Origin of the sequence: Algoriphagus algorifonticola, from assembly GCF_007655305.1 — a bacterium.
Lineage (GTDB): Bacteria > Bacteroidota > Bacteroidia > Cytophagales > Cyclobacteriaceae > Algoriphagus > Algoriphagus algorifonticola.
The window spans coordinates 1-90672 of sequence record NZ_VLOG01000064.1 but is presented as its reverse complement, the minus strand read 5'-3'; the positions used below and the strand labels follow the sequence as shown (position 1 = coordinate 90672).

Below are 90672 nucleotides of genomic sequence, written 5' to 3'. Positions count from 1 at the left end.
TCAGAATCTGGAAGCTTCGGTCTCCGGTCATCGGTCTTCCAATCGGTCAAACAAAGAAAATATGGCAACTGGCATGATTGCGTATAATCAGAATACTTATTAATCTGATAAGGATAGCAAGTGATAATTTTTAATATTAAAAAACTATATACATTAAAAAAGCCGACTGTTAGCCGGCTTTCTTTAATTTTTATTAAACATTGACATGCCTTTCAGCATGATAGGAAGATCTTACTAATGGTCCTGATTCAACATATTTCAAACCTCTTTTAAGGCCTTCTTCACGGTAATGGTCGAATAGATCAGGATGAATAAATTCAGCCACCTCAATATGCATTTTGGTTGGCTGTAAATACTGTCCCAGAGTTAGGATGTCGCAACCGTGTGCTACTAGATCATCCATAGCTTTATAAACTTCCTCTTTGGTCTCTCCAAGGCCTAGCATGATACCAGTCTTGGTTCTTTTACCATACTCCTTGGTAAGCTTTATTTGTTCCAGGGATCTATTGTATTTTGCCTGAGGTCTTACTCTTCTATACAAAGACTCCACAGTTTCCATGTTATGGGAGACCACCTCTTGTCCTGCACTGATCATTCTATACAAGGCATCCCAGTTAGATTTTACATCTGGAATCAATGTCTCAATGGTAGTCTCTGGTGAAAGTTCTTTTGTTTTTACAACTGTCTGATACCAAATCTCAGCTCCACGATCTTTCAATTCATCTCTATTCACAGAGGTAAGGACAGCATGTTTTACTCCCATCAACTTGATTGCTTCAGCAACTCTTCTTGGCTCGTCTTCATCATATTCAGGCGGCCTTCCGGTAGCTACTGCACAAAATGAACAGGATCTAGTACATACATTTCCAAGAATCATGAAAGTAGCAGTACCAGCACCCCAACATTCACCCATATTTGGACAGTTACCGCTTTCGCAAATGGTATGAAGTTTATGCTCATCTACTAGTTTTCTGACTTTTGCATATTCTTTACCGATAGGAAGCTTAACCCTAAGCCAATCAGGCTTTTTTCTTTTGGTAGCTTCTTCGGATATCACTGGCAATTCAATCATATTCGATTTATTTGAGGGCAAAATTACAGGTAATCAATTCAAAACCCAATTTTACCTACTTTCTGAAACCATAATAAAATGTGAAGTAGGCAGACTGAAATATTTGCCTGTTTTCAGAAGTCGGTATTAATGGTATTTCTCTGGTAAAACCCTCCAACATATATCCAAGTTCCACTCCTGTCACATTACTTCTAAACACCCCAAATTCAAAGTTTAATGCAGCTTTGAAATTACCCCCAATAGCTAATTCCGATTCACCAATTCCCTCAAAAAGCCTACCCGTTCCGAGTATGTTAAATCTACTTTGATGAACCTCGGGATTATATTGCTCTCTTACTGTCTCAAGTCTATTCACTGCATATTCTATATAATACGGGGCAATTAAACCAATTGATGGGCCTACGGCTGCTAATGCAGAAACCTGAACGCCTTGATTTGGTGCCTTTTTGAAAAGAATTATTTCCCGCCCGTATTGAGGCCGAATTGAGTATAGATAATTCGATTTTCCGAATATGTAGCTATTGCCAAGAACTGTATTATAGCGTACTTCTTTTGGGCTTTTAACATTGGAAAGTTCAACAGAAAGAAAAGAAAACTGTTGATCATCTATCCGGGTACCGACCTTAAAGACTAAACCTCCAATTAATCCTCCGTTGGTGTTTTTATTTAAACCAAAAAGGAATTCCCTATCATATTCATAGTTTCCAGCATCTTCCCGCTGTGCCAGAGCACTGCTAGTCAAGAAGACAAACCAAATAAAAAAGAGGATTTTAAAATTGCTCATTGACTGTGGGTAGGAAATATTAAATTATTTTTGAACTCAAGTATTTAACTGAAAATTAAAAGTAAGAGTTTATGCCCACGATAAAAAGTTCATATTTAGGAAATTTAAGAACCTCTTCAACGCATTTACAATCAGGTAAGAACATACTTACAGATGCTCCCGTTGATAATAATGGAAAAGGCGAAGCTTTTTCTCCTACAGATTTAGTAGCTTCTGCATTAGGATCTTGTATGGTTACTATCATGGGAATAGTTGCAGAAAATAATGGACACACCCTTGATGGTTTAGATTGGGAGGTAACGAAAGTAATGCAATCCAATCCCCGAAAAATAGCTGAAATTATAGTTGATTTTCAATGGGAGGATCCAATCAGCGATTCTACCCTGATTCAAAAATTGAAAAATGCAGCAAAAACCTGCCCTGTCGCATTAAGTTTAGACCCGAAGATTATACAGACTATCAATTTTAATTTCTAAAGTCTCCTTTTTAAATAATATAAACCCAAAACCTATGTGCTATCTCTTTGAAAATTTTAAAGGATGGAAAGAATATTGTCAAAATAAAAATATCAGTCTTGAAGAATCTGTCATCGAGTATGAATGTGAAGAGAAAGGAGCTAATAGAGGGGATATTGTATCAGGCCTCTTGAAAGCTTATTCTGTGATGAAAGATGCTGTAAAGACTGGACTTGAAAAAGACATGAAGTCCAACAGTGGGATGATTGAAAATGGAGCTAAGAAAGTTTTTAATCATCCATTGACCGTATTATCTCCAGAATTTCAAAAGCTTATTTCTAGAGCATTGGCAGCCAAAGAAGTAAATAGTTGTATGGGCAGGGTTGTAGCGGCTCCTACAGCAGGGGCGTCGGGAATTTTGCCTGGTACTATGGTGACTTTGCAGGAAATTCATTCCCTTTCTGATGAGCAGATAGTGAAAGGGTTATTAGTAGGAGCAGGTATTGCATTAATCATAGAGCAAAGAGCAAGTCTAGCAGGAGCTGTAGGTGGGTGTCAGGCAGAAACAGGTTCAGCGGCAGCGATGGCTTCTGGGGCTATTGTTTATTGCTTGGGAGGAAGTATAGATCAAGTTTTCACTGCTGTTGCAGTGACTATCCAATGTATGTTGGGTTTGGTATGTGACCCTGTTGCAGGCCTGGTTGAAGTTCCATGTGTGGTTCGAAATGCCAGTGCTGCAAGTATTGCTTTCAGTTCTGCTCAGATAGGCTTGGCAAATGTGAATGCAGTAATCCCTGTTGATGAATGCGTTGAGGCTATGGGGGAAATAGGAGCCTCAATGGAGAGTAAGTACAAAGAAACGGCTATGGGCGGACTGGCTGCAACTCTTACGGGTCAGGAGATATCGAAAAGAGTATTGATTCAGGATATTGAAATTCTACCTGATGAAGAATTACCCGAGTAAATTTTGAAAAAAGGGAATTGAAAGAATTCTATCTATAGTAAGGCTAAAAAAAGTAGCCCATAGGATAGAGGACCAAAGCATATGAAAATAAATTGTCCTTTTCCTAGTCCCAAAAGAAACCAAAATCAAAGTTCCACCTGCTGGAGTCAGAATTAATGGGGTAGCAAGTGCTATCCCTATTTCCCCATATTTTTTCCAAAGCCTTACAATTGCTCTATTTTTTTTAGAAAAAATGGGCTTATCCTTATAAAACCGCAAAGCTAGGTAGGACCTGAATTTTTCACCAAGCATGGTGAACAGAAATACACTAGACATCATTCCTGCTACAGTGACCAAGATAGTTTGCCCAATACTGTAACCTGCGGCAGAACCTAAAACAGGCCCTGCAATAAATTTAAAGTAGCTAAGGAAATAAATTCCTAAAAATGTTATTACTGCCTCACTCATAACAGGAAAAACATGTAAAGACAATAGCTTCCAAATAGAATAGAACCTTCAATTTTTGAAACTTGCATTTTTGTTTTCATTAAAGGAAATAATAGAAGCGTAATACCTATCATCCAAAGAAAATCTACATCCAGAAAATCTTCAGAAACTCTAATAGGCTGTATGATTGCTGTAATTCCAATGATAGATAAAATATTCATGATATTACTTCCAAGAATATTCCCTAAGGCTAAATCAGTACGTTTAGAAAGAGCTGCCATTATTGAGGTTATAAGTTCCGGTAAGCTTGTTCCAATAGCAATAATTGAAACCCCAATTACTCTTTCTGAAACTCCGAATTCTCTGGATATTTTAACTGCATTTTCAACCAGAAGTTCTGAACCAAAATAAAGCCCAATAATCCCTGCTGTAAAAAATACTAAGGAAATTAGCCAACTGTAACCTTTTACCTGTTCTATTTCTGCTTCTACCTCCTTATCATCAGCAATCCCTCCTTTGGAACTTTTAAAAAGATAAAAGTTGAATAGAATAAAAACACTAAATAGAAGTATTCCTTCCCAAAGGCCAATTAATCCGTTTAATCCTAGGATGAAAAATAAAACAGTAACCAAAACAGTAACCAAATAATCAAATCGGAGGTGTGACCTTTTGATCATAATGGGATAAAATATTCCGCTTAAACCTAGTACTAAGCCTATATTTGCAATATTTGACCCCACCACATTTCCTATGGAAATATCACTGTTCCCTTTTAAGGCGGCATTAACACTTACTAGTAACTCAGGAGCAGATGTGCCAAAAGCTACGATCGTTAGTCCAATTAATCCACTGCTCATTCCCAATTTAACAGCAATTGCCGATGCTCCGTCAACCAAAAATTTTCCGCCTACCAATAATATGATTAGACCTAGAGCTAGTAATAAATATGCAATCATTATTTAAAGTTTAGGACCAAATGCCAAATCTCCCGCGTCTCCAAGCCCAGGAACTATAAAAGATTGAGCATTTAATTTTTCATCAACCACACCAATCCAAAACTGGTATGGGATTTTCAGGTGATTTTGTAAGTATTGAATACCTTCTGGAGCAGCAAATGCAGCAGCAATATGGATTTTAGATGGTGTTCCGTGTTCTAATAATTTTTCAATGGATGCAAGAAATGATTTTCCTGTTGCAAGCATTGGATCTGCCAAGATGACGATTTTTCCATCCAAAGAAGGACTAGCATGGTAGCCCAAGTTTATCTGGATTTCATCACTTGTATTTTCTTGCCTAAAAGCTCCAATAAATCCACTTTCAGATTGATCAAATATGCTCAAAAATCCATTATAAAAGGGAAGAGATGCTCTTAAGACAGCTATCAAGACAGGTTGCGACGAAGGCAATAATGTGTTAGAGCTTGCGAGTGGACTTGATATTTCTTTCTCTTCGTATGGAAAGGATTTTGAAATCTCATATGCCAAAATGCTTCCAAGTCTTTTTAAATTCTCTCTGAATCTCATTCTATCTTGCTGGACTCGGATATCTCGCATTTCTGCTATGAATTGATTAGCTATAGACGACTGATTTGCTAAGATGAACATGAAGCTAATTTAATAGAAAAAACCCGGCTGACGGAGGCCGGGTTTTCAGATTTTTATTTCGTTCAAATTATTTTATTTCAAAACTTGTTCTTCTTGCCATTTGTCGGGCATTTTCCGAATTCTTATCTACACTTGTATCTTCGCCATATCCTTTAAAGGTCAATCTTGCCGCATCTATCCCTGATTTAATTAATAGGGCATGAACTGCTTGGGCTCTTTTTTCAGAAAGTTTCAAATTGTAATTTTCAGGCCCAATTTCATCAGCATATCCTCTAACCTCTAATTTTAAACCTGGGTTTCTTTTCAAGAAGTTAGAAACATATTGTATAGAGGAAATAGAAAATGCTAGTGGTTTTGAGGAATCAAATGCGAAATAGACATTGACGTAGTTGTCTTGAATTGCTTTTTTCAAGTAGTCCTCTTGGTTTATTATTTCCTCTACTGGACATCCTGAAGTTGCAGCGGGTCCAGGTAAGAAAGGGCATTTATCCAAATGATCAGCAAGGCCGTCTCCATCAGAATCTAAGGTTACCCCATCAGTTCCTACCCTAGCATCAGCAGGTGTATTAGGTTCTTTATCTAAATAATCAGGGATTCCGTCCCCATCAGAATCTTTCAACATATCCTTAATACTTGATACTTGACTTGCAAGTTCATCTTTTGTTAAATAAGGGTCAGGTTGAATATACCAATCAGCATGTTGTTCATTTGAGCCTAAATAGAAGTTTAGACCTAAGGTTCCTACCCACCATACACCAGTTGCATGTCCCCTAGGGTTTTCAGGAACTGTCACTGGAAGTGAAGTATTGTACTGTGATCCATCAAAAGTAAAATCTTGTCTTGAATTATAATTCATTTCAATTTTTCCACTTAGCGCTATGTTTTGCGAGAATTTAAATAGTCCTGTAATTCCAGTTTTAATAACTTGGCTATATTCAGGAACTATTGGTAGTGGACTTGTAATATATTTGATACGGGTAACGCCAGTTCCAAAATGCCCGAGAAATCCAAATTTTCTTGTGAAGGATTCAAAATTCCAAATCCGTCCTAGATTAGCAACTCCAACAAGGCCAAGATTCATGTAGTTAGTTTTGAAATCTGGGCTTTTTCCTTCCCAATTGGAAAAACTACCTGCTTCAAAGATACCCTTTATGCCAAACTTTTCATTGATCATATACCTTGCTCCTACATCAAAGTGACCAACATTTAAAGTTGGAGTAAGATATGGAGGGGCTAAGGGAGACATCGCTTTATTGAATCCGATATTAGTTTCAATACTCCATTGGTTGAATTCTTTTTGGGCGTATCCTATTGAAGTTAGACCCATGTAAACCAAGATTAGAATTACTTTTTTCATGGTTATTTAAGGATTTTTTTAAGGGTGTGTCTCAAAGATATTGAAATTTTCAGGTTCAATAGGCTAAATTTAGGCAAAAAAAAACCTGACCATTACGATCAGGTTTTTGCTGTATTTTATTTACAATTATTTTACTTCGAAAGAAGCTCTTCTTGCCATTTGTCTAGCATCAGCAGAAGATTTGTCTACGCTAGTATCTTCACCATATCCTTTGTAAGAAAGTCTTGAAGAATTAATACCTGCAGCGATTAGAATATCATAAACTGCTTTCGCTCTTTTTTCAGAAAGCTTCATATTGTAATCTTCTGGACCTAATTCGTCAGCATATCCTTTGATTTCTACAGATACACCTGGATTTCTTTTCAAGAAGTTAGCTACATAATTTGCTGCGCTAATAGAGTAGCCTAAAGGCTTGAAGCTATCAAAAGCATAGTAAACATTTACATAACCATCATTAATAGCCTTCTTCAGATAATCAACTTCTTCTCTTACTTCTTCAACCGGACATCCGTTAGTAGAAGCAGGTCCTGGCTGGAATGGACATTTATCCAAGTGGTCAGGCGTACCGTCACCGTCAGAATCTAAAGTAGTACCAGCAGAATTAACTCTTGCTCCGGCAGGAGTATTTGGTTCTTTATCTAAATAGTCAGGAACTCCATCACCGTCAGAATCTTTCAACATATCTTTGATTCCGTTGATTTGAGAAGCAAGCTCTTCTTTTGTAGCGTATTTGTCAGCTGCAATATACCAGTCAGCGTGCTCTTCGCTTTTACCTAAGTAGAAGTTCAATCCAATAGTACCAGTCCACCAAGTGCCATTAGTACCATAATAACCGTTCTCTAGATCAGGAAGAATTTCAGTAGATCCATCCCATGATACGGTCTGACGACCATTCAAGATAGTAGAAATGTCACCAACCAAGGCGATATTTTTGGATAACTTTAATTGTGGAGTTAATCCGAATATCAAATTGTATACGATATCATTGGTTCCAGCAAATCTATTGCTCTGTGGCTTCACAGCACCCATACCTGCACCACCGTGCAACAAGAGGCCGAATGATCTGCTAAATGATTCAAAGTTTAAGACTCTTCCCATATTGGCCACACCTTGAAGGTTTAATCTCCAATAGTTTGTGTCAAATGCTTGAAGGCTGTTTACTCTGTTACCGTTCGCTTCGCTCATGGATCCGAAACCATAATCGAGTTTCGCTCCAAATTTTTCATTAAACATGTAGCGAACGCCTAGGTCCACATGTCCAATGTTTAATGTGGGTGATAAGAATTGAGGAGCTAATGGAGCCATTGGCTTGTTGAAGCCGCCATTAAGTTCCAAAGACCACTTGTCGTAATCTTGAGCATTGGCACCAATAGCCAAGGCTCCTGCCATAAGTGTTGAGAGTATTAGTTTTTTCATAACAAAAAATTTTTGTTCAAATTTTAAGTGTTTGATTGATGTGAATACAAATTTATAAACTTTTAATTTACTGCAAATCTAGATGAATTATTTAAATGCCAATTAACAAATAAAATAATCCTCGCGATTTTTTTCAAATAACAACAAAAACTTTACATAATTAATGCCAATATGAAATTATTATTCGATTTATTGAAAAAATTCGGTGTTTCTGGCGATGAGCAAGATACTGCAAATTTTATCTTAGAATACATTGATAAACGGCAAAGATTCTGGAATGTTCAGCCTAAAGTGTTTTTCGGTGAAGAATTTCACGATTGTATTTTACTGAAGTTTGGGACTCCTCGTACAGCTCTTTTTGCACATATGGATACCATTGGGTTCATGGTACGGTATGAAAATCAACTGATTCCAGTGGGAGGTCCAGAGTTTATTTCGGATACGGAGATGGTAGGCGAAGACTCTCTAGGCAAAATCCATTGTAAGTTAATTGGAGATGAAGATAGTCCCCTGCATGATTTTCCACGCGCTATTGAAAGGGGTACTAGACTAGCTTTCTCTCAAAATGTAAGAATTGATGAAGAATTTATTCAGGCTGCCTATTTAGACAACAGGTTGGGGCTATACACCGCATTGCAAGTTTGTGAGACAATCCAAGATGGATGGGTCGTTTTTACTACATATGAGGAGCACGGTGGTGGAAGTATGCCGTTTTTATTGAAATTTATTCAAGAAACTTCACCTGTAAGACAAGCCTTAATCGCCGATATAACTTGGGTGACAGAAGGTGTCTTGCCACATGACGGAGTTGTTATCTCAATCAGAGATAAATTTATACCTCGTAAAAAATTCATAGATAAAGTGATTTCTCTTGCTGAAAAAAGTGGAATTCCTTTTCAATTGGAAGTGGAAGCATATGGAGGAAGTGATGGAAGAGAGGTTCAATTTTCACCTTATGCAATTGACTGGGTGTTTGTGGGCGCTGCAGAAGAAAATGTGCATACTCCAGATGAAAAAGTATCTTTGAAAGATCTACAGTCGATGATTGAAATGCATAAATATTTAATGGAGTCGCTTTAAAAAATGGAAATTCAAATAAAAGATAAAAACTTTCAGGTTTTCATCAGGGAAGAAGAAATCAAACTTCGGCTGAGGGAGCTTGGTAATCAGATTTCAAAAGATTTTCATGGGCAGGAGCTAATCATGTTAGGAGTATTGAACGGCTCTTTCATCATATTTGCAGACCTATGTCGAGAGGTTCAAAGCGTTAAGCTATTAACTAGTTTTATCAGGATTTCTTCCTACTCTGGAACTGAATCTCAAGAAAAAGTCAAAGAAGTAATGGGATTAAATGATCCTATAGAAGGAAAAAATGTTTTGATAGTGGAAGATATTGTTGATACAGGAATTAGCATGAATTTCCTTTTAAATACCCTGAAAACCCATAATCCTGCCTCGATTTCTATAGCAACACTCTTATTTAAACCAGATGCTTTTCGTTTTAATTACCCGCTTCATTATGTGGGTTTTGAAATTCCCAATAAATTTGTGGTTGGTTATGGATTGGATTATGATGGATACGGGAGGGAACTTCCTGAAATTTATCAGTTAAAATGATCCAAATTTAAAAAAATTAGAATGTATAATATCGTTTTATTTGGCCCTCCAGGAGCTGGGAAAGGCACTCAAAGTGAAAAGCTGATTCAAAAATACGGACTGACGCATCTATCTACTGGAGACCTTTTTAGAAAACACTTAGGCGAAGGGACCGAATTGGGAAACTTGGCAAAAAAATATATGAATGAAGGGCGTTTGGTGCCTGATGAAGTCGTAATTGGGATGGTAGAAGAAAAAATTGCTTCCACTAAAAATTCCAAAGGTTTTATTTTTGACGGATTTCCAAGAACTACTGCTCAAGCAAGTGCACTTGATGAAATGCTTGAAAAGCACGACATGAGTATTTCAGGAATGATCGCATTAGATGTTCCTGAGGACGTACTGAAAGCCAGAATTAAAGAAAGGGGTAAGACTTCTGGTAGGGTGGATGACCAAGACGATGCAAAAATAAATACTAGGATTAAGGTTTACTTTGACGAAACTCTTCCAGTTGCTGATTATTATGAAAAGCAGGGGAAGTTCAAGAAAATCAATGGGGTAGGTGCTATCGATGAAATCTTCTCAGATATCACTAAGGTGATTGATAGTTACTGATTCCTTTAAAATTGCTAATTTTGCAATTCCAAATTTGGCTAGGCTGATTGCTTAGCCATTTTTATTTAAAGCAAATTATGGCTGATTCCAATTTTATAGATTACGTTAAGTTTTGTTCCAGATCAGGTGCCGGAGGTGCAGGATCTCTTCATTTTCGAAGGGAAAAGCATGTGCCGAAAGGAGGTCCTGATGGCGGAGATGGTGGCAGGGGAGGCCATATCATATTAAAAGGGAATGCCCAATTATGGACTTTGCTTCACTTGAAATATAAAAAGCACGTTATCGCTGAATCTGGAAAATCGGGTGAAGGAGGAAGACGCACTGGAGCTGACGGCAAAGATATCATTTTGGAAGTTCCATTAGGGACAGTTGCAAAAGATGCAGAGACTGGAGAGAAAAGATTTGAAATAACTGAAGACGGACAGGAAGTAATCCTCACCAAAGGCGGAAGAGGAGGTTTGGGAAATGATCATTTCAAATCCGCTACCAATCAGGCACCTCACTTTGCTCAACCAGGAGAAACAGGTATCGAAGAATGGATTATTCTCGAGCTCAAGTTATTAGCTGATGTTGGTTTAGTAGGTTTTCCTAATGCAGGCAAATCCACCCTCCTTTCATCAATTTCTGCCGCAAAGCCTGAAATAGGAGATTATCCGTTCACTACTCTCGTGCCAAATTTGGGAGTGGTGGGATATAGAGATGATAAGTCTTTTGTGATGGCTGATATACCCGGAATTATTGAGGGTGCAGCTGATGGAAAAGGCCTTGGAATAAGATTTTTGAGACATATAGAGCGAAACTCTATCCTTCTTTTCCTTATCCCGGCAGATGCGGATAATATCAAAAAACAGTACAAAATATTACTGGGGGAACTTGAAAAATATAATCCTGAGCTTTTAGATAAGCAGAGATTACTGGCAATTTCCAAGTCAGATATGTTGGATGATGAGTTGATGACTGAAATGAAAAATGAATTGCCTGAGGGCATACCATCTGTTTTTATTTCAGCCGTAGCCCAAACCAACTTGGATAAATTAAAGGATATGATTTGGCAGGCTATCCAACAAGGATAAGTGCCACTTTGTCAGGTTGAGCTCTATGGCAATAATATTGATGAGTTAGAATAAACCAGCTATTGATTTATAATTTATGAAAAATAAGGAAGAAGAAGTAAAAGACAATCTTCAAGAGACAGTAGAGGAGACTCCTGAAAAGGAAGTAACTCAAGATCAAGAAACTGATTCTACGGCAGATGATTCTTTAGCGAAACTTGAATCTGAATTAGCTGAAGTAAAAGACAAGTATCTAAGACTTTATTCAGATTTTGAAAATTTCAGAAAAAGAAATGCTAAAGAACGCCTGGACTTGATCAAAACTGCTTCTGAAGATGTGCTTAGAGATTTGATTCCAGTAGTTGATGATTTTGAAAGGGCCTTCAAAGCAAATGAAAGTGAGGAAGATGCTCAAAAAGTGCGTGAAGGAAATCAGTTGATTTTCCATAAGCTTTTGAAAATATTGGAAAACAAAGGGTTAAAACCAATGGGTGATTTGATTGGGCAACCTTTTGATGCTGACACTCAAGAGGCTATTACTCAGATTCCAGCACCTAGCGAAGAAATGAAAGGTAAGATAATAGACGTGGTAGAGAAAGGATATACCTTAGGAGATAAGGTGGTTCGCTTTGCCAAAGTTGTGACAGGAGCGTAATTATGGCAAAAAGAGACTATTATGAGGTATTGGGTATAAGCAAAAGCGCCTCAGCTGACGAGATCAAAAAGGCTTACAGAAAGCTTGCAATCCAATATCACCCCGATAAAAACCCGGATAATCCAGAAGCTGAAGAAAAATTTAAGGAAGCTGCAGAGGCCTACGAGGTTCTGAGCAATCCTGAGAAGAAACAGCGCTATGATCAATTCGGTCATCAGGGCCTTGGTGGAAACGGAGGCTTCGGTGGAGGAGGTATGAATATGGAAGATATCTTCTCCCAGTTTGGTGATATTTTTGGAGGCGGGGGAGGTTTCTCCTCATTCTTTGGTGGAGGTGGTGGAGGTAGACGTACCAAAAAAGGCACAAACCTTCGTGTAAAACTGAAGCTTAACCTTCAGGAAATCGCCAATGGTGTAGAGAAAAAAATCAAGGTTAAAAGGCATGTCATTGCCCCTGGCGTTACATTCAAGTCTTGTTCGACCTGTCAAGGATCTGGACAGATAAAAAAGGTAGTAAATACCATGCTTGGTCAGATGGTCTCTGCTAGCACCTGCGGTGTTTGTGGAGGAAGTGGCCAAATAGTAGATAAAAAACCTGCTGAAGCAGATTCCAGAGGTCTTATCATCAAGGAAGAGGTAATTTCTATCAATATCCCTGGAGGAGTAGCTGAAGGAATGCAATTAAGTATGTCCGGAAAGGGAAATGAAATTCCAGGAGGAATCCCCGGCGATCTTTTAATAGTGATAGAAGAGGTTGAGGATAATACACTTCAAAGAGATGGAAATAACGTCATTTACGATCTTTATATCTCTTTCTTAGATGCTACCTTGGGTGCTTCTGTGGAAGTTCCAACCATTGATGGAAAAGTGAAAATCAAAATAGATCCGGGTACTCAGTCTGGAAAAATGCTGAGACTGAAAGGAAAAGGAATCAAAGATATTAATGGCTATACTAAAGGAGATCAGTTGATTATGGTCAATGTGTGGACTCCTACTCAATTGTCTAAAGAAGAAAGACAGACTTTGGAAGCCTTGAGAGATTCCGAAAATTTCAAACCGGATCCAGGAAGACAAGACAAATCCTTCTTTGATAAAATGAAAGAGTTTTTCTAAAATTTGATAAAGCCAGAAGCAATTCTGGCTTTTTTTATATTTTTAAAAACCTTTTCTATGTCAAGTCGTAACCTATCCGTATGCTGAGAAAATTCTGTCTGCTTTTTCTAGTAATCTTAGGTGGGGTAGGTGCAAGTAACGCGCAGTTGATTAAGGAGTATCGTGCTCCTGAAAAAGAAGGCTTCGATTTAGTATTATTCGAATTCTCTAGTTATAAAAGCTCTACACATCTTAAAAGGGTCAGAATTTCAGACCCAATTGCTATCCATGGTCACTTGGAGAAGGCTAATATTCTACCTTATTTTTCACATCAGGTTAGCGATAATATTTTGTATTCTTCTCTCGTACATAAAAATGTGGAGTCAGATAACCTTGGTAAGAGTATTACCTCGAAAATTTTTTCATCGGGAAATGATGATTTTGGACATAGCTGGGATATCAGTCTAAACTCTAATTTTCTATATCACTTAGACTTTACATTAGGAGTAGGAAAAGCAGAATTTGACTTGGCACAGCTGCCTATCAGCCAGTTAAAAGTTAAGAGTGCCAGCGCCGATGTGAAAATCCACTACGGGAATGAAGATCCTAATAGAGTCAGGATGGATACATTGTTGGTTACCTTAAATATGGGTACTGTAAATGTACAGTCGGCTAATTTCACCAATGCCAAAAAAATGATTTTTGAGGTCAATTATGGCAATTTGAATTTGAATTTTAGCGATGGAATGTCCTCGCCCTCAAGTGTCATTGCAGCAGTAGGCGCTGGTACATTGAAACTTAAGCTTCCCCCTGAAAACTTCCCAGTTCGGATAAAAGTCCGAACAACTGCTATGTGCAGAACTTCTATCCCAAAATATTTACGTTCTTTGGGAGATGAGACCTACGTGTCTAAAGGGTATGACCCTGATGACCCCAACCTACTAGAATTGATTGTTGATGTTGGTGTAGGTTCTTTGACAGTAGAATAAAACCTTTTCAATGCTAGAAACCCTCAACCTTAATAAAACCTACGGCTTAAATAGAGCTCTTACAGATATTAATTTAAAAGTCCCCAAAGGAGTAATTTTTGGACTCTTGGGCCCCAATGGTGCGGGGAAGTCTACCTTGATTCGAATTATCAATCAAATTATAGATGCTGATTCCGGCGAGGTTTTGATTGATGGGCAGCCCTTGGCTCCAAAACACATCAGCCTTATAGGATACCTCCCTGAGGAGCGTGGGCTTTATAAAAAAATGAAAGTCTGGGATCAAATGCTCTATTTTGCCAGACTCAAGGGGCTTTCCCAACAAGAAGCCAAAGAGCGAATCCATAACTGGCTTGCCAAGATGGAAATGAGCACATGGAAGGATAAAAAGATAGAAGACCTATCTAAAGGGATGGCTCAAAAAGTTCAGTTTATCTCTACGATTATTCATAACCCTCCCTTATTAATTTTAGACGAGCCATTCTCAGGCTTTGATCCTGTGAATGCTGAAATCATCAAAGACCAAATTCTAGAACTGAGAAATCAGGGTACCACAGTTATTTTAAGTACGCATAGGATGGAATCCGTAGAGTTGCTTTGCGATCAGGTTGCTATGATCAACCGTTCGCACAAAATCTTAGACGGGACGATCAAAGAAGTAAAAAACAGCTATAGGCCGGAAGTTTTTAGAATTAGTATTGACCAACCTACTCTTCCTATTCCTACTGAGTGGGCGGTTCAAACTGACGGAGAATCCGTGCACTTTACGCTGCCTTTGAGCGGTAAAACTCCCAATGAACTCTTGATAGAATTAATGAATTACGGACAAGTGTCCAATTTTCAGGAAGTAATTCCCAGTATGGAAGAAATTTTTATTCACCAGGTAAAATCAACTCAAAATGGATAAAATCTGGTTAGTCATTCAGAGAGAATACCTTTCTCGGGTAAAAAAGAAATCCTTCTTATTGGCCACTTTGCTTACACCACTGATTTTCCCGGCAATCATGGCGATTTTTGTTTGGATTGCGGTAGAAGAGAAAGAGAACCAATCTCTAAGAATTATAGAAGTGGTGGATGAGAATAAGCTTTTTTTCATGGAAAGCTCTCAACAATATGCTTTTTCATTTTCTCATAGTAGTCCTGAGGAGGCAAAGCTTTTGGTTCAAAATGGAGACCGTTATGGGTTTTTATACATTCCTAAAATAGACTTAAAAAATCCTCAGGGCATTACCTTTTACGGAGAGGAAAACCCCAGCATGAGTTTGGTATCTTATCTAGAGAGTAGTCTCAAGAAAAAAATTGAGGATCAGCGTCTTTACGATTCAGGAATCGACCCCCAAATTCTATCAGATATTCGTACTTCAGTTGATTTGAAATCTATCACACTGAACCAAAAAGGAGAAGAAAAAGTATCCGATGCAACAGTCAATTACGCGATAGGGTTTTTAGCCGGAATTCTGATTTACATGTTTATTTTCATTTATGGAAATCAAATCATGCAAGGGGTAATTGAGGAGAAGTCCAGCCGGATTGTTGAAATACTGGTTTCATCTCTCAAACCCTTTCAGCTGATGATGGGGAAAATCGTTGGTATTGCCGGAGTGGGTTTAACCCAGCTTTTAATCTGGATTATTTTGATAGGCACTTTGACTACAGTGGTAACAGGAATCCTGGGCCTTCAAATGCCTCAAGAGCAAGCGATGGAATTGGCACAGGCTGATATGATTCAAACAGATAATTCTGAATTTACTGAAATACTGCAAGTCATCGCAGGGATAGATTTTATCAGTATTATCTCCAGTTTTATATTTTACTTCTTAGGAGGCTATTTATTATACGGGGCCTTGTTTGCAGGTATTGGCTCTGCTGTGGATGCTCCTTCCGATGCTCAGCAATTCATGCTTCCAGTTACGGTTCCTTTGATAGTAGCCTACATGGGTTTGTTTGTATTTGTGTTGCAAGATCCAAATAGTACCACTTCTTTTTGGCTTTCTATTATACCCTTGACTTCTCCAATAGCGATGATGGGAAGGGTCAGCTACGGTGTTCCTTTTTGGGAACTGGGACTCTCTATGCTCTTGTTGATTTTAGGGTTTTTAGCTACCACTTGGCTTGCTGGAAAAATCTACAGGATCGGTATTTTAATGCATGGTACCAAGCCTTCCTATAAGACCCTTTGGAAGTGGATTAAATCTTCTAATTAAAAGAAAAGCGGAACCTGATATTTACCTCAGTGTTCCGCTTTTCAATTGAATTAAAACTAATTACTCTCTGGATTTATTTCAGGTATGCAGAGAGCATCCACACCACTTTTTCTTTGGCTGTGATGTAATCACTCATCAATGTTACGGTACCCTCATCTCCTTGTTCGGAAGCAGAATCCAATACTTCGCGCTCTACTTTTAGTAAAGTATTTAGATTCTCTCGGACAATTTCCACCATCCTTTTAGAATCCTGAATTTCCCTAGCTTCCTTGATTTCAGAATTCTCAATGTATTCTCCGTAAGAGGATAAAGGTCTTCCTCCTAAGGTTAAAATCCGCTCCGCTACTTCATCCACGTTTTCATTCGCAGTGGTATAAAGCTCTTCAAACTTCGCATGCAGTTCAAAGAAATTGGGGCCGCTTACATTCCAATGAAAGTTTCTCAGATTCTGATAGTAAATCTGATAATTGGCCAACAATAAATTTAACTTTTCTATAAGGGCTATACTGTCTTTTACGCCCAATCCGATGTCATTCGTTTTCATATTTTTATTTTGTTTTTGTCTTAGATTTAATACCTTAAATTTACTAAAATCCACTTCTTGAAGCCAACTGATAATATCTATAGCTGAGATATACTATCTATGGGATAAAGGAGTTAATAGCCTAAAAGGTCAAGTTCAATTGCATGAAAAACCGTTTCCAGGATCTTACATCCATCGACTTCTATCAAAACCGAAAACAAGTCAAATGGTTGGTTGTAATCGTTTCTTTAATTATTGGAGCCGGATCCATTTGGTACACGAACCGACTGGTGGAGGAACTCAGAGAGCGGGAAAGAAGACAGATTGAACTCCTATCCAGTGCATTGGAGTATGCTGCTTCTAATACTGACAATCTTACTTTTATCAATCAGGAAATCATTCAGCAGAACTATTCTATCCCCATAATTATGGTGGATGCCAGCGGCGAACCTATTGAGTTTCGGAATATTCGATTCAAAAAAAATGCAGATGGAGAGGATACGCTAAAGACTTTGGATGATGAATTGGAAAAAATGAAAGCCGAATATGAGCCGATCCTTCTTCGGGAGGCAGATATTCTGGTTTACTATCGCAATTCCGAATTGCTTATCAATTTGAAATATTATCCTTATGTGCAACTTGCCGTAATTTTGATTTTTGGAATGCTGGCTTATGCAATTTTTAACCAAAGTAAAATCGCAGAACAAAATCGGGTTTGGGCAGGACTGACCAAGGAAACTGCCCATCAGCTGGGAACTCCGATTGCCTCTTTGATGGCTTGGATAGATTATCTCAGAAACTCTCCTGTTTGGGAAGAAAATAAGGAGATTATTACTGAAATGGATAAGGATGTCGTGAAGTTGAGAATGGTAACGGAGCGATTTTCAAGTATTGGAAGCAAGCCTATGATTCAGGCGGAAAACCTGTATCAGGTTATAGAAGAAACGATCACCTATCTCCGGCCAAGAATTTCGACCAAAGTGGATTTAAATATTAAGGCTGACTCCAGAGATTTGGATGCCATGATGAATAAGCCGCTTTTTGAATGGGTGATAGAAAATATCTGTAAAAATGCCGTTGATGCAATGAAGGGGAAAGGAACGATCACTATTGAGCTGCTTCAAGACAGTGATAAATTTGTAATTATAGATATTACAGACAATGGGAAGGGAATGGAAAAACGACTTTTCAGAAAAGTTTTTAATCCCGGTTTTTCTACCAGACAGCGAGGATGGGGTTTAGGGTTGACTTTGGCTAAGAGGATCATAGAAAGTTACCACGGAGGTAAAATTTTTGTTAAAAGCTCAGAAGTAGGAGTTGGAACCACCTTTAGAATGGTTTTGCACAGTACTTTAGAGGGGGCAGAACAGTTTGTTACAGAGGGAATTTTGGAATATTAATCAATTTACGAATTAAGATTGATGATTTACGAAGGAATACCGGACTTCAATTCTTAAAACCCAAGTTTGAACTTTTGGAACTCAGGATTTAGGATTTTCAGCATGTCGTAAATCGAAATTCGAAAATCCTAAATCCATTTTCCTTACCTTTGCAGGCTGAAAGAAAGGACCCATGAGTTTGAATAAGGAAATCAGTAAGAGAAGAACTTTTGCCATCATTGCCCACCCGGATGCAGGGAAAACTACCTTGACCGAAAAACTTTTGCTTTTCGGTGGGGCGATCAATACAGCAGGTGCTGTCAAATCCAATAAGATTGATACCGCAACCAAGTCTGACTGGATGGAAATCGAGAAGCAAAGAGGTATTTCCGTGGCAACCTCTGTGATGGGCTTCGAATATAAAGACACCAAAATCAATTTGCTGGATACTCCTGGTCACCAGGATTTCGCAGAAGATACTTACCGAACCCTGACAGCTGTGGACTCGGTGATCATGGTGATTGACTGTGTAAAAGGGGTGGAGATTCAGACTGAAAAGCTGATGGAAGTCTGCCGGATGAGAAATACACCAGTAATTTGCTTTATCAATAAGCTGGATAGAGAAGGACGGGATCCTTATGATTTATTGGATGAGGTAGAGCAAAAGTTGAACATTCAATGCCGACCACTTTCTTGGCCGATTGGCATGGGTAAAAGTTTCAAGGGTGTCTATAATCTTTACGATAAAAAACTGAACCTTTTCACACCATCTCAGCGGAAGCTTTCCGATGACCGAACTACCTTTGAAAATTTAGAAGATTCTGAATTGGATACCTTGATTGGGCAGAATGCTGCAAATCAACTTCGGGAAGATGTGGAGTTGATTGATGGGGTATATCCGGAATTTGATCCGAAAGAGTATTTAGAGGGGAAAGTTGCCCCCGTGTTTTTTGGATCTGCTGTTAATAATTTCGGTGTGAATGAAATGCTGGATACCTTTATCAAAATCGCCCCAACTCCTAAAAGTAGAAATACAGATGTAAGAGAGGTGAAACCGGATGAATCCAAGTTTTCTGGCTTTGTTTTTAAGATTCATGCCAATATGGATCCTAATCACAGAAATAGAATTGCTTTTTTGAGAATTTGCTCCGGTAAATTTGAACGAAATAAGCCTTACAACCACGTAAGAGGTCCCAAGCCTCTTCGTTTTTCAAATGTGACTCAGTTTATGGCTCAGGATAAAGAGATCATTGATGAGGCCTTTCCTGGAGATATTGTGGGTTTGTATGATACAGGCAATCTCAAAATCGGCGACACGTTGACAGATGGGGAGAATATGGTCTTCACTGGAATTCCTAGTTTTTCTCCGGAGATCTTTAGAGAAGTGGTCAACAAAGACGCCATGAAGACAAAGCAATTGGAAAAAGGGCTGAAGCAATTGATGGAGGAAGGAGTAGCGCAGTTGTTTACCTTCGATATGGGTTCTCGAAAAGTAGTCGGTACTGTGGGGCAGCTTCAATTTGAAGTGATTCAATTCCGATTGAAAAATGAATATAATGCCACGGTCGAATTCCATCCGATGAATCTATACAAAGCCTGCTGGATCAGTAGCAAGGATAAAAAGCAATTGGATGAGTTTGTTCGATCAAAGAATAGACATATTGCTCATGATAAAGATGGGAAATTAGTTTTTATGGCCGAGTCCAAAGCCTGGCTTCAGATGGTTCAGGACAACTATCCTGAGATTGAATTCCACTTTACATCGGAGTTTTAGCATCTTCACCCCTCCAAGGACTCCAAACCCTTGGAGAGTTTCTAATTACTGACGTAAATGAATTATTTTTTTTCTACCTGATAGTGAAAATCTGAGTGTCCGGGGATTCCATTGAGGCTAAGCCCTTCGATTTTAATCCGAATAGTTGAGTTCAAATCAGCATTGAAAAAACGAACGGTAGCTTTTCCGGTAGCATCAGTTTGAATCATGGGAGCCCAAAAAATGGTTGCTCGATGGTCAGGTTTGGAATGGAGGACTTCGTCAGTGTCATATTTCGGCGCATAAAACTCCCTTTCGATTTGATAACCTTTCCTTCTTATAAAACCATGATTGTTGGCAGAATTTGACCGTGGGGTTTCATTGGATTTTTTAGTGTAGAATCCAATCACCCCATTTGCTCCACGGGCACCAAAAATTGCCGTATCAGGACCTTTCCACACCACAAAACTCTCAATCTCCTGAACCGGAAGGGTATGAAGCTGCTTTGCATCAATCGGAATATCATTGAGTAAAATTAATGGTTCAAGATTGCTATTAATGGAGTTGGCTCCCTGAATTTTGATGTCCCAATTTATCCCACTTCCGGATACTTGGACTCCTGCTACCCTTCCTTGGACTAGTTCAAGAGGATGAAATAAGTTTTCTAATTCGGATTTCCCTGCCACTTTAACCATGGTTGTGCCTCCACCATAAACTCTTGGTCCTCGGTATTCCTCTGTTTTTGTGATCCGCTTTCCTTTGACCTCCACCTCACTCAGTTCTAATTCGGAGCTCGTAAAATCAAATGCCTGATCGATTCGTTTTCTTTCCGCTGCTTTGGAAATAAACCGTTCTTCCATTTCGAAACTCCCACCTGCAAGTAATCTAGTCCCAAATCCCAATCTTGGAGACTCGTATGTATTTTCAATTTTAATGTTCACCAAAGCATTCCCATTTTTTGGTTTCCCTTTTAGGGTGAATTCTGTTGAATCAAAATAGAGCAAATCACGGAATTCGAATTGGCCACCTGTTTCCGAAATAACTGTTCGTGATTCTGCAATCGGGTATAAGGAAAGATAAGAGACAGAGCCTCCTTCCAAAGGATTATTGTTTTTGTCCAATAATCTTCCTTTCATAGAAATTCCTTTTTCCGGAGAATAGATTGGTTTTGGGAGCTCATTGTTTAAAGCTTCTCGGAAGGTAAATCTTCTCCAGCCTTGAGTCATCATCAGCAAATCCAAGGCCTCTTCCCGATCCTTGTTTTCGGGGTTGAAGTAATACCCGGGAGATTCTAGGTACCCTTTGAGCTCAGAGGACATCAATAAGTAGGAATGGATAGTTGGTTGATTTGAATCGTAGGGGATTTGGCCTTCATCCAGTGCACTCAAGGAAAGATTAGCAGGCAAAGGGACTCCATCTTTGTTTTTGGTTTCGATGCTCAAAACCACAGGTTCCCGAGGGGCGTAGCTGGATTTGTCGGTGGAAATGGAGATTTGAAGGTGATCCTGATGGTTGATGAAAATCAAGCGCTCAGCCAATGGAATTCCATTTGAGTCGAAGGCCGTCAATTGCGCAATTCCTGAGGGAAACTCCTTCTTAGGAATTCGCACAAATGCAATCCGGTTTGATAACTCTACTGTACTGGTAGCACAAATGAGTCCTCGAGTCTGAGCTACAAGATGGATGGTTGGGATTTGGGACGGTGTTGACGTTTGAACTTTGACAAGTATATCAGGAGAGGTAGGAGAGTTTGTCTCAGAAAGGACAATTCCTTCGGGCAATGCCAGGGGAAGTTCAAGTATTAAACCGGTATTTAGGATTTTCGCCTGATATACTTTGCCGGATTTGGGAAGCAATCCAAATATTCCCATACCTAGATGATTATTTTTAAAATCCCCTATCTTAATTCCATCTTCCAGAATTTCACCCTGGATTTGTCTCCCCAATCCATCTGGCCCGGTTGCCTTTACAGCCACTTTACTCAAGATTCCTTCTACCAAATTTCCTCCCTCAGGGAAAAACTGGATATCCAGATCGGAATGGGAGGGAGTCTGGGCTTGGATTGACGATTCGGGGTTTAAAATTTTTACTTCCTGGTGAAAAAATATGCTTCATCGAAATTCCGCATCCAATTCGTATAGGCTCTGAGGAGATAATTGCCGGAGGATAGGGAATCCGGTAAATCTATATGCCCAGAAGCAAAACCATCTGGAGAAAAAATGATTTCCCGTTGAATAATTCTGTTTTGAGGATCAATCAATTCGACGTAGACCGTGTGGTTAAGTGTCGAGGGGATGTGAAATGGTCCTTGAGTTAGATAGGCTTTAAACCAAATCGTTTCGCCAACAGCATAGATTTTCCGGTCGTTATGGAGATAGAGTTTTTCCTCAGGCAGCTCGTCAAGGTATTTTTGGAAGGTTGTAATTATCCGCAGTACAGGGTCATTGGTGAAAGCAAATAAAAAAAAGAGTATTACAAATAGAAGATACCAGCATGTAGATCTTTTGAAAAAATTAATCATAATTATTGAGTTATAAGAAAGGTTGGGCTTTATAAGCTAAATAAAACCCAACCGAAAATAATCGTTTAGTATGATTGTCAAGTATCACACTCAAAGTCCATATAAACCTTGATTACATTAGAACAAGATTGACTGCCTGTACTCCAATAAAGATTTCCACATCCATCGTAATATTCTGTTCTGGAGCAAGCATCCTGGGCTATAGATACTTTACATGGAATAAGGAATGTTAATACTGATATCAACGAAACAGTTAAAATATAGGTTGACTTCATTTTTTTAAAATTTAAGTTTGAAAATTGATTTTTGTTTTGGGAATGCCTAGAATTTCCCGGATTTGATCTATGGCCAAAAAAGATCAATAGCAATATAGGAGGTGCAAAAAAAAATAATTGGATAAAATATTTTAAAGTTTTAATCACAAATCAAAAAACAGATCACATAAAGCGAATTTCAGTTCGTAAGGCAGGCACTAGTCTAAATCCTGGCTTCAGTTGGTACAGGACAATTATCCCGAGATTGAGTTTCACTTTACTTCGGAGTTTTAGAAAAATACTCCACCAGGTTTTGAAAAACTGAAGGGTTGGGTTTTTAACAATTGGTAGTCTTGATTACCCAGGATCGAGATTAATAGAATGTTGCTTTCGGAAAATCGGTATGAAGAGTCTTTTCTTAGAAAACTGGAAAAATTCGGAATCTAATTCCGAATTTTTCCATATTTTTAGCCATGATTTATCGTAAAGCTTCTGAAAAACTACTGGAACTGGCCACTTATTTTAAGGTGGTTGCCGTCGTCGGCCCCCGTCAGTCCGGTAAGACGACACTTGTTCGTTCGATTTTCCCTCAAAAGCCTTACATTTCATTAGAAGACCCTGATCGGAGAAGGTATGCAATAGAAGATCCCCGTGGCTTTTTGGGAGATTTTCCAGAGGGTGCTATTCTTGATGAAGTACAACGAACCCCTGAACTATTCTCATATCTCCAAGGGATTGTTGATGAGAAACCTATCACGGGTCAATTTATATTGACTGGTTCCAATAACTTTCTTTTACAGCAATCGATCACCCAGAGTTTGGCAGGAAGGGTGGGTTATTTGCAGTTGCTCCCATTTCAATTAGTAGAAATTTATTCAAAAGAACATGAGGTGCCGGATGAGGATTCTCTCATGTTAAAAGGGGGGTTTCCCCCGATTTATCAGCCCGGAATTCCCACTTACCATTGGTTCCCTAATTATTTAAGAACCTATATTGAACGAGATGTTCGTCAAGTGAAAAACATTTCCGATTTGATCGTTTTCGAAAGATTCATCCGACTGCTGGCTGGGCGAGTGGGCCAAGAGTTGAATCTGACATCCTTGGGGAATGAAGTTGGAGTAGATAGCAAAACCATACAATCTTGGATTGGAATTCTAGAGAGTAGTTTTTTGATTTATTTGTTGCGTCCCCATTTTCAAAATTTCAATAAAATTATCGTCAAACGACCAAAGATCTATTTTCTGGATACTGGCTTGGTGAGCTTTTTACTGGGGATTGAGCGTAAAGAACAGTTAAAAACGCACCCACTGAGAGGTGCACTTTTTGAAAATCTAATCGTGACCGAATTAATCAAGCAGCGAACGCATCAAGCGCAAGAAATCAATTTGTTTTTCTGGAGGGATAAGACCGGGCATGAGATTGATGTGCTGATCGATGAAGGTGTGGACTTGATTCCCGTCGAAATCAAATCTGGAAAAACCATTAATTCGGATTACTTCAAAAACCTGAAATTTTGGATGAAACTCAGCGGACAAAAAAAAGGGATGGTTTTGTATTGTGGAGATCAATCTCAATCCCGAAGTGATGGATTTAAGGTACTAAACTGGAAAGGATATTTCTACAGTGATTAAGAAACTGGGTCTTTATGGCCGAGTCAAAAGCCTGGCTTCAGATGGTGATGGACAATTATTCTGAGATAGAGTTTCATTTTACAACTGGACAATAGTCTTGATAAAGAATTGAGACTGTCTCAATGGTTCTTTCTAGAGCCTCAAATTTTTGCAGATACTAGGCCAAATCTTACAGAGGGGCTGTAAAAAGATATGGGCAGGCTCTTTTTATATTTGCCTATAACTTACTTTAGAATTACCATTTCGTCCCCTTCAGTAAAATGAAAAACTTCGAAAAAGTATTCGAAAATGAAATATCCATCCTCTTTTTCATAAGTTCCCATCGGTAGTCCCCAATCCACCCTGTTTTGAAATAGCAAATGGTGGGGAAGATAGTGGTATCCTAAATAGGTTTCTTTTACACGCTGGATCACTTCGATAAGAGTGAAATCGAATTTTCTCTCCCTTGAGCTTGAACTGATTGTGTACCTTGTGTTATTGGAGGAAAACCCAAAATGTATTTTCTTGAAAAAGCAGGTAAATATTGGGGCTTCTAAATGAATGTAAAGATAGAAACCTGTTTCCTTGTTAGGAATTACCTTTGGTATAAAGAGTGCATTGCTTGGAGATTGAATATAGGAATAATCCGATAAGCCATCATTTTGAAAAAACTCCAATATTTTTTCCCATTTGGGATTTCCAGCTCCTTCAATTAGAAGGTTAATTTTTTTTTCAGTTAAAGGACCCCATCGATTTTTGAACTCTTCATTGAGTTTTTTTAGCATTTCTATTTCCATGATCTATTAGAGACAGAGGTAATTTGCAGTATTAATTGTGACCTGACCAAAACATGGACCGTAGGAAAAGCCTGCTGAATTTCCTGGCAATCCAAAGGAATTTTTAAGGGTATTGAATTTTTGATCAAACTTGTTTTTGAACTGAATATAAATATTAGCGGCATTTATTGTTCCATTATTCAAACCCTGTTGAATTTCTAGGGTAGTACTATTGAATGCCTCGTTAATAATGGTGGATGCTGAAACAGAGCTAGCTAAGTTAGCCGAGAAATTAAAGCACATCGGACCAAGCTCAACAGGAATTACCTCACCTTGAAATAATGACATTTTTATAGCAGTCATGCCTAAATTACGTATTTCTGTGGTCAATGAATTACCAATACTGGTAAAAGAATATGTCCCACATATTTTAGAGTCGTCTTCTGGACTGAAACCACCACCACCACCTTGAGGTGGCTCTTCAAGGCAAGCATCCGTAGTGTTTTCATCGCAGCTACTGCCTGTGCAGGTAGTGTATAAATACTCTTCGCCTATAACTTCACCATTATAGGAGTACACATAATACCAATCTATACAATTAAGTGTAAGTAATCTTTGATTATTTGTGGTAGGTTGTTTTTCATAGGTTATGGAAACATCGTATCCATTGTTTTGTAAGCTAACTTGCTTTTTAAAATTTAAATCCGACCATATGTAAATAGCCTGTTCATTATTCTGATTTCCATTGAAATATCCTCGAATTAAACTTTTTTCGTTGCTCTCTAAATATTCTAAATCCAAACCTATTAGTTCAAGTATTCCAGCAATCTCAACCTCACCTCTACTATCAAATTTAAAAACGATCCTTCTTAAATATGCTTTGTCACCAAAAAATGTATTAAGCTTTCTAGTTGCAGGTACTGATACTAAATTTGAGCTGTCAATATGAATAAGCGATTGCCACTGGGGATAAATGGTGGTAAATTCTGAGGTAGTTCTGAAATTTTTTTTGAGTCAAGTATCCAATTTTCGTAGTATTGGAACGCTTTTTTACCAAGCTCTTCTTCAGGAATAGTAAAATTATTTTGTGGATTGTAGCTAGTGGTTTCTAAGCAGCCATTGAGAATAATTACCCCGAGTATCATTATAAGGGATTTTATAAAAAAAAGCGGTTGATTTTTCATATTAACTAGATGTTTTAAAAAATCCCTTTGTGTAGGCGGATTCTATTTCCTAATCAATTGGCCAATATATCACTAGCAATATAGGAGGTGCAAAAAAAAACAAACTAATTGGATAAAATATTTTAAAGTTTTAATCACAAATCAAAAAACAGATCACAAAAAGCGAATTTCTGTCCATTAAATAATCCCTTATCACTCAGTTTCAAATCAGGAATAACTAGCAAAGCCATAAAGCTCAACGTCATAAAAGGTGAGTTTAAGGTCGAACCCATTTCTTTGGCAAGTCGATCGATTCGAGTGTAGGCTGCTGCTACCTCAAAGCCATCCGTGGCTGACATAATTCCCCCGACAGGAAGTGGAAGGATTTCTTCATGATCTTCAGAAACAGCCGATACCCCTCCTTTAGCTTCTATAATTAAATTCACTGCCTTGCAAATCGATTCGTCATCCACTCCTACTGCAATAATGTTGTGCGAATCATGCCCTACGGAAGAAGCGATAGCGCCTGCCTTTAAACCAAAGTTTTTGATAAATGCCACAGCAGGAGGAGCATCTTCGTAGCGGTTGACCACAGTAATTTTCAAGATGTCCTTTTCCAGATTGGATTCTGCCAAGCCCTCGCGAAGTATGATTTCTCCTGATATCTCTGGAGTGATCAACTGTCCATCAAGTGCTTCAATGACTCTAACCTTGTTCCCAGAAGCAGGGATTTGAAAGTCCTTCGGCTTTTTGAGAGAGGTATGGAAATTATTGATCAACTCATTTTTGATGCTTGGAATCAGCGTCTTTCCGTTTTCAGCGACTTTTTGTCCTTGTATATAGGTGGCGAGCACTTCAAATTTCTCCAGATCCTTCACTAGGATAAAATCTGCTGGGTCTCTGGCTCTGAGTTGCCCTACATTCAATGAATAATGTTGGATGGGATTAATGCAGGCTGCCCGAAGTACATCAAATACGTCCTTTCCTTTGGAGACTGCACGTGCAGCTAATTCATTAATATGAGAAATGGCCAAATTATCTGGATGCTTGTCGTCTGAGCAAAACATGATCATCTCTGGATAATCATCTATCAAGTCGATGAGGGCTTCAAAGTTTTTGGCTGCGGATCCTTCTCTGATCGAAATTTTCATTCCGAGTTTTATTTTCCCCAAAGCCTCTTCGTAGGTAAAGCATTCATGGTCCGTACTTGGTCCTGCTTTCACATATTTTTCGGCTAACTCTCCCTTGAGTCCAGGAGCATGCCCATCTATTGGCTTTCCATATTTTTGGGAAATCCTGATTTTTTCCATGACCAAATGATCCTGATTGACTGTGCCCGGCCAATTCATCATTTCTGCCAGATAATGAATTTCCGGTCTGCTCATCAGGGTTTCTATATCCGATGCATCAATTTCTCCACCAGCTGTCTCAAAAGGCGTAGCAGGTACACAGGAAGGAGCGCCAAAATAGAATTTGAATGGAACCTGTTTACCACTCTCAATCATATATTCTACTCCCGCCATCCCACAGACATTGGCAATCTCATGAGGATCGGAGATAGTTGCCACTGTGCCGTGAGTAACGGCTAATCTGGCAAACTCCGACGGGACCAGCATAGATGATTCCACATGTACGTGAGCATCAATAAATCCTGGCATCAGGTAGGGTATATCTCCTCTTGCGAATGTGGGCTGGATGGAAGCAATTTCTCCTTTTAAAACTTCGAGCTCTACTGGATAAATTCTCCTTTGATGGATGTCTACATATCTGGCTATAATAATCATGAAATCTGAATTAAATCAATAAAATAAAAATGGGGAAAATCCTCTCCCAAAAATTCGTTTGGATTAAAACTACTATATTTGCGACGGAATTAAAAAGGAGCGAAAGCTGGATTTTTGAATGGGTAAAATTGTCATCGCCATAGATGGGTATTCGGGTTGTGGTAAAAGCTCTACAGCTAAGGCAGTTGCCAAAGAATTGGGCTATACCTACATTGATTCGGGTGCCATGTATCGGGCAGCTACGCTATATTTCTTGGACAATTATCTTGCCCCATCCAACCCTCAGGATGTTTCAAAAGGATTGAAATCACTTGAAATCGAATTTCATCCGAATCCTGATACAGGAAAACAAGAAACCTATTTGAATGGAGTCAACGTAGAATCTAAAATACGTAGCATGCGCGTTTCCGAAAAGGTTAGCGAGATAGCTAAAATCAAGGAAATCAGAAAGGAACTGGTAGCGCAACAGCAACGTTTAGGTAAATCAAAAGGTGTGGTGATGGATGGAAGGGATATAGGTTCTGTAGTATTTCCTGATGCTGAATTAAAAATATTTATGACGGCAGATTTGGAGACTAGAGCTTACAGAAGGCAACAAGAAATGCTGGAAAAAGGCGATATGATTGACCTGGATGATATTCAGCAAAATCTAGCCGAAAGAGATAGAATAGATTCTTCCAGAAGTGAAAGTCCTCTGATCCAAGTGGAGGATGCCGTCGAAATAGACACCAGTAATCTCAGCTTTGTGGAGCAAGTTGCACAGATTGTGTATTTGGCCAAGCAAAAAATTAATCCTAGAGAAGATTATGCAAGTAACCATCGATAAGAATTCAGGCTATTGCTTTGGAGTAGAATTTGCCATCAAAATGGCAGAGGATGAAATGGAGCAATCAGAAAAACTCTATTGCCTGGGAGATATCGTTCATAATGATATGGAGGTCAAGCGTCTCGCTGAAAAGGGCCTAGTGGTGATAGATAGAGATCAATTGTCTGAATTGAGTGATTGCAAAGTATTGATCCGTGCCCACGGTGAACCCCCGGAGACTTATAAAACTGCCATAGAAAACAACATAGAGCTGATTGATGCATCTTGTCCTGTAGTCCTAAAATTGCAGCATCGTGTCAAAACCGCCTTTGATAAAATGGAGCGGGAGAATGGCCAAATTGTAATTTATGGAAAAAAAGGACATGCAGAAGTGATTGGCTTGACTGGTCAAACCTTGGAAAAGGCCATCGTTGTGATGGAAGATGCAGATTTGGAGAAAATCGATTTTAATAAGCCGGTTACACTTTTCAGTCAGACCACAAAAAGTACCAAAGGCTTTTATGAGCTTTCTCAAAAAATTGAAGAGAGAATTAAAGCGGCCAAAGGTGAATTGACAGAAGTGGATTTCAATGCAAATGATTCAATCTGTCGACAGGTTTCTAACCGAGAGCCTCAGCTTCAGCGATTTGCGCAAGAAAATGATGTGATTTTATTTGTTTCCGGTAAAAAAAGCTCAAATGGTAAAGCACTTTACCAAGTTTGTTTGAGTGAAAATCCCAGAAGTTATTTCATAGAAAACGAAACAGAAATGGATCCAGACTGGTTTCAGCCAACAGATAAAGTTGGAATCTGCGGAGCCACTTCTACTCCCATGTGGCTGATGGAGCAAGTTAAAAGCCACTTGGAATCTATGGAAGAGAATGCATTGCTAGCTTAAACCATAAATCTACCTTTTGGAATCAAAGGGAAACTTTCTATAAGAAATTCAAAGATAAACTTCCAGATACTCTATAAATAAAGAGGTTATTTATTAGATTTGGGGCGTTTTTCAAAAGCTCATAGTTCAAAAACAGATATGTCTAAAATAGTGAAGCTTAAGAAAGGTTTTGACATCAACCTGGCAGGAAAGGCTAAGCAAGAGCTGGCTGATTTTGCTCCCGCTCAAACCTTCGCAATTAAGCCGACAGACTTTATTGGTCTTCAAAGACCAAAAGTACTTGTCAATGAGGGAGATGCAGTGAAGGCTGGTACTCCAATCCTGTTCGATAAGGCCTTGGACCAAGTCATGTACGTGGCGCCGGTATCAGGTGAAATCGTTGAAGTCAAAAGGGGTGAAAAGCGAAAGCTACTCGAAATCAAAATTTTGGCGGATAAAGAAAACTCTTTTGAAGATCTGGGTAAAATCAACCTAGCCTCTATCGATAGAGAATCTCTAGTCCAAAAACTAACCCAAAGCGGAGTTTGGCCAAATTTGATTCAGCGTCCATTTGGAGTTGTAGCTAATCCGGCAGATACTCCAAAGGCTATTTTCATTTCTGCTTTTGATACGCATCCATTGGCTCCTGATTTGGGATTCACCCTTCAAGGTGAAGATTCCTATTTTCAGGCAGGTTTGGACGCTTTGGCGAAATTGACTGATGGAAAAATTCACCTCAATGTGGATGGCTCTAAGTCAATTCCTTCGATTTTCTCACAGGCTAAAGGTGTTCAGATCAATCAATTCTCCGGTCCACATCCTGCAGGCAATGTGGGTGTGCAGATTCATCACCTAGACCCTATCAACAAGGGTGAAATTGCTTGGACTATTTCTCCGGCAGGGGTAATACAGATCGGTAAATTGATAGTGAATGGTGTATTTGATGCTTCTAAAGTCATCGCTATCACTGGTTCAGAATTGACTAAAACTGCCTACGTGAAAACAAAGGCTGGAGCTTGTGTGTCCACTTTTGTAAAAGGAAATTTGAACAGTGGGCATGTTAGAGTGATCTCTGGCAATGTATTGACAGGAGAGAAAATCTCAATGGAAGGTTATTTAGGTTTCTATCACAACCAGATCACTGTAATCCCTGAAGGAGATTACTATGAGTTTTTAGGTTGGGCGAAGCCTACTACCGAAAAGCTAAGCTATCACAGAGCTTTAGGCTTACTTTCCTTCCTAAAACCAAACAAAGAATATGTACTTGACTCTAATGCTAGAGGAGAGGAAAGAGCATTTGTTCAAACCGGTGTGTTTGAATCAGTAACTCCGATGGATATTCTTCCAGTTTATTTATTGAAAGCCATCATGGCAGAAGATTTTGATGAAATGGAAGAATTGGGAATCTATGAGATCGTAGAAGAGGATTTGGCACTTTGTGAATTTGTCGATGTGTCCAAGCATCCTGTGCAGGAGTTGGTAAGAAAAGGTATAGAATTAATCCAATACAGTTAATCCATATGAAGTTTCTAAGAGATTTAATGGACAAGCAGAAGCCTCTTTTTGAAAAAGGGGGCAAGCTTGAAAGTTTATATTACGCATTTGAGGCGGGTGAGACCTTTCTTTTCTCACCAAATCATACCACAGGAATCAAAGGTGCCCAAGTAAAGGATGCCATTGACCTGAAGCGAATGATGATCACTGTAGTGGTGGCTATGATTCCTTGCTTGTTGTTTGGTATTTACAACGTTGGGCATCAAAGTTTGTTGGCCACTGGTGAAACAGCAGGTTTGTGGGAAAATTTCGGAGATAAAGCCCTAATCGGTTTGCAATTGGTTCTTCCAATCATTATTGTAGCTTATGCTGCCGGTGGTTTGGTGGAGGCTACATTTGCTGTGATTAGAAAGCACCCTATCAACGAAGGCTTCCTGGTGACGGGTATGTTAATTCCGTTGGTTGTTCCTGCTTCTACCCCACTATGGCAAGTTGCCTTGGCTACAGTCTTCGCCGTAGTTATTGCAAAAGAAGTTTTTGGAGGTACGGGGATGAATATCCTGAACGTGGCTATGACAGCAAGAGCATTCTTATACTTTGCTTATCCTGCACAGATTTCAGGTGACCAAGTCTGGACTTATTTAGGAGATAAGGCAGCTGTCGACGGTTTCTCAGGAGCAACTGCCTTGGCTGTTGCTTATAATGCCGGAGTAGATGGTGTTCCTGTGACTGAAGCTCTAGCGAGTCACAACACTGCACTAGGTTCAGATATGTTCAGCTTCGCTAACATGTTTATGGGATGGATTCCTGGTTCAATCGGGGAGACTTCCACATTGATGGCATTGGTTGGAGCTTTGATTTTGATCGGTACAGGAGTAGCAAGCTGGAAGATTATTGTTTCCGGATTCGCAGGAGCATACATCATGGGATTCGTCATGAATCTTTTTGCTGTAAATGAATACATGGCAATGCCTCCTCAATATCACTGGGTGATGGGAGGATTAGCATTTGGTATCGTATTTATGGCAACTGACCCTGTTTCAGCATCACAGACAGAAACCGGTAAATGGATTTATGGATTATTGATAGGTTTCTTGACAGTGATCATTCGAGTTACAAACCCAGCCTATCCAGAGGGTATCATGCTAGCCGTTCTATTTATGAACGTTTTCGCTCCTCTGATCGACTATTATGTAGTAAAAGCAAACAAAACAAGGAGGTTACAACGTGCAACAGTCTAACGCTTATATCATCACATTCTCGGTCATTCTGACCGTAGTTCTTGGCTTGCTTCTTTCAGGTACTTCCCAGGTTTTGGGTCCTATGCAAAGAGAAGCTGAAGCTTTGGATAAAAAGAAGCAGATTCTGGGGGCAGTTATCCCAGGAGAAGAGATCGACGCTATGTCACCAGAAGAAGTAAATGCCTTCTATACCAATAGAATTTCTTCCACCGTGGTGGATATCAATGGACAGGAAGTAAAAGAGCAGGGTGGGGTAGCCGTATCTGCGGAAACGGTTGACATTGCTAAGAATTATAAAAAGCCTGCTGACCAACGTCTTTATCCTGTTTTCATTTTCCATAAAGAAGGAGATTCAGAAGCTGTGGAATCTTATATTTTCCCATTATATGGAGCTGGATTATGGGATGCCATCTGGGGATATTTGGCCTTAGATACAGATATGAATACTGTAGGTGGTATTACCATGGCTCACGCTGGTGAAACTCCAGGTTTAGGGGCTAGAATTACCGAACCTGGGGTGCAGGAAAGATATGTAGGAAAAGAAATTTTCAATGAATCTGGGGAATTGGTAGCCGTTTCCATGCAAAAAGGAGAAGGCAAAGACTATTCTGACAATCCTCACCAAGTAGATGGCATGTCAGGAGCAACTATTACCGGCAACGGAGTAAATACCATGTTGCAAAATTACCTAGGTCATTATAAAGCCTATATAGAATCTAAGAAAGGTTCTAAGGCGATGGCTGCTGCATTTTAATCATTATTCAACTCAAGAATTTTATACTAATGAGTGCTGAAACTGTAGAAAAAGCGATTGAGAAAAAGCCTTCAGAGGCTCTTCTTTCCAAGCGCCGCAAAAAATTAATAAGTGATCCTTTGGTAGATGATAACCCAATCACCATTCAGGTATTGGGAATCTGTTCTGCTTTGGCGGTGACTACTCAAATGAAGCCAACTTTGGTAATGGCGATTTCGGTAATTTTCGTAGTAGTAATGGCCAACTTGACCATTTCACTATTAAGAAACACCATTCCTAGTCGAGTACGTATCATCGTTCAGTTGGCCGTTGTAGCTACCTTGGTAACGCTTGTTTCTGAAATTTTGAGAGCTTTCGCTTACGATATGTATAAAGAGCTTTCTGTATTCGTAGGTTTGATTATTACCAACTGCATCGTAATGGGTCGTTTGGAAGCGTTTGCTTTGGGTAACAAGCCTTACGATTCTATTTTGGATGGCTTTGGGTCTGCTTTAGGATACTCTTGGATTATTTTGACAGTAGCTTTCTTCAGAGAGCTTTGGGGATCAGGTTCTGTATTCGGAATTCCGGTTTTCGATTATGTGTCAGGAATCTTTGGAGATGACTTCTCTTTAGCTACCAATGGTCTGATGGTATCTCCTGTTGGAGCTTTCATCATCCTAGGTTTGATCATTTGGGTACAGCGTACCAAAACAGGTTATGTTGAACACTAAAATCCGATAGAAGAAATGGAATTATTTAATTTAGGAATTCGGTCGATCTTTATCGACAACATGGTTTTCGCTTACTTCCTCGGAATGTGTTCTTTCTTGGCCGTTTCCAAAAAAGTAAGTACAGCGCTAGGCTTGGGTGCAGCAGTTATTTTCGTTTTGACTGTGACTGTCCCTGTCAACTGGCTTTTGAATGAATTTGTATTGAAAGAAGGAGCTTTGACTTGGGTGAATGCTGAGTTGGCTTCTATTGACTTGACTTTCCTTCGATTTATCATGTTTATCGCGATCATCGCTGCGATGGTTCAGTTGGTAGAAATGGTGGTAGAAAAGTTCGCTCCAGCATTGTATGGTGCATTGGGTATCTTCTTGCCTTTGATTGCTGTAAACTGTGCGATCTTGGGTGGTTCCCTTTTCATGGCACAAAGAGATTATACCTTGGCTGAATCAGCTGTTTACGGTTTCGGTTCTGGTACAGGTTTCTTCCTTGCAATTGTTGCTTTGGCAGCGATTAGAGAGAAGTTAAAGTATTCTCATGTACCAAACGGTTTGAAAGGCTTGGGAATTACCATGCTTCTAACTGGTTTGATGGGGATAGCTTTCATGTCTTTCATGGGAATAGACTTATAAAATCATCAAATTGATAAGAAAAGGCTCTGGAGAAATTCAGAGCCTTTTTTGTTTTTTCAGCGGTTTGGAGAGCTGCTGATTGTGATCGTATATTCATACATCAAACCTAAATTGTATCCCTATGAAATGCCCATTAGGAAAAATCTCACACAGGGGGATTATTTTCCTGGGCATTCCATCTGACCTCTAAAAAACAATTTATAAACAGATGAAAAAACTAAACTTATTTTTAACCTTTCTGCTCATTTGCTCTTTATCATTTGCTCAATCGACAGAATGGATTGAATTATTCAACGGGAAGAATCTGGATGGATGGGAAGTATCTGAAAATCCGAATTCCTTTCAAGTAATGGACGGCGTAATTAAAGTGGATGGACCCAGAGCACATGCTTTTTATGTGGGACCGGTGGGAGATCATGAATTTGAGAATTTTGAATTGATGGTAGAGGTGAAAACAATGCCTAAAGCCAATTCAGGAATTTTTATCCATACTGCTTACCAAGAAAAAGGTTGGCCTGAAAAAGGATATGAAGTGCAAGTCAATCAATCACATTCTGACTGGAGAAAATCAGGAAGCCTTTATTCTTTCAATGATGTAAGAGAAGTCTATGTAAATGATGGCGAATGGTATACTTACCACATTATAGTCAAAGGAGATCAGGCTACTGTCAAAATCAATGATCAGGTAGTAATGGAATATGATGAGTCTGAGGATGCCGACAGGCCTGCCAACGCTGGAGAGAAGAAGTTTGATAAGGGAACCATTGCTTTGCAAGCCCATGATCCAGAATCAGTGATTTTTTATAGAAGTGTGAAGATTAAATTGCTGGATTGATACCTTTGAGTATTCGTACTTGATGAATTAGTAATTCAAATCTTTTCAAGATCTAAATCCATGGGATTCACTTATAAAAGAATTCTGTCCTACTTTCTGAGAGGACTATTATTCATTACTCCGTTAGCCGTTACGATTTATGTGATCTATGCAATTTTTGTCTTCTTAGACAATTTGATTCCTGTTCCTATTCCAGGGATTGGCATCTTAATGGTTCTTGGCTTGATTACTTTTATTGGATATCTGGCAAGTTTATTCTTTACCAAACCTTTTTTTGAATGGTTTGAAAGAGGAGTATTTAAGATTCCATTGGTAAATCTACTTTATACTTCCATTAAGGATTTGATGGGGGCTTTTGTGGGAGATAAAAAGAAATTTAGCTCTCCTGTCATTGTTCAGATATCAGATACACTTTCAAGACTGGGTTTTATAACTCAGGAAGATATGTCCGAGATTGGCGAACCTGATTTGATAGCTGTTTACTTTCCACACAGCTATAATGTGTCCGGGAATGTGTTTTTAGTTCCAAAGGACAAGGTCAAACCTCTCCATGGAGTGAAAAGCTCAGATGTGATGAAGTTTATGGTTTCTGGTGGGGTATCCAATCTGGGGCATTAATTTAAGTTCAATTTCACACTCATTTTTCCTAACGATAATACCTCACAAAAGCTATCCAATCTCCATCCGGAGACCAGGAATGTACATTAATGGTGCCTTGACCTCCATAAAAAACGGGAGTAAGGTCTCTGAGTGTTTTGTTTTCCACATCCAGTAACCGAAGCTTCACATCCTTCCCAAAAGGATGGGCTCCCTTTTGATCTTCTAGATAGGAAATAATCACAGCGCTCTTATTATCTGGGGATGGGTGAGGGAACCAATTATCCAGCTCATCAAAAGTTAGCTGCTCTTGTTTAGACCCATCTGGTTTCATTCTATAGGCTTGCATTCGGCCAGTTCGGTGACTGTTGAAGTAGATCCATTGTCCATCATAAGAATATTCGGGTCCATCGTCCAAGCCTTCAGAATCAGTTAGCCTGATTTCCGGGCCTCCTTGAGTTGAAATCGCCCAGACATCCCATGCCCCATCTCGTTCTGCACAATACACGAGCGTTTTGCCATCAGGACTGATACCATGCCAGTAGCTCGGATACTTGGGCGTGATGAGTTTGGCTTTTCCTCCTTTTGCAGGAATCGTATAAATCCGTGAGCCCATGCCTTCCTCATTTTTGCTGAAGACAATGGTTTTTCCATCAAAACTCAATCCATGATCGTTGTTGATCTGAGTAATTTGATCCGGAAAAACCAGCCCCAAATTATTCCCCTCCAAATCAATTTTTTCCAGCTTTCCGTCAGCATTGATTAATAAATGTTTTCCGTCTCGGGTCCAGTTAGGAGCTTCAAAATGCCGTTTTTCCCTCAAAACAACCTTTTCTTCGAGGGTATTTACATTTAAAATGACTAATTCACTTTCAATGGTGGATGGGACTTGGGACATGGCAAATAAAGATGGAAGCAAAAAGAGCAGGAAGCAGAGTTTGAGGTTCATTTTGGCTAGGTTTGATTGAAATCAAGTTACAAAAGCCTAGGAATTCCTAGCTTACCTTTACTGTAAAATCCAGTTTTTCAGTAAACTTTCCTATTTCCCAGGCTACCTGATTTTCCGCTTGTAAGGTGTTTTCAAACCAAGTCTGATTCTCCTGTGCAACAGCAATCAACAATCCACCACTGGTCTGAGGATCGCAAAGTTTGACCAGTTCCATTCCTTTCACGCCTTTTGTTTTGGCATTAAAGGCATTCCAATTTCTGTACGTATTATCAGGGAAAATGAATTGATTGATATAATCCTGTATTCCTTCAATTAAGGGGAGTCTTTCAATTTCTATTTCTGCAGAAAGTCCTGCACCTTCTGCCATTTCGATCAAGTGGCCCAGCAATCCAAAACCAGTCACATCTGTCATAGCATGAACTTCCTCATGATTTCCCAAAACTGCTCCTATTTGATTTAATCTACAGGCAGTATCCAATAAGTTGCTATAATCCGTCTCTTTAATTTGTTGACGGCTGAGGGCAGTGGCCAAAACACCTATACCCAAAGGTTTGGTCAAAAAAATCAGATCTCCAGCCTTTGCCCCTTTGTTGGTTTTTATTTTTCTCGGATGAACTATTCCGTTGACCGAGAGTCCAAATATCGGATCTTTGGCAGCGATGCTATGCCCTCCTGCCATTTCAATTCCAGCGGTTTGACAAATACTTTTAGCTCCTTCTAGGACCTTTGCTGCTAGCTCGGGAGCCAGTTTTTCTACAGGCCAGCTTAAGATGGCATTGGCAAAAATTGGTTTTCCTCCCATCGCATAAACATCAGAAATGGCGTTAGCCGCAGCTATTCTTCCAAAATCAAATGGGTCATCGACTATAGGTGTGAAAAAATCAACGGTATTGATGATTGCGATATCCTCCGAAACCTGATATACTGCTGCATCATCTTTGGCGGAATTACCAACCAAAAGCTTGGGATCAGTTTGGCTGAATGAATTACTGGAAGTGAGTATTTGATCAAGAATGGCAGGAGCGATTTTGCACCCACAACCTGAGCCTTCGCTCCATTCAGTTAATCGGGTTGCTTGAGTTTCCATGGATCTTGGATTTGGTTTGAATTAAAAGTTCTATTTGCTGATTAATGTTTTTGTTGCTCAAGTCCAATGAATACGTTTTTTCGTTGGGATGTCGGTTAAGGTCATATTCGTAAGCCTTGTCATAGTAGATTAAGAGATTCTGAATCCAAGCTGCATGGTCTCCTGATCGGATTGCTTCAATCGCCTGCTCCGTTCTTAGTCCTCCCAATTTTTTCTTCAATCGCTTGACAGCAGCGATCAATTCTTCTTTTGGAAGTTTCCCGTATTCATCAGCAATATGCGCTATTCTTTCCTTAACTGTCTTGAAAATATCTATCAGGGGTGCCTCAAGCATTTGCTGAAAAAAAAGATCAGGAATGATAATCCTCCCTATTTTTCGGCTTTCGTTTTCTACCCAGATAGGTCGAACAGTATCCATTTGGAGTAATTGCTCGGCCATTAGGTTTTCAAACTGCTCCACAGTAGGCTGAGGATCTTGCCCAATCGCTCCAAATGAGGATCCTTTATGCCTTGCAAGGCCTTCCAAATCAATAACTTGCTCTCCGCTTTTGGAGAGCTCCTTTAGTAAAAGTGTTTTTCCGGAACCGGTTTTTCCGCCTAATACGATGAGTGTATGAGGTTTCCGAACCTCTTCAAATGTAAAAGTTCTATAGGTTTTATAGCCACCTTTTAAGCGGTACACTTCGAATCCTACCATTCCCAATAGCCAAGATAAAATCTGAGATCTCATTCCTCCTCGCCAGCAGTAGAGTAGGACTTTTCGCTCGGGGAATTGTTGAATTGCTTCTTTTTGGATTAGATGAAATCTAGGGCCGACCAGTTCAAAACCTTTTAAGGTAGCCGCTTCACTGCCTTCATTTTTATAAAGTGTTCCAACTTCAATTCTTTCTTGATTATTTAGAATAGGGAGATTCTGCGCCCCGGGTATATGGCTTTGCTCAAATTCTCCTTCGCTTCGAGCGTCTAGAATAGGTATAGAGGCTCTTAAACCGAAAAATTCAGAAAGAGAAATTAGTTTTTCATTCATCTAGAGTCGAATATAAAAAAAGCCACGGGATTTTTCCGTGGCTTCAAATTCTTGGAAGATGCTGCTTATAATTGAGCGTCCAACTTCTGTGCTAATACCGCTTTAGGCACTGCACCAACTTGCTTATCTACGATTTGTCCATCTTTGAAGAACAATAAGGTTGGAATAGAACGGATGCCAAATGCCTGAGCAACTCCTGGGTTAGAGTCTACATCCACTTTTCCGATTACTGCTTTTCCTTCGTAATCACCGGCCAATTCTTCAACTACTGGTCCGATCATTTTACAAGGTCCACACCATTCGGCCCAAAAATCAACCAGAATTGGCTGATCGGATTTGATTACATCTTCAAAATTAGCGTCGGTGATTTCGATTGCTTTTCCCATTGTATAATTCGTTTAGTTCGATTCTTTTATTCAAATATATGAGAGAAAGTGAATCAATCGGTAATTAGTTCCTACCACTTATCATTTTTTGTCTATGAGTCATAGGTAAATACAAAATTCACTTCTCTTACTCTACTTTATAGACTATTTCAGGTATTTCCTTTAGTTCTTTGATCATTTCGGCACTTGGGTCAATTGAAAACTTTTTGGAAAACAATTCAAGGCTGATATTCTCTTTTCGGTCGATCACATCGAAATAGAGTTTTGCCTCTCCTTTGTATTTCTGGGTGATTGTCTCCAGCTTTTCCATCAAGTCTAAAGTCAAATCATCCAAGTCAATATTTACCCGGAGGCCTTTGATCATTTTTCCTCTGACCTCAGACAATAACATGATGCTATTGATCTTAAACTCCAAGGAATTTTCATCCCAGCGTTTTTGCCCTACTTCTCCTTTGAGAAACAAAAACCAGCCTGTCATGAAGTACTCCTTATATTTCACATAATCCTCTCCAAACAAAAAGAAAGTAAAGCCTCCTTGATAGTCCTCCAAACTCAAGGTTCCGAAAGGTTTCCCGTTTTTGGTGGTTCTATGAGCGAAAGAAGAAACTGATCCGGCTAGCCTGATTTCTTTCTTGCTGCGTAAGGCGTCCAAATCATTCAGGTCAGCTAAGGAAGCGTTCGTAAAGGACTCAATTTCCAAGCGGTATTGGTCCAATGGGTGCCCTGAAATATATAAGCCTACTACTTCTTTTTCAATGTTCAATTGCTGCAATTGAGAAAATGGCTCCATAGGTGCAATACTAGGCAGCGGAATATCCATGCTACCACTACTGCCTCCGAATAAACTTACTTGTGCACTATCTTCCTCTTGCTGCACCTTTTGTGCATATTTCACTGCCTTTTCGATCAAAGTCACATCTCCATCCGGTGCTTCCAAGTATTGTCTGCGGTGATGTTCAGGGAAGCAGTCAAAGCCACCGGCCATGGCCAGAGCTTCCATGGTTTTCTTATTCAAGGCTCTGGAATTTACTCTTTTGGCGAAATCAAAAATATTTTTGAAAGGGCCGTTCTTCTCTCTTTCCTTGATGATTTCATCTACTGCTGCGGAGCCAGCACCTTTGATTGCTGCCATTCCAAAGCGGATTTCTCCAGCGGCATTTACAGTAAAGCCATTTTTGGATTCATTGACATCCGGTCCTAATACCGGGATACCCATCCGCTTACATTCTTCCATGAAAAAAGTCACTTGCGTGATATCGTTCATGTTATTGCTCAGAACTGAGGCTAAGTATTCGGCTGGATAATGGGCCTTAAGATAGGCAGTTTGATAAGCTATCCAGGCATAACAGGTGGAGTGAGATTTATTGAATGCATAAGAAGCAAAAGCTTCCCAGTCTGTCCAGATTTTCTCCAGCTTTTTAGGGTCGTGTCCTTTGGCGGCTGCCTGCTCGATAAATTTGGGTTTCATTTTATCCAAGACATCCTTCTGCTTTTTACCCATGGCTTTACGAAGTACGTCTGCCTCACCTTTGGTGAAGCCGGCCAGTTTTTGGGATAGAAGCATTACCTGTTCCTGATATACCGTAATTCCATAGGTTTCCTCCAGGTATTCTTTCATATCCTCCAGATCGTAGGTGATGGGTTCGGTCCCATGCTTCCTTTTGATGAAAGAAGGAATGTAAGCCAATGGTCCTGGTCTATACAGCGCGTTCATCGCGATTAAATCCGCAAAAACAGTAGGTTTCAGCTCACGCATGTATTTCTGCATCCCAGGACTTTCGTACTGGAAAATGCCGACTGTTTCACCCCGCTGAAATAACTCGTAGGTCTTTTCGTCATCTATCGGAAATGTGTCTGCGTCCAACTCTAAACCATGACGCTCTTTGACGATTTTGATTGCGTCTTTGATCAAGGTCAGAGTTTTTAGACCCAAAAAGTCCATTTTCAGCAATCCGGCTGATTCTACGACCGAGTTGTCAAACTGGGTGCAAACCATGTCCGAATCCTTGGCCAAGGCCACAGGAACGAAATTGGTGATATCGTCTGGCGTAATGATTACCCCACAGGCATGAATCCCGGTATTTCGAACTGAGCCTTCCAAAACTGTTGCCTGATTGACTGTTTTTGCCGATTCATCCTGCCCCTGAGCAACCCGAAGCAATTCTTCTGCTTTTTGGATCAACTCTCCCTGTCCTTTTAATTTATCAGAGAGAGCAGCTCTGTTTTTCGCCAGCTCGAACAGTACTTTCAACTTGATGTCCGGAACGAGATTGGCAAGGCGTCCTGCCTCTGCTAAGGGAAGATTGAGCACTCTGGCGGTATCCCGAATCGCTGATTTTGCCGCCATGGTACCATAGGTGATGATTTGTGCGACCTGATTAGAACCGTATTTTTTGATTACATAGTCAATGACTCTTCCTCTACCTTCATCATCAAAGTCAATATCAATATCGGGAAGTGAAACCCTGTCTGGGTTCAAGAATCTCTCAAAAAGGAGATCGTACTCAATAGGATCTACATTGGTGATTCCGATGCAGTAAGCCACAGCAGACCCTGCCGCTGAACCCCTTCCAGGTCCCACCGAAACGCCCATTTCCCGGGCTGCCCGGGTAAAGTCCTGTACAATGAGGAAGTAACCCGGATAGCCGGTATTCTCAATCGTTGCCAGCTCAAAATCTAATCTTTCCCGTATTTCAGGAGTGATTTCTGAGTAGCGTTTTTTGGCACCTTCATAAGTCAGGTGACGTAGATAGGCATTTTCTCCCCGCTTTCCGCCATCTACATCATCCTGCTGATCTTTGAATTCTTCAGGAATGTCAAATTTGGGGAGAAGAACTTCTCTGGCAAGCTTGTAGGCTTCACATTTTTCGACGATTTCCTGGGTGCACTCAATAGCCTCCGGCAGATCTGCAAAAAGTTTTTTCATTTCTTCTGGAGACTTGAGGTAAAACTCGTCATTTGGGAAGCCGTATCGAAACTCCCGTCCTCGCTTGCCTACATATTTTTTGGGTTTTTCTACCAATTCCCCATCCTTGACGCAGAGCAAAATATCATGGGCTTTTGCATCCGCTTTATCATTATAATAGGTGTTATTGGCAGCGAAATATTTCACATTATACTTCTTGGCAAATTCTAAGAGGACCTCATTGACTTTTTCTTCTTCCGGGATTCCATGTCGATTGAGCTCTACATAAAAATCATCGCCAAACTGCTCTTTCCACCAGATAAACGCTTCCTCTGCTTGAGTTTCGCCCACATTCAAAATCAAAAATGGAATCTCTCCCCAAAGCCCTCCGGTGGTGGCAATCAAGTCCCCTTTGTACTGCACCAGAACCTCCTTGTCTATTCTCGGGACATAATAAAAGCCTTCTATATTGGCGTATGAGGCCAATTTGGCAAGATTATGATAGCCTACCTTGTTTTTTGCAATTAGGACAGTTTGAAAACCATCGTCTTTTTGCCCTTTGTTTTTTCGATCTCTGCAGAGGTTAAATTCGCAACCTACAATCGGCTTGATCTCTGCGCCCATAGCAGCTTTGACAAAGTGGAAAGCGCCCATCATATTGCCATGATCAGTCATCGCGATAGCTGGCATATTCATGGATTTTGCCTTTGCAACCAAAGCTGGGATTTCTGAGGTTGCTTGCAGAACTGAATACTGTGTATGAACGTGCAAATGGGTGAATGGGACATCCACCAAGTCAGAAATGTCTGCTTTTCCAGCCTGCTTTAATACATCTTTAGCAGCGGCTTTTTGGCTGTCTTTAGCCTGCGCAAAATTTGCTTCAGCAAGCTTGGGAGCTTCGTAGATTACTTCTGAAACGGCTACGCCTTCTTCTGGCTTTTGTACACCCTGTGTAATCAATCCAAAAAAGCATCGGGCGGTTGCATCTACGTCATAAGCTGCATCGTGCGCATCCCCAAATCCTTCTCCGAATAATTTTTGATGCAATTCAGTTAGGGTAGGCCATTTGAATTTGCCTCCTTTACCGCCTGGGATCGCACAGAATTCAGTGGAAATATCCTTCGTGTCGAGTGGATTGGCCGTTAATGGCATGGGCAATTCAGCCCGGATAAATTCCGAACCGACCACATTGATATCAAACTCGATATTATGACCGACCAGATGCTTTGCCTCAGCGACATCTTTTTCAAAAATCGCCAAGACCTCTTTCAGGTCATGTCCTTCTGCCAGCGCTCTTTTGGTAGAAATACCATGGACTTTTTCGGCATTGTAGGGAATAGTAAAACCCTCCGGTTTGACGATGTAATTATGATTAGAGATCAGTTTGCCTTGAGCATCATGAAGTTGCCAAGCTAATTGCACCAAGCGAGGCCAGTTGTCCACATCGGACATGGGGGCATTGTAATTGCGGGGTAAGCCGGTGGTCTCGGTATCGAAAATAATATACATACAGCACAGAAAATTGAGGCTTCAAATTAGGTCATTTGAAGGAGGCAAAAAAGTCAAGTGGCAGGAATTGTCGGGGAGAATTAGAATTAAATTCTATTACCAGTTTGGTTGAACATTACCAAAAGTAGGATAATAAAATTAAGTCAATCACAGAAGCTGTTTGATTGAAAAAAAGCACTGAAGTTAGTTGTGATTTTTTTTATCTTTTATCCTCCCAAGGCATATAGACTACTTTTTTGGTCTCAAAAAATTCTTCTTTGAAATAGTCTTCCAAATGATAAGTGACATAGGACTTGCCTGTTTCTTCCATTTCTTCATCCACCTCTCCTCCTTTGAGGTAGAGGATGCCATTGGGGAACTCGTTGAAATCTTCTTTTTTGATTTTTCCTTTGACCCAAGGATAAAAATTGATCATTCGGGTCACGGCTCGGCTGATCACGAAGTCGTATTTTCTCACTAAAGTTTCTGCCCTCACTTGCTGGGCTTCGACATTGCTTAGCTTCAGGGCTTTTGCCACTTCTTTGACTACGGTGATTTTTTTACCAATAGAATCTACCAAATGAAAGTGTGTGTCAGGATATAAAATGGCCAAAGGAATACCCGGAAATCCTCCTCCTGTACCGATATCCAATACTTTGGTGCCAGGCTGAAATCCCATCACTTTAGCAATCCCCAAAGAGTGCAGCACATGATGCACATAGAACTGATCCATGTCCTTTCGGCTGATTACATTGATTTTAGAGTTCCAATCTTCGTATAATTCCTGCAAACGGTCTAATTGCTCGATTTGCTTTTCGGTCAGATTAGGAAAGTAGGAAAGAATCAGCTGAGTGCCTGTATTCATCAGATGTGTTTTTCTTTGCCGGAGGCGATTTCATACAAAAGTTCACGGGAGCGGTGAAGTTGGGCTTTCACAGTTCCCAATGGTTTCTCGAGTTCTTGGGCGATTTCCTCATAAGAAAGCTCATCAAAGTATCTCAACTGGACTAATTTTCGGTATTTCGCAGGAAGCTTATCTACGAAAATCCTTACCATTTCGATCCTTTGAGATTTGATAAATTCGTCCTGCGGATTGTTCTCATCATCTTCCACATCGATGGTGACGGCATTTCCGCTGTCATCAGACATGGTTGTGTTCAAGCTCATGGTTTTGAGCTTCTTTTTTCGGATGAAATCAATGGTGTTGTTTGTGGCAATTCGAAATAGCCAAGTTGAAAAGGTATAGTCTTTTTTGAAGCGGTGTAGATTTTTGAATGCTTTTGCAAAAGCCTCCATCGTCAAGTCCTCTGCATCATCAGCATCCCGGATCATTTTTAGGATCATGAAATAAACAGCCTTTTTGTACCGCTTCATGAGGGTAGCATAGGCCTGCTGATCCTTTTCATCCACTGCCTTGTCTATCAGGTCAAAGTCTTCCAGTGCTTTGTTAGAAAATCCGCGCTCGTTTACTTCCATTGAATGTCTTTTGACTGGTGAGAAACAGATCCTAAAACCCAAAAATAACCCAAATACAAAAAGTCATTGATCAGGATATTTGCAGGGACTTTGGAACCGTTGATCTTTTTACTTGCTGAGGTGAAAATTCCCAACAATAAAAATGATCTTACTAGAATAATACCGAAAACGATAAGAAAACGTTCCCAGTTGCCCTCCAAACCAAAATAAATCAATAAGCCAAGACCCCCAATCCAAAATAAGGCATGGGATAAAGCATAAAAGCCGATTTTTCGCTTATCCTCTCCTCTGTAATATTTTCCTGCATGCAGATGCCTTTTTTTCTGAACCTTGTATTCTTTCCAATTTTCTTTCGGTTTGGAAAGTGTATTAGCTTCCGGATCAATTACAACTGCAGTATTTTTCCCTGTTGCATACCGATTTACAAATAAGTCATCATCTCCCCCTTCAATATGCCAAATCCCTTTGAAGGCTTTCACTTCCATGAAAAAACTTCTTCTATAGCATAAATTTCGACCTACTCCCATGAAAGGAGCTTTCCATAATGCAAAGGACAAATAGTAAAGTCCGGTTTTCAGGGTTTCGAACTGAATCCATTTATTGAGGAAACCGCTCACGCGCTCATACCCTGAATATCCTATGGAGAAAACCTTGTCTTGAGTTCGTACCGGTTTCGTCATTTTTCTGATCCACTGATCAGATGCAGGCATACAATCTGCATCTGTCAATAATATGACGTCACTTTTGGCCACCTTGATACCCAAGGTCAGCGCATATTTTTTGGAAGTTACGTGAGCGGGGGTGTACTTGACAGTGACGGATCTGAGTCTTGGATAAATCGCCATCATCTCCTCCAGCAACCTTTTGGTTCTGTCTGTACTTCGATCGTTGATTACCAATACGTCGTATTTGGGGTAATCTTGTTCGAATAGCTTGGGAATCAGGACTTTGAGATTTTTGTACTCATTATGAGCCGGAACTACCACCGTGACTGCCTCCTCGTCTGCTGTATTTCCACCAGATTTGGGCAATTTATAGAATGCAGTTCGCCCAAAAATCACCAATAAGTAGATGATTTGAATGAAAATGCCAATACCGAAGAGAAACCAAAGTAAAAATAGGCCCATAGGTCAATTTTGCTGGGCAAATATAAAAGACATTTAGGCATTCATTTAAGAATAAGTGGATATTTTTGCAGGCCAATCCTATCATTTCGTGGATGAAGTCCACATCATTGAAAATCAAGAGATGAAGTTTACCTTACAGCATACTGATCCACAGACCAAAGCCAGAGTTGGTACAGTCGAAACAGATCATGGAACGATTCAAACCCCTATTTTTATGCCTGTTGGAACTGCCGGAAGTGTTAAGGCAGTCCATCAAAGAGAACTGAAGGAGGATATTCAGGCTCAGATTATCTTAGGCAATACTTATCACCTCTATTTGAGACCGGGATTGGATATCATAGAAAAAGCAGGGGGGCTTCATCGTTTCAATGGTTGGGATAGACCTATTTTGACCGATAGTGGAGGATATCAGGTTTTTTCTTTATCAGGTAGCCGAAAAATAAAAGAGGATGGAGTGATGTTCAAATCCCATATTGACGGTTCCAAGCATCACTTTACTCCTGAAAATGTCATGGATATTCAGCGGACCATAGGAGCTGATATAATCATGGCCTTTGATGAATGTACTCCATATCCTTGCGAGTATGGCTATGCGAGAAAGTCCATGGAAATGACCCATCGTTGGTTAGATAGATGTATCACTCAGTTTGATTCCACCACTGGCAAGTATGGCTATAGTCAGACGTTTTTTCCAATTGTTCAAGGCTCAGTGTACAAAGACTTGCGCAAGCAAAGCGCTGAATTTATTGCCTCTAGAGAGCGGGAAGGGAATGCTATCGGAGGACTATCGGTAGGTGAGCCTGCTGAAATGATGTATGAAATGACTGAGTTGGTGACAGATATTTTGCCTCAAGACAAACCTCGTTATTTGATGGGAGTAGGGACACCGGCTAATATTTTGGAATGCATTGCCTTGGGTGTGGACATGTTTGATTGTGTAATGCCTACCCGGAATGCAAGAAATGGGATGCTTTTTACCTCCGAAGGGATTATTAATATCCGAAATAAAAAATGGGAGGATGATTTCTCTGCAGTTGATCCTGCAATAGGTAATTATGCGAGTACTTTTTATTCTAAGGCTTATTTGCGGCATTTAACTATTTCTAAGGAGATTTTAGCTGCGCAAATCGCCAGTATTCATAATTTAGCGTTTTACCTATGGTTAGTAGGACAGGCGAGGGAACATATCCTCGCTGGTGACTTTGCCGTTTGGAAAGAGCAAATGGTCAAGAAGGTGAGCACTAGACTTTAATATGAAACTACTCGACAAATTAATTATCAAGGATTTCTTGAAGACCTACTTCTTTGTGGTCCTGATGTTGATTTTGGTGGTTTTGGTGCTGGATTTTACTGAGAAAAACGATAAGTACATTTCCAATCAGGTTCCAGCAGGCGAGATATTGAGATATATGGGCAACTATGGTCTTTATCTCAATAATTTATTAACTCCGATCACCGTATTTATCTCTGTTATATTCATTACTTCCAAAATGGCCGGAAGAACAGAAATCGTTGCCATTTTAAGTAGTGGGGTAAGCTTTGTTCGGTTATTAAGGCCATTTTTAGTAGGCGCCGCTTTGATTGGTGGTGTAAGCTTTTATCTGAATGGCTGGGTGCTCCCGTCGGCTACGGAAGGAATGACAGTATTTAAGATGGTCTATTTGGAAAAGGGGGCTCCCAATACAGAGCAAAACATTCATATCAAGGTGGGGGATAATAGTTATGCCTATTTGAGTCGATTTTTTAAGACAAGTAATACAGGGTATAACTTCACTTTAGAAACTATTGAGGATGGTAAACTCTTCGCCAAAATATCATCCGATAGAATAGAGTGGGATACTGCCAAAAATGTCTGGACTTTGATCAATTGGAGATTAAGAGAGCTGAAAGACAGAAAAGAAGAATGGTCAGTTGGAGAAAAAATGGATACTACTTTATCTATTGTTCCAGCTGATTTTGGAGTTCCGGAAAATCATCATGAGACCCTCAAATTACCACAGCTGAGTAAACAAATACGTATTCTGGAAGATAGAGGAGCAGATAATGTGGAGTATTACAAGATAGAGCGATATGTGCGCTTTATGTCTCCATTTGCAGCCTTGATACTGACCTTTATCGGGGTAATTATGTCTGCGAGGAAAACCAGAGGAGGCTCTGGGTTTCAGATCGCGATGGGTTTTTTACTGGCTTTTGTGTACATCCTTTTATTTATTCTGTCCAGAACATTTGCAGAAAATGGAGCAGACTATCCTATATTGGCGGTTTGGCTGCCCAATATTATTTTTGCCCTGACGGGATTAGTCTTGTATAAAACTGTACCTCGATAGATGCAATCCAGCACCATCAAAGATTATTTATTGCTTCATTTCATAGTTTTGATATGGGGCTTTACGGCCATTTTAGGCCTGTTGATCTCTCTTCCGGCCTTGGAACTGGTTTTTTACAGGACCTTGATTGCATCGCTGGGAGTCGCCCTTTTGCTTTTCTGGAGGAAGAAGCCTTTGCTTATTCCGACTCCCCAGATGTGGAAAGTGCTCGGGACAGGATTTTTAATTGCATTGCATTGGATTTTATTCTTTTGGTCTGCCCGTGTTTCGACTGCTTCCGTATGTTTGGCAGGCATGGCTACCACCTCACTTTGGACAGCCTTTGTGGAGCCTTTTTTCAATCGCACTAAAATCAAATGGTATGAAGTTGCCTTAGGTTTAATGGTGATTTCAGGCTTGATTGTCATTTTCAAATTCGAAACAGGATACTGGCTGGGAATGGCAATGGCTTTGGGTTCCGCTTTTTTAGCGGCCTGCTTTTCGGTGATTAATGGAAGGCTAACTCAGCGTCACAGTCCCTATCAAATCACATTTTACGAAATGGCCGGAGCCTGTTTGTTTACACTTTTGTTTATGCCTATTTACGCAGAGTTTTTCACTGAGGGAAAAGGAATACAGTGGGCATGGGTCGGAAATGATTGGTTCTGGTTACTGATTTTAGGTGGGGTCTGTACAGTATATGCATTTTCGGTTTCAGTGGAACTGATGAAAAGACTCACTGTATTTTCTATCAACTTGACGATCAATCTAGAGCCTGTTTACGGGATTGTATTGGCCGTATTGATTTTTGGTGAAAGTGAAAAAATGACTCCGGAATTCTATTTGGGTACCTTGATAATATTGGTTTCTGTTTTAACCTATCCTGTAATGAATTATTGGAACAAGAAAAGGAAAGCTGTAAGGACTTTGGGTTAAAGTTTGATCAGGTCTTCAACTGTTTCGAGTGCCTCTTTTAATTCATCAGAAGTGATTTTCCCCAGTTTTCTTATCAACCGCTCTTTACTCACTGAGCTGAGGTGAAAAATCAATAGTTCTGAACTCGAGCTAAGTCCATTGTCTGGATTCGGAGTTAAAATCGGGTTCCCTTTATACTTTTTGATTTTCGTGGTCAGCGGCGCAATCCAAATAACATTCAAATGGGTATTCATCAAATTGCCGCTTAGGATCACTGCGGGTTTTATTCCAGCTTGTTCCGAACCCCGATTTGAATTTAGATCAATATACCAGATTTCACCTTGCTTCATGATCTTCTACTTGTTTTAACCTGAAATAAGCATTATAAAATCTACTTCGATCTCAAAATGCTTCAAAATCAATCGCTTCACTTCACTTTTCGATCTCACCGTAGCGGTGCTACGCCTCGATCTCCAAAGTGCTTGATTTTCTTGCATTTTAATCTCTCGCTACGAATTCTAATGCATAATTCAGGTTTAAATAGGAAGCCATACCTTCTTCAGCCATGGATAGCAAGTCTTGGTCTTGAGATGCTTTTTGGAATGATTTGATATACTCAGCCCTTTTTAGATGGTCCAGATATAGCGAAAGAGCTTGCTCAATCAATTTATTTTTCGGCACTGAAAGGTTTTTGGCTGCTGCTGAGAGTTTTTCCAAAAGGTCATCAGGCAAGGAACTAGTGAAAGTCGCCATGAGATTTATATTTATATTTTATAAATATAAAATTTAAATAAATTTTATGGATATCCGCTTTCTTACCAGTAACAACAAAATACGGCTTATTGTCTGCTAAAAGGATCAGAATCCGGAAGCTTCGGTCTTCGGTCATCGGTCTTCCAATCGGCCAAGCAAAGAAAATAAGGCAACTGGCATGATAGCGGATAATCAGATAAATTTATTTCAAATCGCTTTCAAAAATGAAATAATCCTTATCAATTGAAAAGGACTTGGGTTTAGATTCAAACAATCCAAAAACAGTAGATCCTGAACCGGACATGGCAGCATAAAAAGCTCCAGCCTCATATAGTTGCTTCTTAATTTTTGCAATTTCCGGATGATTCTGGAAGACACTTGCTTCAAAATCATTAACCAGCTCATCTTTCCATCTATTTCGGTCTGCCAAAACTTCCTCAAGCTTTACCTTAGGTGGAGATGGATTTACTCCTGCATAGGCCTCTTTGGTTCCTATATGGATTCCTGGGTTGACCAGAATTAAATGGCATCCAGTCAGGGAAAGGTCAATGGGTTCTAAGAGTTCCCCGCGTCCTCTGGCAATTTTTGGAGTATTTTCAATAAAGAATGGACAATCACTGCCCAATTGAGCCGCATATTCTTCCAAGAAAAAATTATCCAGATGCAGGTCAAACAGGTTATTCATCAATGTCAAAGCAAAAGCAGCATCCGCGGATCCTCCTCCCAGACCGGCACCCATAGGGATGTTTTTGTGTAAGTGAATCTTTAGATTGGGTAACCCTTGGAAGTCCTTTCGAATCAGCTTTTCCGCCTTGAGAATCAAATTATCCTTTGAATCACCGGGAATAGATAAACCTGTACTTTCCGAGCCACCCTTTTTATCCAAAATCATTTCCAAAGCGTCATAGAGAGGAATAGGAACCATACAAGTTTCGATTTCGTGGTAACCATCCTTTCTTTTGGAAGTGATGTGAAGCCCGAGATTAATTTTTGCGTTTGGAAATGTGATCATCAGAAAAGTCTTTTGACAAAAATAGAGGGATTTTTTATGTGATAAAGGCCTAAAGTAACAATTGAAAAATATGCAAGGATTTTCCTAAAAATTATAGGACTTCGGATGAAAGGATTTTTTTCTTATAAAAAAGGAAACGAAATGAGAAAAAATTTGAAAATAGTGTAAATCAATATATAATTTTGAAAATCGGATTTTTTTAAAATCATATCTTTAAATTATAGCGGTTTAAGAGGTTTATGCAAGTTTAAATTTTGATAAAAATGAATTTACGATACTTTATATTTTGACTTGGAGATAAAAAGGCGAATTAAATATTGTAAGTCTGATATTTCGGGTTTAAGTTTGAATTCTAATTCCTGAAAAGGATGAATCTCAAACCGAAAGATATGTACCCAGTAGTCTTTTTGCTAAGCTTTATTATTCTCATTGGATGTTAATGTGAGGCACTAGACTATTATTCATAATGAAATAAAAATAAAAGTGCCTCAGACCAATGAGGCACTTTTTTTATACCCAATTAAACCTATGACCCTGAAAAAATACAGTTGGGAAATATCAGATAATCCCGAACATCCGGCCGGAAAGGCCATGCTTTATGCCACGGGCATGAGTGATAAAAAGATGAAACAGCCTTTTGTGGGGATAGCGAGTTGCGGATATGAAAGCAATCCCTGCAATATGCACTTGAATGACTTTGCCGGTCTGATCAAAGATTCCTCTCAGGATTATGATCTGACCGGTTTGGTTTTTAATACCATCGGTATTTCAGATGGGACCTCTATGGGTACACTGGGAATGCGCTACTCCTTGGTTTCCAGGGAAATCATTGCAGACTCCATAGAGTCCTTTATACTCGGTCACTCCTTTGATTCATGTGTCGCAGTTGCTGGCTGTGATAAAAATATGCCCGGGGCGATCATTGGGATGCTTCGGATCAACCGTCCCTCGATTATGGTTTATGGAGGAACGATTGCCTCGGGTAATTATAAAGGCGAAAAACTCAACATCGTTTCGGCATTTGAAGCTTTTGGAAAGAAAATCCAAGGGACTATCTCCGAGGAGGATTACGATGGAGTAATCAGAAATGCATGCCCGGGAGCAGGTGCATGTGGAGGCATGTATACTGCCAACACCATGTCCTCAGCGATTGAAGCTTTAGGAATGTCATTGCCTTACTCTGCTTCCAATCCAGCCAATTCACCTGAAAAAATCCAGGAATGTAAAGATGTAAATCACTACATGAAGATCTTGCTGGAAAAGGATATCAAACCAAAGGATATTATCAGCAGGAAAAGTATTGAGAATGCAGTTCGTGTGGCTATTTCATTGGGGGGAAGTACCAATGCTGTACTTCACTTATTGGCGATAGCCAGAACTGCAGGGGTAGATTTTACTCTAGAAGACTTTAAAGAGCTCAATGCCAAGACTCCGATGATAGGTGATTTCAAGCCTTCCGGAAAATATCTGATGGAAGATTTACATGAGCAAGGAGGTCTTCCTGCATTCATGAAGTATTTCTTGGAAAAAGGATTTTTGCACGGTGACTGTCTCACTGTCACGGGCAAAACATTAGCTGAAAACTTGGAAGGAATTGATCCAATCGTTCCTTCTCGAGTAAATGTGATTCATCCTGTAGAAACCCCCATCAAAGAAACGGGTCACCTATGCATTCTCTCCGGAAATCTTGCTCCAGAAGGTGCGGTTGCAAAAATCACCGGGAAAGAAGGTAGATTATTTACAGGTCCGGCTAAAGTATTCGATTCCGAAAAAGAAGCCAATGATGCAATCCGTGATCATGTAGTAAAAGCCGGAGATGTGGTGGTGATTAGAAATGTAGGGCCTAAAGGAGCTCCGGGAATGCCTGAAATGTTGAAGCCAACTTCCATGATTATTGGAGCTGGACTGGGCGCAGATGTAGCATTAATTACCGATGGAAGATTTTCGGGCGGTACTCATGGCTTTGTAGTGGGGCATGTCACTCCTGAGGCTTGGACAGGTGGGCCTATTGGTCTATTAAAAGACGGAGATATGGTCACCATAGATACGGATCATCAATTGCTGTCTGTGGACGTTTCGGAAGCTGAATTTGCTGAAAGAAAGAAAAGCTGGTCTCCAAAAGTCATTGAGGGCTTGCAGGGTACTTTGAAAAAATACAATAAACTCGTTGCCACCGCCTCTGAAGGTTGTGTCACAGATAAATTCTAATGCTATGAAGGAATCAATGATCAGAGGGGCGGACATCGTAGTCCAGTCTTTAATAGCGGAACAGGCAGAAATTATTTTTGGCTACCCTGGAGGTGCAATTATGCCTGTATACGATGCATTGTATGACTATCATGAACAAATCAAGCATGTACTGACCCGACATGAGCAGGGAGCCATCCATGCAGCTCAAGGCTATGCCAGAGTATCCGGTAAAGTGGGTGTTTGTTTGGCTACTTCAGGTCCAGGGGCAACGAATCTCATCACGGGTTTAGCAGATGCGCAGATCGATAGTACTCCTTTGGTTTGTATTACAGGACAAGTAGCTGCGCACCTATTAGGTACAGATGCTTTCCAGGAAACAGACGTCGTCGGAATTTCTATGCCTGGCACCAAATGGAATATTCAAGTAAGAAAGGTTGAAGATATTGCACCAGCCATAGCCAAAGGTTTTTATATAGCCCGTTCGGGAAGACCAGGGCCTGTATTGATCGATATCACCAAAAATGCCCAAGTTGACTTTGGGGAAATGAATTATGCTCCTTGCATGGGTTTCAGATCTTACAAAACTCATATACCTGTTGAAAAGATGGCCATTCAGGAAGCTGCTGAATTGATCAACAAGGCAGAAAGACCTTATATAGTTTTTGGTCAGGGCGTAGTGTTGGGAAAGGCTGAGACGGAGTTGAAATTCTTTTTAGATAAAACCGGCATTCCTGCGGCATCCACCTTATTGGGTTCAGGAGCTATTTCTCAAGATCATCCTAACTATGTGGGAAAATTGGGTATGCATGGAAATTATGCTCCCAATTTATTGACCAATCAATGTGATGTATTAATCGCAATTGGGATGCGCTTTGATGACCGAGTAACCGGTGATTTGAAACGCTATGCAAAACAGGCCAAAGTCATTCATTTGGAATTGGATCCGGCAGAAATTAATAAAAATGTCAAAGCAGATATTCCTGTTTTAGGAGATTGTAAAGAGAGTTTGTCTCTGTTGACTGCGGCAGTATCAGAAAAGACACATCCATCCTGGATGGCCAAGTTCCGGGAGCTGGAGCAAATGGAGAAAGATGCTGTGATGCAGCATGATATTACTCCTACCAAAGTGGGCTTGACGATGGGAGAAGTAATTAATCTTATCAATCAATACAAAGCAGATGATGCGGTCTTAGTCACAGATGTAGGACAGCATCAGATGATAGCCTGGAGGTATTTTAATTATAAAAAGACCCGAACTCAAGTGACTTCTGGAGGTCTGGGTACAATGGGCTTTGCTTTACCGGCTGCTTTAGGAGCACAACTTCATGATTATTCCAGACAAGTGATTTGTGTAGTAGGCGATGGAGGAATTCAAATGACTATTCAGGAATTGGGAACCATTATGCAAACCAAAGCTCCTGTGAAAATTGTCCTTTTGAATAATAATTACCTCGGTATGGTGAGACAATGGCAGCAGATGTTCTTTGATAAGCGCTATTCATTTACCGAACTGGATAATCCTGACTTTGTAAAGATCGCTGAAGCTTACAGTATCAAAGCTCAAAAAGTGACAGATCGAGGAGATCTGAAAGAAGCAATTGAAGATATGCTGATCCATGATGGTCCCTTTTTCTTAGAGGTAGTAGTGGAAAAAGAAGATAATGTATTCCCGATGATTGCCACAGGATGCTCTGTGGAGGAAGTAAGACTAAGCTAAAAACGTATGAAGCGATATACCATATTTGTCATTACCGAGAATTTCATTGGCATACTCAATCGGATTACGATCATTTTTACCCGAAGAGGGATCAATATAGATGCCCTCACTGCCTCAGAAAGTAGGCTGGAGGGAATCCACAGAATCACGATCGAAGTGACTGCTACCGAAGACACGGTTATACAGCTAGTTAATCAGATCGAAAAGATTATTGACGTGATCAAAGCCTTTTATCATGAAGATGAGGCTGTAGTTTATCAGGAAATTGCCCTTTATAAAATCCCGGTTTCAAGATTGGACGGGGGGTTAGAAAAAGTCATTAGACAGCATAATGCCAAAATCATTGCTGCTGAGCCTGATTTTGTGGTGCTGGAACTGACCGGGCACAAAGAGCAAACTCAGGAATTGTTGGAAATCCTCAAAGGATACGGACTGCTGGAATTTGCCAGATCCGGAAGAGTAGCCGTGGCAAAAAGAATGCTTACGATTGACTCCCTGTTAAAGTAAAAAATTGAAAATCAATCCATTAAATCTAATAATAACACTATGAAATTGAAATTTGGCAGCGTTGAAGAAAACGTAGTAACCAGAGAGGAATTTCCTCTGGAAAAAGCACGGGATGTATTAAAAGATGAAGTAATCGCCGTGCTAGGTTATGGTGTACAGGGTCCCGGACAGGCACTCAACCTGAAGGACAATGGCTTCAACGTAATCGTTGGCCAGAGAAAAGGATCTAAAACTTGGGATAAGGCAGTTTCTGACGGCTGGGTTCCGGGAGAAACTTTATTTGAACTGGAAGAAGCCTGCGAAAGAGGAACTATCCTTCAGTTTTTGCTTTCTGATGCAGGTCAGATTGCACTTTGGCCAACAGTGAAGAAGCACTTGACTCCTGGGAAAGCCCTTTATTTTTCTCACGGGTTTGGCGTAACGTATAAAGATAAAACAGGAATCATACCTCCGGCGGATGTAGATGTGATACTGGTAGCACCCAAAGGGTCCGGTACCTCTTTGAGAAGAATGTTTGTGGAAGGTAGAGGACTGAATTCTTCCTATGCTATTTATCAGGATGGAACCGGTAAAGCCAAAGACAGAGTAATTGCTTTGGGAATCGGTGTAGGCTCAGGATACCTATTCGAGACAGATTTTTATCGTGAAGTAACTTCTGACCTGACTGGTGAAAGAGGAACATTGATGGGAGCCATACAGGGGATTTTCGCGGCCCAGTACGAAGTCTTGAGAGCAAACGGGCATACGCCATCAGAAGCATTCAACGAAACAGTGGAAGAACTGACTCAGTCTTTGATGCCATTGGTAGCAGAAAATGGGATGGATTGGATGTACGCCAACTGTTCGACCACTGCCCAAAGAGGTGCTTTGGATTGGTGGAAGCCTTTCCGTGATGCGACCAAGCCGGTTTTCGAAGCGCTATATGACTCTGTGAAAACAGGAAAAGAGGCTCAGAAATCTATTGATTCTAACTCCAAGTCTGATTACAGAGAAAAATTAGAAGAAGAATTGAAAGAATTAAGAGAGTCTGAAATGTGGCAGGCAGGAGCTGTTGTCCGTCAGTTGAGACCAGAAAATAACTAAAACCCAAAAAATCATGAGTGACAAGCTGTGGATATTCGATACGACCCTGAGAGATGGGGAGCAAGTGCCGGGATGTCAGTTAAACACCCGGGAGAAAATTGTGGTGGCAAAAGCTCTGGAAGAACTGGGGGTGGATATCATAGAAGCTGGTTTTCCAATTTCCAGTCCGGGTGATTTTAATTCCGTTCAGGAAATTTCAAAAGCTGTTTCAAATCCAATCATTTGTGCCCTTTCCAGAGCCGTAGAAAAGGATATTGAAGTGGCAGCGGCTGCACTTAAATATGCGAAAAAAGGACGTATTCATACTGGAATAGGGGTTTCTCCTTACCATATTCAGTACAAGTTGAGAACTACTCCAGATGAAATCATCCGGAGAGGTGTGGCAGCGGTCAAATTTGCCAGACAATTTGTAGAGGATGTGGAGTTTTATGCAGAAGACGCAGGAAGGTCAGAGCCGGATTTCCTTTGTAAAATCATAGAGGAAGTAATCAAAGCAGGTGCTAGGGTGGTCAATATTCCAGATACCACTGGATATTGTCTTCCTGAGCAGTATGGTGCGATCATCGCCAATCTGAAAAATAATGTTCCCAATATCGATAAGGCGATTATTGCTACCCATTGTCACAATGACTTAGGGATGGCTACTGCAAATACAGTGGCAGGAGTGCAACATGGGGCCCGTCAGGTAGAAGTGACTATTAATGGTATTGGAGAACGAGCAGGGAATACCTCCATGGAGGAAGTGGTCATGGCGATTAAATGTCATCAATCAATCCCTGTTCACACAGATATAGTTACTCCTTTGATTTACAAGACTAGTCGATTGGTTTCTAAGCTTATGAACATGCCTGTTCAGCCAAATAAAGCAATCGTAGGAAGGAATGCTTTTGCACACTCTTCTGGAATCCACCAAGATGGAGTTTTGAAGCATAGAGAAAATTATGAAATCATTGACCCTAAAGAAGTTGGGGTTGAGGAATCTTCAATCGTTCTCACTGCTAGATCTGGAAGGGCGGCACTTAAGCACCATTTGGATGCATTGGGTGTTGAATTAGAGGGAGAAGAACTTCGTGAGGTATATGAGGCTTTCCTTTTGTTGGCTGACTCTAAAAGAGATATAGGTCGCAAAGACCTTTTGGAGCTTGTTGGCAAATATATGGATGAGTCCAATTTTATAGAATTGGAAAAAGTGACATATGCTTCTAATGGTTCTATCCAGGCAGAAGTAAGCTTGAAAATTGGAAACGATTCTCACCAAGCTTCATCTTCTGGTGTGGGTCCTGTGGACGCGGTTCTCAAATCAATCGAAAAAATTGTCAAACCTCAGGTGGACTTGGAAGAATTTCTGATTCAGGCGATCACCCATGGTTCTGATGATGTGGCTAAAGTTCATATGAGATTGATTAAATCAGAAAAACCCTACTACGGTTTCGCCTCTCACGAGGATATAGTCCTTGCCTCAGCACAGGCATTTGTAGATGCATTAAATAAAATACCAGTCAAAGAATACGTGACTGCCTAATTATGGAAAAGACAACATTATTTGACAAAATCTGGGATGCCCACGTGGTAAAATCCGTTCCGGCGGGACCGGATGTGTTCTTCATTGATAAGCATTTTATCCATGAAGTTACCTCTCCTGTAGCCTTCCTCAATTTGGAAAAAAGGGGCATTGGAGTAAAGTACCCCCATAGAACGATCGCAACTCCGGACCACAACGTTCCCACAGTTGATCAAGATCAGACTATCAAGGATAAATTATCCAGAATGCAGGTCGAAAAACTTCGGCATAACTGCGCTAAATATGGAATTGAACTCCATGACTTAGGCTCGGCTCACCATGGGATTGTCCATGTCATAGGGCCTGAACTGGGTGTGACCCAGCCTGGAATGACCATCGTTTGTGGTGACTCCCATACTTCCACACATGGAGCTTTTGGAGCCATTGCTTTTGGAATCGGTACTTCTGAAGTGGAGATGGTTTTGGCTACCCAATGTATCATGCAGTCCAAGCCTAAAAAGATGCGGATTTCCGTGGAAGGAGAACTTGGCAATGGAGTCACTTCAAAGGATATTATCCTTTACATCATATCTAAGATATCCGCTGCTGGAGCGACTGGATACTTTGTGGAATACGCAGGGTCGGCTATTCGCAGCCTATCGATGGAAGCCCGAATGACCATTTGCAATATGTCTATAGAAATGGGAGCTCGTGGTGGATTGATTGCTCCAGATGAGACGACTTTCGAATTTTTGAAAGGGAAACAATACACTCCAAAGGGCGAGGAATGGGATCAGGCTGTAGCTCATTGGAAAACACTCAAAACCGACGAGGGAGCTGTTTTTGACAAGGAGCTCACCTTTGATGCGGCAGATATAGAACCAATGATTACTTATGGTACCAACCCTGGAATGGGCATCAAAGTCAAAGATTCCATCCCAACCACAGAAGGTATGGAAGGATCCAACAAGAAGTCCTACCTGAAGTCATTGGATTACATGGGATTTCAGCCCGGAGAACCAATCAAAGGTAAGCAAGTGGACTATGTTTTCGTAGGCTCTTGTACCAATGGTCGAATTGAAGACATTCGCGCAGTAGCTCAATTTGTCAAAGGCAGGAAAAAAGCGGATAACATTACTGCTTGGATTGTACCAGGATCCCGAGAAGTGGAAAAATTAGCCCATGAAGAAGGCTTGGTGAAAATTCTGGAAGAAGCAGGGTTTGAGTTGAGACAGCCTGGTTGCTCAGCTTGCCTGGCAATGAATGATGATAAAATCCCATCTGGAAAGTATGCGGTTTCAACTTCCAATAGAAACTTCGAGGGACGTCAAGGACCTGGAGCAAGGACAATGCTCGCATCTCCTCTTACAGTAGCGGCTGTAGCTGTTACCGGACGAATCACTGATCCTAGGGAGGTTTTCGATAATTAAGTTAGGATTATTTAGTTATTGGTTAATAGTTATTAGTGTCTGAATGCAATATGTCGACATCACTGTAACCCACCAATATCAAATAACCATTTTCTAATCAACTAATAAAAAATGGCTTACGATAAATTTACCATATTGACCAGCACAGCAGTTCCATTGCCTACTGAAAATGTAGATACAGATCAGATTATTCCTGCGCGCTTTCTGAAGGCTACTGAAAGAGAGGGCTTTGGTGACAACCTATTTCGTGACTGGAGATATGATGTAGAGGGAAATCCCAAAAAGGATTTTGTACTGAATGACCCAACTTATACCGGGAAAATTTTGGTTGCAGGCAAGAATTTCGGATCAGGATCCAGTAGAGAGCATGCTGTTTGGGCGCTGTATGATTATGGCTTTAGATGCGTAGTCTCCAGTTTTTTTGCAGATATCTTCAAAAATAACTGCTTAAATATCGGAGTACTACCTGTGACGGTATCTCCTGAATTTGCTGATAAGTTGCTCTCTGCAATAGAGGAAAATCCGAACACTCAGATTGAAGTTAATCTGCCTAAGCAAAAAATCACTTTGCTTTCAACTGGAGATTCTGAGTCTTTTGATATCAATGAATATAAAAAGGCTAACATGCAAAACGGTTTCGATGATATCGATTACCTCTTAAACATGTCCTCAGAAATCGATGCTTTTGTAGAGAAGAGATAATAAAAATCATGAAGGCGAACAGGAAAATAGAGATTATGGACACAACCTTGAGGGATGGAGAGCAGACCTCTGGGGTTTCCTTTTTGCCTTCTGAAAAATTACAGATTGCCAAACTTTTACTGGATGAACTCAAAGTAGACCGGATTGAAGTTGCTTCGGCCCGGGTTTCAGAGGGAGAACTGGAAGGTGTTCAGAAAATCACCCAATGGGCTTCGCAAAAGGGTTATTTGGAAAGGGTAGAGGTCTTGGGTTTTGTCGATACCCCTGCTTCAGTCAATTGGCTTTTGGAAGCAGGAGCGAAGGTGATGAATTTGCTGACTAAGGGATCCTTAAATCACCTGACACATCAACTTAAGAAAACAAAGGAAGAGCACTTTGAGGATATTCGAAAATCTATCCTGCATGCCAGAGAAAATCAAATAAGCGTAAATGTATATTTAGAAGATTGGTCTAATGGAATGCGTAATTCTCAAGAGTATACTTTGAGTTTGATCGAATTTTTGACCAGGCAACCAGTCAAAAGAATTATGCTTCCTGACACCTTGGGCTTGCTTTCTCCGGAAGAGGTAAAGGATTATTTTCAGATGATCATTGCTAAGTTTCCTGATGCCCATTTTGATTTTCATGCTCACAACGACTATGATTTGTCAGTGGCCAATGTCATGGAAGCAGTTTTACATGGAGTTTCGGGGATTCATACTACCATCAATGGCTTAGGAGAGCGTGCAGGAAACGCTCCTCTGGAATCTGTCATTGCTGTGATCAAGGATTTCACAGAACTGGAAATCGGAGTTCAGGAGCAGAAGATATTCAGGGTCTCTAAGTTGGTAGAGCAATTTTCAGGGCAACATATTCCAGCGAATAAACCTGTGGTAGGGGAGAATGTCTTTACTCAGACTGCAGGGATTCATGCAGACGGAGATAATAAGAAGAATCTTTATTTCAACGATTTGATGCCGGAGCGATTTGGTCGTCAGAGAAAATACGCTCTTGGAAAAACCTCTGGCAAAGCGAATATTCTCAAAAATCTGGAAGAGTTGGGGATTTCTTTGGAAAAAGAAGAGCTAGCCAGAGTTACACAAAGAATCATCGAACTGGGAGATAAAAAAGAGCGGGTTACTACTGAGGATTTACCTTACATTATTTCGGATGTACTTCAGAATAATTCCATTTCAAAAAATATCAGCATTGAGGGGTATCACATGACCCATTCCAAAGGATTGAAGCCTACAGTTCAGTTGCGTATGAGGATTCATGAGAAAACTTATGATGCTTCTGCAACGGGAGATGGACAATATGACTCCTTTATGCGAGCCTTACGAAAAATTTATAAGTCAATGGGACGTGAGCTTCCCAAGTTGACAGACTATCATGTTTCCATTCCCCCGGGAGGTAAAACAGACGCATTTGTAGAGACTGTAATTACCTGGGAATATGGAAAGATATTCAAAACCAAAGGTCTGGATCCAGATCAAACAGTGGCGGCCATGATGGCTACCGAAAAAATGCTTAATATCATAGAATCAATTAATTACAATCCAAAACAAGAAGAATCCACCTATTATGGAAATGAATATCGCGCTGCTGCCGGGTGACGGCATAGGGCCTGAGGTTGTAGCACAGGCTGTCAAAGTCGTTAAAGCTGTTGGTCAGAAATTTGGACACAAAATCACTTTTAAAGAGGGGCTGGTAGGAGCATGTGCAATTGATGCAACTGGTGACCCTTATCCGGATGCTACCCATGAAATCTGTGCTGCTTCTGATGCTGTCCTTTTTGGAGCTATTGGTGATCCCAAATATGATAATGATCCCAAAGCTAAAGTTCGTCCGGAACAGGGACTTTTAAGGATGCGCCAAAAGCTGGGTTTGTTTGCCAATGTGCGCCCTACATTTACTTTTCCATCCTTGGTTCATAAATCACCCTTGAAGTTGGATCGAGTGGAGGGAGTAGATTTTGTCTTTTTCAGAGAGTTGACCGGAGGTGTTTATTTCGGAGAACCTAGAGGAAGAAATGAGCAAGGAACCAAAGCCTTTGATACCAATGTGTATAGCAAAGAGGAGATTGTGAGACTGGCAAGAATGGGCTTTGAAGCTGCGCAAAAAAGAAGAAAATTATTGACCTGCGTGGATAAGGCCAATGTTATGGCTACTTCCAGACTTTGGAGAGAAACGGTGCAGGAATTGGCAAATGAGTATCCTGATGTGAAGGTGGAATATGAGTTTGTAGACGCAGTAGCTATGCGTCTGATTCAATGGCCCAAGGCTTATGATGTTCTGATTACTGAAAATTTATTCGGGGATATTTTGACAGATGAAGCATCGGTCATTTCAGGCTCTATGGGTTTGATGCCGTCTGCTTCTCTTGGTTCTAATGTGAAGCTTTTCGAACCTATCCATGGCTCTTATCCTCAAGCTGCCGGAAAGGATATTGCCAATCCTTTGGCTACGGTACTTTCTGTTGCTATGATGTTTGACTATGCTTTTGATTTGAAAGAAGAAGCTGAGGCAATTACTGGGGTCGTCAATTTATCCCTTGCAGAAGGAGTAGTCACAGAGGATATTGCAGAAGGAGGTAAGTCCTATAAAACCTCCGAGGTAGGTGATTGGCTGGCCTCCAAGGTTATTAAAGCGTATTAATTGAAAAATGCCAGGGTTTAAAATTCCTGGCATTTTTTATTTAAATAATTGTATTAGCTGCCTGAATTCGTCTTCATAAATCACTTTTTTGGGAAGCTCCACCTTCATGCTGTCTAATCTTTTCAGAGAAGTGGCCACTATATCATTCAAGTGCAGAGGATGATCTTTTTTTGTCACCAAGATCAAATCTGCATAGACTTCAGGCTGCTCCAAAGCATGCATGTAATAAAGGCTATTTGGAGCGCCGGATTATAATAGTTTTATCTCACCTTAGTCACGCTTAGGATTAATCATAATATGAGCACGATGGGTACCGGGGTCCATGATCCATGGAAGTCCGGGGCCGGCTGGTTTTAAGGGGAGACCGGTACTTTCAGCAGTTGCCCAAGGGATGTAGACTACCGAGCGGACATAGGAATTTTTTACCTCGCCATTAGTCCAGTTGATGTCAGATTCATCCGCTGTTAAGGCATGCAGCACACTTCCCTGATCGGGGAGTTTTAATTTCTTGGCTTTGGCTTCGGCCTCTCTGATATCAAAGATTTCCTGAGCGGATTTTCCTTCCTCTCGAAGTTCCCAACCTCTTGCCATAAATGCTTGAGCACTTTTGTGATAACAGGCTACGCTTAGCCCTTCCCGGCTAGGATCGTCTGCCAAACAGACCGTTTCATTGTTTCCTTGTCGTAGCAATACAATTTTTCCATCGGCATATCCATATACAGTGGCATTAGCTCTTTGATCTTCCGGAGCGGCCAATACTGCCATTTTGATTTGTATATCCTTGGAAGGTTGAGATTGAGAAAAGGAAGAAAAAGCTGCTAAAATCATAAAAAGACTCAAAAATGCTTTCATAGTCAGTTATTTTGGGTTTACCTTCAATTTACACAATCCTTTAGCTCTTTCAAATCTTATAAGAGTTTAATTATCAGAAGTTTTGCAAACTAGACCTTATACGTATCTATTTAAAGTGTCCTACTTTGGTGCCCGCTACAAGGGCTGGGCTATCCAAAAAGGACAACCTACCGTTCAAGGGAAACTAGAGCGGGTTTTTAGATTTGTTTTGGGAAATGACGACTTTACTATCCTTGGAGTAAGTAGAAAAGATTCAAAGGGATAATTATCAAGGGGATTTTCATGGTACGTCGGTTTTAATCTCCGGAAGTCAGCAAGACACGCATGTACCACTTGAGCGGATGCAGGATTCGGAAACACTTCTCACAAAGCAAGGTGCAAAATTCAGGTTGATGACCTTTGCTGATTCGGCTCATACGATTCGACAGGAGGAGATCGACTGGGTCAACCAGCATATTTTGGGCTAAAGGATTCTCGGGAAGGTTTTGATTTTTGTCAAAAGTTAATTTTGACCTTTTGAGTATGCAGACTAAAGACTTTTCTTAATCATTTCAAACAATTTTAAAAAAAAATTAAAAATGGTTTAAAAATTTCTTGTATAATTAGTTGATGGGGGGGGGTATATTTATCGCAGAAAGATTCAGTTCTGGCCAGATAGTGGTTTTTTAGCATAATTATTTCTAACCCGCTTGGTTATTCTTCCAAGCCCAAAAAATATACTATGAAAAAATATATTAGACCCTGCTTAGCCATTATAGCATTAGCTTTTTTCGGTTTAAGCAATCGAAGTCAAAAGGTATTAGCTGTAGGAGCTGATAAGGCTTGTGTATACACAATAGACACGCCTGATTCCGCGCGAGTTGATTGTTTTGGAGCAGGTTCAGTTTGTAGTGGAGTCGCTGAATGCCCAGCTCCCCAATTAGGATAAATAAATTGTATCAACACTAAAATTAAAATATTATGAAAAAATCGTTGATAGGTCTTTTTTGTTCGGCCGCTTTACTTTCGATTCCTTTTATACCTCAATCTAATGCAGATGAATGGCCTACCAAAGCCTGTAGGCTGACTGTTGTAAGTGATGAAGAGGCAACGATGGAATGTGTGGGTAATGGAATGGTTTGCGCTACAGTTTTCGATTGCTTTGGTATTTTTAAACCAGGGATGGGGTGAAAATAATTGATTCTTGCCAATTTAAATTGAAGGTAATTGTAATTATCTGCAGTTGCCTTCTTTCTTGTGGTCCTGAAAAATTGGAAGTAACCACAATTGATTTTTATGAAGTGGCAATCAAGGATTTTAATTATGACACACTTCAATTAAAAATTGATAGTCTTACCGTTATTCCGCAAAATAGTCAATTAATACAAGGAGACAGCGTACTGTTTTTTTTTAATAAATCTATTTCATCCCTTGAATTTTATAATCTTCATACTTCTGAATTTTCTCGAGTGAGACTTGAGGTGGATGGACCGAATGGAATTGGTGGAACAACTGGGCTATATTACATATCGAAAGATACTATAATTGGTACCAGAGTAAATCAGCTGATTTTCTTAAATTCTGAGGGAAATGTTTTCAAAAGGCTAGAGATAAGCTTAGACGATCTAGGAATGTACCCTGATATCATGGTTCAAGGTACTAAGCCAATTATAAAATGAGGAGATAGTCTGATTTTTGGACTTTTCCCTCATTTAGATCCTCATAATGGTGATCACCTTTCAAATTGGAAATCATTTGTTGAAATAGACTTGAAAAGTGGTGTGGCATCAAGTTTTGGGGATTTGCCAAAAGAAATGATTGATAACGTCTATGGGATTAATTTTATGAATTTTTCATTTGTTATGAATCAGAATGAGGAATTGGTGATTTCCTTTACTCCATTGAAAGATTTGTTTAAGATCGACTTGAATTCAAAAGAAAGAAACCTCGAACGAATCCCCTTAAAAAGCCCCAATTTTTCAAATGCGGAAAAATTGCCTGTTGAGGATAATAACGAAATGCGTTATGTCATGAGGCATTATCTATTTCAACCAAGCTTTGATGCCTTATTTTTTGACGGTGAAAGTTATCTACGTGTTTTACAGGAACCAATCTCTGAGGTTGAGTTTGAGTCCATGTCATGGGCAAAGAAAAAAACTCTTATTATTTATAATGATCAGTTTGAAGCAATTTATAGTCGTGAATTGAATTCTAAGTCTTTGAGCTATAATATGATATTTCCCTATAAGAAGGGTTATTTAGGAAGAATTACTTCGAAAAGTGAGGAACATTTTCAATTTCTTTCCATTCAAAAAAATGAGTAAAAGAACTTTATTTTTCACATTGCTGATTTTCAGCTTAATTTCTTGTAAGACTAGCGATGATGATGTCTTGAGTAACAAGATCGAGTTTTTCTTTAGTTCAATAACGGAATCAAACATTGAGGACACTGAATACTTTTTGGTCGTTCCGATTGATAAGGGTTGCGGATTTTGTGTTTCTAAGGTCGTGGAATTTGCAAAAGTTTTTGAAATTCCCGAAAATCTGAGGATTGTTTTTAGTTCTGGGAATGAAACTGTTCTAAACAATTTTTTAACACAGAATTCCCTTAAAGATAAAGAACATGTGATTCTTGATTCAAAAAACTATTTTTTTCTTAACGAATTGATTTTTTTAAAACCAACAATTTTTCAGAAATCAGACAATAAGTGGATACCCATTGAGTTAGTTCCTATTAACGTTGAAGATCTGCTATTTGAGCACTTTGTAAATTTACCGTCAAGACCACATTTACAGGAATTTTATGATTTTGTTGCTAGTGGAGAGGTCAGTGAAATCGAAGAGCAAGGAAACAACGTATTTCTTCGTTTTAAATCATCAATGGGATTTGGTATTGACTCTTCTTTAAATATTGATAAATCAGTTTACGAAGGATTTGGAACAAGTTTGGTCGAGGGCTCACTTATTTTGAAAGAACCAAGGTCCTTTTACTTTTTTGAATACCTGCTTTTAGATAGTATGTCGGCTCGAGCATTTAGGAAGGTAGCGGAATTCAACAATTAATAATGCCAAGTACTAATTTCAAAAAGAATATTTGTTACCCTGTCCTTAAAAAAGAGGTTAATAGAGCTAATTTAATATTTAGAATAAAGGTCAAATTGTTCCGATATCAGATTTAAGTGATAAACGATGTACTAAAAATTTCTGTTATTGAACTTAGGCTTCTTTGCTTAGGCTGAATAATTAAATTTGTGTTGACATGCAGACCAAAGCCTTCTCCTACTTATTTTCTATCTCCTACTTTGGTGCCCGCTACAAGGGCTGGGCTATCCAAAAAGGGCAACCTACCGTTCAAGGGAAACTAGAGCGGGTTTTTAGATTTGTTTTGGGAAATGACGACTTTACTATCCTTGGAGGAAGTAGAACAGATTCGGGGGTGAGTTGTAGGCACGGTTACTTCCAGTTTTTTTCCAAGGAAGCTATAGACTGGACTGTTTATCTCGCAAGTCTTAATGAAAATCTAGCAGGAGAGATTCAGTTGATAGAAGTACGGGAAATAAACAGGGACTTCAATTTAATTGAGCAAATTGAAGCCAAAACATATCGCTATTATTTTTCGACAGGGTCCACTCATTCATTTGCAACAGCCTACATGGCTACCCTTTTTGCAGAGTCGGATATAGAAAAAATGAAAGACGCGGCTTCTCTTTTTCGGGGGGAATATGATTTTAGGGCATTTTGTACGCCTTCAGTGAATAAATCCAATTATCGAAGGGAAGTGATTTCCTGTAGAATTTCCGTTGCTAATGATTTTCAAGGCGAATTTTTTCCAAAAAACCAGTGGATGATGGAAATCAAAGGAAAAGGATTCTTGCATCATCAGGTTAGAAAAATCATGCGGGCTATTTGGTATATGGGCTTAGGAGAGTGGAAAAGGGAGGATATTACTCAAAGATTGGAAAATCCCACGCAGGATTGGGAAAAAATACCTGCAGCACCTGCCCATGGCTTGATATTGTGGGAGACTATCCTAAAAACTGATTGAAAATTGCATACAAAAATCAGAAACAGTTCTCATTCAATTTCTTGTTTCTGAAACCTTTCCGCATCAAAAATCATTACCTTTGCATCCCAAATCGAGGAACAAAGTGAAAGCGAGAACATTAAAGAAAGACAAAGTCAATATCATCACCATGGGTTGCTCCAAAAACCTGGTGGATTCCGAAGTGCTTTTAACTCAGTTGAAAGGAAATGGAATCAATGCCAGCCACGAGTCCAACTCGGATGACAACAATATTATCATTATCAATACCTGCGGATTTATCGACAATGCTAAGCAGGAGTCGATCGACACGATCCTTCAATACGTAGATGCCAAAGAGCAGGGCTTGGTGGATAAAGTGTATGTGACAGGTTGTCTTTCTCAGCGTTACAAAGACGATTTGGAAAAGGAAATTCCTCAAGTCGATGCATTTTTTGGAACTCGGGATTTACCAGCCATTTTGAAGAAATTCAAAGCAGATTACAAGCATGAATTGGTTGGGGAGCGCTTATTGACTCATAATGCGCATTATGCGTACATGAAAATCTCCGAGGGTTGTGACCGACCTTGTTCTTTTTGTGCGATTCCCCTGATGAGAGGTGGACACGTGTCCAGACCTATCGAAGAACTGGTGAAAGAAGCTCAGCATAAGGCTGCCCAGGGAACCAAGGAGTTGTTGTTAATTGCTCAGGATTCGACCTATTACGGGTTGGATATTTATAAAAAAAGAAACCTTGCCGAACTCCTTCGCAATCTATCCGATGTGGAGGGAATCGATTGGATTCGCTTGCATTATGCCTATCCGACGGGCTTCCCGATGGATGTGATTGAAGTGATGAAGGAGCGAGCCAATATCTGTAATTACTTGGATATTCCTTTGCAGCATGGTTCTACCGATGTACTGAAAGCCATGCGACGTGGAACTACCCGAGAAAAGCAGGAGGAACTGATCTATAGAATTCGCGAAATGATTCCTGAAATAGCCATCCGTACTACTTTGATTGCTGGGCATCCCGGTGAATGTGAAAAAGAATTTCAGGAGATGGTGGACTTTGTGGAGCGAATGAAATTTGAGCGATTGGGGGTATTTACCTACTCCCATGAAGAAAATACTCATGCTTTTGATATGGAGGACAGACTTTCTCAGGAAGAAAAACAGGATAGAGCGAATCATTTGATGGAGGTGCAGGAGCAAATCTCCTATGACTTGAATCAGGAGAAAGTTGGGAAGACCTTCAAGACCTTAATCGATAAAAAAGAAGGAGGTTACTTTGTAGGCAGAACAGAATTTGACTCGGTAGAGGTGGACAATGAGGTGCTGATCGACGCTTCTAAGCATTATTGTAGAGTAGGTGACTTTGTCTATGCCAAAGTAACTGAGGCGACGGAGTTTGATCTGTATGCGGATGTAATTGATTGAAATTCAGAATGTAATTAAAATTGGAGGCTTGTTTTGAAAGTACTATTTTTAATAGTCTTTTAAAGTGACCTATGATTATGTTTTCAATTATTACATCAATTTTTTTTCTTTTTTCCACTCCGGATTCTACAAAAATTAACTATTTCTATTTTGGGAATACTAATTTGCTGGGAGTAGGCGAGATAGTTAACGACAAAAAGGAGGGGCTCTGGAAAGTGTATATTTCAGATGACCCTATCGATTTTCCCCAGCCAAGTTTGTTACAAGCAGACCAAGAGGTTTTCGAGGATAAATTTTCTCAAGAAAGAATATTGTTTCAGATTCATTTCAAATCAGATCTTCCTAATGGCTTTTTTCAAGAAAATTATCCTTCAGGAGAGATAAAATATCTCACCTTTTTTAAGGAGGGCAAACCGCATGGTGATTTCCGGGAATTCTACAAAAATGGCATAATGAAAGCTCATGGTGCTTTTTCGGAAGGAAAGATAGATGGTGCTTGGGAGGAATTTAATGAAATTGGGAATTTGGTTGTTCAAGGAAATTTTAAAAATGGCATACAAGTGGGTGAATGGGTAGAGCAATTAGATTATATGCCTGGATTTTACAGAAAAGGCAGTTATCTGTTGGGATTTAAAGAAGGAGAATGGGTTCTTACTGATGAATCTGGTGAAATCTCTCAAATTGAAATTTTTGAAGATGGGAAATTAGTCTCTGTTGGGACGTTCAAAGTAGGAGACAAAGAATTAAAGGGTGGAAATTTAAAAAAGGGCTCTGGAATAAGAGTTTTCTATGATTTGGAGGGGTATATGGTGGCCAAGGGAAGATATTCCAAAGGAATTCCACAAGGAGACTGGTATTTTTATTTCCCGAAATCAGATAAGGTCTTGGCAGAGGGTAGGTTATTAGGTTCTAACCGAGTTGGTTTGTGGTATTTTTACAGTTTTGATGGAGAAATTATCGATCAGCAAGAATATTATTCAAATTCATTGTATTCCGGCCCCAATTCTCAAGGTTTAACAGTGCAAGATCAATGGAGTCCTAACTCTTCGCCAGATGCTCTACGCTCAGCACATCAAAGTATATTTAATTCCCAATTCAATATGAATGGCTCATTTTTAAGGGCGAATTAATTAATGGTAAGAGATAATCGGTTATGCTGTTTCTCCTGAAGCAGCATTTTTTTGACAATTTCTTAAAAAGGTTTTTCTATTCTTCTAGGAAAAAGACCTTATTTTTAAAAATGAAGAACTTGTTACTTTACCTATTCGCATTTTTACCCATGTCTGTTTTTGCTCAATACTCTTATGATCTCCAAGGCCATAGAGGCGCGAGAGGACTGATGCCTGAAAACACCATCCCTGCGATGATCAAAGCTTTGGATTTGGGCGTGACCACACTGGAATTGGATTTGGCTATTACCAAGGATGGGCAAGTGATTCTTTCTCACGAACCATTTATGAATCCGCTGATCTGTCTTGATTCAGGAGGAAATCAGATCGCATCGGGAGATCATTCTTTTAATATTTATCAGTTGACATATCAGGAGATCTTGGCTTATGACTGTGGTTCCGAATTTCACCCGGGCTATCCCCAGCAGGTCAAGTTTTTTGCTACCAAACCACTTTTAGAAGATGTCTTTACAGTAGCAGAAAAGTATGCAAGCGATATGGGACTTTCTCAGCCTCGTTATAATATTGAAATCAAAAGTAGTCCCGATGGAGATGGAATCTATCATCCTGAAGTTCCAGAGTTTTCAGATAAGGTGGTAAAGCTGATCGCTGAAGAGTTGGGATGGGAAAGAGTCAATATCCAATCTTTCGATTTTAGAGTTCTACAATATATTCATGAAAACTACCCAGAGGTGCCTCTTGCAATGCTGGTAGAAAATGCTGCTACCTATCAAGAAGATTTGAAGGAGCTGGGATTTGCTCCCGATATTTTTTCTCCCCATTTCAGAAATTTGAACGCTGAGATTATTGCTTTTTTTCATCATAAAGGAATGAAGGTAATTCCTTGGACGGTTAATAACACCGAGGAAATGAATAAGCTTTTGGATTTAGGGGTCGATGGCATCATCACTGACTATCCTAATTTGGCTCCGAAACGTTAATTTTTGCCGTTTGCGGATCATGGGTTAATTTAGCCGATTAAAATTTTCTCCATGAAACTGATCGAAGTCACCACACCTGCCCATCAGAAAGAGTTTATCGAAATGGCAGTGCGGCTTTATAAGCATGAAAAAAACTGGATTCGTCCGCTTGACAAGGACATTGAAGGGCTTTTTCACCCGGAAACCAATAAGCTATTTAGAAATGGAGCCAAGGCGAAACGCTGGTTGCTAAAAGACGAAAAAGATCAGACCATTGGGAGAATAGCAGCATTTATTAATCCCAAAATGAAAGAAAAGCAACCCACTGGTGGAGTTGGTTTTTTCGAATGCATAGAAGATCAGAGTGCAGCTTTTTTGTTGTTTGATACAGCCAAAGAATGGCTTCAAAGCGAAGGGATGGAGGCGATGGATGGACCGATCAACTTTGGAGAGCGGGACAAATGGTGGGGATTGTTGGTCGATGGCTTTTCTGAGCCTAATTACAATATGCCGTGGAACTTTAACTATTATCAGAAGTTTTTCGAAGATTATGGATTTAAGCTTTATTTCAAGCAATTCACCTATATGCGGCCTGTTCAGAATGTGGGTTTTGATGAAAAAATGATCAAGCGAGCCAATCTGGTCATTGCAAACCCCGATTACAGCTTCCGATATATCAAGGGAAAGGAACTCCAAGAGAAAGCTCCTGAGTACTTTATGACGGTCTATAATAAAGCCTGGGCTCGCCATATGGGGAAATCTATTGCATTGAAAGAGGCTCAGTTGATGTTTGGGAAAATGAAACCAATCATTGATCCAAGATTAATCTACTTTGCTTTTTACAAGGAAGAACCTGTTGGTTTCTTCATCCAAATTCCTGAAATCAATCAGATTTTCAAGCATGTGAATGGTAAAATGGACTTGCTTGGTAAGCTGAAGTTTCTTTGGTATAAAACCTTTTCTCCGCCTAATAAAATGTTGGGTTTGGTCTTTGGTGTAGTGCCGGAGCATCAAGGTAAAGGTGTGGAAAGCGCGATGATTATCAGCTATGATAAAATGAGTGGAAAAGCTTCCTTCCCCTATAAAACCATAGAGATGAATTGGATAGGAGATTTTAATCCAAAAATGATGCGTGTTTGCGAGCAACTATTAGCAGACATATACAAAACACATCACACCTATAGATACTTGTTTGACAGAGAAAAGCCATTTGAGAGACACCCTATATTTGATTGAAAAAAAGTCCGATGCTGGATGTCTGATGACCGATGTCAGGCTGGGTGCCTGTCTGACGAATAGTCAGGGAGTCGAAGCCTTGTCTTCCTTGAAAATACGATTTACGAAAAACGAATAACGAGGCTTGTGAGAACCTCAATCGTTATCTTTAGGACTTGAGGTTTTAATATCGAATAATGAATTAAACCAACATTATAACCTTTAAACATTACAAAATACCAACTAATTATAAATGAAAAAATACGACGTAACTGGCATTGGAAATGCCCTAGTAGATATTGAATTTAAAGTAACAGATCAGTTTTTTACAGATAATGGCGTAGAAAAAGGCTTAATGACTTTGGTGGATGAAGAGCGTCAAAATCACTTGATGAAAGTGATCAATCATTCAGAAGCAAAAAAACAAGCCGGAGGTTCCGCTGCCAATACAGTTGTGGCGGTTAGCCAATTTGGAGGAAAATCTTATTATAATTTTCGGGTAGCAGCTGATGAATTGGGGCTTTTTTATTTGAAGGATTTAATTGATTCCGGAGTGGAAATTGCTTTGTCAGAAGACAAATTGGAGGCTGGTGTGACCGGAAAATGCTTGGTGATGGTAACTGAGGATTCTGAGCGGACCATGAATACCTTTTTGGGAATTACTCAGAACTTCTCGACCCATGACATCAATGATTCAGCGATTCGGGAATCCAAATATCTATTTATAGAAGGGTACCTGGTGACCTCCCCAAATGGAAAAGAAGCCATGATGCATGCCAAAAAGGTTGCAGAAGAAGCAGGAACCAAAGTGGCTTTGACCTTTTCTGACCCAGCTATGGTAAAGTATTTCAAAGATAATTTTGATGATGTAATCGGGCCAAGTGTTGATCTCCTTTTTGCCAATGAGGAAGAAGCCATGCTTTACACAGGTAAGGATAATCTGATGGAAGCAAGAGAGGAAATGAAAAAGGCAGCTAAGCATTTTGTCATCACGCAGGGTAAAAACGGTGCGATGATCTTTGATGGGGATACCTTTATCGATATCGAGCCTTACAAGACTACGGCGATTGATTCAAATGGTGCTGGGGATATGTTTGCAGGGGCCTTTTTATATGGAATCACCAATGGACACAGCTACGCATCCAGCGGAAAATTAGCCTCTATGGCAAGTTCTCAGATTGTAAGTCAGTTCGGCCCTAGATTGAAGTGGCATCAAGCCAAAGAGATTTTGGGAAGGTTGAATCCTTAAGCAAAATTGTTAATCTTAATAAGGAGCGAAGCAATCTTATTCACTAAAAGATTGCTTCAGCTTCTTCCTCAAATGCCAATGCCATATTGAGTTGAGGATAGGATGTATAGGTCCGTCCGAGCGGAGTCGAGGACCTTTCGAATGCACTTAGTGCGACCCAAATGATAGCTTCAATATTTATCTCTGTCATCTCGAATTGTGCATTTTCCAAATATTAAGCCTCTCGATGATCCTGAAAAGACTGGATTTTTACTTCTCCACTATCAACTCCGAACTAGGTAACCGAAATCTCGGGCCATAAATTCCTTCCGGAAGGCCTTTCCCACAACCTATAATCATACAAATTTCTGCTGCTTTGGGTAGATCTAGGAGCTTTTTTACACGTTTGGAGTCAAAGCCCTCCATCGGACAGGTATCATATCCTGCAGCTTTCATCCCCAACATGAAGGTCATGGAAGCCAAGGCAGCACTTTTATGAACAGATATGCGCACTTCGGTTTCCCCAACTTCCCGTACCATGGGTCTGCGCATTCCTACCCACCAGGCGATGAGTTTCTTGAGTAGGGACCAACCCGGATATTTCCCAAATAGTTTAGGGATCAGGTTTTTGTAATAATTACCAGCCTGTTTTACTTTATTTTTAGATTGATTTTGTTGAGAATTTAGGATGAAATCATAGTTAGCTTTTGCTCTGGATTTCCAAAGATCTCTTCGTGTGATGATGACAACCAATTCCCTAGCAGTCGTAGCGGCTTTCTGTCGCATGCAAAGTTGGGCCAATTGATCTTTAAGAGGAGAAGATTCAGGAACTCTCACAAACTGATAAAGCTGAAGGTTTGAGCTATTGGGAGAAAGGATAGCGGCTTCCAGGCAATGTCGGACTATGTCATGGTCAAATTCACTTTCCTGATCAAAAATCCTGACCGACCTTCTTGCTTCTACCGCCTCGAAAAATCTTAATTCCTGTAAAGTATTCTTCATTTGTCCGATTTCTCTATTTTTAAAAGACTGTTTTTTTCAGCTTTATTGATAATTTCAGGCAAGTTAAAATTTTAACCCTAACCATTTACCGATGTTTTTTGAATTGATTCGATTGCAATTTCTGAAAAGTGTGAGGTCGACCTCTTTTGCAAAGAGTGTTTTGACCAACATTTTTTTAGGATTCATTGTATTACTCCTTTTGCTTTATGTTCTAGGTGCAGGATTGCTGCTCAAAGTAATCATTGAAAAGTTGGCAGAGGGCCAAGATCCGCTTACAGTACTTAATAGCTACTTGATTTATTTTTTCCTCGGGGAGTTTATGTACCGGTATTTTATTCAGCAGTTGCCGGTTGTCGAATTAGAGAGTCTGCTGCATCTTCCCATAGGGAAATCCAAGATTATGCACATTCTTTTGCTCCGTTCTTTTATTTCTCCAATTAATGCCATTGCGCTGTTGTTGTTTTTACCCTTTGGAGTTCAAGTAATCTTACCAGCCTCAGATGCAGTTGGGCTAATAGGCTGGATTGGTTCTATTGTATTGACCAGCTGGATTTTGCATTGGTTTATGCTATGGTTCAAGCAGCGTTTTGAAGATTCCACAATAGGATTACTCATCGTGGTAGCCGTGTTGTTTTTAGGTTCAGGCTCTAGCTATATGGGCTGGTTTAACTTGGGAGAGATCATGAAGCCTGTATTCGATTTATCCATATCAACTCCAATTCCGGTAATCGTATTGGCTATCCTTTTTGTAGCTAGCTACTGGCTTTGCTTTAAATATCATTTCAACAATGCTTATTTGGAGGATTTATCGTCAGAAGAAAATGTTCGCTTTACGGATCAATCCATTGGTTTCTTTTCCAGATTTGGATTGGCAGGCGAAATGGCTAACCTGGAGTGGAAACTGATCATTCGACATAAGAAAAGCCGGACATATCTAATGCTTTCCGGATTCTTTTTATTGTATGGATTGATTTTTTATACCAATCCAGTTTACGCGTCTGATGAGGGTATTTCCACGATATTCATTTTTGTAGGAGTATTCATCACCGGAATATTTATGATCCAGTATGGGCAGCTTTTCTTAAGTTGGAACTCCGGGAATTTTGATTTCTTCCTCAATAGAAGAGGAGGTGTGGAGGAGTTGATTCGCGGTAAATATTTGCTTTTTATTTCCGTTTCTGTGGTTTGCTTTCTAGCCTCTGTACCCTATGTGTATTTTGGATGGCAAATACTTGCCGTACACTTTGCTACCTTCCTTTTCAACGTGGGCATTTTGGTTCATGCCATTATTTATCTGGCATTATGGAAGCCTAAGCCAATGGATTTGAATAAAGGAGCCATGTTTAATTACGAAGGAGTAGGTGCAGCCCAGTGGTTGATGGTGATTCCAATGATGGTATTGCCTTATTTGATTTACTTACCCTTCTCCTTTTTAGTAAGTGATTATGCTGGCCTGATTGCTTTGTCAGTGTGTGGGATTTTGGGAATCATTTTCTTCAAACCCTTGGCAAAACTGAATGTGCAGCGTGTCATGCAAAATAAATACGAAATCTCATCTTCATTTAGACAGGAATTATGATCAGTGTCAAAAATCTTAAAAAACAGTACAAAGAAGCAGTAGTATTGGATGTAGAAACTTTAGATATCTCAACGTCTGAGTGTTTTGGTTTGGTAGGTAATAATGGTGCTGGTAAAACCACCCTTTTTAGAATTATGCTGGACCTGGTGAGGCCTACGGATGGAACTGTGATTATCAATGGACATCAGGTCAATCAGGATGAGGAGTGGAAGAAATTTACAGGAGCATATTTAGATGAACACATGCTTTTGGCATATCTCACGCCGGATGAATATTTTCAGACTTTGAGAAAGATTTACGGGATGTCAGAAGCTGACTTGGAAGTTCATTTGGGGAAATTCACTGAACTTTTCAATGATGAGATACGGGGGAAAAAGAAATATATCCGAGACCTTTCGAAGGGTAACCTGAAAAAGGTGGGAATTGCAGCTGCCTTGATGGGTAACCCTGAGGTGGTCTTTTTGGATGAACCCTTTGAAAATTTAGATCCAAGTTCCCAGATCAGATTAAAGAAGTTGATTCTGAGAGTAAAGGAAGAAAGCAGAACTACTTTCTTGATTTCATCTCACGATTTGAATCATGTGACAGAGATTTGTGATCGGATTGTATTGTTGGAAAAAGGCAAAATCATCCGTGATCTTCAGGAGAAAGAAGCGATGATGAGTGAGTTGGAGGCTTACTTTACGGGCTAAAGCCCAACTACTATAAATTTTATTCTAGAGCCACCAGCTGAAGCTGGTGGTAATTTTCCCCATCCTCTTTGATTGTTGTTGAGGGTTGACACAAAAAAAGTAGGAGAATTACTCTAGCCTGTTCTAGATTATTTTTGAAGAATAAATAAAAATAAGAGCGGCGCTTTAGCCCTTTCATAAATATTTCCACAAGAGTTTACTGGCTTTAGCCAAAAAACAAAAAAAGCCCGCATTTCTGCGAGCTTCTTTGTACCCAGGGCCGGAGTCGAACCGGCACGAGTGTAACCTCATTGGTGTTTGAGACCAACGCGTCTACCAATTCCGCCACCTGGGCATGGTGCTTTTAAGCGGAAATTTTGTTCCCAAGTGTATTTTGAAATCATTTCTGTTTTCAATTCCGGCGGACAGGTCCGCCACTTGGACATTTCAATTTCTCCGTCCCTTGCTGAACGGGATGCAAATATGAGTACAAATTTTTTTTCCTACAACCCTATTCAGGCACTTCCTGTAATTTTTTTGAGCTAAATGCTACAGGCTTGTCAGAAAAGAGGCTTTTTGTAAAAGCCCAGACTGATTTAAATAACTCAGAATCACGGTATTGATTTAAGGCGGATTCACTCTCCCAGTGCGAATAGGTCATGAAAATATTTTTTTTATTTTCATCGCGCCATAGTTCCAAATGCCTGCAACCGGGAAAATTTCGAATACTTTTTTTATGACTTTCAAAATTTTCCAAAAAGGCCTCAACCTTGTCCTCCTGAAAAGTCATCCTTACCACTCGAATCAGCATAGCCTATGGATTGAAATTAATGTACACCACGCTCTCAAATTTCAACCCCAATAGATTTCCTCCATGACCATGGTTGATCCCTATTTCTAAAAGATCCAAGCTATTGAAGAATGCAAAGCAATCACCAGGCTCGACCTGATCACAACCTTTGTGTAGCCTGTCCAAACTTTCTCTTCCAAATTCTATGGTAAAGCTTCCTGGGTTGAGTTTCTCGAAAATATCTTTCGGAATGTTGGTAATCAAATTGCCATATCGATCTACCCGCATGACATGGCCGATGATTTGCTCTCTCGTGGCTTTAGGATTGCGTGGCATCAACTTTCGGAAGTTTGACAATGGTCCGCCGAAGTCGTGAATTGCTGCTCCAGAGGCAACTTTTGCTGCAATGGGAGCCAAAATATCTTTGGTTGGGAAGGAGGTGTCTTTCAGGTGTATATCTGCAAACTGAACCATGATCCCAGGATCATGATCTGCCAACAAACTTAAGATTCCATTATTCGGGCCGATAAAAATATGCTCCTCCAATTTAACCCCTATATTACCTTGTGTCATGTTTCCGGTTGTATTGATAGCTACCAAATGAACGGTGCCTTTTGGGAAATCCCGAAAAGTAGCCTTCAAAATAAAGGCAGCATGAGCTAAATCAAAGGTGTCAATATTATGAGAGATGTCTATAATATTCAATTGCGGATTGATGGCCAACATTTTGGCTTTCACCGCAGGAACGTAATAATCTTTATCCCCAAAATCAGAGAGGAATGTCACTAATGCCATAGAAGCAAGTCAATTAAAATTATGTACTTTTGTTAGTGGGGGCAGGGACAAAAATAGAAATTTTATCGGTACCCTCTCAAGCATATTTAATCAAAGAAACAGTTTGGTAGAAAAAGTAATTACACTGGAAAATGTGCCACTGGCCGAGTTTTTAGGTCAAGCTAATGAAAATATTCGCCAATTGGCACAAGCATTTCCTCAATCCAAAATAATTTCCCGCGGAAATGAAATCCGCATTCAAGGAGGAGCGCCTGAAATTCTGAGGATTAATAACCTGATCAATTTATTGCTGGAACATGTAGATAGATTTGGTCACTTGACTCCTGAAAATGTCAAAGATTATTTGGACGTTGAAGGGGTTCCTTTCGAAGAAGCAAACAGAGATCAGGTAATTGTCTTTGGAAACAAAGGCTTGGTCATCAAGCCAAAATCTCCCAATCAGCGAAAACTTGTTGAAGCTGCCGTTAAAAATGATCTGGTATTTGCCTTGGGGCCGGCAGGAACCGGAAAAACCTACATAGCCGTTGCTCTTGCAGTACGAGCCTTGAAAAACAGGGAAGTAAAGAGGATAATCATCACCCGGCCTGCGGTCGAAGCTGGAGAAAATCTTGGGTTTTTGCCCGGAGATCTACAGGAAAAGCTAGATCCATATCTTAGGCCGATTTACGATGCCCTTCAGGATATGGTGCCACCGGAAAAACTGAAATATTATCAGGAAACAAGAGTAATCGAAATTGCTCCATTAGCCTATATGAGGGGAAGGACTCTACATGACGCTTTTGTCTTGCTGGATGAAGCTCAAAATACCACCTCTGAGCAAATTAAGATGTTCTTAACCCGTATGGGACCTAATTCAAAGGTGATTATTACTGGGGATCAAACTCAAGTTGACTTGCCTGTAAGACAAAAATCAGGTTTGTCAGAGGCCTTGAGAATTCTAAAGGATGTCAAAGGTATTGGTATAGTCAACCTGAGTGGAAAGGATGTGATCAGGCATAAATTGGTGAAAGCGATCATCGAAGCATACGAAAAAAATCAAGCAGAAAAAGATCAGATTAAAAATGAGTCTCCTGGTAGAAAAAGTGACAGGTAAAGCTGGGATGGATCTCGCTCTCAACATAAGACATACAGTTTTCGTTATAGAGCAGGGAGTCAATCCGGAAGATGAATACGATCAATTTGAGGATGAGGCTACCCACTTTCTGGCTTCCCTGAATGGAAAAGCAGTAGGAACAGCAAGGTATAGATTTACTCCCTATGGAATTAAATTGGAGAGATTTGCTGTTTTAAAAGAGGCTAGAGGCAGAGGAGTAGGTCAGGCATTGGTCTCGGCAGTTTTAAGGGATTTGATGGTGAATGAAAAAGCCATCGGAAAAGTCAGATATCTCCATGCTCAACTTTCCGCAATTCCATTATATGCCAAGTTTGGCTTCAAGAAAGTTGGGGAAATGTTTGAGGAATGTGAGATTCAGCACTATAAAATGGAGCTGGCATAGAGTTACATAAGATTTTAATTTAGAAATATGAGAAAGGTATTATTGGGTATACTACTTACAGCCATTTTAGGACTCACGGCAGAGGCACAGCAGGTGATTTCCAGCAGTTCAGGGATTGGAAGCAGATCCGTCTATTCGAATGAGGTCAAAGTCAATTTTCTAAACTTGATTGCGCTGGGATCTATTGAGGTAGGATACGAAAAGTTTCTGTCTGATGAGCATGCTTTGGATTTACAGATCATGTTCAATGACCGGTTTGGCTACAATTCAGAGGGCCAGGGTAAAAATTACAAAACCAATTCTGTTCAGGCTGCTATGAATTTTTATTTTGGCAACAACCTGAATGGGAGATTCTTTATTTACCCCTTGGCAAAATTGCGTTTTGGTGAATTTGAAGAACCTTCTGATGGGGGCGTAAGGGTCACAAATATGAATTCGTTTATGTTGGGCGCAGGAGCTGGTTACAAATGGGAAGTATCAGACCATTTTGCTTTTGGGCCTTATGTGAGTATTGCCCGCGGATTTAGTGATGAAGTAGCTGAGCGATTTACCAGAATTGAACTAAATGGAGGGTTTAGTCTCGGGTATAGATTCTAATTTTCCCACGCTTAAATTTTAGCTCTTTTATGGAGCAATTTTTTTACTGTAAATTCTTTAACTTAAGAGTTAATTTTTAAGCTATGAGATTTTCAGAATTCCCTTTTTTGAGATACTTGATTTTTTTACTGCTTGGTCTAGCCTTGGGGTATCAAGTAAGTCCCATTTTGTCGATTTGGTTGGGAGGGGTGATGGGCGTCTTATGGCTCATTTATGTAGCTATTATACTGTTTTTAAAAAATCGGACATGGTTGACTCCATTAGCCTATGTTCAACTTATTCTGGCAGGAGTTTTTGTAATCCAGCTTCATCAAAAGTCGGATTCTGAGGAAACTATACTCGGTACTCCATTTATTGCAGAAGTTTTACAGTTTGATGTCGAAAAGCCCAGGTCCAAACAAAATCTGCTTCAGGTTCACGCTTATCAAAAAGATGAAAAATGGATCAATTCGAGCGAAAAAATCTTGCTCTATCATCAGGATTCAATAACCTTGACTCCGGGGAAAATTCTTTTTATCGAAAAAGAAGCAGAACTTATCCAAGAACCAAAGAACCCTGGAGAATTCGATTATAAAGCCTTTCTTCAGAAAAGGAACATCCATTATACCCTTTTTCATCCAGTAGGTCTGAAGGTCATAGATAATCATCCAACTTCAAATACCTGGCTTTCCCCCATTCATTGGAAACAGGGATTGGCGAATTTGATTCAATCGAAATTAGCTGATCCACAGGCTCAAAAAGTGGCAAAGGCTTTGTTACTTGGTCAAAAAGATGCATTGGATAAAAATATCAGAGCCGAATTTGCAGATGCAGGAGTTATGCATGTATTGGCCGTTTCAGGATTGCATGTTGGGATTTTAGTCTCTGTTTTTCTATTTCTGGTAAAGCCATTTAAACTGAAAGGTGGTAAGCTCAAGCTATATCTCATGGGAGTAGTGATGATCATTTGGTTGTACGCCCTGATAACCGGATTTTCACCTTCTGTCGTTAGGGCTTCTGTCATGTTTACCCTGATTACCTTGGGACAAATGAGAGACAGAAAACCGTCAATTTTTAATGTTCTTGCATTTTCGGCCATCTTAATGATCGCTTTTGACCCTGAGGTACTATTTGAAGTTGGGTTTCAGCTTTCTTATGTTGCTGTATTGGGTATCGTTTTATTACAGCCTTTGATCACCAGATGGTGGCTCCCGTCTTCTTCTTGGATTGAGTACTTATGGCAATTGGCAGCCGTTTCCATTGCAGCTCAGTTAGCAACCTTTCCACTGACAGTTTTTTATTTTCATAGCTTTCCGGTTTGGTTTTTACCGGCAAACCTTCTAATTATTCCTCTTACTTTTTTGATCATGCAAATCGGGATTCCCTTTCTAATTCTAGGCTGGATTCCCTTTTTGAGTGACTTTTTGGGTTGGATACTGAATGCATTTTTTCAATTGGAGTTGTGGATTTTGAGTCTTTTCAAAAATCTTCCAGTCACAAATCTGGATGAGCTGACTATATTCCCTCTCACCATGTTTTGTGTTTGGGCCCTTTTGTTGATATGGGCTAGCTGGGATTTGTTTCCTAAAAAGAGGCTAGTTTATATAGCTTGTTTCCTGACATTTTTATGGGCAGGCAATCGGGTGATTTATTCTTGGACAAAAACCAATGCCGAGCTGATTGTTTACGCAGGGGATAAAGGCTTTGCTTTGGATTATTGGGATGGATGGACACTGAAGTCTTGGAATCAAGGAGTTGCGGTGGAGGAATTGGATTTCAAGGTCAAGCCAAATAGAATTTTGAATGGCTGGGGAAAGTGGCCTGAGTCTCTGCAAGCCTTTAGCCTCGAAAAGAATCTCTTATTCTTCCCAGAACTGGAGCTTTTAATTGATATTGAAAGGGGAATGATTAAGCATGAATATGCTTCTTTTTCTAAAGTGGAATATTGGCAGGAAAATGAATGGATCGAGCAAGAAAAAAATGCACCTTTAGAAATAGGGAATTCCTCTGTCAGAATTCTTTTTTAACTACCTTTTTTGACTTTCCCTGAATCTCCTCCTAACTTGATTGCACAGAATAGAAAACCCAAAAAAATGGATAAAGCAGTATTAACACATATTGAAAATAGATTAGGGACAATCACACTGAATAGGCCCGAAAAGCGAAATGCTATGAGTCCGGACTTGATTCAAGCTATGAAATCGGCATTGGTCAATATGGAGCATGATCCGGCGGTCAAAGTAGTTAGGATTAAGGCTGAAGGAAAAGCCTTTTGTGCTGGCGCAGACTTAAGTTATTTGCAGTCCATGCAGAATTACTCTGAAGAAGAGAATCTGCAAGACAGCGAAAACTTAATGGAGCTCTTCGATCTCATTTACAACTTTCCTAAAATCATTATAGCACAAGTTCAGGGGCATGCATTGGCAGGAGGCTGTGGCTTAGTTACAGTTTGCGATTTTGCCTTTTCTGCGCCCGATGCATTATTTGGCTATACGGAAGTAAGAATCGGTTTTGTGCCTGCTTTGGTTTCTGTATTTCTACAAGAACAAATCGGAGCGGCCAAAACTCAGGAATTATTACTTTCTGGGGATTTGATTTCTGCAGAGAGGGCAGCTAATCTTGGTTTGATTACCCAGGTGACTCCAGCAGAGCATTTGGATCAGGTGGTTTTAGATCATGCGGCCAAGCTAATCACTCATAATTCGGCTAATTCTATGATGGAGACCAAGAAACTTTTGAGAAGTTTAAATAAAAAGGAAAGAAATCAATCTCTGAAGCATGCGGCGGAAATCAATGCCAAAGCGAGAGCTCATGAAGACTGTGTCAAAGGTATTTCATCATTTTTAAGTAAAGAAAAACCTACTTGGTAAGTGGAAAACCGGGCGCAAGAAATATTAAAGCAGGTTTTTGGATGGGATGATTTTAGACCAGTCCAAAAAGACGTTGTTTTTTCTGTTCTTGACGGAAAGGACACACTTGCTTTGATGCCCACTGGAGGAGGAAAATCTCTTTGCTATCAAGTGCCTGGGCTGGTAAAAGACGGTGTTTGCTTGGTTGTAAGTCCATTGATCGCCTTAATGAAGGATCAAGTGGATCAATTGAAAAGACGAGGGGTGTTGGCTGCCGCGATTTTTTCAGGAATGAGTTATCGGGAGATAGACCGAACCTTGGACAATTGCATCCACGGCAATTATAAATTTCTCTTTGTGTCTCCGGAAAGATTGAAGTCAGAGCTGTTCATCGAGCGGTTTCGGCAAATGAATATCAATCTCATTGCAGTAGATGAAGCCCATTGCATTTCCCAATGGGGATATGATTTTAGACCTCCATATTTGGAAATCGCTGAAATCCGAAAATATCATCCCAGTATTTCAGTTTTGGCTTTGACGGCTTCTGCCACTCCGCAAGTGGAGGCAGATATTTTAGAAAAGCTGGAGATTAAAAACCCGGAAATTTTCAGGCAAAGCTTTGCTAGGGAGAATCTGAGTTACAGCGTGCGCTTGGTGGAGAATAAACTTGAAAAGGGCTGTGAAATATTGAACCGGGTTTCTGGCTCAGCAATTTGGTATGTGAGAAACCGTCAGGCTACCCATCAAATTGCGAAAGCATTGAATCAATTGGGAATCAGGGCAGGAGCTTATCATGCAGGAATGTCCATGGCTGATAGGAGCAAACAGCAGGAGCTTTGGATGAAGAATCAGCTGAGAGTCATGGTCAGTACCAATGCATTTGGAATGGGGATTGACAAGCCGGATGTTCGAGTAGTGATCCATTCAGACTTGCCGGAAAATTTGGAAAATTATTACCAAGAGGCTGGCAGAGCAGGCCGGGATAGAAAGAAGGCTTATGCTGTCTTACTCAGCAATGAGGCAGATTTTGAAAATGTCCTAGGCAGGGCTGCTTTGGTTTATCCTCCCATTGACTTTGTGAGGAAAGTATATCAATGTCTGGCTAACTACTTTCGAATTGCTGTAGGGAGTAATATGTTGAGCAGCTTTGATTTTGAGTGGGGTGAGTTTGCAAACACCTATAATCTTGGAGTATTGGAGACTTTTTATGCTTTAAAAGTTTTGGAAGAGGAGGGGTTTATTGGTTTGAGTGAAAGCTATTACAGTCCTTCAAAAATCCATTTTTTAGTAGGTCCTCAGCAGTTGTATGAAATACAGATTGCCCATGCCTCCCTTGATCCTGTGATTAAACTATTGTTGCGGACCTATGGGGGTAATCTCTTTTCCGAGTATATGAAGATCAATGAGTCCAAACTTGCCAAGGCACTGGAGACCTCAGAAGCTAAAATCATTAAATCCTTGGAGAAATTAGGGCAAATGGAAGTGGTGGATTATGAGAAAAGAAAGGATAAGCCCCAGATTACTTTTATTACCTCTCGGTATGATGCTGCCAAGTTGCCATTGAATACGAAAAGAATATCCTTGCGCAGAGAGTTGACTTTGGAAAAAGCTAAGAGCATGGTTGCATACGCTCATCAGGAGGTGATTTGTCGAACACAATTCATTCAGGAATATTTTGGAGAAAAGAGCGATTCACGTTGTGGGATTTGCGATTGGTGTGTGGAAAATAAGAAAATGGAGGATCCTGCCTGGGTGGAGAAAAAATTGAAAAAGCAGATTATCGAAACTTTGAGAAGTAATGGGGAGTTATCTCAGAGTGGTTTATTGGAAAGCCTGAGAATTTCTACCAGCGAATTTACATTGGAGCTTTTGAGAAAGCTCACTGATGAAGGGGTCATAAGGCAGCACAAAAATGGAACTTTGAGTATCGACTAATATGGGTAATTTTCTGGATGATTTATTTGGTAAGGTCTTCAAAGGATCGGGCAAAGCTCCGGTTAACGTAAAGGAGAACTTTGCAATAAAGCCAGAAGATTTGGATGAAATTGATGGTTGGTTAGAGTCAGAAGAGGGCTCTACTCTGATGAATTTGATTTACAAAAATTACCACCTGAAAAGAGCCCAAATAAACGCAAGTCCCCAAGTGCATGTATTCGAATCTCCTTATGCAAATGGCTTTGCAGTAACCTATGATTCCCCTTTGACCCAAAAATCTTTTTCCAATCTTTTCTTGGCTTTCTCCCGACGAGTCTTAGCTTTGGGATATCAGCAGGTAAGTTTGGACAGGAAATTAGAGGAAATCAATGAACAGGTGAAGTCTACCGAAAAGTTTTACCTCAAACCTCCCTTGCAAGCTCCTGCAGAAAATGAGCTGATTTCTCAGTTATATGGGAATGTCAGCATAGAAAAGGTGACTATTGACAATCAACCCAGCTACCTAAAATTATTGGTGACTGTCTATTCGGATAGGCTATACCAAAATGCGAAACCCTTCGACCAATTGATGGATCGATTATTCAATGCTACCTGATGGACAGAATAACACTTAAAGAACAACTCGAAAAATACCGAACTCCCTACGAGGAGGAATCGGCTTTTATTCAGGATTTTATTCAACTGACAGAAGATCCAATAGCTTTCAACAGAGAGCGATTGGCAGGCCATTTTACGGCTTCTTCCTGGATCGTAAACCCTGATCGAACCCATACCCTTTTGACGCTTCACAAAAAGCTAGGTAGATGGTTGCAGTTAGGAGGACATGCAGATGGGAATGAAAACCTAATGGAAGTTGCCCTGAAAGAAGCTGAGGAGGAGAGTGGTTTGAAAAATCTTCGTCTGGTAGAAAACAGCATTTTTGACCTTGATAAGCATATCATCCCTGAAAGGCCTCATGTACCAGAGCATTTTCATTATGATGTTCGATTTATGATTGAAGCCGACCTGACAGATAAATTGGTGATTAGCAATGAAAGTGTTTCTCTTGCTTGGTTTACTTTTGATTCTGTCGTGGATATGATCGGATACAATCCTTCCATCCTGAGAATGTTGGAAAAAACCAGTAAATCAGAAATCTTACTTTGAGTATATGGAAATTGATCATCTCTTGAAAGAGTTTGATTTTTCTACCCCAATTCAAATCCGCTTCTCGGATATTGATGGGTACATGCATGTCAATAACGGCGTATATTTTAATTATTTTGAGCATTCCAGAGCTGATTTTTTGCATAGCAGATGTGGCTGGAATATCATGGAAGTAGGTACAGTGGTTGCTAGGATTGAAATGGACTATTTCAAGCCCATTCACTTGGAAGATGAAATTAAGGCTTTCGTGAAATGTGTAAGAATTGGGAATAGTTCTTTTGTCTTAGAGCAATATTTGCTTGGAAATGATAAATCAGGACAACAGATCCTATTTGCTAAATGTATCTGCACCATGGTTTCGGTAGACATGAAAACCATGAAACCCACCCCAGTTCCTGAAATTTATAGAGCTAAATTGGCTTTTAATCCTGAAAAGCAGGCCTGATTCCCTATCTTTGCGCCTTAAATCAGAATCACGTGAGAAATTTATATTTACTGGGCTTATTAGCTTTTATTCTAATTAGTTGCAGCCCTAGCGAAGAGGAATTGATGCAGGCTGGAATGGAAAAAATGGATGGTCAAGCCTGGGCTGAAGCTATTTCATATTTCGATCGAGCGCTGGAACAAAACCCATCTAATGCAACTGCTCTCAACGCAAAGGGAGTGGCGCTTTTTCAACAGCAGAAGTATCAAGAAGCTATTCCTGTTTTTACCGAAGCAATAGAAGTTGATTCCAGCTCATATAAGCCGTGGTTTAATCGGGCAAATTCCAATTTGGAATTGGGGAATTTCAAAGAGGCAGTTTCTGACTACAACATGGCAAATGGCTTAGATCCTTCTCAGACAGATATTTATTATAACCGAGGATTGGCTCTTTTGGGAATGGAGGCATATGAAGATGCTATTTTGGATTTTGATGCTGCACTCCAAGTGAATCCCAACCAAGCTTTAGTGTATTTCAATAGAGGTAAAGCTCAAATTGGTAATAATGATCCGATTGGTGCAATGGAATCTTTGACCAATGCCGTCAATTTAGATGGAAGAAATGGAGCTGCATATTACCTTTTGGGTGTAACCAGAATGAGTGCCTTGGGTGAGAGTGAAAAAGAAGAAGGTTGCGCCGACTTGAAAATGGCTCTATCCTTGGGTTATACAGATGCTAAATCCTGGATTGACGATTTTTGCAATTAAATGGCTGAAATCGGAAAAGATATTATTCGTGCTAAGTCCTTATTGGAGGCAGGAAAGCTGGTAGGTATTCCAACTGAAACGGTCTATGGCTTAGCCGGAAATGCATTAAATCCCGATGCAGTGGCTTCCATTTTTGAAACTAAAAAAAGACCCTCCTTTGATCCTTTGATTATACACTCCGATTCAATGGAGAAGATCAAAAGATGGGTGCTCGAAATTCCCGAGAAATTAAAAATCCTAGCCGATGAGTTTTGGCCGGGACCTTTGACTTTATTGCTCCCTAGAGAAGCTATAGTCCCAGATTTAGTCACTTCGGGTTTGGATCGGGTTGCTGTTCGAATTCCTTCACACCCCTTGACTTTGGAGCTTTTAAAAAGCCTGGAATTTCCTTTAGCTGCTCCCAGTGCTAATCCATTTGGTTATATCAGTCCGACAAGGCCTGAGCATGTTCAAAAGCAATTGGGCGATCAGATCCCCTATATTTTGGATGGAGGTGCCTGTAAAGTGGGTTTGGAAAGTACTATCGTAGGCATAGAGGATGAACAAATCTTTATCTACCGGTTAGGAGGATTGGACGTCAGGGAAATCGAAGCGCTAGTCGGGCCAGTTCAAATTAAAACCCACAGTTCAAGTAATCCAGCTGCGCCGGGTTTGTTAGAAAGTCATTATGCCCCTACCAAACCTTTTATTCTTGGAGATTTGGATCAATTGATCCAAGATCACCAGAATAAAAAGGTACGAATGGGAATTCTTAGTCTTCAGCGAACCTTCTCTAACTTGCCAATAGAATCCCAAATGATCTTGAGTGAAAAAGGGGATTTAAAGGAAGCTGCACAAAATCTTTTTGCGGCAATGAGAGCTTTGGATGAGCAAGACTTGGATTTGATTTTGGCAGAAAGAATGCCAGATCAGGGACTAGGCAAGGCGATAAACGATAGACTGAATCGAGCTGCAGCCAAGTAAAAACAGTCTACTTTACAAATTCATCATTCTAGAAAGTCGCTTTTTGCCTGAAACTTTGATAAATTCAGGCCTATTTTGATGATATTTTGAAAATTAATTCAATTCAATTTTATGAATCCAAGAATCAAGAATGTAGATAACCTCAGTTTCGAAGGGAAAAAAGCATTAATCCGGGTAGATTTTAATGTGCCTTTGGATGATAATAATAATGTTACGGATGATACCCGAATTCAGGCAGCAGTCCCTACTATAAATAAGATTTTGAAAGACGGAGGAGCTGTGATTTTGATGTCCCACTTAGGCAGACCAAAGTCTGGCCCTGAGGATAAGTTTTCATTAAGACATATTGTTGTTGCTCTGGAAAAAGCTTTAGGCACATCTGTAAAATTTGCTCCTGATTGCATCGGGGATGAAGCTAAAAATATTGCAGAGGGATTGAAAGGGGGAGAGGTATTGCTTCTTGAAAACCTACGATTCTACAAAGAAGAAGAAAAAGGCGATGAGGAATTTGCCAAGAAACTAGCTCATTTGGGAGATATTTATGTGAATGATGCCTTTGGTACAGCCCATAGAGCGCACGCTTCCACAGCAGTAATAGCCCAGTATTTTGACATCAGAGTTTGTGGTTATTTGATGCTATCTGAATTGAAGAATGCAGATATGGTATTGGGTAATCCAGAGCGCCCTTATACTGCTATTATGGGAGGAGCTAAGATTTCTGATAAGATTTTGATCATTGAGCGTTTATTGGATAAGGTAGACAACCTGATAATTGGTGGAGGTATGTCCTATACATTTGCCAAAGCTCAGGGAGGCACCATTGGGGATTCTCTATTGGAGGCAGACAAGATGGATTTTGTCTTGGAATTGATGGAAAAGGCAAAAACCAAAGGAGTGAATTTAATCCTTCCTGTCGACACAGTGATTTCAAAAGCCTTTGCAAATGATGCAGAGCAGGGAATGGCTACAAGTGGTGAGATTCCTGATGGATGGATGGGCTTGGATATTGGGCCTAAAACCCGTGAACTTTTTGCTGAGACTGTATTAAAGTCCAAAACTATTCTTTGGAATGGTCCTATGGGCGTATTTGAAATGGATTCTTTTGATAAGGGAACCAAAGCAATTGCAGAAGCAGTAGCTCAGGCTACTAAAAACGGAGCTTACTCTTTGATTGGCGGAGGGGACTCTGCAGCTGCGGTCAATAAATTTGGCTACGGAGAAGCAGTTTCCTTTGTATCCACCGGTGGAGGAGCATTGTTAGAGCATATGGAAGGGAAAGTCCTTCCGGGTGTAGCAGCATTGGAGCCTTAAAAAAACTGAAATAATTTGAAACGGCTGGGGAAACTCAGCCGTTTTTTTATTTCCATTAAATCAAGATTTTCTCCCTTTGGGACGTTAAATTTCCTTTATTCTTTAACTATAAATCTGCGTTGGTCTGTGGGAAAAGTATTGAACCACAAAGTATACAAAGGTCACATAGATTTCATGGTTTTAGCTAAAAAGTTGAGTAGTGCACTGCTGGGCTTAAGTATTAGATTAGATCTCAGTAATTCCTCCTGATAAGGGAAGTATTTTTTATTTTTAATAATCTGCGTTAATCTGCGAATCTAATCTGCGGGAAAATTATTGAACCACATAGGCCACAAAGATCACATAGTTTTTTATGGTTTAGG

90 protein-coding genes and 1 tRNA gene are annotated in these 90672 nt (G+C 40.0%); 60 read left to right on the top strand and 31 right to left on the bottom strand.

The window, feature by feature from the left end:
• Positions 1-193: 193 nt before the first annotated feature.
• Complete coding sequence (gene lipA / locus FL972_RS18025; protein ID WP_144607382.1) at positions 194-1072, bottom strand: lipoyl synthase; 879 nt, start codon at positions 1070-1072, stop codon at positions 194-196.
• A gap of 55 nt (positions 1073-1127) precedes the next feature.
• Complete coding sequence (locus tag FL972_RS18020) at positions 1128-1856, bottom strand: hypothetical protein (protein WP_144607381.1); 729 nt, start codon at positions 1854-1856, stop codon at positions 1128-1130.
• 71 nt (positions 1857-1927) lie between these two features.
• On the opposite strand from FL972_RS18020, the gene FL972_RS18015 reads away from it, so the two are divergent.
• Positions 1928-2332 (top strand): OsmC family protein, encoded by a 405-nt coding sequence (locus FL972_RS18015; protein ID WP_144607380.1) that lies wholly within the window; start codon positions 1928-1930, stop codon positions 2330-2332.
• 34 nt (positions 2333-2366) lie between these two features.
• Entirely contained in the window at positions 2367-3275 is a 909-nt protein-coding gene (sdaAA, locus tag FL972_RS18010) for an L-serine ammonia-lyase, iron-sulfur-dependent, subunit alpha (protein WP_144607379.1), read from the top strand.
• Here sdaAA and FL972_RS18005 read toward each other — a convergent pair.
• The 5 genes from FL972_RS18005 to FL972_RS17985 form a co-directional block, all read right to left on the bottom strand.
• Positions 3264-3722: a hypothetical protein gene (locus FL972_RS18005; protein ID WP_144607378.1), complete on the bottom strand. Its 459-nt coding sequence runs from the start codon at positions 3720-3722 to the stop codon at positions 3264-3266. The genes sdaAA and FL972_RS18005 overlap by 12 nt on opposite strands.
• Positions 3719-4657 carry a calcium/sodium antiporter gene (locus FL972_RS18000; protein ID WP_144607377.1) on the bottom strand — a complete coding sequence of 313 codons (939 nt, stop codon included), beginning with the start codon at positions 4655-4657 and terminating at the stop codon, positions 3719-3721. Before FL972_RS18000 ends, FL972_RS18005 begins: the two co-directional genes overlap by 4 nt.
• Before the next feature lie 3 nt (positions 4658-4660).
• Positions 4661-5305, bottom strand: coding sequence for a uracil phosphoribosyltransferase (gene upp, locus FL972_RS17995; protein ID WP_144607376.1), 645 nt, complete (start codon positions 5303-5305; stop codon positions 4661-4663).
• 67 nt (positions 5306-5372) lie between these two features.
• Entirely contained in the window at positions 5373-6662 is a 1290-nt protein-coding gene (locus FL972_RS17990) for an OmpA family protein (protein ID WP_144607375.1), read from the bottom strand.
• A gap of 126 nt (positions 6663-6788) precedes the next feature.
• Complete coding sequence (locus FL972_RS17985) at positions 6789-8078, bottom strand: OmpA family protein (protein WP_144607374.1); 1290 nt, start codon at positions 8076-8078, stop codon at positions 6789-6791.
• A 171-nt stretch (positions 8079-8249) separates the two neighbouring features.
• Between FL972_RS17985 and FL972_RS17980 the strand changes: the two genes are divergently transcribed.
• The 9 genes from FL972_RS17980 to FL972_RS17940 all read left to right on the top strand — a co-directional run bounded on the left by FL972_RS17980 (position 8250) and on the right by FL972_RS17940 (position 16277).
• On the top strand, positions 8250-9158 hold the full coding sequence (locus FL972_RS17980; protein ID WP_144607373.1) for a M20/M25/M40 family metallo-hydrolase: 909 nt from the start codon (positions 8250-8252) through the stop codon (positions 9156-9158).
• Positions 9159-9161: 3 nt separating this feature from the next.
• Entirely contained in the window at positions 9162-9695 is a 534-nt protein-coding gene (hpt, locus tag FL972_RS17975; RefSeq protein WP_144607372.1) for a hypoxanthine phosphoribosyltransferase, read from the top strand.
• Positions 9696-9716: 21 nt separating this feature from the next.
• The gene (locus FL972_RS17970) at positions 9717-10289 is read left to right on the top strand and encodes an adenylate kinase (protein WP_144607371.1); all 573 of its coding nucleotides are present in this window, start codon (positions 9717-9719) and stop codon (positions 10287-10289) included.
• A gap of 77 nt (positions 10290-10366) precedes the next feature.
• Positions 10367-11362 (top strand): GTPase ObgE, encoded by a 996-nt coding sequence (gene obgE / locus FL972_RS17965; protein WP_144607370.1) that lies wholly within the window; start codon positions 10367-10369, stop codon positions 11360-11362.
• A gap of 76 nt (positions 11363-11438) precedes the next feature.
• On the top strand, positions 11439-11996 hold the full coding sequence (locus FL972_RS17960; RefSeq protein ID WP_144607369.1) for a nucleotide exchange factor GrpE: 558 nt from the start codon (positions 11439-11441) through the stop codon (positions 11994-11996).
• Between the two features lie 2 nt (positions 11997-11998).
• Positions 11999-13108, top strand: coding sequence for a molecular chaperone DnaJ (dnaJ, locus tag FL972_RS17955; protein ID WP_144607368.1), 1110 nt, complete (start codon positions 11999-12001; stop codon positions 13106-13108).
• Positions 13109-13188: 80 nt separating this feature from the next.
• A complete protein-coding gene (locus FL972_RS17950) occupies positions 13189-14076 on the top strand; it encodes a hypothetical protein (protein WP_144607367.1) in 888 nt (295 codons plus the stop codon).
• A 10-nt stretch (positions 14077-14086) separates the two neighbouring features.
• Positions 14087-14980 (top strand): ABC transporter ATP-binding protein, encoded by an 894-nt coding sequence (locus FL972_RS17945; RefSeq protein ID WP_144607366.1) that lies wholly within the window; start codon positions 14087-14089, stop codon positions 14978-14980.
• A complete protein-coding gene (locus tag FL972_RS17940) occupies positions 14973-16277 on the top strand; it encodes an ABC transporter permease (protein ID WP_144607365.1) in 1305 nt (434 codons plus the stop codon). Before FL972_RS17945 ends, FL972_RS17940 begins: the two co-directional genes overlap by 8 nt.
• Before the next feature lie 73 nt (positions 16278-16350).
• On the opposite strand, the gene FL972_RS17935 is transcribed toward FL972_RS17940, so the two are convergent.
• Positions 16351-16821, bottom strand: a complete 471-nt coding sequence (locus FL972_RS17935; RefSeq protein WP_091654963.1) for a Dps family protein — start codon at positions 16819-16821, stop codon at positions 16351-16353.
• Positions 16822-16964: 143 nt separating this feature from the next.
• Here FL972_RS17935 and FL972_RS17930 point away from each other — a divergent pair, with 143 nt between their 5' ends.
• Entirely contained in the window at positions 16965-18200 is a 1236-nt protein-coding gene (locus tag FL972_RS17930; RefSeq protein ID WP_144607364.1) for a sensor histidine kinase, read from the top strand.
• A 172-nt stretch (positions 18201-18372) separates the two neighbouring features.
• The gene (locus FL972_RS17925; RefSeq protein WP_144607363.1) at positions 18373-19953 is read left to right on the top strand and encodes a peptide chain release factor 3; all 1581 of its coding nucleotides are present in this window, start codon (positions 18373-18375) and stop codon (positions 19951-19953) included.
• Between the two features lie 62 nt (positions 19954-20015).
• Here FL972_RS17925 and FL972_RS17920 read toward each other — a convergent pair whose 3' ends face one another.
• Both FL972_RS17920 and FL972_RS17915 read right to left on the bottom strand, forming a co-directional pair.
• Entirely contained in the window at positions 20016-21908 is a 1893-nt protein-coding gene (locus FL972_RS17920) for a TonB-dependent receptor plug domain-containing protein (protein ID WP_186300147.1), read from the bottom strand.
• A gap of 110 nt (positions 21909-22018) precedes the next feature.
• Positions 22019-22453, bottom strand: a complete 435-nt coding sequence (locus tag FL972_RS17915; protein WP_144607361.1) for an MG2 domain-containing protein — start codon at positions 22451-22453, stop codon at positions 22019-22021.
• 727 nt (positions 22454-23180) lie between these two features.
• On the opposite strand from FL972_RS17915, the gene FL972_RS17910 reads away from it, so the two are divergent.
• Positions 23181-24338, top strand: coding sequence for an ATP-binding protein (locus tag FL972_RS17910; RefSeq protein ID WP_144607360.1), 1158 nt, complete (start codon positions 23181-23183; stop codon positions 24336-24338).
• Between the two features lie 224 nt (positions 24339-24562).
• Here FL972_RS17910 and FL972_RS17905 read toward each other — a convergent pair whose 3' ends face one another.
• From FL972_RS17905 to ade, 4 genes are all read right to left on the bottom strand, one after another.
• Positions 24563-25114: a hypothetical protein gene (locus FL972_RS17905; protein ID WP_087937828.1), complete on the bottom strand. Its 552-nt coding sequence runs from the start codon at positions 25112-25114 to the stop codon at positions 24563-24565.
• A gap of 6 nt (positions 25115-25120) precedes the next feature.
• A complete protein-coding gene (locus FL972_RS17900) occupies positions 25121-25894 on the bottom strand; it encodes a hypothetical protein (protein ID WP_144607359.1) in 774 nt (257 codons plus the stop codon).
• A gap of 125 nt (positions 25895-26019) precedes the next feature.
• Entirely contained in the window at positions 26020-26277 is a 258-nt protein-coding gene (locus tag FL972_RS17895; protein ID WP_144607358.1) for a hypothetical protein, read from the bottom strand.
• 134 nt (positions 26278-26411) lie between these two features.
• Positions 26412-28040, bottom strand: coding sequence for an adenine deaminase (gene ade, locus FL972_RS17890; protein WP_144607357.1), 1629 nt, complete (start codon positions 28038-28040; stop codon positions 26412-26414).
• A gap of 118 nt (positions 28041-28158) precedes the next feature.
• Between ade and cmk the strand changes: the two genes are divergently transcribed.
• The 9 genes from cmk to FL972_RS17845 all read left to right on the top strand — a co-directional run bounded on the left by cmk (position 28159) and on the right by FL972_RS17845 (position 36004).
• Positions 28159-28866 carry a (d)CMP kinase gene (gene cmk, locus FL972_RS17885; protein ID WP_144607356.1) on the top strand — a complete coding sequence of 236 codons (708 nt, stop codon included), beginning with the start codon at positions 28159-28161 and terminating at the stop codon, positions 28864-28866.
• Positions 28847-29743 carry a 4-hydroxy-3-methylbut-2-enyl diphosphate reductase gene (locus tag FL972_RS17880; RefSeq protein WP_091654958.1) on the top strand — a complete coding sequence of 299 codons (897 nt, stop codon included), beginning with the start codon at positions 28847-28849 and terminating at the stop codon, positions 29741-29743. The genes cmk and FL972_RS17880 overlap by 20 nt, the downstream gene beginning before the upstream one ends.
• A 138-nt stretch (positions 29744-29881) precedes the next feature.
• Entirely contained in the window at positions 29882-31237 is a 1356-nt protein-coding gene (locus tag FL972_RS17875) for a Na(+)-translocating NADH-quinone reductase subunit A (RefSeq protein ID WP_144607355.1), read from the top strand.
• 5 nt (positions 31238-31242) lie between these two features.
• Complete coding sequence (locus FL972_RS17870) at positions 31243-32457, top strand: NADH:ubiquinone reductase (Na(+)-transporting) subunit B (protein WP_144607354.1); 1215 nt, start codon at positions 31243-31245, stop codon at positions 32455-32457.
• Entirely contained in the window at positions 32444-33211 is a 768-nt protein-coding gene (gene nqrC / locus FL972_RS17865) for an NADH:ubiquinone reductase (Na(+)-transporting) subunit C (protein WP_144607353.1), read from the top strand. The genes FL972_RS17870 and nqrC overlap by 14 nt, the downstream gene beginning before the upstream one ends.
• 29 nt (positions 33212-33240) lie before the next feature.
• Positions 33241-33924, top strand: coding sequence for an NADH:ubiquinone reductase (Na(+)-transporting) subunit D (locus FL972_RS17860; protein ID WP_091654954.1), 684 nt, complete (start codon positions 33241-33243; stop codon positions 33922-33924).
• A 15-nt stretch (positions 33925-33939) separates the two neighbouring features.
• Positions 33940-34551, top strand: coding sequence for an NADH:ubiquinone reductase (Na(+)-transporting) subunit E (gene nqrE, locus FL972_RS17855; protein WP_091654953.1), 612 nt, complete (start codon positions 33940-33942; stop codon positions 34549-34551).
• A gap of 208 nt (positions 34552-34759) precedes the next feature.
• Entirely contained in the window at positions 34760-35386 is a 627-nt protein-coding gene (locus tag FL972_RS17850) for a 3-keto-disaccharide hydrolase (RefSeq protein ID WP_144607352.1), read from the top strand.
• A gap of 60 nt (positions 35387-35446) precedes the next feature.
• A complete protein-coding gene (locus FL972_RS17845; protein WP_091654951.1) occupies positions 35447-36004 on the top strand; it encodes a DUF502 domain-containing protein in 558 nt (185 codons plus the stop codon).
• A gap of 28 nt (positions 36005-36032) precedes the next feature.
• Here the strand turns inward: FL972_RS17845 and FL972_RS17840 are convergent, their stop codons facing one another.
• From FL972_RS17840 to FL972_RS17805, 8 genes are all read right to left on the bottom strand, one after another.
• Positions 36033-36932, bottom strand: coding sequence for a TolB family protein (locus FL972_RS17840; RefSeq protein WP_144607351.1), 900 nt, complete (start codon positions 36930-36932; stop codon positions 36033-36035).
• Between the two features lie 46 nt (positions 36933-36978).
• On the bottom strand, positions 36979-38019 hold the full coding sequence (gene selD, locus FL972_RS17835) for a selenide, water dikinase SelD (RefSeq protein WP_144607350.1): 1041 nt from the start codon (positions 38017-38019) through the stop codon (positions 36979-36981).
• Entirely contained in the window at positions 37991-39046 is a 1056-nt protein-coding gene (gene mnmH / locus FL972_RS17830; RefSeq protein WP_144607349.1) for a tRNA 2-selenouridine(34) synthase MnmH, read from the bottom strand. The genes selD and mnmH overlap by 29 nt, the downstream gene beginning before the upstream one ends.
• Positions 39047-39111: 65 nt before the next feature.
• Positions 39112-39432 (bottom strand): thioredoxin, encoded by a 321-nt coding sequence (gene trxA / locus FL972_RS17825; RefSeq protein ID WP_091654947.1) that lies wholly within the window; start codon positions 39430-39432, stop codon positions 39112-39114.
• Positions 39433-39559: 127 nt separating this feature from the next.
• Positions 39560-43846, bottom strand: a complete 4287-nt coding sequence (gene dnaE, locus FL972_RS17820; protein ID WP_144607348.1) for a DNA polymerase III subunit alpha — start codon at positions 43844-43846, stop codon at positions 39560-39562.
• 199 nt (positions 43847-44045) lie between these two features.
• Positions 44046-44690, bottom strand: a complete 645-nt coding sequence (gene rsmG, locus FL972_RS17815) for a 16S rRNA (guanine(527)-N(7))-methyltransferase RsmG (RefSeq protein ID WP_144607347.1) — start codon at positions 44688-44690, stop codon at positions 44046-44048.
• On the bottom strand, positions 44690-45301 hold the full coding sequence (locus FL972_RS17810; protein ID WP_144607346.1) for an RNA polymerase sigma factor: 612 nt from the start codon (positions 45299-45301) through the stop codon (positions 44690-44692). The genes rsmG and FL972_RS17810 overlap by 1 nt, the downstream gene beginning before the upstream one ends.
• Positions 45292-46428, bottom strand: a complete 1137-nt coding sequence (locus FL972_RS17805; protein WP_144607345.1) for a glycosyltransferase — start codon at positions 46426-46428, stop codon at positions 45292-45294. The genes FL972_RS17810 and FL972_RS17805 overlap by 10 nt, the downstream gene beginning before the upstream one ends.
• Before the next feature lie 121 nt (positions 46429-46549).
• On the opposite strand from FL972_RS17805, the gene tgt reads away from it, so the two are divergent.
• Genes tgt through FL972_RS17790 form a run of 3 tightly spaced genes read left to right on the top strand, consistent with a single transcriptional unit; the run spans position 46550 to position 49670 of the window.
• Positions 46550-47680 carry a tRNA guanosine(34) transglycosylase Tgt gene (tgt, locus tag FL972_RS17800; RefSeq protein WP_144607385.1) on the top strand — a complete coding sequence of 377 codons (1131 nt, stop codon included), beginning with the start codon at positions 46550-46552 and terminating at the stop codon, positions 47678-47680.
• 1 nt (position 47681) lies between these two features.
• Entirely contained in the window at positions 47682-48755 is a 1074-nt protein-coding gene (locus FL972_RS17795; RefSeq protein WP_144607344.1) for an LptF/LptG family permease, read from the top strand.
• Positions 48756-49670, top strand: a complete 915-nt coding sequence (locus FL972_RS17790) for a DMT family transporter (protein WP_144607343.1) — start codon at positions 48756-48758, stop codon at positions 49668-49670. It abuts the gene before it with no gap.
• Here FL972_RS17790 and FL972_RS17785 read toward each other — a convergent pair.
• The 3 genes from FL972_RS17785 to ispE form a co-directional block, all read right to left on the bottom strand.
• Entirely contained in the window at positions 49667-49999 is a 333-nt protein-coding gene (locus FL972_RS17785; protein WP_144607342.1) for a type II toxin-antitoxin system PemK/MazF family toxin, read from the bottom strand. The genes FL972_RS17790 and FL972_RS17785 overlap by 4 nt on opposite strands.
• Positions 50000-50147: 148 nt before the next feature.
• Positions 50148-50402 (bottom strand): ribbon-helix-helix domain-containing protein, encoded by a 255-nt coding sequence (locus FL972_RS17780; RefSeq protein WP_144607341.1) that lies wholly within the window; start codon positions 50400-50402, stop codon positions 50148-50150.
• Positions 50403-50604: 202 nt separating this feature from the next.
• Positions 50605-51414 (bottom strand): 4-(cytidine 5'-diphospho)-2-C-methyl-D-erythritol kinase, encoded by an 810-nt coding sequence (ispE, locus tag FL972_RS17775; RefSeq protein WP_144607340.1) that lies wholly within the window; start codon positions 51412-51414, stop codon positions 50605-50607.
• Positions 51415-51942: 528 nt separating this feature from the next.
• On the opposite strand from ispE, the gene ilvD reads away from it, so the two are divergent.
• The 9 genes from ilvD to leuB all read left to right on the top strand — a co-directional run bounded on the left by ilvD (position 51943) and on the right by leuB (position 63181).
• Positions 51943-53622 carry a dihydroxy-acid dehydratase gene (ilvD, locus tag FL972_RS17770; protein ID WP_144607339.1) on the top strand — a complete coding sequence of 560 codons (1680 nt, stop codon included), beginning with the start codon at positions 51943-51945 and terminating at the stop codon, positions 53620-53622.
• Between the two features lie 4 nt (positions 53623-53626).
• Positions 53627-55321, top strand: coding sequence for a biosynthetic-type acetolactate synthase large subunit (gene ilvB / locus FL972_RS17765; protein WP_186300146.1), 1695 nt, complete (start codon positions 53627-53629; stop codon positions 55319-55321).
• Positions 55322-55327: 6 nt separating this feature from the next.
• The gene (gene ilvN, locus FL972_RS17760) at positions 55328-55828 is read left to right on the top strand and encodes an acetolactate synthase small subunit (protein ID WP_144607338.1); all 501 of its coding nucleotides are present in this window, start codon (positions 55328-55330) and stop codon (positions 55826-55828) included.
• Between the two features lie 39 nt (positions 55829-55867).
• On the top strand, positions 55868-56911 hold the full coding sequence (gene ilvC, locus FL972_RS17755) for a ketol-acid reductoisomerase (protein WP_144607337.1): 1044 nt from the start codon (positions 55868-55870) through the stop codon (positions 56909-56911).
• Between the two features lie 13 nt (positions 56912-56924).
• Positions 56925-58433, top strand: coding sequence for a 2-isopropylmalate synthase (locus tag FL972_RS17750; protein WP_144607336.1), 1509 nt, complete (start codon positions 56925-56927; stop codon positions 58431-58433).
• Positions 58434-58435: 2 nt separating this feature from the next.
• Positions 58436-59842 carry a 3-isopropylmalate dehydratase large subunit gene (gene leuC / locus FL972_RS17745; RefSeq protein WP_144607335.1) on the top strand — a complete coding sequence of 469 codons (1407 nt, stop codon included), beginning with the start codon at positions 58436-58438 and terminating at the stop codon, positions 59840-59842.
• A 111-nt stretch (positions 59843-59953) separates the two neighbouring features.
• The gene (gene leuD, locus FL972_RS17740) at positions 59954-60544 is read left to right on the top strand and encodes a 3-isopropylmalate dehydratase small subunit (RefSeq protein ID WP_144607334.1); all 591 of its coding nucleotides are present in this window, start codon (positions 59954-59956) and stop codon (positions 60542-60544) included.
• Positions 60545-60552: 8 nt separating this feature from the next.
• Positions 60553-62139: an alpha-isopropylmalate synthase regulatory domain-containing protein gene (locus FL972_RS17735; RefSeq protein ID WP_144607333.1), complete on the top strand. Its 1587-nt coding sequence runs from the start codon at positions 60553-60555 to the stop codon at positions 62137-62139.
• Positions 62108-63181, top strand: coding sequence for a 3-isopropylmalate dehydrogenase (leuB, locus tag FL972_RS17730; RefSeq protein WP_144607332.1), 1074 nt, complete (start codon positions 62108-62110; stop codon positions 63179-63181). The genes FL972_RS17735 and leuB overlap by 32 nt, the downstream gene beginning before the upstream one ends.
• 36 nt (positions 63182-63217) lie before the next feature.
• Here the strand turns inward: leuB and FL972_RS17725 are convergent, their stop codons facing one another.
• Both FL972_RS17725 and FL972_RS17720 read right to left on the bottom strand, forming a co-directional pair.
• Complete coding sequence (locus tag FL972_RS17725; protein WP_144607331.1) at positions 63218-63403, bottom strand: hypothetical protein; 186 nt, start codon at positions 63401-63403, stop codon at positions 63218-63220.
• Between the two features lie 48 nt (positions 63404-63451).
• Positions 63452-64033 (bottom strand): hypothetical protein, encoded by a 582-nt coding sequence (locus tag FL972_RS17720; protein WP_144607330.1) that lies wholly within the window; start codon positions 64031-64033, stop codon positions 63452-63454.
• Between the two features lie 82 nt (positions 64034-64115).
• Here FL972_RS17720 and FL972_RS17715 point away from each other — a divergent pair, with 82 nt between their 5' ends.
• From FL972_RS17715 to FL972_RS17665, 11 genes are all read left to right on the top strand, one after another.
• Positions 64116-64298, top strand: coding sequence for a tRNA pseudouridine synthase A (locus tag FL972_RS17715; RefSeq protein ID WP_144607329.1), 183 nt, complete (start codon positions 64116-64118; stop codon positions 64296-64298).
• A gap of 695 nt (positions 64299-64993) precedes the next feature.
• The gene (locus FL972_RS17710) at positions 64994-65203 is read left to right on the top strand and encodes a hypothetical protein (RefSeq protein WP_144607328.1); all 210 of its coding nucleotides are present in this window, start codon (positions 64994-64996) and stop codon (positions 65201-65203) included.
• Positions 65200-65691, top strand: a complete 492-nt coding sequence (locus FL972_RS17705) for a DUF4221 family protein (protein WP_144607327.1) — start codon at positions 65200-65202, stop codon at positions 65689-65691. Before FL972_RS17710 ends, FL972_RS17705 begins: the two co-directional genes overlap by 4 nt.
• A 165-nt stretch (positions 65692-65856) precedes the next feature.
• On the top strand, positions 65857-66336 hold the full coding sequence (locus FL972_RS17700; protein ID WP_144607326.1) for a hypothetical protein: 480 nt from the start codon (positions 65857-65859) through the stop codon (positions 66334-66336).
• The gene (locus FL972_RS17695; RefSeq protein WP_144607325.1) at positions 66329-67075 is read left to right on the top strand and encodes a hypothetical protein; all 747 of its coding nucleotides are present in this window, start codon (positions 66329-66331) and stop codon (positions 67073-67075) included. Before FL972_RS17700 ends, FL972_RS17695 begins: the two co-directional genes overlap by 8 nt.
• 196 nt (positions 67076-67271) lie before the next feature.
• Positions 67272-68057: a tRNA pseudouridine synthase A gene (locus FL972_RS17690; RefSeq protein ID WP_144607324.1), complete on the top strand. Its 786-nt coding sequence runs from the start codon at positions 67272-67274 to the stop codon at positions 68055-68057.
• 103 nt (positions 68058-68160) lie between these two features.
• On the top strand, positions 68161-69474 hold the full coding sequence (rimO, locus tag FL972_RS17685) for a 30S ribosomal protein S12 methylthiotransferase RimO (RefSeq protein ID WP_144607323.1): 1314 nt from the start codon (positions 68161-68163) through the stop codon (positions 69472-69474).
• 77 nt (positions 69475-69551) lie between these two features.
• On the top strand, positions 69552-70604 hold the full coding sequence (locus tag FL972_RS17680; protein WP_144607322.1) for a toxin-antitoxin system YwqK family antitoxin: 1053 nt from the start codon (positions 69552-69554) through the stop codon (positions 70602-70604).
• Positions 70605-70714: 110 nt separating this feature from the next.
• Positions 70715-71584 carry a glycerophosphodiester phosphodiesterase gene (locus FL972_RS17675; RefSeq protein ID WP_144607321.1) on the top strand — a complete coding sequence of 290 codons (870 nt, stop codon included), beginning with the start codon at positions 70715-70717 and terminating at the stop codon, positions 71582-71584.
• 51 nt (positions 71585-71635) lie between these two features.
• Positions 71636-72799 (top strand): hypothetical protein, encoded by a 1164-nt coding sequence (locus tag FL972_RS17670; protein WP_144607320.1) that lies wholly within the window; start codon positions 71636-71638, stop codon positions 72797-72799.
• Positions 72800-73031: 232 nt separating this feature from the next.
• Positions 73032-74027: an adenosine kinase gene (locus FL972_RS17665; RefSeq protein WP_144607319.1), complete on the top strand. Its 996-nt coding sequence runs from the start codon at positions 73032-73034 to the stop codon at positions 74025-74027.
• A 249-nt stretch (positions 74028-74276) separates the two neighbouring features.
• Here the strand turns inward: FL972_RS17665 and FL972_RS17660 are convergent, their stop codons facing one another.
• Entirely contained in the window at positions 74277-75008 is a 732-nt protein-coding gene (locus FL972_RS17660; RefSeq protein ID WP_144607318.1) for a nitroreductase family protein, read from the bottom strand.
• 91 nt (positions 75009-75099) lie between these two features.
• On the opposite strand from FL972_RS17660, the gene FL972_RS17655 reads away from it, so the two are divergent.
• Both FL972_RS17655 and FL972_RS17650 read left to right on the top strand, forming a co-directional pair.
• Positions 75100-76587 (top strand): DUF5687 family protein, encoded by a 1488-nt coding sequence (locus tag FL972_RS17655; RefSeq protein ID WP_144607317.1) that lies wholly within the window; start codon positions 75100-75102, stop codon positions 76585-76587.
• Positions 76584-77279, top strand: a complete 696-nt coding sequence (locus FL972_RS17650; protein ID WP_144607316.1) for an ABC transporter ATP-binding protein — start codon at positions 76584-76586, stop codon at positions 77277-77279. The genes FL972_RS17655 and FL972_RS17650 overlap by 4 nt, the downstream gene beginning before the upstream one ends.
• A gap of 250 nt (positions 77280-77529) precedes the next feature.
• On the opposite strand, the gene FL972_RS17645 is transcribed toward FL972_RS17650, so the two are convergent.
• From FL972_RS17645 to FL972_RS17635, 3 genes are all read right to left on the bottom strand, one after another.
• Positions 77530-77613 (bottom strand) — tRNA-Leu (locus FL972_RS17645).
• Positions 77614-77769: 156 nt separating this feature from the next.
• Complete coding sequence (locus FL972_RS17640; RefSeq protein WP_144607315.1) at positions 77770-78069, bottom strand: putative quinol monooxygenase; 300 nt, start codon at positions 78067-78069, stop codon at positions 77770-77772.
• 3 nt (positions 78070-78072) lie between these two features.
• Positions 78073-78843 carry an SAM hydrolase/SAM-dependent halogenase family protein gene (locus tag FL972_RS17635; protein WP_144607314.1) on the bottom strand — a complete coding sequence of 257 codons (771 nt, stop codon included), beginning with the start codon at positions 78841-78843 and terminating at the stop codon, positions 78073-78075.
• Positions 78844-78946: 103 nt separating this feature from the next.
• Between FL972_RS17635 and FL972_RS17630 the strand changes: the two genes are divergently transcribed.
• The 12 genes from FL972_RS17630 to FL972_RS17575 all read left to right on the top strand — a co-directional run bounded on the left by FL972_RS17630 (position 78947) and on the right by FL972_RS17575 (position 90310).
• Positions 78947-79936 (top strand): PhoH family protein, encoded by a 990-nt coding sequence (locus FL972_RS17630; protein ID WP_091654907.1) that lies wholly within the window; start codon positions 78947-78949, stop codon positions 79934-79936.
• Positions 79905-80339 carry a GNAT family N-acetyltransferase gene (locus tag FL972_RS17625; protein ID WP_144607313.1) on the top strand — a complete coding sequence of 145 codons (435 nt, stop codon included), beginning with the start codon at positions 79905-79907 and terminating at the stop codon, positions 80337-80339. The genes FL972_RS17630 and FL972_RS17625 overlap by 32 nt, the downstream gene beginning before the upstream one ends.
• Before the next feature lie 27 nt (positions 80340-80366).
• Positions 80367-80936, top strand: a complete 570-nt coding sequence (locus FL972_RS17620) for a DUF3575 domain-containing protein (RefSeq protein WP_144607312.1) — start codon at positions 80367-80369, stop codon at positions 80934-80936.
• Between the two features lie 83 nt (positions 80937-81019).
• Positions 81020-82942 (top strand): ComEC/Rec2 family competence protein, encoded by a 1923-nt coding sequence (locus tag FL972_RS17615; protein WP_144607311.1) that lies wholly within the window; start codon positions 81020-81022, stop codon positions 82940-82942.
• A gap of 66 nt (positions 82943-83008) precedes the next feature.
• Positions 83009-83785, top strand: coding sequence for an enoyl-CoA hydratase/isomerase family protein (locus FL972_RS17610; protein WP_144607310.1), 777 nt, complete (start codon positions 83009-83011; stop codon positions 83783-83785).
• A complete protein-coding gene (locus tag FL972_RS17605) occupies positions 83786-85699 on the top strand; it encodes a RecQ family ATP-dependent DNA helicase (RefSeq protein ID WP_144607309.1) in 1914 nt (637 codons plus the stop codon). It abuts the gene before it with no gap.
• 1 nt (position 85700) lies between these two features.
• Positions 85701-86294, top strand: a complete 594-nt coding sequence (locus FL972_RS17600; RefSeq protein WP_144607308.1) for a hypothetical protein — start codon at positions 85701-85703, stop codon at positions 86292-86294.
• Positions 86294-86845 (top strand): NUDIX hydrolase, encoded by a 552-nt coding sequence (locus FL972_RS17595; RefSeq protein WP_144607307.1) that lies wholly within the window; start codon positions 86294-86296, stop codon positions 86843-86845. Before FL972_RS17600 ends, FL972_RS17595 begins: the two co-directional genes overlap by 1 nt.
• A gap of 4 nt (positions 86846-86849) precedes the next feature.
• A complete protein-coding gene (locus FL972_RS17590; protein ID WP_144607306.1) occupies positions 86850-87290 on the top strand; it encodes an acyl-CoA thioesterase in 441 nt (146 codons plus the stop codon).
• Between the two features lie 32 nt (positions 87291-87322).
• Positions 87323-88036 carry a tetratricopeptide repeat protein gene (locus FL972_RS17585; protein ID WP_250161387.1) on the top strand — a complete coding sequence of 238 codons (714 nt, stop codon included), beginning with the start codon at positions 87323-87325 and terminating at the stop codon, positions 88034-88036.
• On the top strand, positions 88037-88999 hold the full coding sequence (locus tag FL972_RS17580; RefSeq protein WP_144607305.1) for an L-threonylcarbamoyladenylate synthase: 963 nt from the start codon (positions 88037-88039) through the stop codon (positions 88997-88999). It begins immediately after the preceding gene.
• Between the two features lie 111 nt (positions 89000-89110).
• Entirely contained in the window at positions 89111-90310 is a 1200-nt protein-coding gene (locus FL972_RS17575) for a phosphoglycerate kinase (RefSeq protein ID WP_144607304.1), read from the top strand.
• The last annotated feature ends 362 nt before the right edge of the window (positions 90311-90672 follow it).

Bases quoted from the DNA above. Each gene is read 5' to 3' on its own strand.
- FL972_RS17735 (WP_144607333.1), top strand. From the start codon at position 60,553: ATGAAGGCGAACAGGAAAATAGAGATTATGGACACAACCTTGAGGGAT.
- FL972_RS17875 (WP_144607355.1), top strand. From the start codon at position 29,882: ATGTCTAAAATAGTGAAGCTTAAGAAAGGTTTTGACATCAACCTGGCA.
- FL972_RS17725 (WP_144607331.1), bottom strand. From the start codon at position 63,403: ATGCATGCTTTGGAGCAGCCTGAAGTCTATGCAGATTTGATCTTGGTG.
- FL972_RS17690 (WP_144607324.1), top strand. From the start codon at position 67,272: ATGCAGACCAAAGCCTTCTCCTACTTATTTTCTATCTCCTACTTTGGT.
- FL972_RS17910 (WP_144607360.1), top strand. From the start codon at position 23,181: ATGATTTATCGTAAAGCTTCTGAAAAACTACTGGAACTGGCCACTTAT.
- FL972_RS18015 (WP_144607380.1), top strand. From the start codon at position 1,928: ATGCCCACGATAAAAAGTTCATATTTAGGAAATTTAAGAACCTCTTCA.
- ilvC (WP_144607337.1), top strand. From the start codon at position 55,868: ATGAAATTGAAATTTGGCAGCGTTGAAGAAAACGTAGTAACCAGAGAG.
- FL972_RS17895 (WP_144607358.1), bottom strand. From the start codon at position 26,277: ATGAAAAATCAACCGCTTTTTTTTATAAAATCCCTTATAATGATACTC.
- FL972_RS17720 (WP_144607330.1), bottom strand. From the start codon at position 64,033: ATGAAAGCATTTTTGAGTCTTTTTATGATTTTAGCAGCTTTTTCTTCC.
- FL972_RS17950 (WP_144607367.1), top strand. From the start codon at position 13,189: ATGCTGAGAAAATTCTGTCTGCTTTTTCTAGTAATCTTAGGTGGGGTA.
- FL972_RS17990 (WP_144607375.1), bottom strand. From the start codon at position 6,662: ATGAAAAAAGTAATTCTAATCTTGGTTTACATGGGTCTAACTTCAATA.
- ilvD (WP_144607339.1), top strand. From the start codon at position 51,943: ATGACCCTGAAAAAATACAGTTGGGAAATATCAGATAATCCCGAACAT.
- leuD (WP_144607334.1), top strand. From the start codon at position 59,954: ATGGCTTACGATAAATTTACCATATTGACCAGCACAGCAGTTCCATTG.
- obgE (WP_144607370.1), top strand. From the start codon at position 10,367: ATGGCTGATTCCAATTTTATAGATTACGTTAAGTTTTGTTCCAGATCA.
- FL972_RS17640 (WP_144607315.1), bottom strand. From the start codon at position 78,069: ATGCTGATTCGAGTGGTAAGGATGACTTTTCAGGAGGACAAGGTTGAG.
- ilvN (WP_144607338.1), top strand. From the start codon at position 55,328: ATGAAGCGATATACCATATTTGTCATTACCGAGAATTTCATTGGCATA.
- FL972_RS17780 (WP_144607341.1), bottom strand. From the start codon at position 50,402: ATGGCGACTTTCACTAGTTCCTTGCCTGATGACCTTTTGGAAAAACTC.
- FL972_RS17985 (WP_144607374.1), bottom strand. From the start codon at position 8,078: ATGAAAAAACTAATACTCTCAACACTTATGGCAGGAGCCTTGGCTATT.
- FL972_RS17935 (WP_091654963.1), bottom strand. From the start codon at position 16,821: ATGAAAACGAATGACATCGGATTGGGCGTAAAAGACAGTATAGCCCTT.
- hpt (WP_144607372.1), top strand. From the start codon at position 9,162: ATGGAAATTCAAATAAAAGATAAAAACTTTCAGGTTTTCATCAGGGAA.
- dnaE (WP_144607348.1), bottom strand. From the start codon at position 43,846: ATGTATATTATTTTCGATACCGAGACCACCGGCTTACCCCGCAATTAC.
- ilvB (WP_186300146.1), top strand. From the start codon at position 53,627: ATGAAGGAATCAATGATCAGAGGGGCGGACATCGTAGTCCAGTCTTTA.
- FL972_RS17880 (WP_091654958.1), top strand. From the start codon at position 28,847: ATGCAAGTAACCATCGATAAGAATTCAGGCTATTGCTTTGGAGTAGAA.
- ispE (WP_144607340.1), bottom strand. From the start codon at position 51,414: ATGATCACATTTCCAAACGCAAAAATTAATCTCGGGCTTCACATCACT.
- FL972_RS18005 (WP_144607378.1), bottom strand. From the start codon at position 3,722: ATGAGTGAGGCAGTAATAACATTTTTAGGAATTTATTTCCTTAGCTAC.
- FL972_RS17970 (WP_144607371.1), top strand. From the start codon at position 9,717: ATGTATAATATCGTTTTATTTGGCCCTCCAGGAGCTGGGAAAGGCACT.
- FL972_RS17655 (WP_144607317.1), top strand. From the start codon at position 75,100: ATGTTTTTTGAATTGATTCGATTGCAATTTCTGAAAAGTGTGAGGTCG.
- FL972_RS17695 (WP_144607325.1), top strand. From the start codon at position 66,329: ATGAGTAAAAGAACTTTATTTTTCACATTGCTGATTTTCAGCTTAATT.
- FL972_RS17845 (WP_091654951.1), top strand. From the start codon at position 35,447: ATGGGATTCACTTATAAAAGAATTCTGTCCTACTTTCTGAGAGGACTA.
- FL972_RS17625 (WP_144607313.1), top strand. From the start codon at position 79,905: ATGAGTCTCCTGGTAGAAAAAGTGACAGGTAAAGCTGGGATGGATCTC.
- FL972_RS17670 (WP_144607320.1), top strand. From the start codon at position 71,636: ATGAAACTGATCGAAGTCACCACACCTGCCCATCAGAAAGAGTTTATC.
- FL972_RS17870 (WP_144607354.1), top strand. From the start codon at position 31,243: ATGAAGTTTCTAAGAGATTTAATGGACAAGCAGAAGCCTCTTTTTGAA.
- tgt (WP_144607385.1), top strand. From the start codon at position 46,550: ATGAAGTTTACCTTACAGCATACTGATCCACAGACCAAAGCCAGAGTT.
- FL972_RS17610 (WP_144607310.1), top strand. From the start codon at position 83,009: ATGGATAAAGCAGTATTAACACATATTGAAAATAGATTAGGGACAATC.
- FL972_RS17600 (WP_144607308.1), top strand. From the start codon at position 85,701: ATGGGTAATTTTCTGGATGATTTATTTGGTAAGGTCTTCAAAGGATCG.
- FL972_RS17595 (WP_144607307.1), top strand. From the start codon at position 86,294: ATGGACAGAATAACACTTAAAGAACAACTCGAAAAATACCGAACTCCC.
- nqrE (WP_091654953.1), top strand. From the start codon at position 33,940: ATGGAATTATTTAATTTAGGAATTCGGTCGATCTTTATCGACAACATG.
- FL972_RS17750 (WP_144607336.1), top strand. From the start codon at position 56,925: ATGAGTGACAAGCTGTGGATATTCGATACGACCCTGAGAGATGGGGAG.
- FL972_RS17980 (WP_144607373.1), top strand. From the start codon at position 8,250: ATGAAATTATTATTCGATTTATTGAAAAAATTCGGTGTTTCTGGCGAT.
- rsmG (WP_144607347.1), bottom strand. From the start codon at position 44,690: ATGAATACAGGCACTCAGCTGATTCTTTCCTACTTTCCTAATCTGACC.
- FL972_RS17590 (WP_144607306.1), top strand. From the start codon at position 86,850: ATGGAAATTGATCATCTCTTGAAAGAGTTTGATTTTTCTACCCCAATT.
- dnaJ (WP_144607368.1), top strand. From the start codon at position 11,999: ATGGCAAAAAGAGACTATTATGAGGTATTGGGTATAAGCAAAAGCGCC.
- FL972_RS17675 (WP_144607321.1), top strand. From the start codon at position 70,715: ATGAAGAACTTGTTACTTTACCTATTCGCATTTTTACCCATGTCTGTT.
- FL972_RS17945 (WP_144607366.1), top strand. From the start codon at position 14,087: ATGCTAGAAACCCTCAACCTTAATAAAACCTACGGCTTAAATAGAGCT.
- FL972_RS17580 (WP_144607305.1), top strand. From the start codon at position 88,037: ATGGCTGAAATCGGAAAAGATATTATTCGTGCTAAGTCCTTATTGGAG.
- FL972_RS17795 (WP_144607344.1), top strand. From the start codon at position 47,682: ATGAAACTACTCGACAAATTAATTATCAAGGATTTCTTGAAGACCTAC.
- selD (WP_144607350.1), bottom strand. From the start codon at position 38,019: ATGGAAACTCAAGCAACCCGATTAACTGAATGGAGCGAAGGCTCAGGT.
- FL972_RS17660 (WP_144607318.1), bottom strand. From the start codon at position 75,008: ATGAAGAATACTTTACAGGAATTAAGATTTTTCGAGGCGGTAGAAGCA.
- FL972_RS17930 (WP_144607364.1), top strand. From the start codon at position 16,965: ATGAAAAACCGTTTCCAGGATCTTACATCCATCGACTTCTATCAAAAC.
- ade (WP_144607357.1), bottom strand. From the start codon at position 28,040: ATGATTATTATAGCCAGATATGTAGACATCCATCAAAGGAGAATTTAT.
- trxA (WP_091654947.1), bottom strand. From the start codon at position 39,432: ATGGGAAAAGCAATCGAAATCACCGACGCTAATTTTGAAGATGTAATC.
- FL972_RS17665 (WP_144607319.1), top strand. From the start codon at position 73,032: ATGAAAAAATACGACGTAACTGGCATTGGAAATGCCCTAGTAGATATT.
- leuB (WP_144607332.1), top strand. From the start codon at position 62,108: ATGGAAATGAATATCGCGCTGCTGCCGGGTGACGGCATAGGGCCTGAG.
- FL972_RS17615 (WP_144607311.1), top strand. From the start codon at position 81,020: ATGAGATTTTCAGAATTCCCTTTTTTGAGATACTTGATTTTTTTACTG.
- sdaAA (WP_144607379.1), top strand. From the start codon at position 2,367: ATGTGCTATCTCTTTGAAAATTTTAAAGGATGGAAAGAATATTGTCAA.
- FL972_RS17785 (WP_144607342.1), bottom strand. From the start codon at position 49,999: ATGAAGCAAGGTGAAATCTGGTATATTGATCTAAATTCAAATCGGGGT.
- FL972_RS17805 (WP_144607345.1), bottom strand. From the start codon at position 46,428: ATGGGCCTATTTTTACTTTGGTTTCTCTTCGGTATTGGCATTTTCATT.
- cmk (WP_144607356.1), top strand. From the start codon at position 28,159: ATGGGTAAAATTGTCATCGCCATAGATGGGTATTCGGGTTGTGGTAAA.
- FL972_RS17680 (WP_144607322.1), top strand. From the start codon at position 69,552: ATGTTTTCAATTATTACATCAATTTTTTTTCTTTTTTCCACTCCGGAT.
- FL972_RS17810 (WP_144607346.1), bottom strand. From the start codon at position 45,301: ATGGAAGTAAACGAGCGCGGATTTTCTAACAAAGCACTGGAAGACTTT.
- FL972_RS17710 (WP_144607328.1), top strand. From the start codon at position 64,994: ATGAAAAAATCGTTGATAGGTCTTTTTTGTTCGGCCGCTTTACTTTCG.
- mnmH (WP_144607349.1), bottom strand. From the start codon at position 39,046: ATGAATGAAAAACTAATTTCTCTTTCTGAATTTTTCGGTTTAAGAGCC.
- FL972_RS17960 (WP_144607369.1), top strand. From the start codon at position 11,439: ATGAAAAATAAGGAAGAAGAAGTAAAAGACAATCTTCAAGAGACAGTA.
- FL972_RS17635 (WP_144607314.1), bottom strand. From the start codon at position 78,843: ATGGCATTAGTGACATTCCTCTCTGATTTTGGGGATAAAGATTATTAC.
- FL972_RS18020 (WP_144607381.1), bottom strand. From the start codon at position 1,856: ATGAGCAATTTTAAAATCCTCTTTTTTATTTGGTTTGTCTTCTTGACT.
- FL972_RS17860 (WP_091654954.1), top strand. From the start codon at position 33,241: ATGAGTGCTGAAACTGTAGAAAAAGCGATTGAGAAAAAGCCTTCAGAG.
- FL972_RS17620 (WP_144607312.1), top strand. From the start codon at position 80,367: ATGAGAAAGGTATTATTGGGTATACTACTTACAGCCATTTTAGGACTC.
- FL972_RS17940 (WP_144607365.1), top strand. From the start codon at position 14,973: ATGGATAAAATCTGGTTAGTCATTCAGAGAGAATACCTTTCTCGGGTA.
- upp (WP_144607376.1), bottom strand. From the start codon at position 5,305: ATGTTCATCTTAGCAAATCAGTCGTCTATAGCTAATCAATTCATAGCA.
- leuC (WP_144607335.1), top strand. From the start codon at position 58,436: ATGGAAAAGACAACATTATTTGACAAAATCTGGGATGCCCACGTGGTA.
- FL972_RS17575 (WP_144607304.1), top strand. From the start codon at position 89,111: ATGAATCCAAGAATCAAGAATGTAGATAACCTCAGTTTCGAAGGGAAA.
- FL972_RS17790 (WP_144607343.1), top strand. From the start codon at position 48,756: ATGCAATCCAGCACCATCAAAGATTATTTATTGCTTCATTTCATAGTT.
- FL972_RS17850 (WP_144607352.1), top strand. From the start codon at position 34,760: ATGAAAAAACTAAACTTATTTTTAACCTTTCTGCTCATTTGCTCTTTA.
- FL972_RS17840 (WP_144607351.1), bottom strand. From the start codon at position 36,932: ATGAACCTCAAACTCTGCTTCCTGCTCTTTTTGCTTCCATCTTTATTT.
- lipA (WP_144607382.1), bottom strand. From the start codon at position 1,072: ATGATTGAATTGCCAGTGATATCCGAAGAAGCTACCAAAAGAAAAAAG.
- FL972_RS17925 (WP_144607363.1), top strand. From the start codon at position 18,373: ATGAGTTTGAATAAGGAAATCAGTAAGAGAAGAACTTTTGCCATCATT.
- FL972_RS17700 (WP_144607326.1), top strand. From the start codon at position 65,857: ATGAATTTTTCATTTGTTATGAATCAGAATGAGGAATTGGTGATTTCC.
- FL972_RS17650 (WP_144607316.1), top strand. From the start codon at position 76,584: ATGATCAGTGTCAAAAATCTTAAAAAACAGTACAAAGAAGCAGTAGTA.
- FL972_RS17905 (WP_087937828.1), bottom strand. From the start codon at position 25,114: ATGGAAATAGAAATGCTAAAAAAACTCAATGAAGAGTTCAAAAATCGA.
- FL972_RS18000 (WP_144607377.1), bottom strand. From the start codon at position 4,657: ATGATTGCATATTTATTACTAGCTCTAGGTCTAATCATATTATTGGTA.
- FL972_RS17915 (WP_144607361.1), bottom strand. From the start codon at position 22,453: ATGATTAATTTTTTCAAAAGATCTACATGCTGGTATCTTCTATTTGTA.